This is a genomic window from Ruegeria sp. AI3 (genome assembly GCF_056541245.1).
Genome location: NZ_JBQFYA010000003.1, coordinates 338,077 through 420,943 on the forward strand (window position 1 = coordinate 338,077; position 82,867 = coordinate 420,943).

General features: G+C 59.0%; 82 protein-coding genes and 1 tRNA gene (1 of these 83 cut by a window edge). 50 read left to right on the plus strand and 33 right to left on the minus strand.

Annotation, left to right across the window (positions count from 1 at the left end; translation table 11 throughout):
- Positions 1 to 102, plus strand: partial view of a glycosyltransferase family protein gene (locus ACRZ95_RS07660; protein WP_170677149.1) — the end only. The gene continues 249 nt to the left of window position 1, outside the view; only the last 102 of its 351 coding nucleotides appear in the window; its start codon lies beyond the left edge, outside the window; it ends in the stop codon at positions 100 to 102.
- Positions 103 to 147: 45 nt separating this feature from the next.
- Positions 148 to 630, plus strand: coding sequence for a copper chaperone PCu(A)C (locus ACRZ95_RS07665; RefSeq protein WP_170677151.1), 483 nt, complete (start codon positions 148 to 150; stop codon positions 628 to 630).
- A gap of 97 nt (positions 631 to 727) precedes the next feature.
- Here ACRZ95_RS07665 and ACRZ95_RS07670 read toward each other — a convergent pair whose 3' ends face one another.
- The gene (locus ACRZ95_RS07670; RefSeq protein WP_170677153.1) at positions 728 to 1,336 is read right to left on the minus strand and encodes a DUF308 domain-containing protein; all 609 of its coding nucleotides are present in this window, start codon (positions 1,334 to 1,336) and stop codon (positions 728 to 730) included.
- Positions 1,337 to 1,398: 62 nt separating this feature from the next.
- The gene (locus tag ACRZ95_RS07675) at positions 1,399 to 2,091 is read right to left on the minus strand and encodes an NAD-dependent deacylase (RefSeq protein WP_170677306.1); all 693 of its coding nucleotides are present in this window, start codon (positions 2,089 to 2,091) and stop codon (positions 1,399 to 1,401) included.
- A 28-nt stretch (positions 2,092 to 2,119) separates the two neighbouring features.
- On the opposite strand from ACRZ95_RS07675, the gene ACRZ95_RS07680 reads away from it, so the two are divergent.
- Entirely contained in the window at positions 2,120 to 2,563 is a 444-nt protein-coding gene (locus ACRZ95_RS07680; RefSeq protein WP_170377955.1) for a low molecular weight protein-tyrosine-phosphatase, read from the plus strand.
- Here the strand turns inward: ACRZ95_RS07680 and ACRZ95_RS07685 are convergent.
- From ACRZ95_RS07685 to ACRZ95_RS07695, 3 genes are all read right to left on the minus strand, one after another.
- A complete protein-coding gene (locus ACRZ95_RS07685) occupies positions 2,560 to 3,513 on the minus strand; it encodes a LysR family transcriptional regulator (RefSeq protein WP_170554570.1) in 954 nt (317 codons plus the stop codon). The genes ACRZ95_RS07680 and ACRZ95_RS07685 overlap by 4 nt on opposite strands.
- A 66-nt stretch (positions 3,514 to 3,579) precedes the next feature.
- The gene (locus ACRZ95_RS07690) at positions 3,580 to 3,888 is read right to left on the minus strand and encodes a hypothetical protein (protein ID WP_170660004.1); all 309 of its coding nucleotides are present in this window, start codon (positions 3,886 to 3,888) and stop codon (positions 3,580 to 3,582) included.
- Between the two features lie 2 nt (positions 3,889 to 3,890).
- Positions 3,891 to 4,991: a Hint domain-containing protein gene (locus ACRZ95_RS07695; protein ID WP_170677155.1), complete on the minus strand. Its 1,101-nt coding sequence runs from the start codon at positions 4,989 to 4,991 to the stop codon at positions 3,891 to 3,893.
- Between the two features lie 162 nt (positions 4,992 to 5,153).
- Here ACRZ95_RS07695 and lepA point away from each other — a divergent pair, with 162 nt between their 5' ends.
- Positions 5,154 to 6,953, plus strand: a complete 1,800-nt coding sequence (lepA, locus tag ACRZ95_RS07700) for a translation elongation factor 4 (protein WP_170677157.1) — start codon at positions 5,154 to 5,156, stop codon at positions 6,951 to 6,953.
- Positions 6,954 to 7,176: 223 nt separating this feature from the next.
- On the opposite strand, the gene ACRZ95_RS07705 is transcribed toward lepA, so the two are convergent.
- Positions 7,177 to 7,569, minus strand: a complete 393-nt coding sequence (locus ACRZ95_RS07705) for a hypothetical protein (protein WP_170677159.1) — start codon at positions 7,567 to 7,569, stop codon at positions 7,177 to 7,179.
- Between the two features lie 533 nt (positions 7,570 to 8,102).
- On the opposite strand from ACRZ95_RS07705, the gene ACRZ95_RS07710 reads away from it, so the two are divergent.
- On the plus strand, positions 8,103 to 8,282 hold the full coding sequence (locus tag ACRZ95_RS07710) for a CTP synthetase (RefSeq protein ID WP_170377967.1): 180 nt from the start codon (positions 8,103 to 8,105) through the stop codon (positions 8,280 to 8,282).
- 113 nt (positions 8,283 to 8,395) lie between these two features.
- On the opposite strand, the gene ACRZ95_RS07715 is transcribed toward ACRZ95_RS07710, so the two are convergent.
- The gene (locus tag ACRZ95_RS07715; RefSeq protein WP_170665617.1) at positions 8,396 to 9,172 is read right to left on the minus strand and encodes a Bax inhibitor-1/YccA family protein; all 777 of its coding nucleotides are present in this window, start codon (positions 9,170 to 9,172) and stop codon (positions 8,396 to 8,398) included.
- Positions 9,173 to 9,350: 178 nt separating this feature from the next.
- Positions 9,351 to 9,566 (minus strand): YjiS-like domain-containing protein, encoded by a 216-nt coding sequence (locus ACRZ95_RS07720; RefSeq protein WP_170377972.1) that lies wholly within the window; start codon positions 9,564 to 9,566, stop codon positions 9,351 to 9,353.
- A gap of 123 nt (positions 9,567 to 9,689) precedes the next feature.
- Here ACRZ95_RS07720 and ACRZ95_RS07725 point away from each other — a divergent pair, with 123 nt between their 5' ends.
- On the plus strand, positions 9,690 to 10,571 hold the full coding sequence (locus ACRZ95_RS07725) for a LysR family transcriptional regulator (protein ID WP_170677161.1): 882 nt from the start codon (positions 9,690 to 9,692) through the stop codon (positions 10,569 to 10,571).
- Here ACRZ95_RS07725 and ACRZ95_RS07730 read toward each other — a convergent pair.
- A complete protein-coding gene (locus ACRZ95_RS07730) occupies positions 10,568 to 11,524 on the minus strand; it encodes an NADPH:quinone oxidoreductase family protein (protein ID WP_170677163.1) in 957 nt (318 codons plus the stop codon). The genes ACRZ95_RS07725 and ACRZ95_RS07730 overlap by 4 nt on opposite strands.
- Positions 11,525 to 11,850: 326 nt before the next feature.
- Between ACRZ95_RS07730 and ACRZ95_RS07735 the strand changes: the two genes are divergently transcribed.
- The 3 genes from ACRZ95_RS07735 (at position 11,851) to ACRZ95_RS07745 (ending at position 14,511) form a co-directional block, all read left to right on the plus strand.
- Positions 11,851 to 12,222 carry a helix-turn-helix domain-containing protein gene (locus ACRZ95_RS07735; RefSeq protein WP_170377978.1) on the plus strand — a complete coding sequence of 124 codons (372 nt, stop codon included), beginning with the start codon at positions 11,851 to 11,853 and terminating at the stop codon, positions 12,220 to 12,222.
- A 45-nt stretch (positions 12,223 to 12,267) separates the two neighbouring features.
- A complete protein-coding gene (gene hisN, locus ACRZ95_RS07740) occupies positions 12,268 to 13,059 on the plus strand; it encodes a histidinol-phosphatase (protein ID WP_170677165.1) in 792 nt (263 codons plus the stop codon).
- A gap of 114 nt (positions 13,060 to 13,173) precedes the next feature.
- Positions 13,174 to 14,511 carry an 8-oxoguanine deaminase gene (locus ACRZ95_RS07745; RefSeq protein WP_170677167.1) on the plus strand — a complete coding sequence of 446 codons (1,338 nt, stop codon included), beginning with the start codon at positions 13,174 to 13,176 and terminating at the stop codon, positions 14,509 to 14,511.
- A gap of 61 nt (positions 14,512 to 14,572) precedes the next feature.
- Here ACRZ95_RS07745 and guaD read toward each other — a convergent pair whose 3' ends face one another.
- Entirely contained in the window at positions 14,573 to 15,862 is a 1,290-nt protein-coding gene (gene guaD / locus ACRZ95_RS07750; protein ID WP_170677169.1) for a guanine deaminase, read from the minus strand.
- A gap of 143 nt (positions 15,863 to 16,005) precedes the next feature.
- Between guaD and mgtE the strand changes: the two genes are divergently transcribed.
- Together mgtE and ACRZ95_RS07760 are read left to right on the plus strand one after the other, a co-directional pair.
- The gene (mgtE, locus tag ACRZ95_RS07755) at positions 16,006 to 17,397 is read left to right on the plus strand and encodes a magnesium transporter (RefSeq protein WP_170677171.1); all 1,392 of its coding nucleotides are present in this window, start codon (positions 16,006 to 16,008) and stop codon (positions 17,395 to 17,397) included.
- Positions 17,394 to 17,951, plus strand: a complete 558-nt coding sequence (locus tag ACRZ95_RS07760; protein ID WP_170677173.1) for a 5-formyltetrahydrofolate cyclo-ligase — start codon at positions 17,394 to 17,396, stop codon at positions 17,949 to 17,951. Before mgtE ends, ACRZ95_RS07760 begins: the two co-directional genes overlap by 4 nt.
- A 10-nt stretch (positions 17,952 to 17,961) precedes the next feature.
- Here the strand turns inward: ACRZ95_RS07760 and ACRZ95_RS07765 are convergent, their stop codons facing one another.
- The gene (locus ACRZ95_RS07765; protein WP_170377990.1) at positions 17,962 to 18,195 is read right to left on the minus strand and encodes a putative hemolysin; all 234 of its coding nucleotides are present in this window, start codon (positions 18,193 to 18,195) and stop codon (positions 17,962 to 17,964) included.
- Between the two features lie 89 nt (positions 18,196 to 18,284).
- Between ACRZ95_RS07765 and ACRZ95_RS07770 the strand changes: the two genes are divergently transcribed.
- From ACRZ95_RS07770 to ACRZ95_RS07780, 3 genes are all read left to right on the plus strand, one after another.
- A complete protein-coding gene (locus ACRZ95_RS07770; RefSeq protein WP_170665604.1) occupies positions 18,285 to 19,097 on the plus strand; it encodes a TIGR00282 family metallophosphoesterase in 813 nt (270 codons plus the stop codon).
- 77 nt (positions 19,098 to 19,174) lie between these two features.
- Entirely contained in the window at positions 19,175 to 20,953 is a 1,779-nt protein-coding gene (locus ACRZ95_RS07775) for an SLC13 family permease (RefSeq protein WP_170677175.1), read from the plus strand.
- A 97-nt stretch (positions 20,954 to 21,050) separates the two neighbouring features.
- Positions 21,051 to 21,785 carry a YbaY family lipoprotein gene (locus tag ACRZ95_RS07780; protein WP_170677177.1) on the plus strand — a complete coding sequence of 245 codons (735 nt, stop codon included), beginning with the start codon at positions 21,051 to 21,053 and terminating at the stop codon, positions 21,783 to 21,785.
- A 4-nt stretch (positions 21,786 to 21,789) separates the two neighbouring features.
- Here ACRZ95_RS07780 and ACRZ95_RS07785 read toward each other — a convergent pair whose 3' ends face one another.
- The 4 genes from ACRZ95_RS07785 to ACRZ95_RS07800 all read right to left on the minus strand — a co-directional run bounded on the left by ACRZ95_RS07785 (position 21,790) and on the right by ACRZ95_RS07800 (position 26,917).
- Entirely contained in the window at positions 21,790 to 23,451 is a 1,662-nt protein-coding gene (locus ACRZ95_RS07785; protein WP_170677179.1) for an FAD-binding dehydrogenase, read from the minus strand.
- An 11-nt stretch (positions 23,452 to 23,462) separates the two neighbouring features.
- Positions 23,463 to 24,320 carry a bile acid:sodium symporter family protein gene (locus ACRZ95_RS07790; RefSeq protein ID WP_170677181.1) on the minus strand — a complete coding sequence of 286 codons (858 nt, stop codon included), beginning with the start codon at positions 24,318 to 24,320 and terminating at the stop codon, positions 23,463 to 23,465.
- A 73-nt stretch (positions 24,321 to 24,393) separates the two neighbouring features.
- Complete coding sequence (locus tag ACRZ95_RS07795) at positions 24,394 to 25,128, minus strand: glutamine amidotransferase (RefSeq protein WP_170677183.1); 735 nt, start codon at positions 25,126 to 25,128, stop codon at positions 24,394 to 24,396.
- A gap of 16 nt (positions 25,129 to 25,144) precedes the next feature.
- Positions 25,145 to 26,917 (minus strand): SLC13 family permease, encoded by a 1,773-nt coding sequence (locus tag ACRZ95_RS07800; protein WP_170677185.1) that lies wholly within the window; start codon positions 26,915 to 26,917, stop codon positions 25,145 to 25,147.
- A 110-nt stretch (positions 26,918 to 27,027) separates the two neighbouring features.
- Between ACRZ95_RS07800 and ACRZ95_RS07805 the strand changes: the two genes are divergently transcribed.
- Complete coding sequence (locus tag ACRZ95_RS07805; protein WP_170352472.1) at positions 27,028 to 27,768, plus strand: YebC/PmpR family DNA-binding transcriptional regulator; 741 nt, start codon at positions 27,028 to 27,030, stop codon at positions 27,766 to 27,768.
- Positions 27,769 to 27,925: 157 nt separating this feature from the next.
- Positions 27,926 to 29,206, plus strand: coding sequence for an MFS transporter (locus ACRZ95_RS07810; RefSeq protein WP_170554530.1), 1,281 nt, complete (start codon positions 27,926 to 27,928; stop codon positions 29,204 to 29,206).
- 17 nt (positions 29,207 to 29,223) lie between these two features.
- On the opposite strand, the gene ACRZ95_RS07815 is transcribed toward ACRZ95_RS07810, so the two are convergent.
- Both ACRZ95_RS07815 and ACRZ95_RS07820 read right to left on the minus strand, forming a co-directional pair.
- Entirely contained in the window at positions 29,224 to 29,913 is a 690-nt protein-coding gene (locus ACRZ95_RS07815) for a nitroreductase family protein (RefSeq protein ID WP_170677187.1), read from the minus strand.
- A 4-nt stretch (positions 29,914 to 29,917) separates the two neighbouring features.
- The gene (locus ACRZ95_RS07820; RefSeq protein WP_170677189.1) at positions 29,918 to 30,835 is read right to left on the minus strand and encodes a LysR family transcriptional regulator ArgP; all 918 of its coding nucleotides are present in this window, start codon (positions 30,833 to 30,835) and stop codon (positions 29,918 to 29,920) included.
- 86 nt (positions 30,836 to 30,921) lie between these two features.
- Here ACRZ95_RS07820 and ACRZ95_RS07825 point away from each other — a divergent pair, with 86 nt between their 5' ends.
- From ACRZ95_RS07825 to ACRZ95_RS07850, 6 genes are all read left to right on the plus strand, one after another.
- The gene (locus ACRZ95_RS07825) at positions 30,922 to 31,521 is read left to right on the plus strand and encodes a LysE/ArgO family amino acid transporter (RefSeq protein WP_170677190.1); all 600 of its coding nucleotides are present in this window, start codon (positions 30,922 to 30,924) and stop codon (positions 31,519 to 31,521) included.
- Positions 31,522 to 31,561: 40 nt separating this feature from the next.
- Positions 31,562 to 32,470 (plus strand): DMT family transporter, encoded by a 909-nt coding sequence (locus ACRZ95_RS07830; RefSeq protein ID WP_170677192.1) that lies wholly within the window; start codon positions 31,562 to 31,564, stop codon positions 32,468 to 32,470.
- 87 nt (positions 32,471 to 32,557) lie between these two features.
- Positions 32,558 to 33,130 carry a choline-binding transcriptional repressor BetI gene (gene betI, locus ACRZ95_RS07835; RefSeq protein ID WP_170462042.1) on the plus strand — a complete coding sequence of 191 codons (573 nt, stop codon included), beginning with the start codon at positions 32,558 to 32,560 and terminating at the stop codon, positions 33,128 to 33,130.
- Positions 33,127 to 34,635, plus strand: a complete 1,509-nt coding sequence (gene betC / locus ACRZ95_RS07840) for a choline-sulfatase (RefSeq protein WP_170677194.1) — start codon at positions 33,127 to 33,129, stop codon at positions 34,633 to 34,635. Before betI ends, betC begins: the two co-directional genes overlap by 4 nt.
- An 82-nt stretch (positions 34,636 to 34,717) precedes the next feature.
- Positions 34,718 to 36,376, plus strand: coding sequence for a choline dehydrogenase (gene betA, locus ACRZ95_RS07845; protein ID WP_480554760.1), 1,659 nt, complete (start codon positions 34,718 to 34,720; stop codon positions 36,374 to 36,376).
- A gap of 79 nt (positions 36,377 to 36,455) precedes the next feature.
- Positions 36,456 to 36,695 carry an HP1242/YdcH family protein gene (locus ACRZ95_RS07850; protein WP_170639396.1) on the plus strand — a complete coding sequence of 80 codons (240 nt, stop codon included), beginning with the start codon at positions 36,456 to 36,458 and terminating at the stop codon, positions 36,693 to 36,695.
- A 56-nt stretch (positions 36,696 to 36,751) separates the two neighbouring features.
- On the opposite strand, the gene ACRZ95_RS07855 is transcribed toward ACRZ95_RS07850, so the two are convergent.
- The gene (locus ACRZ95_RS07855) at positions 36,752 to 38,152 is read right to left on the minus strand and encodes a helix-turn-helix domain-containing protein (RefSeq protein WP_170378023.1); all 1,401 of its coding nucleotides are present in this window, start codon (positions 38,150 to 38,152) and stop codon (positions 36,752 to 36,754) included.
- A gap of 66 nt (positions 38,153 to 38,218) precedes the next feature.
- Positions 38,219 to 39,424, minus strand: coding sequence for a multidrug effflux MFS transporter (locus tag ACRZ95_RS07860; RefSeq protein WP_170677198.1), 1,206 nt, complete (start codon positions 39,422 to 39,424; stop codon positions 38,219 to 38,221).
- Between the two features lie 181 nt (positions 39,425 to 39,605).
- On the opposite strand from ACRZ95_RS07860, the gene ACRZ95_RS07865 reads away from it, so the two are divergent.
- The 3 genes from ACRZ95_RS07865 (at position 39,606) to ACRZ95_RS07875 (ending at position 42,210) form a co-directional block, all read left to right on the plus strand.
- Entirely contained in the window at positions 39,606 to 41,138 is a 1,533-nt protein-coding gene (locus tag ACRZ95_RS07865) for an acyl-CoA carboxylase subunit beta (RefSeq protein WP_170471793.1), read from the plus strand.
- A gap of 213 nt (positions 41,139 to 41,351) precedes the next feature.
- Entirely contained in the window at positions 41,352 to 41,729 is a 378-nt protein-coding gene (locus ACRZ95_RS07870) for a DUF6497 family protein (RefSeq protein WP_480554784.1), read from the plus strand.
- Positions 41,730 to 41,859: 130 nt separating this feature from the next.
- The gene (locus ACRZ95_RS07875) at positions 41,860 to 42,210 is read left to right on the plus strand and encodes a hypothetical protein (RefSeq protein WP_170471789.1); all 351 of its coding nucleotides are present in this window, start codon (positions 41,860 to 41,862) and stop codon (positions 42,208 to 42,210) included.
- A gap of 81 nt (positions 42,211 to 42,291) precedes the next feature.
- Here ACRZ95_RS07875 and ACRZ95_RS07880 read toward each other — a convergent pair whose 3' ends face one another.
- A complete protein-coding gene (locus tag ACRZ95_RS07880) occupies positions 42,292 to 43,464 on the minus strand; it encodes a DcaP family trimeric outer membrane transporter (protein ID WP_170677200.1) in 1,173 nt (390 codons plus the stop codon).
- A gap of 653 nt (positions 43,465 to 44,117) precedes the next feature.
- Here ACRZ95_RS07880 and ACRZ95_RS07885 point away from each other — a divergent pair.
- The gene (locus ACRZ95_RS07885) at positions 44,118 to 44,321 is read left to right on the plus strand and encodes a hypothetical protein (RefSeq protein WP_170677202.1); all 204 of its coding nucleotides are present in this window, start codon (positions 44,118 to 44,120) and stop codon (positions 44,319 to 44,321) included.
- Between the two features lie 116 nt (positions 44,322 to 44,437).
- Positions 44,438 to 46,483, plus strand: a complete 2,046-nt coding sequence (locus tag ACRZ95_RS07890) for an acetyl-CoA carboxylase biotin carboxylase subunit (protein WP_170677204.1) — start codon at positions 44,438 to 44,440, stop codon at positions 46,481 to 46,483.
- Between the two features lie 76 nt (positions 46,484 to 46,559).
- On the opposite strand, the gene ACRZ95_RS07895 is transcribed toward ACRZ95_RS07890, so the two are convergent.
- Positions 46,560 to 47,006 carry a DUF4174 domain-containing protein gene (locus ACRZ95_RS07895; RefSeq protein ID WP_170677206.1) on the minus strand — a complete coding sequence of 149 codons (447 nt, stop codon included), beginning with the start codon at positions 47,004 to 47,006 and terminating at the stop codon, positions 46,560 to 46,562.
- 165 nt (positions 47,007 to 47,171) lie between these two features.
- Between ACRZ95_RS07895 and scpA the strand changes: the two genes are divergently transcribed.
- From scpA to ACRZ95_RS07925, 6 genes are all read left to right on the plus strand, one after another.
- On the plus strand, positions 47,172 to 49,298 hold the full coding sequence (scpA, locus tag ACRZ95_RS07900; protein ID WP_170471781.1) for a methylmalonyl-CoA mutase: 2,127 nt from the start codon (positions 47,172 to 47,174) through the stop codon (positions 49,296 to 49,298).
- 235 nt (positions 49,299 to 49,533) lie between these two features.
- Positions 49,534 to 50,136: a VOC family protein gene (locus ACRZ95_RS07905; RefSeq protein ID WP_170677208.1), complete on the plus strand. Its 603-nt coding sequence runs from the start codon at positions 49,534 to 49,536 to the stop codon at positions 50,134 to 50,136.
- Entirely contained in the window at positions 50,133 to 50,657 is a 525-nt protein-coding gene (locus ACRZ95_RS07910) for a GNAT family N-acetyltransferase (RefSeq protein WP_170677210.1), read from the plus strand. Before ACRZ95_RS07905 ends, ACRZ95_RS07910 begins: the two co-directional genes overlap by 4 nt.
- Positions 50,658 to 50,666: 9 nt before the next feature.
- Positions 50,667 to 51,347 carry a TerB family tellurite resistance protein gene (locus ACRZ95_RS07915; protein ID WP_170677212.1) on the plus strand — a complete coding sequence of 227 codons (681 nt, stop codon included), beginning with the start codon at positions 50,667 to 50,669 and terminating at the stop codon, positions 51,345 to 51,347.
- A gap of 3 nt (positions 51,348 to 51,350) precedes the next feature.
- On the plus strand, positions 51,351 to 52,343 hold the full coding sequence (locus tag ACRZ95_RS07920; RefSeq protein WP_170677214.1) for an endonuclease/exonuclease/phosphatase family protein: 993 nt from the start codon (positions 51,351 to 51,353) through the stop codon (positions 52,341 to 52,343).
- A 37-nt stretch (positions 52,344 to 52,380) separates the two neighbouring features.
- Positions 52,381 to 52,755, plus strand: a complete 375-nt coding sequence (locus ACRZ95_RS07925; RefSeq protein WP_170378053.1) for a hypothetical protein — start codon at positions 52,381 to 52,383, stop codon at positions 52,753 to 52,755.
- Between the two features lie 7 nt (positions 52,756 to 52,762).
- On the opposite strand, the gene ACRZ95_RS07930 is transcribed toward ACRZ95_RS07925, so the two are convergent.
- From ACRZ95_RS07930 to ACRZ95_RS07950, 5 genes are all read right to left on the minus strand, one after another.
- A complete protein-coding gene (locus tag ACRZ95_RS07930) occupies positions 52,763 to 54,307 on the minus strand; it encodes a Ppx/GppA family phosphatase (protein WP_170677216.1) in 1,545 nt (514 codons plus the stop codon).
- Positions 54,308 to 54,356: 49 nt separating this feature from the next.
- Positions 54,357 to 55,046: a GTPase domain-containing protein gene (locus ACRZ95_RS07935; RefSeq protein WP_170462002.1), complete on the minus strand. Its 690-nt coding sequence runs from the start codon at positions 55,044 to 55,046 to the stop codon at positions 54,357 to 54,359.
- On the minus strand, positions 55,047 to 56,120 hold the full coding sequence (locus ACRZ95_RS07940; RefSeq protein WP_170378059.1) for an AI-2E family transporter: 1,074 nt from the start codon (positions 56,118 to 56,120) through the stop codon (positions 55,047 to 55,049).
- A gap of 89 nt (positions 56,121 to 56,209) precedes the next feature.
- A complete protein-coding gene (locus ACRZ95_RS07945) occupies positions 56,210 to 57,184 on the minus strand; it encodes an isopenicillin N synthase family oxygenase (RefSeq protein ID WP_170677218.1) in 975 nt (324 codons plus the stop codon).
- A complete protein-coding gene (locus tag ACRZ95_RS07950; protein ID WP_170677220.1) occupies positions 57,184 to 58,548 on the minus strand; it encodes an FAD-dependent oxidoreductase in 1,365 nt (454 codons plus the stop codon). The genes ACRZ95_RS07945 and ACRZ95_RS07950 overlap by 1 nt, the downstream gene beginning before the upstream one ends.
- Positions 58,549 to 58,716: 168 nt before the next feature.
- Here ACRZ95_RS07950 and proS point away from each other — a divergent pair, with 168 nt between their 5' ends.
- Positions 58,717 to 60,057: a proline--tRNA ligase gene (gene proS, locus ACRZ95_RS07955; protein WP_170677222.1), complete on the plus strand. Its 1,341-nt coding sequence runs from the start codon at positions 58,717 to 58,719 to the stop codon at positions 60,055 to 60,057.
- Positions 60,041 to 60,922: a glycosyltransferase family 2 protein gene (locus ACRZ95_RS07960; RefSeq protein WP_170677224.1), complete on the plus strand. Its 882-nt coding sequence runs from the start codon at positions 60,041 to 60,043 to the stop codon at positions 60,920 to 60,922. The genes proS and ACRZ95_RS07960 overlap by 17 nt, the downstream gene beginning before the upstream one ends.
- On the opposite strand, the gene ACRZ95_RS07965 is transcribed toward ACRZ95_RS07960, so the two are convergent.
- Positions 60,919 to 61,275: a hypothetical protein gene (locus ACRZ95_RS07965; RefSeq protein ID WP_170677226.1), complete on the minus strand. Its 357-nt coding sequence runs from the start codon at positions 61,273 to 61,275 to the stop codon at positions 60,919 to 60,921. The two genes, ACRZ95_RS07960 and ACRZ95_RS07965, sit on opposite strands and share 4 nt — an antisense overlap.
- Before the next feature lie 241 nt (positions 61,276 to 61,516).
- On the opposite strand from ACRZ95_RS07965, the gene ACRZ95_RS07970 reads away from it, so the two are divergent.
- The 3 genes from ACRZ95_RS07970 (at position 61,517) to ACRZ95_RS07980 (ending at position 64,647) form a co-directional block, all read left to right on the plus strand.
- Positions 61,517 to 62,593, plus strand: coding sequence for a DUF6492 family protein (locus ACRZ95_RS07970; RefSeq protein ID WP_480554764.1), 1,077 nt, complete (start codon positions 61,517 to 61,519; stop codon positions 62,591 to 62,593).
- Between the two features lie 79 nt (positions 62,594 to 62,672).
- Positions 62,673 to 63,968 (plus strand): lipoprotein-releasing ABC transporter permease subunit, encoded by a 1,296-nt coding sequence (locus ACRZ95_RS07975; RefSeq protein ID WP_170677230.1) that lies wholly within the window; start codon positions 62,673 to 62,675, stop codon positions 63,966 to 63,968.
- Positions 63,961 to 64,647, plus strand: a complete 687-nt coding sequence (locus ACRZ95_RS07980) for an ABC transporter ATP-binding protein (RefSeq protein ID WP_170677232.1) — start codon at positions 63,961 to 63,963, stop codon at positions 64,645 to 64,647. The genes ACRZ95_RS07975 and ACRZ95_RS07980 overlap by 8 nt, the downstream gene beginning before the upstream one ends.
- On the opposite strand, the gene ACRZ95_RS07985 is transcribed toward ACRZ95_RS07980, so the two are convergent.
- Positions 64,631 to 65,068, minus strand: a complete 438-nt coding sequence (locus ACRZ95_RS07985) for a DMT family transporter (protein WP_170461979.1) — start codon at positions 65,066 to 65,068, stop codon at positions 64,631 to 64,633. The genes ACRZ95_RS07980 and ACRZ95_RS07985 overlap by 17 nt on opposite strands.
- 98 nt (positions 65,069 to 65,166) lie before the next feature.
- Between ACRZ95_RS07985 and ACRZ95_RS07990 the strand changes: the two genes are divergently transcribed.
- Positions 65,167 to 65,571: a c-type cytochrome gene (locus ACRZ95_RS07990; RefSeq protein ID WP_170665542.1), complete on the plus strand. Its 405-nt coding sequence runs from the start codon at positions 65,167 to 65,169 to the stop codon at positions 65,569 to 65,571.
- 4 nt (positions 65,572 to 65,575) lie between these two features.
- Here ACRZ95_RS07990 and ACRZ95_RS07995 read toward each other — a convergent pair whose 3' ends face one another.
- Complete coding sequence (locus ACRZ95_RS07995; RefSeq protein WP_480554766.1) at positions 65,576 to 66,241, minus strand: hypothetical protein; 666 nt, start codon at positions 66,239 to 66,241, stop codon at positions 65,576 to 65,578.
- A gap of 162 nt (positions 66,242 to 66,403) precedes the next feature.
- Here ACRZ95_RS07995 and ACRZ95_RS08000 point away from each other — a divergent pair, with 162 nt between their 5' ends.
- The 5 genes from ACRZ95_RS08000 (at position 66,404) to ACRZ95_RS08020 (ending at position 70,318) form a co-directional block, all read left to right on the plus strand.
- The gene (locus tag ACRZ95_RS08000; protein WP_170677253.1) at positions 66,404 to 67,069 is read left to right on the plus strand and encodes an NnrU family protein; all 666 of its coding nucleotides are present in this window, start codon (positions 66,404 to 66,406) and stop codon (positions 67,067 to 67,069) included.
- A gap of 70 nt (positions 67,070 to 67,139) precedes the next feature.
- Positions 67,140 to 67,661 carry a DUF2478 domain-containing protein gene (locus tag ACRZ95_RS08005; protein WP_170677255.1) on the plus strand — a complete coding sequence of 174 codons (522 nt, stop codon included), beginning with the start codon at positions 67,140 to 67,142 and terminating at the stop codon, positions 67,659 to 67,661.
- A gap of 88 nt (positions 67,662 to 67,749) precedes the next feature.
- Positions 67,750 to 68,997, plus strand: a complete 1,248-nt coding sequence (locus ACRZ95_RS08010; protein ID WP_170677257.1) for a D-arabinono-1,4-lactone oxidase — start codon at positions 67,750 to 67,752, stop codon at positions 68,995 to 68,997.
- Positions 68,994 to 70,112 (plus strand): alanine racemase, encoded by a 1,119-nt coding sequence (locus ACRZ95_RS08015; protein WP_170677259.1) that lies wholly within the window; start codon positions 68,994 to 68,996, stop codon positions 70,110 to 70,112. The genes ACRZ95_RS08010 and ACRZ95_RS08015 overlap by 4 nt, the downstream gene beginning before the upstream one ends.
- A gap of 120 nt (positions 70,113 to 70,232) precedes the next feature.
- Positions 70,233 to 70,318, plus strand: a tRNA-Leu gene (locus ACRZ95_RS08020).
- Between the two features lie 11 nt (positions 70,319 to 70,329).
- Here the strand turns inward: ACRZ95_RS08020 and ACRZ95_RS08025 are convergent.
- Together ACRZ95_RS08025 and ACRZ95_RS08030 are read right to left on the minus strand one after the other, a co-directional pair.
- Positions 70,330 to 70,845: a hypothetical protein gene (locus ACRZ95_RS08025; protein ID WP_170554459.1), complete on the minus strand. Its 516-nt coding sequence runs from the start codon at positions 70,843 to 70,845 to the stop codon at positions 70,330 to 70,332.
- A complete protein-coding gene (locus ACRZ95_RS08030; protein ID WP_170677261.1) occupies positions 70,820 to 71,572 on the minus strand; it encodes a helix-turn-helix domain-containing protein in 753 nt (250 codons plus the stop codon). Before ACRZ95_RS08030 ends, ACRZ95_RS08025 begins: the two co-directional genes overlap by 26 nt.
- 601 nt (positions 71,573 to 72,173) lie before the next feature.
- Here ACRZ95_RS08030 and ACRZ95_RS08035 point away from each other — a divergent pair.
- The 5 genes from ACRZ95_RS08035 (at position 72,174) to ACRZ95_RS08055 (ending at position 80,940) form a co-directional block, all read left to right on the plus strand.
- A complete protein-coding gene (locus ACRZ95_RS08035; protein WP_170677263.1) occupies positions 72,174 to 74,816 on the plus strand; it encodes a hypothetical protein in 2,643 nt (880 codons plus the stop codon).
- Positions 74,817 to 74,948: 132 nt separating this feature from the next.
- The gene (locus ACRZ95_RS08040) at positions 74,949 to 76,880 is read left to right on the plus strand and encodes a type I secretion protein (protein ID WP_170677265.1); all 1,932 of its coding nucleotides are present in this window, start codon (positions 74,949 to 74,951) and stop codon (positions 76,878 to 76,880) included.
- Positions 76,881 to 76,918: 38 nt separating this feature from the next.
- Positions 76,919 to 79,135 carry a type I secretion system permease/ATPase gene (locus ACRZ95_RS08045; RefSeq protein WP_170677267.1) on the plus strand — a complete coding sequence of 739 codons (2,217 nt, stop codon included), beginning with the start codon at positions 76,919 to 76,921 and terminating at the stop codon, positions 79,133 to 79,135.
- A gap of 2 nt (positions 79,136 to 79,137) precedes the next feature.
- A complete protein-coding gene (locus ACRZ95_RS08050) occupies positions 79,138 to 80,490 on the plus strand; it encodes an HlyD family type I secretion periplasmic adaptor subunit (protein ID WP_170378100.1) in 1,353 nt (450 codons plus the stop codon).
- A 72-nt stretch (positions 80,491 to 80,562) separates the two neighbouring features.
- A complete protein-coding gene (locus tag ACRZ95_RS08055) occupies positions 80,563 to 80,940 on the plus strand; it encodes a rhodanese-like domain-containing protein (protein WP_170640219.1) in 378 nt (125 codons plus the stop codon).
- 9 nt (positions 80,941 to 80,949) lie between these two features.
- Here the strand turns inward: ACRZ95_RS08055 and ACRZ95_RS08060 are convergent, their stop codons facing one another.
- Positions 80,950 to 81,708, minus strand: a complete 759-nt coding sequence (locus ACRZ95_RS08060) for an alpha/beta fold hydrolase (RefSeq protein WP_170677269.1) — start codon at positions 81,706 to 81,708, stop codon at positions 80,950 to 80,952.
- 89 nt (positions 81,709 to 81,797) lie between these two features.
- Between ACRZ95_RS08060 and ACRZ95_RS08065 the strand changes: the two genes are divergently transcribed.
- Positions 81,798 to 82,172, plus strand: coding sequence for a hypothetical protein (locus ACRZ95_RS08065; protein ID WP_170677271.1), 375 nt, complete (start codon positions 81,798 to 81,800; stop codon positions 82,170 to 82,172).
- Between the two features lie 72 nt (positions 82,173 to 82,244).
- Here ACRZ95_RS08065 and ACRZ95_RS08070 read toward each other — a convergent pair.
- Positions 82,245 to 82,867 (minus strand): PLP-dependent aminotransferase family protein (locus tag ACRZ95_RS08070; protein WP_480554769.1); only part of this gene is annotated, 623 nt, incomplete at its 5' end.

An 82,867-nucleotide genomic window follows, 5' to 3' on the forward strand; every position in this document is an offset into this window, starting at 1 on the left:
GCTCCGCTGATGGGTGGCGCTCAACCGCTCAGCCGCGATGAAAACCTGATCGCGCTGCCTTTGCCGCGTAAACCGGCGCGGGCCCCTCCGGTGACGGTCTGATTCCCTTTCGATACAAGTCAGACCCAATGAAATAGGAGAGGCGCGATGTCCCTCAAATCCACTCTGTTCGCAACACTGACCGGTTGCGTATTGGCCGTTCCAGCCCTCGCTGCCGATATCATCGTTGTAGACGACCCATATGCGAGGTCGTCTGGTAAGGCGGCCAAGGCGGGTGCGGCCTTTATGGTGATACAGAACACCAGTGATACCGATGATCGATTGATCAGCGCTACTTCGGACGTATCGGCCCGAGTAGAGCTTCATACCCATATGATCGACGATGCGGGCGTGGCCAAGATGGTGCATGTCGAGGAAGGTTTTGTGATCCCGGCGGGTGAGAGCTTTGCGCTCAAGCGCGGGGGCGCCCACGTTATGTTCATGGGTCTGAAAGACCCGTTTGAGCAAGGCGAGATGCTGCCGGTCACACTGGTTTTTGAAAATGCAGGTGAGGTCGTGGTTGAGATTCCGGTTAATCTGGAGCGCCAGGACAAGCATGGCCATGATAACCACGGGGCGCATTCGAACTAGGTGAACGCCTGTCTTCGGGCCGCATTGCGGCCGTCATCCATGCGTAAGGCCGGGCACAAAGCTCGGCCTTTTGCGTGCCTGGGCTGGTGTTGGCACTTTAGCGATTGATGGTTTTCATGCCGACCCGGTCGCTGGCGTTGTGCAGACGGGTGGCCAGCCAGAACATCACGGCTGCAATCGCAAGGGCTGAAAAGGCGATGGCCCATCCAAGCGCAATCAGCGCAACGGCAGGCCATATCATCAGCACCAGTCCGATGATCAGGGCTGCGATCCCGGACCCACGCATCGAGCCGCGTTGAGGGTCGCGCTCATTAATTTGTTGTGAGGCGGCCAGCGAGCCGATGCCGATGATCAATGCCCAGGCGCCCAATAGGAAGAAGGCCAGCTTGACGGTGCCTTCCGGCCAGATCAGCAGGACCAGGCCGATCAGAACGGCGCCGATCGCAGCCCCGCCCAACAGCCCGCGACGCCCAACCCCAAGCAGGGTCAACCCGCCGTCGATGATCAACAGTGCCCCAACCAGTCGTAGCAACAGCGCGATGCTGCCCGAGGGCCAGAAAAGCGCAGCGATACCAACCGCACCCGCCAGAACCCCACGTATCAGGAAGGTCCACCACAGGCTTGAGAGTTGCGCGCTCAGCCTGTCTCGCTCGGTCATGCTGCCATCGTCCAGAATCTCGCCGGTTTGTGGGTTTTGGTCGGTCATTTTACGGCCTCTTGAAAAACCTTGTTGAGATAGAGTGGGGTCGTCCCGCCTTGTCGTTCGCACTAGGTTTGGATCTGTAGTAATCGATCAACCCATTTTGGCACAGATTCGGACGCTTTGCCCAGAAGATGGTCGTCGAAACCTCCGCCTGTCGGCTCCAGATTGATCTCAATCGTTCGCGCCCCAACTGCTCCAGCTTCGTGCACAAAAGCTGCCGCCGGATAGACTTGGCCTGATGTGCCGATCGCAGCGAAGATCGTGGCGGAGGCGAGGTGACCGAAAATCTCCTCCATATGATAGGGCATTTCGCCAAACCAGACCACGTCAGGGCGTGCGGTGGGGGCGTTGCAGGACGGACAGGGTTCTCCCACTTCCATCTCAGGCGGTGCTGTCCAGCGGTGGCCACAGGATGCGCAGAGTGCACCGGATAGTTTCCCGTGCATGTGGATCACATCCTGCGCGCCGCCGGCCTCGTGCAGCCCGTCTACATTCTGCGTGACGATCACAACGTCCCCCGGAAAGTCCCGTTGCAGCTTGGCCAGCGCCTTATGCGCCGCGTTGGGTTCCACCTTGGCGGCCTGCACGCGGCGGGCGTTGTAGAACCCCTGAACCAAGGCGGGGTCGCGGGCGAAACCTTCGGGCGTTGCCACATCCTCGATCCGGTGTTGCGCCCATAGGCCGCCCTCATCGCGAAAGGTGCTGAGGCCACTTTCGGCGGAAATCCCGGCCCCGGTCAGAATGACGATCTTTTCCATATGCCCCTCACGCGCTACAGATTGGCCCATGACACATCGTATCCTCTTTGTTTGCCTGGGCAATATCTGTCGGTCTCCTGCGGCCGAGGGTGCCTTTCGCGCTCGTGCGCCCCATCACGCAACCGACAGCGCCGGGACGGCAGGCTGGCATATCGGCAAGCCGCCTTATGGCCCGATGCAATCCGCGGCAAAAGCGCGGGATATCAAGCTGGACGATCTGCGGGCCCGGCAATTCGTGGTTGAGGATTTCGAGCGGTTCGACCTGATTGTTGGAATGGACGCCGAGAACATCGCGAATATTGAGGCCCTGCGCCCGGTCGGCAATCAGACCCAAGTGCGTCTATTGACTGATTTTGCGCCTCATGCCGGCGCGGATCACGTACCTGACCCGTACTACACGCGGGATTTCGACGGCGCGCTGGATCTGATCGAAACCGCAGTTGAAGGGCTTGCTACGCATCTTGAGGGCTAGCTGTCCATCACCTTCAATTGCCCGCTGAGCCAGGGCAGCTTGGCAATGGCTGGATCGATCATCTGGCTTTGCATCAGCCGTCGCATCATGCCCGAAACCTCTTGCGGAACCTGATCGGACCAGTCGGTGCGGGTGAACAGCGATATCGTGCGCGAAAACGCGCCAAGCGGGCAGGGATGGGCCTGCAGGTCCTCGTGGAACCGGGCCGCGCGCATATATCCCAGCGGTGTAGTGATCGCCCAGCCCAAGCCCCGCGCCACCATCGCCATCAGGGCCAGGTGTGAGCCGATCTCGAACCGCTCTTCGAACTCTATCTGTTGTCGGGCGATATGGGCCTCGATCTGTCGGCTGATCAGCTGCTCGCGCGCATATCGCAGGAAAGGCAGTTTCTCGATGGCCTCGGTTCCATTGCTGACGCTGCTCGGCGCGACCAGAATGAAGGGGTCCTGCACCAGAGGGTACTCTACGACCCCCTCCAAAACCTCGCCGCTATGGGCTGAGACGGCCATATGCAGGCGCTGTGCTTCAAGCTCGGAAAACAGATCAAGGCTGGGCAGGGTGATCAGCTTGAATTTCGAGCGCGTCAGGCTGTCTGCCAGGAGTGTCGCAAGCCGCGGTGTCAGGTCATTGTCGAAATCGTCAATTAACCCGATCGAGAGCGTCGTGAGGTGCCCAAGATCCATCACGGTAAGCTCGCTTTGAGCCATCTGCAGCTCTGACAGAACCGCCTGCGCGCGGGTGAGAAAGCTGCGCCCAGCCTGCGTCAACCGCATCGGCCTGCGCCCGTGGTCCACCAGATCGGTGCCGATGGCCTTTTCCAGATTGCGCAATTGCTGAGAAACCGAGGGCTGGCTGAGCCCCGTGATCTCGGCCGCCTGCGCCACCGATCCTGTCCGGGCCAGCGCCTCAAACACCTCAAGGCCCCGCAGGGTCAGCCCTTTCATCACCATAAGATACACCTTTCGCTGCGCCTTTTCTGGGGCGCAGCGGGCATCAGGTCAAGGTTTCAGAAAGGCTTAGCTGCAGATCGCTTGCGCCATTTGGCCAAAGTTCTGATACCGATCCCACAGTGCGTCATCGCGTGCTGTCTGAGACATCTTCAATTGCTGCGCCTGATGGGGGTCGGTGAACCATTTCGAGACGGTCTTCTGATCACTGCGCGTCAACGCCTGATCCGCCACGCGCTGGATACAAGAACACCGCGCCCGCGTCGCAGCCTGACGATCCGACGCCAAACACGCCCGTTTGATCTGCGATGCGTCCGCAACCGGAGCCACTGTCGTCAGCGACGCCGCACAAAATGCGATTAGGAGGAACTGTTTCATGCTCATGCCTCGTTTTTGCCTGCTTGGAGGGATCTTGCGCCCCTCTCAATCTGCGCGGAAGTATGAATCAAAGTGGATTCGGGATCAATACATAGGACTTCACAAAGCAAAACCGTGGCTTCACGACGTCTTAGCGGCATTCGCGCGATCTGCATCGGCCCGGCCGTTAGGGGGGTGATATTCTGAAAAAACAAAGCTTCTGGCTCTGTGTCCCGAGGTGCTTTCGCAACAAACATGCTTTCTGACTCAATCCCGTTGGCTTTTAGGATGCTATGTCGATCAAGCAAGATGTGATGATAGCAAACGGCGCGTACATCGGAGAAGCGGGCAAGGCCAACATCAACAAGGCTGATTGCAGGAACAAAAACGTCCGGCGCCCCAAACATAAGCTCAGCCGCAGGGTGCGAGATCAGCAGGCGATGTTGCTGTGAAACGCTTATTGCAATTGGATTTTGCAATGGGCCGGGGGGGATTTCGACAGGTCTAAAACTGCCGCTCGCGATGACATCTTGTGATCCGACCCAAGTGATTGGCAGGTGCCCGTCATCTTTCGTCCAGACCACGTCGCCCACCTGAAGCTTCTCAATCGGGATATCACCCTCTGGGGTCTCTATAAGTGTTCCGCGGCAATAGCAGATGGGGCTCACATAATCTGAGGATTCAAAGCTCGGACCCTCTTGCGTGCTGACGACGGTCAGTGGGATACCTGACGGAGGAAACTCGCCCGGGCCGCCGATGAATGCTATCCCTTCAACTGTACCAAAGGCGGGGGAGGAGTTATTCACATTGAAGGCAACAGCCTGGTAGGTATTGGTTCCATCCGTCAGGGTAATGCCATATTCGGCCTCAACCCGCGTACCACTGGAAAACAGGGTCCCATCAATTGTTTGGTCGCCATCCAAGCGCTGATTGCCATCATTGTCTGCAAAGCTCGTGTCTGAACCTGCGTCCGTGATGAAGACTTCTGTAACAGCTAGAGTGTCGAACGTAATTGTTTCACCAATCAGATGGATGCCGGTGCCCTGGGTGAGGCCGTCCAGCCCTTGCGCGACCGAAACCGTTAACTGGCTTTCGCCCAAAACGAAGATAGAATAGTCGGCCACCTGATAGCTGCTTTCTGGTTCTTATTCGGATCAGTCGCTTTAGTCATTCTACCCATTGGCTAGAATCCGGTAAATGCTACTGGTCAGAAAGCTGCGAGGATGGCCTTTTTTGCAACGCTTCAGCGCTTGACGAGACCACAAACTCCGGACATATCCCAATCCATGACAGACCTCGCTCATATCCGCAATTTCTCCATCGTCGCCCATATCGACCATGGCAAATCCACCCTTGCTGACCGGCTCATCCAAGAGACCGGAACGGTCAAGGATCGCGACATGAAGGAACAGCTGCTCGACAGCATGGATATCGAGCGTGAGCGTGGCATTACCATCAAGGCCAACACGGTTCGCATCGACTATACCGCCGACGATGGCGAGAAATATGTGCTGAACTTGATCGACACGCCCGGCCACGTCGATTTCGCCTATGAGGTCAGCCGTTCGATGCGCGCGGTCGAGGGCTCTCTGCTGGTCGTGGACTCGACCCAAGGGGTCGAGGCGCAGACGCTGGCCAACGTTTACCAAGCCATCGACGCCGATCATGAGATCGTGCCGGTGCTGAACAAGATCGACCTGCCGGCCTCCGACTGTGACCGCGTGGCCGAGCAGATCGAGGATGTGATCGGCATCGACGCGACCGACGCCATTCAGGTCAGCGCCAAGACGGGGCAGGGCATCCACGAAACGCTGGAAGCCATCGTGAAACAACTGCCCGCACCGCAGGGCAATCTCGACGCGCCGCTTAAGGCGATGCTGGTGGATTCGTGGTATGACGCCTATCTCGGCGTCATCGTTTTGGTCCGTATCATGGACGGCACGCTGAAAAAGGGGATGCGGGTCAAGTTCATGTCGAACAACACCCTGCACCATGTCGACCGCGTCGGCGTCTTCCGGCCCGAGATGGAGATGGTCGACAGCCTCGGCCCCGGTGAGATCGGCTTTCTCACCGCGTCCATCAAACAGGTCCGCGACACCCGCGTGGGTGACACGATCACCAATGACCGCAACGGCACCGAAGACGCTCTGGACGGCTTCAAGCCCGCGCAGCCAGTGGTGTTCTGCGGCCTCTTCCCCGTGGACTCGTCTGAATTCGAAGACCTGCGGGATGCGATCGACAAACTGGCGCTAAACGACGCCTCGTTCTCGTTCGAAATGGAAACCTCGGCAGCGCTGGGCTTTGGCTTCCGTTGCGGCTTCCTCGGGCTGTTGCACCTTGAGGTCATCCGCGACCGCATCGAACGCGAATATGATATCGAGCTCATCACAACCGCCCCGTCGGTGATCTACCACGTCTACATGAAAGACGGCGAGATGATCGAGCTGCACAACCCCGCCGACATGCCCGACCCGTCCAAGGTCGACCATATCGAGGAGCCGCGCATCAAGGCGACCATTCTGGTGCCTGACGAATACCTGGGCGATGTGCTGAAACTCTGCCAGGACCGCCGCGGTATCCAGCTGGACCTGACCTATGCAGGCACCCGCGCGATGGTCGTCTATGACCTGCCGCTGAACGAGGTCGTCTTTGATTTCTACGACCGCTTGAAATCGGTGACCAAGGGTTATGCCTCGTTCGACTACCAGATGACCGGCTATACCGAGGACAAACTGGTCAAGATGTCGGTGCTGGTGAATGACGAGCCGGTCGATGCGCTGTCGACCATGGTTCACCGCGACCGGGCCGAGATGCGGGGCCGGGCGATGTGCGAAAAGCTCAAAGACCTGATCCCGCGCCACATGTTCAAAATCCCGATCCAGGCCGCCATCGGAGGTAAGGTCATCGCCCGAGAGACCCTCTCGGCCCTGCGCAAAGACGTGACCGCCAAATGCTACGGAGGCGACGCCACGCGGAAACGCAAACTGCTGGACAAGCAGAAGGCGGGGAAAAAGAAGATGCGTCAATTCGGGAAGGTGGATATCCCGCAGGAGGCGTTTATATCTGCGTTGAAGATGGATAGTTAAAAGCTGGCCATTCGTACTGCGGTTGGCGAAAGCGGTTGGCGCAGCCAACTGCGTACCCATACGGTTAGTTCGATTGATTAGTTGTCTGTTTTCAGACTTCGATTGACTTCGAAGTCAAATTGCGTGTCTTCGTGCTTTAACGAAAACTTGACGCTACCGCCTACTGCGACTGTAAATGCCATCAAGCCAACCAAAACGAGTCCCCAAAACTTCCAGCGTTCGGCTACGGTTCTTTCCGAAGGTTTATTCCCCGGGACCATCGACCTGAATAGCACTCGAGAAGATTCTTCTTCTGCATCCTGTAAAGAGTCTGCCTGACCGTGGAGCCGCTTGGTGCCGTAATGGTCATCTGGCGGACTGCCTCGTAAATTTCCGGGAAGGTCAATTGACCCGGGTGAGATTTCAGAAATATCGAGGAAATCAGGTTTTCTATCTCCCCCTTGGGGCGACGAGATTTTCCGTCGGCGACTTTCGAGATCTCTCTCCATTGCTCGTGTTCCTTCTGCTCTACGAGTTTTAGGTACTCATGGGTTGCCTCCCGAACCTCTTCAAAGGCTTCTTTCATCTTCCTTTGAGCGTTTGCTAGTCTTGCTGTTGCTTGAGTGAATTGGTCCATAGCTCAACGATATCCTGTAGGTCGGGTCAGTCAAGCTGCTAAATAGGGCTATTTTATCGTTATGATGTTATATAGGGATAGTATTGTAAATATGATCGTTAAAAAATAACGATAGTAGTTTATAGCGATAATTGGTAGCGATAATAATGCGTCAATGATTGAGATTTAGCGTTAATAATGAGGGGTCGGAGCGAATCTGAAATTGAGTTGAGATATCGCCCTGACCCACCCGCCCGGCGGCACCGCCGGGCCGCGCCGACCCGCCCCCATGGGGCGGCGTGTTTGCGCCACCCCTCGGGTCGGCGCTGCCCTCGTCTCTGGTGAGCAACCGTTGCGAACGCTTGAGCGCTCAGGGTCTCCGCCCGTTCGCGGCTATTTCCTCCTCCATTCAGCCGCTCCGCGCGTTTCCTCGAACGCATCCCGCCGCTCGTCGCAAGTGATCTGCAACCCCCAAACCTCTGACCCAGATCAAGGATCGAATTCGATCAAAGCGCTAGTGTTCGCGAACAGGTAAATACTTGAATGAGGTCGCAATGCTCCCCCTGATGTTGATCGTTCATATCTTCCTTGGCTCTACCCTTGCAGGCACAGCGGTTATTGCTGTTCTGGTGATGGGATACACCGCGGTCCTGCCAATCGTGCTGGCGGCAGCGGTGGGGTTTGTGGCGGCCTTTCCGGCCTCATATCTGGTGGCGCGCAAGCTGGAGGGGTGACGCTCGGACTTCGCCTGTTAACAGCCGTTGCCGTCACGCATATTCCGGAAAGAAAAAACCTGCCAAGATCGCGTCCTGGCAGGTTTGAATGGTTTCTGCAGTGGGGGAGAGGTTTACTCTCGGTTCCCCAGCAGTTGCAGCAGGAACATGAACATGTTGATGAAGTCCAGGTACAGGCTCAGCGCGCCCATGATGGCGGCTTTGCCCAGCCATTCCTGATCACCGGCATGTGCCATCTGCAGGTAGGTGTTCTTGATCTGCTGCGTGTCATAGGCGGTCAGTCCGGCGAAGATCAGAACGCCGATGACCGAGATCGCGAAGGCCATTGCCGACGAGGCCAGGAAGATGTTGACCACCATCGCGACGATCAGGCCGATAACGCCCATGATCAGGAAGGTGCCCATGCCCGACAGGTCTTTCTTGGTCGTATAGCCGTAGAGCGACAGACCCGCGAAGGCGATCGAGGTAATCAGGAAGACCTGAATGATCGACTGGCCGGTGAAGGCGATGAAAATCCAGCTGATCGACAGGCCCATCACGGCGGCGAACGAGTAGAACACCAGCTGTGCAGCCGCAGCCGACATGCGGTTGATCATGGCGCTGAAGCCGAACACAAAGGCCAACGGTGCGAACATGATCACCCATTTCAGCGGCGAGACATAGATCGAATGACCCAGCGCGGTCAGGTAGGTGGTCGCGTTCAGCTGCGCGACAGCAGCCGACGGATCGGTGGTGATCGACAGACCCGAGATCGCCCAGGCTGCGAGGAAGGTGATGAACATGCCCACGGACATCGTGCCGTAGACTTTGTTCATATGGGCGCGAAGGCCCTCATCAATCTCGGCGGCGCGTGCGCCTGCGGCCGTCCGAATCGTATCGAATTGTGCCATTTACAAAGGTCTCCCTAAACGTATCTGCGTGCGGCCCGTAAGTATTGGCCACTTTCCTGCTGAATATCGGCAACTGCAGGCTGTGTTTCAAGAGTTTCTGCAGTATTTCCGCCTAAAATACGCAACAAAAACGGCGACCTGCTGCCGCAGATCGCCTATCGCTGAAAAAACATGAGTTTTAAAGGCAGCTTTTCCAGAACTGCGGGGCATCCCAGATGGGACGGCGGGCCTCGGCGTCGGCCTGGGCACGGGTGATGCCGATGTCGTTCAGGGCGCGGGCATCCAGCCGAGCCAGTTGTTGGCGTTGACGTCGTACGGACAGGACGGACCGTATACGCGCAAACAGGGATTGTTTGTGTTGAGGGCAAGGGCGGTTCAGGGCGATCGAGTTCATGGTCTGTCCTTTCGTTTTTCAGATGGTTTAAATCGGTCTCATCAACTTCCTTGATTTATATGGCGAGTTGGTACACATTTTAAAAACGAATATTTTTGATTGGATGCATAAGGATTCGTGAACATGAGAAATCTGGACATCACCACATTGCGATCCTTTGTGGCCGTGGCCGATCAGGGTGGCGTCACACGCGCGGCGGGGTTTCTGCATCTGACGCAATCAGCCGTCTCCATGCAGTTGAAACGCCTGGAAGAGCTTTTGGATCTGGAGCTTCTGGATCGCAGCGGGCGGACCATCGCGCTGACCGCCTCGGGCGAGCAGTTGCTGGCTTATGCCCGCCGGATGATCGCTTTAAATGATGAGGTGATCTCAAAACTCACGGATCAGGCCTTTGAGGGCGAGGTGGTTCTGGGTGTCCCTCATGACATTGTCTACCCGGCGATTCCGCGTGTTCTTCAGCGGTTCAACGCCGATTTCCCGCGTGTGCGCGTGCAGTTGATCTCGTCCTATTCGTTGCAGCTTAAGGATATGTTCAAACGCGGGGAATGTGACCTGATCCTGACGACCGAGCCTTCCTCATCAGACGGGTCTGAGACCATTGCCGAGCTTCCGCTGCGCTGGATCGGGGCACCGGGTGGGTCGGCTTGGCGCAAGAATCCGGTGCCGATTGCGCTGGGGCGGCGCTGCATGTTCCGTCCGCAGGTTATCGCGGCGCTGGATGCCGCGGGTATCCCGTGGGAGCTTTCCGTCGAAACCGAGAATGACCGCACCATCGAAGCCACGGTCAGCGCTGATCTTGCGATTCACGCAATGCTAGATGGCACCGAGGCTGCACACCTTGAACAGATCGACTCGGGTGGTGTTTTGCCCGAGCTGCCCGCGCATATGATCAACCTCTACGGAGGAGAGCCGGGGCGCGATGCAATCATCGAGGCGTTGGCGCAACTGGTGCGCCAGAATTTCCGCATGCTGGGTAGCACGCCCCTTCGGGCCGTGGTGGGCTAGGGCGTAATAACGATCTTGCCGGTGGATTTGCGCTCTTTCAACAGGCGGAGGCCGTGTTCGACTTCGTTCAACGGCAGGGTGTGGCGGATATGAGGCGTGATCTTCCCTTCGGCATGCCACTGGAACAACGTCTGAAAACTGTTGCGCACGATATCGGGGCGGAACCTGAGGTAGCCGCCGATATAGAAGCCGATTACCGTCAGGTTCTTGACCAACAGGTGGTTGGCCGGGATTTGAGGGACTTCGCCACCAGCAAAGCCGATTGGCAGCAGACGACCTTCGGGGTTGGTGGCGCGGAAGGCGGCTTTGAACACGTCGCCGCCAATCGCGTCATAGACTACATCGGCGCCTCCCAATTCTTTGACGCGGGCGCGCAGGTCTTCAGAGGCGTCGATCAAGTGATCTGCCCCGGCAGCCTGTGCAACTGCCAGCTTTTCAGCGTCGCGCGCCTGGGCGATGACGGTTGCCCCCATCAGTTTGCCGATCTCCACTGCGGTTAGCCCGACGCCACCGGCTGCTCCGGTCACAAGCAGGGTTTCACCCGGCTGCAACTGGGCGCGATGGTCCAGGGCAAGGTGACTGGTCCCATAGGCGATCTGAATGGCGGCAGCCTCTTCAAAACTGGTCTCATCCGGCATGGGGATGGCCCGATCCGCGTCGAACACGCCGTACTCAGCCAACCCGTCCTGGCCCGAGTACACGGCGACACGGTCTCCAACCTTCAAACCTGAGACTTCTGGCCCCAATTCTTCGACAACGCCGGCGATTTCCATGCCTAAAGTGAACGGAGGGTTAGGCGTATCCTGATACGTGCCCTTCTGCATCAGCAAATCAGCGAAATTCAGGCCGCATGCTTTGATGGCGATTCTGACCTGTCCCTCGGCAGGTGTCGGCGTGGGTACTTCGACAATTCGCGCGTCGGCGCCTTTGGATTCAATGCGATATGCAAGCATGATGGTCCATCTCGGTTTTCAGGGAATAGGCCGCAGTAAGAGCGAAATTGTCAATGCGTTCAGCTGATTGAGCGCGCTAACGAAGGCAGTTTGGTCAGGCCGCGCCGCCAAAATCCCAGAGATACACAACCATAAACCAATGTACATAGATTCCAATTCAACCAACTTGAAAAAAAAGTCAAAAGCGGCAATATTGTACGGCAGTGCTGTATCGGGGGATCGCACATGTCTGGTTGGGGGATGCTTATGGGGACTTCTCTAACTTCTGTTTATGTGAACTGCGCGAAGTCCCGCAACAGATGTGTGTGTAGTAGAGGAGAATACCAATGACTCATCACGTCGATGTCCATGTGGGCAAGCGTGTCCGACATCGCCGCTGGCTGATTGGCATGACCCAACAGCAGTTGGCGCAGCAAGTTGGTATCAAGTTTCAGCAAATCCAGAAATACGAAACCGGGGCGAACCGAATCAGTGCCTCCCGTCTGTGGGACATTGCCGATGCGCTGGACGTACCGGTCAGCTTTTTCTTTGAAGGTCTTGAAGAAGGCCAAAAAGAGAAATCCGACAAGAGCGCGCTTCCTGCTGACCTGATGGGTGACAAGGAAGCCTTGGATCTGGTGCGCTCTTACTACGCGATTCCGGAAAACCAGCGTCGCCGTCTGTTTGAACTGGCACGTGTTCTTAGCGACGTTGCCTGATCACCACGGCTTGACACCGGCCTGTGTTCGCAGCACCTGTGCTGCATGAGCCAGACCGACCTGACCGACCTTGAAGTTGCCGAAGAAATGGCTGACGCCGCGCGCGCAGCCATTCTTCCGTATTTCAGACAGACCAATCTGGAAACCGATAACAAGCTGGCTGGCGGGTATGACCCCGTCACTGTGGCTGATCGCGCGGCGGAACAAGCCATGCGGGCGGTTCTGGCACAGCGTCGGCCAGAAGATGGCATTCTTGGTGAAGAATTCGGGCAGGTTGAGGGCACTTCGGGCCGAACCTGGGTGCTTGATCCGATCGACGGCACTCGAGGGTTCGTCAGCGGTACACCGACCTGGGGCGTGCTGATCGCTCTGTCCACTAAAGATGGTCCGATCATGGGCATTGTGGATCAGCCTTATATCGGTGAGCGTTTTGTGGGCGGATCAGACATAGCTCAACTGACTGGGCCTTTGGGCACAACTGCGTTGAAAACGCGTGGCACAAAGGTGTTGGAGCAGGCGACACTGTTCACGACCTTCCCCGAGGTTGGCACGTCAGAGGATCGTGAGGGTTTTCAAGCCGTAGCTGAGCAAGTTCAGCTGACTCGCTATGGCATGGACTGCTATGCCTATGCTCTGCTTTCTGCCGGTCAGGCAGATCTGGTGATCGAAGCCGGGTTGAACGCCTATGACATTCAGGCGCCGATTGCAGTGATTGAAGCCGCAGGCGGTATCGTCACCGATTGGCAGGGTGGCCCGGCCCACAATGGCGGAAGGGCATTGGCAGCCGCCAACGCTGAAATTCACGCCGCGGCGTTGGAAATCCTGCGTAGCTATTGAATGTCATTGCCGCAATGGTCGCGTGTTAGTAAACTGGACTGAGTCGGTTCTTGCGCCCGTTTTCCGCTGGCTGATGCACTCCTTGCTTGAAACGGGCAGAAGCAGGAGCGTGAAATGCCCGAAATACTGATCAAAAATGCCGACACCATCCTGACAATGGATGATGATCGCCATGAACTGCACGGCGCGGATATCCTGATCCGGGGCGGCCAGATCGCCGAAATCGGCCAGGGTCTGACGACAAACGGAGAGGTCCACGATGCCTCGGGCTGCGTCATCACACCCGGGCTAGTGAATACGCATCATCACCTCTACCAAACGCTGACTCGCGCGGTTCCGGGCGGGCAGGACGCTTTGCTGTTCGGCTGGCTGCAGACGCTCTACCCGATCTGGGCGCGGTTCGGACCGGACGAGATGTTCACTTCGGCGCAGATCGGGCTGGCCGAACTGGCCTTGTCGGGCTGCACTCTCAGTTCTGACCACTTGTACCTTTACCCGAACGGAGCGCGGCTTGAAGACACGATTGCCGCCGCCTCGGAATTAGGGATGCGCTTTCATCCCACGCGAGGCGCGATGAGTATCGGCGAAAGTGGCGGAGGCCTACCACCCGACAGTCTTGTCGAGCGAGAACAGGACATTCTCAACGACATGATCCGCGTGGTGGATGCCTTCCATGATCCTTCCGAGGGGTCGATGTGCCGGGTGGGTCTGGCTCCTTGTTCGCCCTTTTCCGTCAGCCGCGACCTGATGCGGGATACCGCACTGCTGGCGCGCGACAAGGGGGTGATGCTGCATACCCATCTGGCCGAGAATGATGAAGATATCGCCTATTCCGAAACCCAATTCGGCTGCCGCCCGGGCCAATATGCCGAGGAGCTGGGCTGGACCGGCGCAGATGTCTGGCATGCCCATTGCGTCAAACTGGATGGGGTCGAGATCGACCTGTTCGCAAGAACAGGAACGGGCGTGGCCCATTGCCCCTGCTCGAACTGTCGCCTCGGGTCTGGCATAGCGCCAGTAAGAACCATGAGAGATCAGGGCGTGAAGGTGGGGCTGGGCGCGGACGGGTCGGCTAGCAATGACAACGGCAACCTGATGCTCGAGGCGCGGCAAGCTATGTTGCTGCAACGCGTGGTGAATGGCGCAGACGCAATGTCTGCCCGCGAAGCGCTTGAGATCGCAACACGGGGTGGAGCCGACGTGCTAGGCCGGTCCGATTGCGGCCGACTGATGCCGGGTAAACGGGCCGATATTGCCGTCTGGGATACCCGCACAAGCCTCGAAAGCGCGGGCAGCTGGGACCCGGCGGCATTGCTTCTGGCGGGTCCAATGCAGGTCAAACATCTGTTCGTTGAAGGCCGCCAGATCGTGCGCTACGGTCAGATCACGACGATTGACCTGCCGCGCACCATCGAAACCCAAAACCGTCTGGCCCGCGCACTTGCCCAATAGCGGAATCCGCCCTTCATCTGGCTAAAAATATCCCCGCCGGAGGCATGTGCCGAAGGCGCATTCAACGGGCGACCTGCGCCCCTCCGATCCAGACATCAGCAATAGCGCGGTCGTCGCCTATCATGATGGTGGGGAACACGGCCTCCCACAGTTCATCGGCATGGGCCTCGCGCTGGGCGATGGCTGGGGTCGAGGCTAGGTCGATCACCACCAGATCGGCCTCCATCCCCGGGGCGACATTCCCAATGCAGTCATCCATTCGCAGCGTTCGAGCCGACCCGACTGTACCCAGCCAAAGCAATTGCGCCGGGTGCAAAGGGCGACCGCGCAGCTGGCCGATCTCATAAGCAGCGGCCATGGTGCGCAGCATCGAAAAGCTGGACCCGCCACCGGTATCAGTGGCCAGGCCAACGCGGTGGCCGTCCCTGATCAGCCCGTTCATGTCGAACAGGCCCGATCCAATGAAAGTGTTCGAGGTCGGGCAATGCACCAAACCAGCGTCCACCTCGCGTAGCCGATCCCGCTCACGATCCTCCAGATGAATGACGTGACCATAGAGGCCGTTCTGTCCCAGCAGGCCGAACTTCTCATAGGTGTCCAGATAGTCGCGCGCGTCCGGGAACAGGGACCGGACCCATTCGATCTCATCGGTTTGCTCGCTCAGATGGGTTTGCATCAGGCAATGCGGATGCTCTGCCCAAAGCGCGCCCAAAGCCTCAAGCTGTTCGGGCGTAGAGGTGGGCGAGAACCGTGGCGTGATCGCATAAGACAGACGATCCACGCCGTGCCATTTCTCCAACAGGGCTTGAGACTGATCATAGGCCAATTGCGCCGTATCCCGCAGCCCTTCCGGCGCGTTGCGGTCCATGCAGGTCTTGCCTGCGACAACCCGCTGACCGCGCTGTTGGGCGACCGAGAAAAAGGCATCGACGCTTTCGGGATGGATCGTGCAGAAACTGCACATGGTCGTCGTTCCATGTGCGGTGGTTAGGTCGAGGTACCGGTTGGCGATCTCGGTGGCGTAGTCGATATCGCCGAACTTCATCTCTTCGGGGAAGGTATAGGTGTTCAGCCAGTCGATCAGCCGCTTGCCCCAGCTCGCGATCATGGCGGTCTGAGGGAAATGCACATGCGGGTCGACGAACCCGGCCATGATCAGGTGAGAGCCGTAGTCCGTAACCTCGGCATCCGGATGCGCGGCACGCAAGCGATCCAGCGCACCAACGGCCTGAACGCGCCCATCCTCGATCACGACCGCTTCGTCGAGTTTGGAGCAATCCGTTGGCTCTCCCTCAAAAGGGGAGCCGTCAAAACTCAGAACGCGCCCTTTTAAAAGCGTCTTTTGCGCCATTCGCCTTGTTCCTTAGCTGTTTGAGCCCGTTCATCAGCATATGCGTGCGAAAGATGAGGGTAAATCGGCGCATTGTCATTGTTTTCCGGTAGCTGCTTCTTCTAATTAGGGGCCAATGGCATGACTAAGAACGGGAGCAGCACATGACCACAAGCATTGATGATCCCGTAACAGACTCTGCCGACGAAGACGTATACGCGCTGGACCGCCGTACCGTTGCGGCGATCCTGTTTGCCGTGGACGTGGATGATCGCGACAAGCTGGTCGCGTTGTTGGAGCCGTTGCACGCCGCCGACATCGCCGACCTTCTTGAGCAGATCAATCCCTATGACCGCGCCCGCCTGATCCGTCTCTATGACAAAGAATTCGACGGCGACATCCTGTCGGAACTGGATGAGGCTGTCCGGGAAGAGGTTATCAGCGTTCTGAATCCCGACGTTCTGGCCGAAGCCGTGCGGGACATGGAAAGCGACGATGTCGTTGACCTGCTGGAGGATCTGGAAGAGCCGCAACAGGAGACGATCTTGGACGCGCTCGAGGATTCCGAGCGGGTCGCGGCAGAACAGGCGCTCTCGTATCCTGAAAACTCGGCCGGTCGATTGATGCAGCGCGAAGTTGTCATGGCGCCCGAGCATTGGACGGTGGGGCAGGCCATTGATTTCATGCGCGCCAATGATGACCTGCCGGAACAATTCTATCATGTTGTGCTGGTTGATCCGCGCCTGAAGCCTGTCGCGCAGATCACCTTGGGCAAGCTGATGGCCGCGCGGCGCGAGGTGCCGCTGAAAGACCTGGCGGAAGAGGAATTCCACATCATCCCCGTCGATCAGGACGAAGAGGATGTGGCCTATGCTTTCAACCAGTACCACCTGATCTCGGCCCCCGTGGTCGACGCGGATGGCCGCCTAGTTGGTGTCATCACCATCGATGACGCCATGGTGGTGCTTGATGAAGAACATGAGGAAGACATTCTGCGCCTGGCGGGGGTTAGCGACGAAAGCTCGATCTCGGACAGTGTCGCAGCGACCAGCCGTCGGCGTTTGCCGTGGCTTGCCGTGAATCTGTGTACGGCGATCTGCGCCTCTCTGGTGATTTCACAATTCGAGGCTGCGATTGATCAGCTGGTGGCGCTGGCGATCCTGATGCCGATTGTCGCCTCGATGGGGGGCAATGCGGGGACACAATCGCTGACGGTTGCAGTGCGGGCATTGGCCACGCGCGACCTGACCGCCTCGAACGTCATGCGCGTGATCCGACGAGAGCTGTTGGTCGGCATGCTGAACGGCCTGTGTTTTGCAATCGTTCTGGGCACGGTTGGGATGCTTTGGTTCGATTCGCCGCTGCTTGGGGTCGTGATCGGGTCTGCTTTGGTCGTGAACATGATCATCGCGGGCTTTGCAGGTACGGTAGTACCGGTCTTGCTGGACCGAATGGGCATTGACCCAGCGCTGGCATCGGGGACGTTTGTGACAACCACAACGGATGTCATGGGCTTCTTCATCTTCTTGGGACTTGCCAGCGTGGTGCTTCTGTGACCGATCTGACTGAAATCAAGGCGATGGCACGCAAAGCTGCGTTTGCCCGTCGCAAAGCGGCGTTTGATGCCTCTTTGCCGGGCGCTGCGGGCCGTTTGTCCGAGATACTGGCAGGCCACCGAGGCGTGCCCATGTCGGGCTACATGCCAATCCGGACAGAGATCGACCCGCTGCCTGCAATGGCTGAGGCCACAGCCTACGGTCCCGTTGGTGTGCCGGTGATTCAGGCCGCGGGGCAGCCGCTGAAATTCTCGCGTTGGACGCCTGAGGGCGCTTTGAAGGATGGGCCTTTCGGGGCAAAAGTACCCGAGGTCGACGATTACTTCGACCCCGAAATCCTGATTGTTCCTCTGGTGGCTTTTGACGCCAAGGGTGGCCGTCTGGGCTATGGCGGCGGGTTCTACGACCGCACGTTGGAAGGGCTGCGCGCCAAACGCCCAACCCTGGCGATCGGCTTTGCCTTCGATGCGCAAGAGGCCGAAGGACTGCCGTTGGAGCCCACCGATCAGTCGCTGGATATGGTAATCACGGAAAGCCGGATTCTGACGTTCTAAGGCTGCCTCGTTAGATCGAGTGGTTTTCGCGGAAGTATTCCCAAGCGTCTACCTCGCGGCCGCTGGCCAATATGCAAACGCCGGTTTGCCCGTCGGCACCGTCGCGGATTTCATATTTGCCACCGCTTTCCACGCAGAACGTGGCCGCAGGGTTGGCAATCTGGGTGTTGGAATCGCTCGTTCCCGCCTGGTCACAAGCGGCTAGCGCAGTGAGGCCAAGGGCAGACAATAGGATACGCGACATCAAGTTTCTCCGATCTAAAGGGCTTTGACGGTTTATTACGGCAGCATAACCACTTGTGCTTCGCGTTGACCAGACTTACGACCAATGGGATGAGGATACTTTTTCTGGGTGACGTCATGGGCCGCGCGGGACGCACGGCCATCCAACAGCATCTGCCGCGTCTGCGCGACGAATGGCGTTTGGATTTTGTTGTGGTCAATGGCGAAAACGCCTCGAACGGGATGGGGCTGTCCGGGGATCATGCCAAACTGCTGCTTGATGCGGGCGCGGATTGCGTGACGCTGGGCGATCATGCCTTCGACCAGAAAGACATGCTGCAACACATCGAGAAAGAGTCGCGAATCTTGCGCCCGGTGAACTTTGCCAAAGGCGCGCCGGGGCGGGGTCATCGCCTGTTCAACGCACCTGGAGGGCGTAAGGTTCTGGTGGTTCAGGTTCTGGGCCAGGTTTTCATGAAGCGGCCCTTTGATGATCCGTTCTCGGCGGTCGAGCCGATCCTGAAGTCCCACCCGCGCGGCGGGCAGGCCAACGCCATCATCGTGGATATGCATTGCGAGGCGACATCCGAGAAAATGGCGATGGGCCACTATTGTGACAAGCGTGCGAGCCTTGTTGTGGGCACGCATACGCACGTTCCTACGGCGGATTCGCAGATTCTGCCCGGCGGCACCGCTTATCTGACGGATGCGGGGATGTGCGGTGACTATGACTCAGTCATCGGTATGGACAAGGTCGAGCCGATGCGCCGTTTCATCACTGGTATGCCCAAGGCGCGCTTTTCTCCGGCCAATGGTGAGGCAACCCTCAGCGGAGTGTTCGTCGAGACCAATGATCAGGATGGCAGCGCAAAATCAGTGCGCATGGTCCGCGTGGGCGGTCGGCTGGAGCAGGCCGGGCCGTAAATGCTTGCCCTGATCATCGCAATGCGGGAAACTGGGTGTAAGGCGCTTGGGCCTAGGGTTCGGACTGAAAACCACGAATGCAATTCCTCTCACTGACAGACACGGGTAGCGCGATACTGGCGCTTTTGGTGGTCGCAGGTATGTTCGTGATGTTCCTGCGCGAGGTCTACCCGACCGAGGTCGTGGCCATTGGTGGCGTCGCCTTGATGCTGGTGACGGGTATTCTGCCGTATCAAAGCGCGCTGGCTGTGCTGTCGAACCCCGCGCCTTGGACGATTGCCGCGATGTTCATCATCATGGGGGCCTTGGTGCGGACCGGAGCGCTGGATGCATTCACCTCAACGGCCCAGAAGCAGGCGCAAGTAAACCCGCGCATAGCGATAGCCTTGCTCATGGCGTTCGTGGTAGTGGCGTCCGCGGTGGTATCGAACACGCCGGTGGTCGTCGTAATGATCCCGGTTTTTGTTCAGATCGCCCGCACGCTGAACGTGCCTGCGTCGAAGCTGCTGATCCCGCTCAGCTATGCTGCTATTCTGGGCGGTACGCTGACCCTGATCGGGACCTCGACCAACCTGCTGGTGGACGGTGTGGCCCGGGCGCAGGGTTTGCAAGCGTTCACAATTTTCGAAGTCACGCCGCTGGGTATCGTGCTGGTGATCTATGGCATGGTCTATTTGCGCTTCATCGCGCCGCGCCTTTTGCCGGAGCGGGACAGCATGGCCTCAATGCTGAGCGACCGGTCCAAGATGAAATTCTTCACCGAGGCCGTCATTCCCCCAGAAAGTAACTTGATCGGGCGCGAGGTCACCGGCGTACAGCTGTTCAAGCGCCCGGGTGTGCGCCTGATCGACGTGCTGCGCGGCGACGACTCGTTGCGGCGCAACCTCAAAGGGGTGACGCTGAATGTCGGCGACCGGGTGGTTCTGCGCACGGAAATGACCGAGCTTTTGAGCCTGCAGAGCAACAAGGAGCTCAAACGGGTTGATCAACTTTCGGCTGTTGAGACCAAAACGGTCGAGGTTCTGATCACTCCGGGCTGTCGTATGGTGGGGCGGGCGCTGGGTACGATGCGTCTGCGGCGGCGTTACGGTGTGTATGTGCTGGCCGTGCATCGGCGGAACCAGAATATCGGTTTGCAGTTGGACGAACTTGTCGTGCGGGTGGGGGATACTCTGCTGCTCGAAGGGTCTCCGGCTGACATTCAGAAGCTGGCCGCCGATATGGACATGGTCGATGTCACCCAACCCTCGGCGCGGGCCTTCCGCCGAAGCCATGCGCCGATTGCGATTGGATCACTGGTCGGAATCGTCGTTCTTGCGGCGCTGGGCGTTGCGCCGATCCTGCTGCTGTCCATCCTATCCGTCGCTGCAGTCCTTCTGACGCGCTGCATCGACGCGGATGAGGCGTTTTCGTTTGTCGAGGGTCGCCTGCTGGCGCTGATCTTTGCCATGCTGGCCATCGGGGCCGCCTTGGACGCGTCGGGCGCCGTGTCCCTGATTGTCGAAGCGATTGCACCGTCGCTGAGTGTTTTGCCACCGTTCCTGATCATCTGGGCGGTGTATCTGCTGACCTCGGTTCTGACCGAGCTGGTCTCAAACAACGCGGTCGCCGTGGTTGTAACGCCGATTGCGATCGGTCTGGCGCAAGCCGTTGGGATGGACCCGCGTCCCCTTGTGGTTGCCGTCATGGTCGCGGCTTCGGCCTCTTTCGCGACGCCGATCGGGTATCAGACAAACATGATGGTCTATGGTCCCGGCGGCTATCGGTTCACGGATTTCATGAAGGTCGGCATTCCGCTGAACCTGACCGTTGGGCTGCTGGCATCACTTCTCATTCCGCTGTTCTGGCCGCTGTAGGATCGGCGCTGACCCGCCGTCATTTTGCGGTGCCTCTTGCAAATCTTGGCCGATACACAAAGCTTTATGAATATGTTTGCGACAAGAGGATTGGATCATGCCTGCAAAAGGAACCGCAATTGCCGCGATCGCCTGCGCGATGATGGCGAGCACCGGCTTTGCCGGAACAGTCGAAGGCTCGGCCAGCTATCGCGAAAGGATCGCCGTTCCGCCCGATGCGACCCTGTTTGTTGAACTTCAGGATGTCTCGCTGGCCGATGCGCCAGCCGTGACGCTGGCGGCGCAGCGCTACGCTCTGTCAGCCGTTCCGGCCTCGTTTCAGCTGAGCTATGACGACTCTCTGATCAAGGACGGGCACCGCTATTCTGTGAGGGCGACGATTACTCAGGGGCAAAAGCTACTGTTCACCACGGACACGGCCTATCCGGTAATTTCAGATGAGGCGGGCAATTCCGTCGATCTGATGCTCGTGCAAGTTCAGGCACAGGGGGCGACAATGCTGGAGAATTCGGACTGGATCGCCGCATCGCTAAACGGTGAGCCCATCGAAACGGAGAGACGGCCGGAGCTGATCTTTGGCCAAGGCGGCGCGTTCTCGGGCACTGGCGGATGCAATCGGTTCACCGGTCAGGCCGAGATATCAGGCAACCGGATCGAGTTTCCCGACAATATGGCGGCCACCCTCATGGCTTGCCCGCCACCTTTGGACGAGATCGAACGCGCCTTCCTTAAAACAATGCAGAGCGTCACCACCTTCGCCATACAGGGCAACGCGTTGGCCCTTTTGGATGAGGCGGGCGAACCCGTCATCAAACTGGTTCGCAAGCAGTGACGCGTCAGGCCACAGCGCGGGATCGCCCTGCGTTGCGGCCTGAGAAGATGCAGCCGCCAAGGAAGGTGCCTTCAAGCGCGTTGTAGCCATGATAGCCTCCACCGCCGAAACCGGCGACCTCGCCGGCAGCAAACAGGCCGGGCACCACTTGCCCGTCCTCTCCGATCATCTGACTGTCCAGATTGGTCTGCAGCCCGCCAAGCGTCTTGCGGGTCAACACGTGCAGCTTGACCGCAATCAACGGGCCGTTTGAGGGATCGAGGAACTTGTGCGGTTTGGCCGTCCGGATCAGCTTGTCACCGCGGTAGTTGCGTGCCGCCAGAATCGCCATCATCTGAGCGTCTTTCGAGAACGGATTGTCGACTTGGGAATCCCGCGCCTCAATCTGCGCCCTCAGATGGGCCTCATCAATCAGACCTCCGCCCAACTGGTTCATCCCACTGACCAACTCGGTCAGAGTGTTCGCGACGACGAAATCCTCGCCCTTTTCCTTGAATGCCTCAACAGGGGCTGTGGCTTTGCTGCCCGACAGAATGCGCTGGCGGATCACCTCCTTCCAACTGCCCGAGGTGAAATCGGGGTTCTGTTCTGACCCCGACAGAGCGAATTCCTTTTTGATGATCTTCTGGGTCAGAACGAACCAGCTATACTCGTGTCCTGTTTTCAGAATTTCGCGTAGCGTCCCCAGCGTGTCGAACCCCGGCAGGCAGGGCGGTTGCAGCCGATGACCCTTGGCATCGAACCACATCGAGCTTGGACCGGGCAAAATGCGAATACCGTGCGAGGGCCAGATCGGATCCCAGTTTCGCACGCCTTCGGTGTAGTGCCACATGCGGTCTCCATTGATCACATGTCCGCCCGCCTTTTCGCTGATCGGGATCATACGTCCGTCCACGTGAAACGGGACGCCTGCAACCATGTCTTGCGGAGGCTCGCCCAGACGGTCGCGGGGCCAGTTCTTTCGAACCATCTCAAAATTCCCGCCGATCCCGCCCGAGGTGACGATGACCGAAGGAGCGTAATATTCGAACTCGCCCAGCTCTTCGCGGTTGGTTTTGGCGCCGCGCTGGGCTGTATCCTCGGCCAGAACTTCGCCCGAGACACCTTTGGCACAGCTGTTCTGCATGATGATGTGGCTGACCTGATGGCGAAACTTCAGCTGGATCAGCCCGGCGCTGACATGTTCTTTCACGCGGCGGATGAAATGCTCCAACACGCCGGGGCCGGTGCCCCAAGTGATGTGAAACCGCGGCACCGAGTTGCCATGCCCGTCCGCGTAGGAGCCTCCACGCTCGGCCCAACCAACCACCGGAAACCAGCGCAGACCCATATCGTGCAGCCAAGGGCGCATTTCCCCTGCGGCGAATTCAACATAGGCTTCGGCCCATTTCCGGGGCCACAGATCGTCGTCGCGATCAAATTGCGCGCTGCCCATCCAATCCCGCAGGGCCAGGTCGTGGCTGTCTTTGATGCCCATCCTGCGCTGCTCGGGCGTGTCGACCATGAACAGGCCGCCGAGGCTCCAGAACGCTTGTCCGCCCAGGAAGCTCTCGGGTTCCTGATCCACAACGATCACCGTCTTGCCCCGGTCGCCCAGCTCAGCCGCAGCCGCCAGCCCGGCCAATCCGCCTCCGACAACGATGGCATCTGCCGTGTTATTGGCCATGTCAGATCCTTTCAGCGTTTGCGAAACCAAAGGAGGAAGGGGAACACAACGACATACATAGTGACGCCATAAACCGCCGAGGGCAAAGCCAGAGTGCTGAACCCGGTCTCGGTTCCCGTGATCAATGCCGCCAAGGTCAACCCGAGGGTCGAGTTCTGGATGCCGGTGTCAATCGAGATGCTTTTACACTCGGCCCAGGACAGGTTCGCCGCGCGTGAGACGCCCAAACCGATCAGAAGCAGGGCGATATTCAAAGACACCAACCCGGTGCCCATGATGCCAAGGTTCTCAATAAAGAGCTGCCAGTTTCCGGCCACGGCGGCGATGACGATCAGCAGGAACAGAGCGCCAGCCAGTTTGGACAACCCGCCCTCGATACGGTTTGCAAACCCCGTTGCAAACCTGCGGACCGTGATGCCGATGGCGACGGGCAGGGTCGTGATCAGGAACATGGCAACCGCCAGCCCAGTGATCGACACTTCGGGCGCGTCCTCGCCCATGAAATGCGCGATGGTCCAGGCGGCTAGGATCGGCACAGTCAGGATCGACAGTATACTGATCACCGCGGTAAGGCTGACCGAAAGCGCCACATCGCCCTTGGCAAATTTCGTCAGGATGTTGCTGGTTACACCACCCGGACAAAAACTGAGCAGCATGAAACCGACGGCAATCTCTGGCGGCAGGCCAAGGAGTTTTACGGTTGCAAACGCCGCGATTGGCAGCAGCACGACCTGACACAGCGCTCCGATTGCAAACGGGTATTTACGGGTGAGGACACGTCGGAAATCGGCGATCTCAAGCCCGATGCCCAAAGACAGCATGATGATGGCCAGCGAAACAGGCAGGCCGACATTGATTAGAAAATCCAAGAACAACTCCTCCCAAAGTCGTTTGAATGCAGACTAAGCGAGGGGGAAACCGTCAGGCAACCGCGTCGTTAGGTCATCTATAACGTTCTACAAACCGGCGCAGGATTTCGCCCGGCTGTGTGACGTCGGCGGCGTTGCAGATATCGATCAGGCGCTGGGCGTCCTCAGGAGGGAAATAGCCGTGGTGCTTATAGATGTTGATGCGCTGCTCAAAGTCTTTGGCGTCAGCTTCCGGATGGAACTGAGTCGCATAGACGTTCTGCCCCCAGCGGATCATCTGAAACGGGCAGGGGTCTGAGGCGACGAGATGCACGCATCCATCCGGCAGGGTCTGGACGGCCTCTTTGTGGCCCACAAACGCGTCGAACATGGGCGCAAGGCCCGCAGTCAAGGGATCAGCGGTACCGTCCGCAGTCAGATGGCATGCCGAGGGGCCGACCGGTTCGCCGAAACGGGTTTTGCTGACGTCGCCACCCAAATGCGCGGCCAGAACGCCTAACCCATAGCAGCAGCCCATAAAGGGGTGATCCTGTGCCGTGATTTGAGGCATCAGCCCCATGACCGCGTTTTCGATCTTTGTGTCCAACTCGGATTTCGTTGCTGGATCGTCGCTGACGCAACCCGGACCTCCGCCGACGATGACACCCGCGTAGTCGGTGACATTCAAGCCTTTGGGCAGGTCTTCGCAATCCAGCCGGATGCGGTGGGTTTGCTCGAGCGTCAGGCCGGTTTTGTCGAGGATCGAGGCATATTCGGCATCCGATGCATCAGCTTCGGGGCGCAATTGTAGGATCAGAAAGCGTTTCATAGTGGGGCTTTACCTGTCAAAGCGGCCAGAAGACAAGGATCGCGGGGATCGAAACAGCGATGATCAGGATCTCAAGCGGCAGACCCATGCGCCAATAGTCACCGAACCGATAGCCTCCAGGCCCCAGAACCAGCGTGTTGTTCTTGTGCCCGATCGGCGTGAGGAACGCGGCCGAGGCGGCAACGGCCACCGTCATCAGGAACGGATCGGGAGAGACCTCGAGCGTGCGGGCCATCTGGATGCCCACGGGGGCGGCGACAATGGCCGTGGCCGTGTTGTTCAGTACGTCCGACAGCGTCATCGTCACAACCATCAGAACGGTGAGGATGGCCCAGGCGGGCAGGCCATTTGTCAGCTGGATCAGGGCATTGGCGATCAATTCGGTGCCGCCTGAGGTCTCCAGCGCGCTGCCCAAAGGGATCATCGAGCCGAGCAGCACCACAACAGGCCATTCGATGTGATTATAGATGTCACTGATCGGCATGATTTTGGTCAGAACGTAGGCCACGACAACAAAACCCAGCGCGATGGGCAGGTAGATCAACCCGATGCTGGCCGCCAGAACCGCAGCGGCGAAGAGGCCGATGGCGAGCCACGCCTTTTCGTTCGCCGTCACGTTCAGCCCCCGCTGCGCCAGTGGCAGACAGCCCAGCCATTCTGTCACGTCGGCACCCCTGTCGCGGGGGCAGAGCAGAAGCAAGATGTCGCCGGCCTCGACCTCGGTCTTGCGGACCTGTTCAGTGATGCGGCGACCCTGGCGCGAGATGCCCATCAGAACCGTACTTTGCCGCCACGCCAGACCCAACCCTTGCGCGGTTCGACCGGTGATGCGCGCGCTTTCCGTGGCGACAACTTCGATCACCTCAAGCCCGTCGCCTTCTGCGGTCAGCATCTCTTGCCGACGGGTGTCCGAGAAATCCAGCTTAAGCGCCGCGCGGAACTCATCCAGCGCTTCGGGTCGCGCCTCCAGCACCAGCGCGTCGCCTTCTTTCAGCGTGGCGTGGGCGGACCGACCATAGCGCCGTTTGCCGTCTCGGATCAGGCCGATGATCGCTACGTCGGACTTTTCGGCATCCTCGTACAGCTCGCTAACACGCTTGCCGATATGAGGCGACTCGGGGGGTAGGGTGAGTTCGGCGATGTATTCGGCCAGCGCTTCGGTTGCTTCTTCCTGCGCGCCTCGGTTCGGGATCAGCCGCCAGCCGATGAGGGATACAAAAGCCAATCCGGCGATGGCCGCAATCCCGCCAACGGGCGCGAAGTCGAACATCTTGAACGGCTCGCCCAAGGTCTCGGCCCGGATCGAGGCGATGATGATGTTTGGCGGTGTCCCGATCAGGGTCGCCATGCCACCCAGGATCGTCGCAAAGCTGAGCGGCATGAGCGTCAGTCCCACCGCGCGCCCCGCTTTGCGCGCGGTTTGTATGTCTACCGGCATCAGAAGGGCCAGCGCGGCCACGTTGTTCATGAAGGCTGACAGAACTGCGCCGATCCCACCCATCAGTGCGATATGGGCGCCAAGCCCGCGCGAGGCATCCACGAGGGTGCGCGTGATCAGGAACACGGCCCCGGATCGGACAAGCCCGGCCGAGACCACCAGCACCAAGGCGACGATGATCGTTGCGGGATGTCCGAAACCAGCAAAGGCGTTGTCGACTGGCACAACACCCAGAGTCACCCCGATCATCAGGGCGGTGAAGGCCACAAGGTCATACCGGAAACGGCCCCAAAGGAGCATTCCAAAGACTGTAATGAAAAGCGCAAACAGAATGATTTGATCGGTCGTCATGCGGCCACCTTACCCTCAGATGGGCGTCCCGCAAGCCGCTCTCTTGATCCTTTGCCCTGCAAACGTCTATATGAGCGCCGAATACGCTAACATGATGACGAGGACGCACCATGGCAGGCCACTCCAAATGGGCCAATATCCAGCACCGCAAGGGACGTCAGGACGCCGCGCGGTCCAAACTGTTTTCCAAACTGTCGAAAGAGATCACCGTGGCCGCCAAGATGGGCGACCCCGATCCCGACAAGAACCCGCGCCTGCGTCTTGCGGTGAAAGAGGCCAAGTCAAACTCGGTCCCCAAGGACGTCATCGACCGCGCGATCAAGAAATCGGTTGCAGGCGAAGGCGACGAATACGAAGAAATCCGGTACGAGGGCTACGGCCCCAACGGTGTTGCCGTGATCGTTGAGACCATGACGGATAACCGCAACCGGACAGCCTCGACCGTGCGTTCGACCTTTTCCAAGAATGGTGGAAATCTGGGTGAAACCGGCTCGGTCGGGTTCATGTTCGACCGCAAGGGTGAGGTGGTCTATCAGGCGGATGCAGGTGACGCGGATACTATCTTTGAAGCCGCGATCGAGGCAGGGGCCGAGGATGTCGAAAGTTCGGAAGATGGTCACATCATCTGGTGCGCCGATACCGACCTGAACGACGTATCGAATGCGCTGGAAGAGGCGTTAGGCGAATCCGAATCCACCAAGCTGGTCTGGAAACCCACCACGACCACTGAGCTGGGTCTGGAAGACATGCAGAAGCTGATGAAGCTGGTCGATGCGCTGGAAGATGACGATGACGTTCAGCGCGTGACAACCAACTTTGAAGCGACCGATGAGGTCATGGCGCAGCTCTGATTGCACTCGACAACTGGTATCGAAAAGCCCGGCCCGTTTGGTCGGGCTTTTGTTTTTTTAGCTTCCGAAGTGTTGCTTGGCTGATCAGGCTCAAGCGATTACTCTTTGAAATGTGGACGAGAAAACAAAAAGGCTGGCTTTGATGCCAGAGTGATACATGGCGCGTGACCCGTCAGATCTGGCAAAACGCAATGTCCCGGTCCTGGCCGGGCAGAGCATTCTGTCTCAGGTCGCGTGGACCTTAGGCAGCCCGTCGGTGGTTTTGCCGTTTCTGGCGGTCTCATTCGAGTTGCCGATGTTCATCGCCGGGGCGTTGGTCTCGGTTCGCATGGTCGGCAGCATGATCGCGGATTTCTTTCTGGCCCGTTCGATTGCCGCGCGGCCCGAGAAGAAACGCGGGATTGCGATGACCGAAATCGCAATTGGAACCTGCCTTTTGGTCGCCATGGGGGTAGCCGCCACAGGCATCGTGCCGCTGATCGCCATTGCCTTCATCGCAGTCTTTTTCCTGATCGGGCTTATCGATGAGGTGCAGAACCTCATGCTAACCGATCTACTGGGCGATCATGTGCATTCGAAATCCCGAATGATGATGCAGTATTTGCAACTGGGGGCCGGTGGGCTGGGCGCCATAGGGTTGGCGCTTTTGTTGCATGAGTTGACCAAGGACAATCCGCCGTTTTCGCGCCACTCGGTCGTCATCGCGGTGTCCGCCACGTTCTTTCTACTATCTGCCCTGTCGATCCTTGCGATGTTTGAGATCCGCAAGACCAACAGTTCAGAATCCAATGAAGCCAAACACTTGGGCCTGTCTTTGAAAGCCAATATCAAGTCCATCTTCAGCATGTTCGAACATGCTTGGTTTCGCCGCTACCTGGTCATGCGCATGCCGCTTGTCGTAGTGTCCTTGTCCGTGCCGTTTTTCGCCCTGATTGCGGCCGAGGCGCATCACAGCTCGGCCAAGGGGCTGACCGCGATGATTGTGTCTTCGGCGTCTGGCTATCTAGTCTCGGCCCCGCTTTGGCAGCTGTTAAACATGAAATCCCACCGTACCGTCATGGTCGCAGGGACTTTGATGGTCGCAATTACAGGGATCGTCCTTTTGGCGTTTCACTATCTGGGCATCGACCACGAAGTTCACCTGCATGCGATTGCCCTGTTCATCGCAACGGTTGCCGTCACGGGGATCAGCAGCGCGCGCAAGCTCTACTTTCTTGACGTCGCCCCGAAAGAGCAGCGGGTTCAGGCCTCTGCCGCGATCAAAAGCATCGCACGCCTGACCGCTGTTGCCATGTCAGCCGCTTTGGCAGCGGTCGCGCATATGCATGAGGTTTCGCTGGCGGTTGCGTTCATTGTTCTGTGCAGTCTGGTCGCAACCGCTGCCTGTTACATGGTCGTCTTGCCCAAGCCAGCGACACCTGATTTGCAGGGCGGCTGAAGCCACCAGAGGCCCAATCAGAAGAACGACGAAATCTCGTCCAGAGGTTTCTTCATCTTGGCAACGGAGGGGACAGTCGCGGCCTCTGATGGGTGGCCAACAGCGATGATCATTTTGGGCTTTTCCGATGCTGGGCGCCCCAGCGCGTCATTCAGGAATTTCATCGGGTTCGGCGTGTGCGTCAGTGAAGAAAGCCCGGCGTGATGCAGGGCAGCCAACAGAAAGCCCGTTGCGATGTTGACGCTTTCGGGGACGTAGTAGTTTTTGTACCGCGTTCCATCCTCGAACTCACCCCAGCGCTGGGCGAAAACCACGATCAGCCAAGGGGCAATGGTCAGGTGTTCTTTGACAGCGTTGGTCCCGATGGGTTCTAGCGCTTTAATCCACTCATCCCCTGCGCCGCCAGCATAAAAACGACGTTCTTCTTCCTCGGCCTCTTCACGGATGCGTTGTTTCAAAGCCGGGTCAGCGATGGCCGCAAAATGCCATGGCTGGTGGTTGGCCCCGGATGGCGCGGTGCCTGCGGTCCGCAAGCAGGCCTCAATCACTTGGCGATCAACGGGGCGGTCGATGAAATCTCGGATGGTATGGCGCTGGCGCATCTTGTCGTAGAATGCCTGAGCGGCCTGCTGCATCTCGGCATCGCTCATCTCGCTTCGATGGGGCAGGGGTATCGGATCATAGCTGAGCGCATCGCGTGAGAACATGGTCTTACTCCGGATTTTTGCTCTTTATCTGGCGGTCGGCATCCGGGATCAAGGCCTTTGCAGCGCCCCGTTTTACGGCTTTGGTCAAGGGGGTCAGAGCCGAGGCCAAAACGCGACCAACCTGCCAATTGAGGGGTACGTCCAAAGGCGCATCGGGCGCGACTTCGCAAAGCCTGCCATCCTGCAAAGCGTCGCGCACCAGGGGCTCGGGGTTCATGCCCCAACCCAATCCAGCAATAGCGGCATCGACAAACCCATGGGATGAGGGGACGAAATGCGAAGGCGGTGAGAGTCGCTGCCCGGTTTGGGCCGCCATCCAGACCCTCTGAAGGCTGTCCTTGCGGTTGAATACAAGGCAGGGCGCTTTTGCCAGCGATCGTGCGGTCAATCCCGCGCTGAACCAGCGCTTGGTAAATTCCGGGCTGGTCGTCGCGAGATACCGCATCGCGCCAAGGGCATGGGAATCACATCCGGTGACAGGTTGCCCTCCGACGGTGATTGCAGCACTGACCTCGCCACGGCGCAGCCAGTCTGCCGAATGCTCCTGATCGTCGATCACGAGATCGAACAACAGGTCCGGCACCTGCGTCATCACATCGATGAACCACGCAGCCAGAACATCTGCCGGAAGGGCGATGCGCACCCGCGCCGGACCGGGGCCGCTCTCCAAGGTCAATTCGCGTGCAAGTTGGGACTCCAGCAGTCCGATATCCTCGGCATGTTTGGCAATCCGCAGCCCGGCAGGCGTGGCGGTGCAGGGAGAGCCGCGATTGATCAGGCTGGTGCCGATGCGATCCTCCAACGCTTTGATCCGCTGGGAAATTGCCGAGGGCGTAACGGACAGCTCAGAGGCCGCCGCGTCAAAGCTCCCGTGCCGCAGAATCGCGGCCAGCGCGTCCAGGTGATGTGGATCGATGAACATTAGTCAGATTTAATCTTGTTCAGTATCTTTAATTTGATAGGCCGAGGCGAAGCCGCTAGTCAAACCTTCAAACGACAGGAGGTTTCATGTCAGCGCCCCTCATCGCTGGTTTTGTCCTTAGCTTCAGCCTGATTCTGGCCATTGGTGCGCAGAATGCGTTCATCCTACGGCAGGGTCTGCGGCGCGAGCATGTGTTTATCCTGTGCCTGACTTGCGCCGTATCGGACGCGATTTTGATTTCCGCCGGGATTGCAGGATTTGGCACGCTGGCACAGGCCGCGCCGTGGTTCGAGACTGTCATGCGCTTTGGCGGCGCCGCGTTTCTTACATGGTACGGATTACGCAGCCTTCGGTCAGCCTGGCAGGGCGGGGCGGCGATGGAAATGGGCGAGAGCCAACGCACAAGCCTGCGGTCGGCGATGCTGACCGTGCTGGCCTTCACCTGGCTGAATCCGCATGTCTATCTGGATACCGTGGTGCTGATCGGCTCGATTTCGGCCCAGTATGAGGACCGGTTCAGCTTTGCCATTGGGGCCGTGACCTCAAGCTTTGTTTTCTTCTTCACGCTGGGCTACGGGGCCAGGATATTGTCGCCGTTTTTCGCGCGCCCACGCGCATGGCAGGTGCTGGACGCGCTGATTGGGATTGTGATGCTGGGAATTGCGTGGAAGTTACTTGTCATGTGAAGGGTTGTTCTACCGGTAAATTCGGTGTTCAACCGGGACCATGACAACAGCTTCCGCCCCTTCGCGCCCCGTAGTGGGAATGTTCTGGATGTTCGCTGCGGGTCTGGCCTTTGTGGTGATGACGGCGCTGGTGAAATCACTCGGCTCGACTATGGACCCGATTCAGGCTGCGTTTTTGCGCTACGTTCTTGGGTTGGTGTTTCTGTTGCCTGCTCTGCGGTCGATCCTGGCAACGCGGTTGAGCAAGCGCGATCTCTCATTATTCGGGCTAAGAGGGGTCATCCACGGGGTAGCGGTCATGCTGTGGTTCTACGCGATGACCCGCATTCCTTTGGCCGAGGTGACGGCCATGAACTACATGACCCCGGTCTATGTCACGCTGGGCGCGGCCCTATTTCTGGGTGAGAAGCTGGCCTTTCGCCGATTGGCCGCCATTCTGGTCGCCTTGATCGGCGTGTTGATCATTCTGCGCCCCGGATTTCGCGAAGTTTCCAGCGGGCATCTCGCCATGCTGGGAACAGCGCTGACGCTGGGTGGGTCCTACCTGCTGGCCAAACTGCTGGTGCGGGATATCCCGCCCTCGGTCGTGGTGGCCCATCTGTCGATCTGGGTGACGCTGGCCTTGATCCCCTTTGCAATCGCGGTCTGGTCGCCGCCTACTCTGCGGGACATTGGGGTGCTGTTTCTGGTCGCAAGCTTTGCAACAGCAGGGCACTATTTCATGACATTGGCTCTGCAGGCCGCCCCGGTTGCGGTCACACAACCCGTCACCTTCCTGCAGCTTATCTGGGCGACGTTTGTCGGAGCCTTGGTGTTCCACGAAAGCGTTGACATCTGGGTCGTGGCTGGCGGTACGCTGATCCTGACCGCCGTCAGCTTCATTTCCTGGCGCGAAGCGATGCTGAACAAACGCGATGTGACACCGTCGGCTTTTGCACCCAAAGCATGAAAACAGCCGTCCGAAAACGAGATTGATTGACGAGTCAATAAAAAGCGCCTAGCGTCTTCGGGAAATCCTGTTGCCCAGGGGGACGCGATGCCAAAAGTCGGAATGGAGCCTATACGCCGTGATGCGATCGTTCGTGCGACGATTGCCGAATTGGGCGTGCAGAAATCTCTGGACGTGACGGTCAGCCAGATTGCCAAACGCGCAGGCATGTCCAGCGCGTTGGCGCACCACTACTTTGGCGGCAAGGATCAGATCTTTTTGGCTGCTATGCGGCAAATCCTGACGGATTTCGGTAAGGAAGCCCGGACCGAGCTGGCTGCCGCAGCCCCGGACCAACGGGCGCAAGCCATCATCCGCGCCTGTTTCGCGCATTCGTGTTTCACCCCGGACGTGATTGCGGCGTGGATGACCTTCTATGTCCTTGCGCAAACCAATGACGACGCGCTGCGGCTGTGGAAGGTCTATCAGGCGCGCATCCGCTCGAACCTGATCCATGCGCTGCGCCCCCAAATTGCCGAACCGGTCAACGCGGCCGAGACCATGATTGCCCTGATCGACGGGCTTTATATCCATTCGGCGCTGAGCGCCCCGGAAGAGCCACAGCTGGCTGCCAATCACGCCTTGCGCGTCCTGAATACTCTGCTCGAGGGCGAAAAATGACAAAACCAAACATTCTGATCCTGATGGTGGATCAGCTGAACGGCACCTTGTTTCCCGACGGTCCGGCCGACTGGTTGCACGCGCCGAACCTGAAGAAACTGGCCGAACGCTCGACCCGTTTTGCCAATGCCTACACTGCCTCACCGCTTTGCGCGCCGGGGCGGGCGAGCTTCATGTCGGGTCAGTTGCCCTCACGCACAGGGGTTTACGATAACGCGGCCGAGTTCCGAAGCGACATCCCGACCTATGCACACCATCTGCGCCGCGCGGGTTACTACACTTGCCTGTCGGGTAAGATGCATTTTGTCGGGCCAGACCAGTTGCACGGGTTCGAAGACCGCCTGACCACCGATATCTACCCCGCTGATTTCGGTTGGACTCCGGATTACCGCAAACCAGGTGAGCGGATCGACTGGTGGTATCACAACATGGGGTCCGTCACCGGCGCGGGCGTGGCCGAAATCTCGAACCAGATGGAGTATGACGACGAGGTCGCTTACCACGCCAAGGCCAAGCTCTATGATCTGGCGCGCGGTAAGGACGACCGTCCGTGGGCTATGACCGTCAGCTTCACGCACCCTCATGACCCCTATGTTGCGCGCCGCAAGTATTGGGATCTTTATGAGGATTGCGAGCATCTGCTGCCTGAGATTTCTGATCTCGGCTATGACAATCAGGACCCGCATTCCAAGCGGATTTTCGACGCGAATGACTGGCGCAGCTTCGACATCACAGAAGAAGATATCCGCAAGTCGCGCCGCGCGTATTTTGCCAATATCACATACCTGGATGACAAGATCGGCGAGATCCTCGAAGTGCTGGAGACGACGCGCCAAGAGGCGATCATCCTGTTTGTCTCGGACCATGGCGACATGCTGGGCGAACGCGGGTTGTGGTTCAAGATGACGTTCTTCGAGGGCTCGTCGCGAGTGCCACTGATGATCTCGGCACCGGATTTACCTGCCGGACTGATTGAAACGCCTGTGTCCACCATCGACGTGACCCCGACTCTGGGCGCGCTAGCCGGTGTTGATATGGCCGAGATTGCCCCATGGACAGATGGCGAAGACCTCGTGCCTTTGGCCAAAGGGCAGGAGCGGACAGCCCCTGTGGCGATGGAATACGCGGCCGAGGCCTCCTATGCGCCACTGGTCTCGTTGCGCTACGGCAAGTGGAAATACACTCGTTGCGCTCTGGACCCCGATCAGCTGTTTGATCTTGAGGCCGACCCGCATGAACAGAACAACCTCGCCGATGATCCCGTGCATGCCGGAACCTTGCAAATCCTGCGCGCCAAGTCCGAGGCGCGCTGGGACCTGGACCGGTTTGATGCGGATGTCCGCGCCAGCCAGGCGCGCCGCTGGGTTGTCTACGAGGCGTTGCGGCAGGGTGGGTACTACCCGTGGGACTACCAGCCGCTGCAAAAGGCATCCGAGCGCTACATGCGCAACCACATGGACCTGAATATCGTCGAGGAAAGCCAGCGGTTCCCGCGCGGCGAGTGACCTCTTCTTCTTTTTGAAAATACGCCCGCCGGAGGCAGAGCAGGTTTCGAAACCTCTCACGGCGGATCTATGGAGACGTGAAATGGAAGCAGATTTTGTCATTGTGGGTGCTGGCTCTGCCGGCTGTGCGATGGCCTATCGCCTGAGTGAGGCCGGGGCCTCGGTTCTGGTGATCGAACATGGGGGCACGGATGCCGGGCCATTTATTCAGATGCCCGCGGCGCTGAGTTACCCGATGAACATGTCGCTTTATGACTGGGGATTCAGCTCGGAACCCGAACCCAACATGAACAACCGCCGGATGGCCTGTCCGCGTGGCAAGGTGATCGGTGGGTCTTCCTCGATCAATGGGATGGTTTATGTGCGCGGCCACGCGCGGGATTTTGACACTTGGGCGGATATGGGGGCGGATGGCTGGTCCTATGCGGATGTGCTGCCTTACTACAAACGCATGGAAAACTGGCATGATGGCGGCCATGGCGGTGACCCGGAATGGCGGGGCAAGGATGGTCCACTGCATGTGTCACGCGGTCCGCGCAAAAACCCGTTGTTCCAAGCCTTCGTCGATGCTGGACAGCAAGCGGGCTATGAAGTCACGGGCGACTATAACGGCGAGAAGCAGGAGGGTTTTGGCCCGATGGAGCAGACCGTCTGGAAAGGACGGCGCTGGTCAGCTGCAAATGCTTATCTGCGACCTGCTCTGAAACGTCCCAACTGCGACCTTGTCAAAGGTTTGGCGTCGCGCGTTGTGATGGAAGAGGGTCGCGCAGTTGGTGTAGAACTGGTGCGTGGCGGCAAGAAAGAGGTCATTCGTGCCCGGCGTGACGTTATTCTGGCCGCTTCGTCGATCAATTCGCCCAAACTGCTGATGCTCTCGGGGATCGGTTCGGCATCACATCTGGCAGAGCACGGCATTGACGTGATCGCCGACCGCCCCGGCGTGGGCGCAAACCTGCAGGACCATCTGGAGTTGTATATCCAGCAGGCCTCGTTGCAGCCGATCACGCTGTACAAGCACTGGAACCTGTTCAGCAAAGGTCTGATTGGCGCGCAGTGGCTGTTCACCAAAACCGGTCTTGGGGCCTCGAACCAGTTCGAGAGCGCGGCGTTCATCCGGTCGAACCCGGGTGTGGAATACCCCGACATCCAGTACCACTTCCTGCCAATTGCAGTGCGCTATGACGGTCAGGCCGCGGCCGAGGGGCACGGGTTCCAGGCGCATGTGGGGCCGATGCGGTCTCCGTCGCGTGGGGCTGTGACTTTGCGGTCGAACAAGGCTGAAGACGCGCCGGTGATCCGGTTCAACTACATGAGCCACGAAAAAGACTGGGAAGACTTCCGCAAATGCATCCGCCTCACCCGTGAGATCTTTGGTCAGGACGCCTTCAAACCTTATGCGGGCAAAGAGATCCAGCCCGGCGCTTCGGTGCAGACGAATGAGGAGCTGAATGCCTTCATCGCAGAGCATGCCGAGAGCGCCTATCACCCCTGTGGCACCTGCCGGATGGGGCGCGCGGATGACAAGAACGCCGTGGTCGACCCCGAAGGTCGTGTCATCGGTGTGGATGGTTTGCGCGTGGCGGACAGCTCGATCTTCCCGCAGATCACCAATGGTAACCTCAACGCGCCGTCGATCATGGTGGGTGAGAAGATGTCGGATCACATACTGGGCAAGGACGCGCTGCCGAAGGCCAATGACCGCCCGTGGATTCACCCGCAATGGGAGGTGGCGCAGCGCTGATTTGATCCGCGTCAAAGTGGGGTGGGGTGACATCCGATAAACCTGAATCGCAACGACATTTATTCAGGAGCGAACAGGAATGTCCCACACCCCGCATGAACTGGCCGAAGAGTTTCCGGACAAAGTTGAGGTGATGAGCCAGCTCAAGCAGACGGACGCTCATTTTGCGCGGCTGGCTGACGAGTATCACGAGATTAACCGCCGCGTTCACCGCGCCGAAACCAATATCGAGCCGGTGGAAGAACTGGCCGAGGGCGAGATGCGTAAGAAACGCGCCGCGCTTAAGGATGAAATCTGGGCGATCGTGTCCAAGGTTTAACGCCAACAGCGGGGGCTCTGCCCCCGCACCCCCGGGATATTTTGGCCAGATGACGATCAAGTGACCTCATAGGGCAGTGTGCCTCGGGTATGAGTGTCGATGGCCAAGCGCCGTTCCAGTGGCGGAACCGAGCGTTGGTGGCAATTTGCGCGCTCACAGATGCGGCAGGAAATGCCGATCGGTTCGTAGGCGCTGGCGTTGTTGATATCCAGATTATCTGCATAGACCAATGCTTCGGCGTGGCGGGTTTCGCAGCCCAATGCAATGGCATAGCGACGCACCGGCGCACCGAATGAGCCGCCGGGTTTTGAAACATCCCTCGCCAGCGAAATGTAGCGGACACCATCGGGCGTTTCCGCCAGTTGCCGCAGGAAATGCCCCGGAGTTTCAAAGGCGCGGTGGACGTTCCACAACGGGCAGGCACCGCCAAAGCGGGCAAATTGCAGCCGCGTGGCCGAGTGGCGCTTGGTAATCGTTCCGGCCTGATCTACGCGGACGAAGAAGAACGGGATGCCTTTTGCGCCGGGCCGCTGCAAAGTGGACAGGCGGTGCGCGACCTGTTCGATTGAGGCGCCAAAGCGGTTGCTCAGCATTTCCAGATCATGCCGGTCCTCTTGGGCGGCGGCCAGAAATGCGCTGTAGGGCATCAGGGACGCGCCCGCGAAGTAGTTGGCAAGGCCGATTTTGGCGATGGCGCGGGCCTCTTCACTCTGGAATTTGGCGAAATCGAGCGTGGCCTCTAACAGCTTGTCCTGACTGATGAGGGCAACCTGAAGCAGCAGTTGAAAGACCTGCGTTTGCGGTGCAGCGCGCGAGGACAGGCGCAGGGTTCTGCTTTCCTTGTCGTAGCTGCGCAACGGGTTGATGTCTGAGAAGATCACTTGAATGCCGCGTTCTTCCAGGCTTTGCAGCGCGGCCTGACGGATGCCGCCCGGGCCGTCGGCGCGTTTGGCAAACAGTTCGGCGGCGCGGTCAACCGCGTCGATGTAGTTGTCGCAATAGTGGAAGAAGTCGCGAACTTCCTCCCATGGGCTGGCTTGGGTGCGGGAGTCTTCGCGGCCTAGCGCTTCGTCTAGTGAGGCGAGGCGTTCGTGGGTTTGGCGATAGCTTCGGTGCAACTCGATAAAAGCACGGGCAAGAGCTGGGGCGTTTGAGGCGGTTAGGCGCAGATCAGCTAGTGGGGGGATATCGTCGGCAAAGACCGGATCGGCCAGCGCCTCACGCATATCCGAGACCAGCCGCTCGCTATCGCCCGTACTTAGCTCGGTCACGTCCATGCCGAACTCCTGCGCCAACGCCAGAACAACGGTGGTCGAGATCGGCCGGTTGTTGTTTTCCATCTGGTTCAGGTAGGGCAGGGAAACACCCAGTTTTGTGGCAAATTCCTTCTGGGTCAGCGTCAAGCGCGTGCGCATTTCGCGCAGTTTGGCGCCGGCATAGAGTTTTTGGGTGGCCATGGAAGTGCCTTTGCAACTTTTCTATTCCGGCACGTTAACTTTGCAAACCCTCTTGGGCAAGGCGTCTTAGAGGCCCAATTGCCGTTCGCGCCAAATGACCGAGCAGATCGCTGCGATGGCAAGGATCGCCGTGACCAGCATGAGCCAGAGCAGGGGCATTGCGCCTGTTTCGACGGTCAGTAGCGCCCCTGCCAGTGCGCTCAGGCCTGCTCCTCCGCCCAGCATGATTGCGCCGCTGAGGCCCGAGGCGGTGGCGGCCAGATGTGGTCGAACGGACAGGGCACCGGATGTTGCGTTTGGGATCGTCATCCCATTGCCCAATCCGACGAACGTCATGAAGCCGAAAAAACTGAGCGCTGTTCCGAAGCCTGTCAGGAACAAAGCGGCAGACAGGGCGACGCCGGCGGCGTTCAGCCAGGTTCCCCAAAGTACCATGCGGTTGATGCCGAACCTGACCGAATACCGCCCGCTGAAGAAGTTCCCCAAAAAATAGCCCAACGCGGGTGCGCCGAAATAGATACCGACTTCGGCCGCGCTCATGCCAAAGACTTCGGTTCCGATGAAGGGTGCGCCGCCCAGATAGGCAAAGAACGCGCCGGACGAGCACGCAGAGGAGAGGGAGTAGCCCCAGAACCGGGGAGACATGAGCAGTTCAGGGTATTCGCGAAATTGCTGCAGCAGGGTTTTACCGCTTTTGGCTGAGGTTTCCCCGAAATCGACATAGGTCAAGGCAAGGGTCAGGGCGCCCAAAGCGAAGGGCAGCCAGAAATTGGCTTTCCAGCCAAAGCTCTCTTCCAGTAACCCGCCTATGGCCGGGCCAATCATCGGGACTACGGCCATTCCCATGGTGACGTATCCGATCATCGAGGCCGCCTGATCCTGATCATACATGTCGCGAACCGCGGCCCGGCTGAGGACCATCCCGACCACCACGACCGCTTGACACATGCGGAAAAGTAGGAACACCTCGGCTGTCGGTGCATAGATGCAGCCAAGTGTCGCCAGCAGAAAGAGTGCGAGTCCCCAAAGCAAAACCGGGCGTCGTCCCGCCTTGTCTGCAATTGGCCCGATGATGATCTGCAGGACCGCGTTTACCAGCAGATAAAGGGCGATCGACAGTTGCATGACCTTGTAATGCGTGTCGAAATGTAGGGCCATGTTCGGCAGGCTTGGCAGGAATAGATTCATGCTCAGCGCCGACAGTCCCGAGAGAAGAACCAAAGTGCCGATTGTGGGTGGTGTGCGATAAGCCGACGACGTTCTGAACTGCATGGTTCGCTTGTATAGCTGTTGAGTAGGCAAAGGCCAGACGCTTGATGCTGTTGGTAGAAATTCGCAAATTTACAGTTTGAGCAAACGAGATTTTCAAAACTTTGCAAATTTGCCGAAAATACCTTTGGCTGAAGGGTAGCTCACTGTAGGGTCCGGTCAGATTTCACAGGGGACTATCGCCATGAAAGACATCCTTTCCGAGCTTGAAGAACGCCGCAACGCGGCCCGTCTGGGTGGTGGGCAAAAACGGATCGACGCGCAGCATGGGCGGGGCAAGCTGACCGCGCGCGAGCGGATCGAGCTGCTGCTGGACGAAGGCAGTTTTGAAGAATTCGACATGTTCGTCAGCCACCGTTGCACCGAATTCGGGATGGAAAAACAAAAGCCTGCCGGGGATGGTGTGGTCACCGGCTGGGGCACGATAAATGGCCGTATGGTCTATGTGTTCAGCCAGGATTTCACCGTGTTTGGTGGTTCGCTGTCGGAAACGCACGCCCAGAAGATCTGCAAGATCATGGATATGGCCGTGCAGAACGGCGCGCCGATCATCGGGATCAACGACTCGGGTGGTGCGCGAATCCAGGAAGGCGTCGCCTCGCTCGCGGGTTATGCCGAAGTGTTCCAACGCAACATCACCGCGTCCGGCGTGGTACCTCAGATCAGCGTGATCATGGGCCCCTGTGCGGGTGGCGCGGTATACAGCCCGGCGATGACGGACTTTATCTTCATGGTGAAGGACTCATCCTACATGTTCGTCACCGGCCCGGACGTGGTGAAGACCGTCACGAATGAGGTCGTTACAGCTGAGGAACTGGGTGGGGCTTCAACGCATACCAAAAAGTCCTCGGTCGCGGATGGCGCTTTTGAAAACGATGTCGAAGCTTTGGCCGAGGTGCGCCGACTGGTCGACTTCCTGCCGCTTAACAACCAGGAAAAACCTCCGGTTCGGCCTTTCTTTGACGATCCCAACCGTGTCGAAACCTCATTGGATACATTGGTACCGGACAATCCAAACACACCGTACGACATGAAGGAGCTGATCACGAAGATTGCGGATGAAGGCGATTTCTACGAGATTCAGGAAGACTTCGCCAAGAACATCGTCACTGGCTTCATCCGTCTGGAAGGACAGACTGTGGGTGTTGTGGCGAACCAGCCCATGGTTCTGGCTGGGTGTCTGGATATCGACAGCTCACGCAAGGCGGCGCGTTTTGTGCGCTTCTGCGACTGTTTCGAGATCCCGATTCTGACGCTGGTGGACGTGCCCGGCTTCTTGCCTGGGACGCAGCAAGAATATAGCGGCGTGATCAAGCATGGTGCCAAGCTGCTTTATGCGTACGGTGAGGCGACCGTACCGAAAGTGACCGTGATTACCCGTAAGGCCTATGGTGGCGCTTATGTTGTGATGGCCTCGAAGCATCTCCGTGGCGATTTCAACTATGCGTGGCCCACGGCTGAGATCGCGGTGATGGGTGCGAAAGGCGCGACCGAGATCATCCACCGCGCTGACCTCGGCGACGCTGAGAAGACCGCGCAGCATGTCTCCGACTATGAAGACCGTTTCGCCAACCCGTTTGTGGCGGCTGAACGCGGCTTTGTGGATGAGGTGATCATGCCGCAATCAACGCGCCGTCGTGTCTCACGGGCTTTTGCCAGCCTGCGCGGCAAGCAGTTGAAAAACCCGTGGAAAAAGCACGACAACATCCCTCTCTGAGTGTGCGGGGTGGGGCGACCCACCCAAATCCGCCGAAAATTGCGGTACTCCGCCGCGGTTTGCCCGAATTCAAGGCAGAATTGACAACGAGCGAAAAATCGTCGAATGATCCGATCCATCAGACATAGAACCGCGCGGGCACATAGCACTGCGCGCGCGATCCCGGAAGGAGGAGCCTGCCATTGGCGGGTCCGGGGTCGCGCCTTGGGTCTGATGTTTAGTATCCTGTCTCTGCCAAGCATTTCAGTGGCCGAAACCTCTCTGCCCGTGCCTTCAGGCCAACCCGTGCATCTGAGCGACGTTCTGTTGGACAACAACCCGGGAGAGCTGTGGGTGCGGTTCCGGTTCATCGCCCCAAAGATCGGCGCGACGGTGGGGCGGATCGGGTACGACGTGGCCTCAAACGATATGGAGCATCTGTGCCAGACGCTGGCGGTTGCCTATGTCGCCCAGCATGATTTGGACCCGGCCCTGGTGGTAATTTCACTGTCCGACCGCCCGATCCAATTCGGCGATGCCGCCCCCGATGCAACTCAGTTTTTCGAAGCCTACCGGCTGGAGCAGTCCCGGTGTATCTGGGAGGGGCTCTGACCATGATTTGTCGTCATGAAAGCAGAGCATCTCAGACAACGGATGCGGCTTTGGAGGTGCGCGCTATGACTTTTTCCCCTTTCGGGTGCGAATTCTTATTCCCGATGACAGCGGTCAACGAGGTGCTAGGATGTTGAAGCATCGGGGTTTTCCGGGCCGTCTGCCGGGGACGGATTTTCAATTCACTATCCGCCGTGCCAACCCTAAGGGCGTGACGCCGATCACCCGGCGTGAGCGGTTCCGCGACCGCAAACCTGCGGACCGTCGCGCAGATGCCGCCTTTATGGAGGCGCTTTGGCAGAACTTCGGGGATCAGCCCTTTGAACGCGGCAATCTGGATGCAGGGCGGCTGAGCTGGCTGTTTGAGCGTGAGGTCGTGCCAGCCGAAGATCCCTTCGACCCGGCTAGCTATGATGCGTTGTTGGTCATTGATCTGGACGCGGCACGTGCGTCTTTTCCCGAAGTTTTCGGGGTGGGCTGAGCGGTGATCCACCCTGTGCCTCATATCCTTGCCCGCATGGGTAAAACCCTGCCCGAAGACGGGCAGGGCGGGTATATGGCGTCAGAAGTTCAGCTGCGCGGCGACCTGAACCCGGCTGCCGTCGAAGGTGTCACCGGTTGTTGCGTCGTTGCGCTCACCATAGATGTACTCGGCGCTCAGCGTCAGGCTGTCGGTCGCCTGATAGAAGGCGTTGACGTGGATTGTCTCCAACTCGGTGAAGTTGAGGGATCCGCTGCCGTCCGAGAAGCTGTTGGTCGCCAGATCGTAGTCTTCCCGACCATAGGCGATGCCGACATTCCATTTCGCACCCAGATCCTGACGGAGCTCAATCGTGTAGCCGTCAACGTCATTGGCCTGGCCGTTGACGATGGCGTTGCCAAGGCCGATCAGGTAGGGGCCGATCGCTTGACCAGTCACGTAGTTGACCTGGAACAGACCGCCCTCCCATGGGCGAACCGATCCCGAAAGGGTCACGCCCCACTGGTCCACTTCGGTGGCACCATCGCTGGTTTCGGCTTTACCGTAGAGGCCCGAGATACGCGCGACGTAAGTACCGTCATTGTATTCAGCCGCCGCGGTCAAAACCGGGTCGTTCGAGTTCGAGCCGCTGACGTTTTCCTCGAGCGAAACGCTGAAATCAGTGTTCGTGCCGAAGCTGTTGGTATAGCGGATTTGCGGCTGACGGGCGAAGGCGATGCCAACCGGGCCGTTGAATTCAACCGACGTAGGGTAGGTGTCCAGCGGCTGGAAGTTTGTCCAGTACTGACCGATCAGCCAATTGTCACCAATGGTGATGTTGGCATGACGCAGACGCAGTTCGGCCGTGCCGTTGGAGGCAAACAGGTCCAGCTCCAACTGACCGCCGATGTCACCCAGGGCACTGGGCGTGCTGGTGCGCAGGCCGATGCGCGACTGGCGTACGGTGCTGCCGAAGGTTCCGCTGGTTGCGGTCGAAGGCTCGCCGATGACGTTCACGAACGCGGTGTCGCCCTGGTCGAAGTCGAAATCATAAAAGAAGTCGGCTTTGATGTAGCCGTAAAGGTCCAGGCTGGTGTTCCCAAGGCGGAAATCGCCATTCGCCGGACCGGCGCTGGAAGCCTCGAGCGCTTCGACCCGAGCCCGCAGAGCATCAAGCTCGGCCTGTGTTTGAGCGTCCTGAGCAAAGGCAAGCGTGCTGGTCACACTAAACGCAGTGGCAGCAAGCAGGATTGCCTTTTTTCTCTTTGTAAACATGTGGGTGTTTCCTTGTTTGCGAGTGTGCGTAGCCAAAGTTCCACGCGCCCAGCGATCAGGGAAATCACGAAAGAGGGACTGAAAACGCGTTTTTGCTCAAGTATTTGTGCTGAAAACAAGCTCGTGATTCACAGTAGGGTGAACAGATCGGTTAACCCACGGCATGTGCGCCAAAATAATCTGCGAACAGGTGTGAATGCCCGTGATGCTGCAGGCGCAGAAATCAAGGTAACGGCAGAGAAATGTAACGAAACTGTGACGGTTTGGGCGGGGTCGACGCAGCAAAATCGCACAACTCTTGTCGGCATGAATTTGCGCGGAGTTTCGCCTGTTGGGCAGATTCTGGCCGGAATCTTAGGTGGAAACAATAACTTGTTTGCAGACAAGATTGTGCAGTGCATTTTGATCCAGCCGTGCGACACTACTTTGCCTGCGTCGCACATGCACCTACTATTCCGTACCCCTTCCTTGCGCGGGCAGGCTTGTGTTCCCCACATCGTCCTGTCCGCGTTTTTCTTTGCACAAAAAACTGGCCTGAATGGGCATAAACCTGCGCAAAACGCTGATTTTACCTCGTTGTTATTGAATAACGGTGTTGAGTTCCTGCATCTGCCTTTAAGAGCAACACAAAAAAAAAACACGAGGCAGACATCATGCGTATTTCAAAAATGTTCCTTGCACTGGCAACCTGTGCGGGCCTCTCGGCGTGCGGCGATACTCTCGGCGAACAGGCCATCCTGGGCGGCGGCGCGGGCGCTGTCGGGGCAGCCGTTCTCAGTGCCGATCCGTTGGTCGGTGCGGCCGTCGGGGCCGCAGGCAACGTGCTGTACTGTAAGACGCAGAACACCTGTAACTAACGCGAAATTTCGGGGCGCAAGCCGCCCCGTCCGTCGTCACGCATTGCACCGACGTGGGGATGCCCTCCCTGCGGCGGCTTTTTGCGTTTCCAGAACACCAAGCCAAAGGACGTTCCATGTTCAATAAGATCCTGATCGCCAACCGGGGCGAGATCGCCTGCCGGGTTATCAAGACCGCCCGCAAAATGGGTATCGGCACCGTTGCCATCTATTCGGACGCGGACAAGAACGCTCTGCACGTGTCGATGGCGGATGAGGCTGTCCATATCGGCCCACCGCCTGCCAACCAGTCGTATATCGTGATCGACAAGGTCATGGATGCCATCCGCCAGAGTGGCGCGCAGGCTGTCCACCCCGGCTATGGCTTCCTGTCGGAGAACGCCAAATTCGCCGAGGCGCTGGACGCCGAAGGCGTGGCCTTTGTCGGCCCCCCGGTCGGTGCGATTGAAAGTATGGGGGACAAGATCACTTCGAAAAAGATCGCGCAGGAGGCCGGTGTTTCCACCGTCCCCGGCTATATGGGCCTGATCGAAGACGCCGATGAGGCGGTCAAGATCTCGAACGACATCGGCTACCCCGTCATGATCAAAGCCAGCGCCGGCGGAGGTGGTAAAGGCATGCGGATCGCGTGGAATGACGAAGAGGCCCGCGAGGGGTTCCAGTCCTCCAAGAACGAGGCCGCGAACTCGTTCGGTGACGACCGGATTTTCATCGAGAAATTCGTGACTCAGCCGCGCCACATCGAAATTCAGGTTCTCTGCGATAGCCATGGCAACGGCATCTATCTGGGCGAACGCGAATGCTCGATCCAGCGCCGAAACCAAAAAGTGGTGGAAGAGGCCCCGTCGCCCTTCCTGGATCCCGAGACCCGCAAAGCCATGGGCGAACAGGCTGTCGCGCTGGCCAAGGCCGTGGGCTATTCCAGCGCGGGTACGGTGGAGTTCATCGTCGATGGGGAGAAGAACTTCTATTTCCTTGAGATGAACACCCGTCTTCAGGTGGAACACCCGGTGACGGAACTGATCACCGGTGTCGATCTGGTGGAGCAGATGATCCGCGTGGCGAATGGCGAAAAGCTGACCATCACGCAGGATGACGTAACGCTGACAGGCTGGGCGATTGAAAACCGTCTGTACGCGGAAGATCCCTATCGCAACTTCTTGCCCTCGATCGGCCGTCTGACCCGCTATCGCCCGCCGCAGGAAACCGCTGCAGGTCCGATGCTGGTCAATGGCAAATGGCAAGGCGACGCGCCCGAGGGCGAGGCTGCCGTGCGCAACGATACCGGCGTCTATGAGGGCGGCGAGATCAGCATGTATTACGACCCGATGATCGCCAAGCTTTGCACATGGGCCCCAACCCGCGAAGCCGCGATTGAGGCGATGCGCGTGGCGCTGGACAGTTTTGAGGTTGAAGGGATAGGCCACAACCTGCCGTTCCTGTCGGCGGTGATGGATCACCCGAAATTTGTCAGCGGTGACATGACCACCGCCTTTATCGCCGAAGAATACCCAGACGGGTTCGAAGGCGTGACGCTGCCCGAAGACGACCTGCGTCGGATTGCGGCCTCATGCGCGGCGATGCACAGGGTTGCTGAGATCCGCCGGACCCGTGTCTCGGGCCGGATGGACAACCACGAACGCAAGGTCGGCAAGCGCTGGGTCGTTTCGCTGGAAGGTCAAGAACTGGCCGTTCAGGTCAATGCAGACAAGGAAGGCGCGACCGTCAAGTTCGAGGACGGCTCGACCGTTCGCGTCGCATCTGACTGGACACCGGGCGACCAGCTGGCAGTGCTGGATGTGGATGGAAGCCCTCTGGTTCTGAAAGTTGGCAAGGTTTCGGGCGGGTTTCGCATTCGCAACCGGGGTGCGGATTTGAAGGTCCATGTGCGCCGTCCGCGTCAGGCCGAGCTGGCCAAGCTGATGCCAGAGAAACTGCCGCCGGATACGTCGAAAATGCTGCTCTGCCCGATGCCGGGTCTGGTCGTGAAGATCGACGTGGAAGTCGGTCAGGAGGTCCAGGAAGGTCAGGCGCTGTGCACCATCGAGGCGATGAAGATGGAAAACATCCTGCGCGCCGAGAAGAAGGGCACCGTTGCCAAGATCAACGCAGGCCCGGGCGACAGCCTTGCCGTAGACGAAGTGATCATCGAGTTCGAATGATCATGACCGCGCTTTTGGCATATCCTCAGGTCTCACCGGCGTTCTGCGCCGGTGGCTTGAGGCGTGGCAAAAGCGGTCAGCCGCCCTCGCGCCGTTCGCGGATTTCGCGTTCGCGCAGGGGGGTTTTGTCGATCGAGCGGCCGATCTCGCGCACGCTCCACGGGGACGGTTTGCGCAGTTTGACCACGCCGTCCTTGTCGACAAAGACCATCTGGAACCCGCGCGGGCGCAGCTTGGACCGGATCGAGGATCGTGCGGACGGATCGGTATCCGTTAGCACCACGACATCCCGATCCCGCATCGCGTCCTCGCCTTCCAGCAACATGTCGATCTGCTGCTGGAACCGGGGATCAGCGGGCGTGTCGGCGAAGACGACAATGGGCCGGTGGGTCCACATGAAATCGCTCAACTCACTGTCGCCGACAGGGCGAACATATTCATCATCAGCAGGTGTTGTTCCGTCGGCGGCCAAGGCAGCCAGCGGGATAAGTGCCGAGAAAACAAGGGCAAGCGTTTTGTTCATGGGGCCTCCTGTCCCGTTGAATATAGCCTCTGTGCCCGCGAATGCGACCGGCGAATTGCATAACACGCTCAATTTGTCGCGCGTGGGCCATGCCCGTCATCTGCTGAACCACGATACGCACGGATTGCAGGCTGCTGCAGGCCGAACTGACGAGAGGACACCTCGATGACCGATAAGAATGACTGGCGCGCGCTGGCCGAGAAAGAATTGCGCGGACGGCCGCTGGACGATCTGACCAAGGAAACGCTGGAAGGCATCAGCGTCAAACCGCTTTACACACAGGACGACACCGCCGATTTGCCGCATATGGGCACTCTGCCGGGGTTTGGCCCGTTCACGCGCGGTGTGAAGGCGACGATGTATGCCGGGCGCCCGTGGACCATTCGCCAATATGCGGGGTTCTCGACCGCCGAGGAATCAAACGCCTTCTACCGGCGCAATCTGGCTGCAGGTCAGCAGGGTGTCTCGGTCGCCTTCGATCTGGCAACGCACCGCGGCTATGACAGCGATCATCCGCGCGTTGTCGGCGATGTCGGTAAGGCCGGTGTTGCGATTGACAGCGTTGAGGATATGAAAATCCTGTTCGACGGTATCCCGCTCGACAAAGTCTCGGTTTCGATGACTATGAACGGCGCGGTCATCCCGGTTCTGGCCAGCTTCATCGTGGCGGGCGAAGAACAGGGGCACGACAAATCGGTCCTGTCTGGCACCATTCAGAATGACATTCTGAAAGAGTTCATGGTGCGCAACACCTACATCTACCCGCCTGAGCCGTCGATGAAGATCATCTCGGACATTATCGAGTACACGTCGAACGAGATGCCCAAGTTCAACTCGATCTCGATCTCGGGCTATCACATGCAAGAGGCCGGCGCGAACCTTGTGCAGGAGCTGGCCTATACCATCGCGGACGGGCGCGAATATGTGCGGGCTGCGCTGGATGCGGGCATGGATGTCGATAAATTCGCAGGTCGTTTGTCGTTCTTCTTTGCCATTGGCATGAATTTCTTCATGGAGATCGCGAAACTGCGCGCCGCGCGGACTCTGTGGCATCGCGTGATGACAGAGTTCGGGGCGAAGTCCGAACGCTCCAAGATGCTGCGGACACACTGCCAAACTTCGGGCGTGTCGCTGCAGGAGCAGGACCCTTATAACAACGTGATTCGCACCGCGTATGAGGCGATGAGCGCGGTTCTGGGCGGCACCCAGTCGCTGCACACCAACGCTCTGGACGAGGCGATTGCCCTGCCCACCGATTTCTCGGCCCGTATCGCGCGGAATACACAGTTGGTCTTGCAGGAAGAGACCGGTGTGACCGATGTGGTCGATCCGCTGGCTGGTTCCTATTACGTGGAAAGCCTGACCAATGATCTGATCGAGAAAGCCTGGGCCCTGATGGAAGAGGTCGAGGAAATGGGTGGCATGACCAAAGCCGTGGCCTCGGGCATGCCCAAGCTGCGGATCGAGGAAAGCGCCGCGCGGCGTCAGGCGATGATCGACCGTGGCGACGAGGTGATCGTTGGGGTCAACAAATACCGTAAGGAACAGGAAGACCCGATCGACATTCTGGACGTCGACAACGTGGCCGTGCGCGAATCTCAGGTGGCGCGGCTGGAAGAGATCCGCGCCACCCGCGACGAGGCCGCCTGTCAGGCCGCGTTGGACGCGCTGACCAAGGCCGCTCAGGAAGGCGGAAACCTGCTGGCTGCTGCGGTCGAGGCCGCCCGCGCCCGCGCATCGGTAGGAGAGATCAGTATGGCAATGGAGAAAGAGTTCGGCCGCCACCGCGCCGAGGTGAAGACCCTGGCGGGCGTTTATGGCGCGGCCTACGAGGGCGACGAGGGCTTTGCCGCCATCCAGAAATCCATCGAAGATTTTGCCGAGGTCGAGGGGCGTCGCCCCCGCCTGTTGGTGGTCAAGATGGGGCAGGACGGTCACGACCGGGGTGCCAAGGTGATTGCAACCGCCTTTGCTGATATCGGGTTTGACGTGGACGTTGGCCCTCTGTTCCAGACCCCGGCCGAGGCCGCGCAGGATGCCGTGGACAATGACGTGCATGTGGTGGGCATCTCGTCTCAGGCGGCAGGCCACAAGACGCTGGCACCGCAGCTTGTTGAGGAACTCAAGAAAGCCGGGGCTGAGGACATCATCGTGATTTGCGGTGGGGTGATCCCTCAGCAGGATTATCAGTTCCTGTATGACAATGGGGTCAAGGCGATCTTTGGGCCGGGGACAAATATTCCCGATGCCGCACAGGACATCTTGCGCCTGATCCGCGACGCGCGGGACTGAGGCGGGGCAGGGGGCTGTCTGCCCCCTCTTTGCCTGACGGCAAATTCACCCCCGAAGGTATTTTCAAACAGAAGAAGGGCGCGGGTTTGGCTTGCGCCCTTTTGGTGTGCTTAGAGCGTTTTGCGTTTTACTTAGGGTAAAAGCATCGAAATGCGCGTTCGACCGCAGGGAGAGGCAGCGTATTTTGATACAAATCAAACGCAAAGCGATCTAGGGTGTCATCGTGGAGGGCGCGATGGAGTTGGATCATATTGCGGTGGCGGGTGCCACGTTGGAAAAGGCCACGGCGCATGTGGAAGATGCGCTGGGTGTCAGTCTTCAGGCAGGTGGCAAGCATGAGGCATTTGGCACGCATAATCGGTTGCTTGGCCTGAAGGACGGGCTGTATCTGGAGGCGATTGCCATCGACCCGGATGCGTCTCATCCCGACAGGACGCGGTGGTTCGATCTGGACCGGTTCGAGGGTGCGCCACGACTGACCAACTGGATTTGCCGCGTACCCGATATTGAGGCTTCTCTATCCGTGTTTCCCGATGGTGTCGGGACGCCGATTGACTTGGCCCGAGGGGCTTTGCGGTGGCGTATGGCGGTTCCGCCAAACGGGCGTTTGCCCTTTGACAACTTGTTTCCGGCGCTGATCCAGTGGCAGGGGGATCTTCACCCCGCGCGTATGTTGGAGGATCATGGGTGCCGCCTGAAACGTCTGATTGTCTATCACCCGGACGCGTTGCTCTTGGCGGAGCAGCTGGGTCCGCTTGATCCGGTCGTTTTTGACACGGGGCCAGCGTCAATGCAGGCCGAGATCGAAACGCCTCATGGGGTACGTATTCTGCGATGAGGGTCCGTCAGGCCCAACCAGCGGATGCAGCAGAGATCGCTTTGATCACCAACGCGATTATTCGCGATACATTGGTGACCTTCACGACCGATGAACGCAGCGTCGAGTCGATTGCAGATGATATCCGGGCGCGCGGAGCGGCGTTTCTCGTGGCTGAGGATCAAGGGCGGGTCATTGGTTTCGCAACCTATGCCCCGTTCCGATCCGGGCCGGGCTATGCCAAGTGCCGTGAGCATTCGATTCAACTGGCAGACGATGCTCGGGGCCGTGGCGTTGGGCGCACTCTTATGGGGCGGTTGCAGCAAGTGGCCGGCAGCGAAGGGGTGCATGTTCTGGTGGCCGGGATTTCTTCGGCCAATCCGGGGGCGATCGCCTTTCATTCTGCGCTTGGGTTTTCTGAGGTCGGGCGCATGCCCGAGGTTGGGCACAAATGGGGGCAGTATCTGGACCTTGTGCTGATGCAGAAAATTCTTTCGCCCGAAGGGTCTATCGCACCTGACAGTCCTGCAATGGGACGCTAGTGTACGGCCATGTCGATCTGGACCCGCATATCCGACGCGCTGAGCGCTCTTGCCCAAGGTGAGAGCCTGACGGCTGTTTTCGAAAAGCTGCGCTCGCCACCCGAACGCTCGGTCGCGTTTACAATTGCGGTGATTGCGCTGGGGGCCAAGATGGCCAAGGCCGATGGACAGGTGACACGGGATGAGGTGACGGCCTTCCGCGACGTGTTCCAGATTGCGCGCGAAGATGAAGAGGGCGCGGCCCGTGTCTTCAACATGGCTCGCACCGATGTGGCGGGCTATCAGGACTATGCCCGCAAGATCGCTCGGATGTTCTCGGAAGACAGCACCACCCTGTGCGATCTTATGGAGGGGCTGTTCCATATCGCCATGGCCGACGGGTTCTATCACCCGAACGAGAACGAGTTTCTGGAAGAGGTCAGCCGAATTTTCGGACAGACGGATGCTCAGTTTCTGGCCCTGCGCGCGCGGTTTGTGCCGGATGCGCCGAACGACCCTTATGTGGTTCTCGGCGTCTCGCGCGACATGTCGATCGCTGAGATCAGGAAGGTCTGGCGCAAGCTGGTGCGCGAAACCCATCCCGACGCGATGATGTCGCGCGGAGTCCCGGAGGAGGCGATCCGCCTGGCCGAGAAGAAGATGATCGACATCAACCGTGCCTGGGACGAGATCAACGGCGCGACGGTTTAGGCGATGCGTCTGGCGACCTACAATATCGAATGGTTTGCCAACCTGTTTGATCGCAATGACAGACTGATCGTCGATGACAGCTGGTCCGGTCGTCATGACGTGACCAAAGCCCAGCAGGTCGAGGCGATCGCCAAGGTTCTCACCGCGATTGACGCGGATGCGGTTCTTGTCGTCGAAGCGCCGAATACGGGCAAGCGGCAGAACACGGTACGCGCCTTGCAAGCGTTTGCCGAGGTTTTTGAACTCCGCACCTCGCAGGCGATCATGGGATTCCCCAATGATACGCATCAGGAACTGGCGCTTCTCTACGACCCGGAGATTCTGTCGGTGCGCCATGATCCAAGGGCGGCAGATGACGCCCCGCGCTTTGACGCGGAGTTTCGCATAGATCTGGACGTGGATGCGACGCAGGACGTGGTACGGTTCTCCAAGCCGCCAATGGAGCTGTCGGTCCAGACCAAAGCGGGGTTTGAGTTTCGCCTGATCGGCGCGCATCTGAAATCCAAGGCTCCGCATGGGGCGGAGTCACGGGATGAGGCGATCCGTATCTCGATCGCCAACCGCCGCAAGCAGTTGGCACAGGCGATCTGGTTGTCCCGTCGGGTCGCGCATCACTTGGCTGAGGATGATCCAGTGATCCTGTTGGGCGACTTAAATGACGGCCCCGGTCTGGATGAGTTCGAACATCTGTTCGGGCGCTCCTCGGTCGAGATTCTGTTGCAGGCGGGTCTCTATGATCCCCATGCGGCTACGGCGTATGGGCCGCGTCCCGGATCTGTGCCTGCTACCGCACGATTTGCGCGGCCCGAGAACGGCACGTTCCTTGAGGCGTTGCTGGACTACATCATGATCAGCGAGGATTTGCAGTCTCGGCGACCCGTCTGGCGCATCTGGCATCCGTTTCGAGATGCTGCCTGCTGGGCCAAACCTGACCTACGAGAGGCCCTTTTGACCGCGTCGGATCACTTTCCGGTCACGTTGGATTTTGAGCTGTGACCTTTCAACTGGGCGCGGAAAGGCTTACATTCAGCATATGAAACATATTCTGATGATCGGCGCGATGACAGCCGCTTTTGCGCTGCCTGCAACGGCCGAGGAAGAAGATGCCCCAACGCTGATGGAGCAGGGGGCCGAGTTGTTTTTCGAGGGCCTGCGCCGCGAGATGGAGCCGGCTTTGGATGAGTTGCTTGGCCTTGCAGATCAATTTGGCCCCGCGATGCGTTCTTTCATGCAGGAGATGGGACCCGCGCTGGCAGAGCTCGCCGCCGAGGTAAAGGATTGGAGCGTCTACGAGATGCCCGAAATCCTGCCCAATGGCGACATCATAATCCGCAAGAAACAGACCGAAGATGCGCCTGAAACACCCGAAGCTTTGCCAGAGGCCCCGGACGGAGCCACGGACATCTAGGGGCAGCTCAGCCCTTGATGACCACACGCACTTCGGATTTCAGGGCATTTGCCAGTGAATTCAGACGGGACTCGGCGACTTCGTTGAACAGGGGCTGCACGGATTTGGGCAGCACCAGATCAAGCTCACGCTTTTTGGGATAAAAGCGTAGCTTGCCCACATGTGCGTCGCTGTCCATGCACAACATGGCCCCGAACCGCATAGCCTTGCCCAGAATCTCGGCCTGTTTTTGGCCCTTTTCATCCAGCAACTCGTAGAGTGGCGCAAATCGGTTGCCTTCGCGCTTGTTGCGATAGCGATGTTGCAGCGCAAGGCCAATGAAAACGCGTTCTGAGTGTTTCAGCCCCCCGAGATTAGCGCGGGTGACATAGTCGAAACAGACCTCGGCCCGGTAATCAGGATGCGCGCGCCAGCTGACATCGTGCAAAAGGCAGGCGGCCTTGATCAGACGGACTTGCGTCGCAGGCGCAGATTTGAACAGAGGCATCACAAAATCGAACAGCGTGCGGCCCATACCCGGCAGGCGTGCGTCTTTCGCTTCGGAAAACCGGCTGGCCTCGATCAAGGGATCGCGGTCGCGCTGTTCCTGCGACATCTGCTCATACAGCAGGCCTTCGCGGATACCATAGCTTGAGATCGCGATATCCTTGGGTTTGAAGGTGCGGATCAGCCGCGCAAGCACGTCCATCGCATAAGGGATCAGCGCCATTCGAGAACTTGAAACCCCGGCCTGGCTGCGCAATTTGTCATGATCGTTCGCGTCGATGAATTTGATCGTTTCGCGCACTTGCTTGGTGGTCATGCGGTATTCGTGCAGGACGTTCAGAGGATAGCCCCGCCGCAGCATGTCCAGTCGCGCAAATGCACGCCAGCTGCCGCCCACCAGAAACAGCCGGTCGCGCTGTTGGCCCATCTGGCTGTGCAACTCTTCCATAGTGGATTTGATATGGGCCTTGCGCGCACGGCGCCCGCCCTTGATATCGCGCAGCTTCAGCGGACCAAGGGCCGAGGTCACGCGACGGCCAACATCGCCGCCTCCGATCTCGGCCAATTCCATAGACGAGCCGCCTATGTCGCAGATCAGGCCATACGCTCCGGGCCAGCCCAGCATAACGCCTTGGGCTGATAGGCGCGCCTCTTCCTGACCGTCGATCACAGCCACATGCAGCCCGGTTTTTGCTTTGACGTCCTGACAGAAATCGGGCCCGTCTTTCGCCTCACGCACAGCGGCGGTAGCCACGACGTGCAGCCCCGGCAGGCCGAGGTCCTCTGCGATCCGCTGAAAGCGCCGCAGGGCGGCCATCGCCCTCTCACGCCCTCGGGGATTCAGGTGGCCGGTCTCGGATAGCCCCGCGCCCAGCTCGCACATAACCTTTTCGTTGTAGAAATAGGCAGGTGACCGCGCCGCGCCATCAAAGACCACCATTCGGACCGAGTTCGATCCGACATCGACCACGCCCACACGTGACAGCGCCCTTGTGCCGGGGTCGTCGAACAGAGGTCTTCCGAAAGGCCCCCAATCAGGAATGTCGGTTTCGACGGTCTGGTCCATGTCTTACCCAGAAATTTCGCTGTCAGAATGCGCAATTGGCGCGCGTGGGTCAATCATTCGGTTCGCCTTCATCCGGGTCCATTTTCAAGACCCGGATCGCCAGGGCGCGCGTGATATCCCGTTTCTCGGACAATGCAAAATCGTCCAGCTGCGCGACCACATCGGCGGCGGTCTCAAAGCGTCGATCCATGTGCTTGACTAGATAGGCAATCACCTCGGGGCCGGGGTTCAGCTGCCGGTCGACAAACAGTTTCGCAAGCACTGCGCATAGTAACGCGTCATCCGGTGGATCAAGCGCAACGTGATGCGCGCCTTCGACCCGGCTTTGCAGATCCGCCAGCGGCAATTGCCAAAATTTCGGCGCCAGACGCCCGGTCATCAGCAGGGCGTGACCCTCAGCCAGAACGAGGTTGTGCAGGTGAAACAGCACTTTCTGCTGCTCGATATCACCTGCGATCATCGGAACGTCTTCAACCGCAATCGGGCTGCGCGCTAGATCGGGCACGTCCTCATACCGCAGCGCCTCGGCTTTGATGATGCGCCCGCCGGTTTCAGCCGCCCAGACATGGGCCAGGTGGGTCTTACCTGCTCCTGCCGGGCCACTCAGCACCAGTTTGTTGCCGGGCCATGAGGTGGCCGAAATCATCGCAACCGCAAGCGCGTTCGCCGGGGAGACAAAGAAGTCCTCACGCCCAAGCGCGGTTTTGGCGGGCAAATCGAAGCTCAATTGTCGGGCCATTTACGCGTTGTCCTGATCCTGGCTTTCGAGGCCGGTATAAAGGCGGCTATCCAGATAAACCGACGTGCCGAACCGAGCCAGCACACCCAAAGCTGCGGCAACCGGAACGGCGACCAGCATCCCGACAAAGCCGAAAAGTGCACCAAAGACCGACAAGGCCAACAACAGCCAGACCGGATGCAAACCAACCGAGTCGCCGACCAGTTTGGGCGTCAGGAAGTTGCCCTCGGTCACTTGTCCCAGTGCAAAGATACCTGCGACCAGCCCGATATGCGCCCAATCCCCCCAGAACTGGAACAACGCCAGGCCGATAGCCAACGTGCCGCCAATCAACGCGCCCAGATAGGGAATGAAGGTCACCAGCCCGGCAATGAATCCGACGATCAGGCCGAATTGCAGCCCGACCAGCATCAAGGCAACCGCATAGTAGGTGCCAAGGATCAGACAGACCGTGCCCATGCCACGCACGAATGAGGCCAGCACGTTGTCGATCTCACCGGCAAGACGTTTGATCGTGGGGGCGTGGTCGCGGGGCAGCAGCTCTCCGATCCGGGCGACCATGCGGTCCCAATCCAGCAGCAGGTAGACCGAGACGACAGGCACGATGACAAGCAGCACCACCACGTTGATTGCCGAGCCAAGCGAGGCCACAACGGATTCCAGCACATCCCCAGTCTTGGATTTTAGCGTTTCACCCAGCCCGACAAGGAACTGGTGCGAGCTGGATTCGCGGTCTAGAATCGACGGGAATTGCTTCTCGATGAAGGCGCGCAGCTCCTGGAACAGGCTGGGCACTATGTCGACCAGGTCGATCAACTGTGTGACCAGAGCTGGCACAACCATCAGAATCGCAAGCACAAATCCAAGGACGCCGACCACGGTGATGATCCCGGTGGCAGCCATCCGCGACAGCCCCAGCTTTTCCAGCCGATCGGCGACGGGGTCGAGGAAATAAGCAATTGCGCCGCCGATCACGAAGGGCAAAAGCACATCGCCCAAAGCCCACAGGATCACGACAAAGACAACCGTGGCGATGCCCCAGTATCTCAGCTGATCCTTAACCGGCAAAGCCATGGCGCATCCCTTTGTTGCACAGCGTTGCCATGTTCTTGGCCCATGACGCGCGGCGATGCAAGCGGTTCATGGGCCTCGGTTTCTGCGGGTCAGTCGGTCAGCGTGCCCAGTTCCGGAGTATCCCCCGTCGCGGTCTCGTCCGGCCAGTTGGTGCGCCAGATTTCGGCGGACCAATGGCCGCAATGAACGGCGGGGCGGTCAAAGCCGGGCAGGGCGGGTAGCAGAGGCTCAACAACCACATCGTGCCGTGGAACGGCGAAATAGGGGAATGAGTACCGCTCGCGCCCTGATCGGTTGACTACGCGGTGCGGCGTGGATTTCAATCGACCGCCCGACCACAGTTCCAGCATGTCGCCGATATTGACGACGAAGCCACCGGGCGGGCAGTCGGGTGTGATCCAGTCACCGGTGCGGGTTTGCACCTCCAGCCCTCCGACGGGATCTGGTGCGATGATGGTCAGCGCGTCGGTGTCCTTGTGCGGGTGGATACCATAGCCGCCCTCATCCGGCTCCTGCGGAGGGTAGTGCAGCAGGGTCATGTTGGTCATCGGGTTTCGGAACGCGTCGCGCAATTGGCGTTCCGGCAAACCCAGTCCGGTTTCGAGCGCTGCGAGCAGAAGGTCTGCCACGTCATCCAGCATCGACCAGTAGGTCAGGATGACATCGCGAGACCCTGGCACTTCGACCGGCCAGATGTTTGGGCCATAAAGCCCGCAATCTTGACGGATCGCAGCCTCGACGTCGACTTCGTGATGCAGCTTGTAGCCTTCGTATTTGTCGGCTTTGCCTGAGCCGTCATTGGGCGTGAAGAACCCCATCGGGATGAACCCGCGATAGTTCTCGCGGGTGATGGCTTGTTGCCATTTAGAGGCCTCCTCAACCGCAAAGATCGCGCGAGACATGTCGCGCACTTCATCAACAATTGCCTGGGAAATGCCAGTGCCCGTGATCGATAAAAATCCTATCTCAGTGCAGGCTTCCATGATCTGCTGCACGGTTTGGTCCCGGTCGGGATGCGTGGCGTCGCGCAGAGGGTTGAGGTCGATTGTCGGAATGTAGTCCATCAGTGAATCCTTACGCCTTGCCGGTCCAATTCTGCGTGAACAGGGGCAAGGTTCATGCTGTGCAGCTCCTGGTTGCTTTTCAGTGACAAGGCTGCCGCGATGCCGGCCCCTTGCCCCATGACCGCGCAGCACGCCATGTTACGCGTGGCCGCATGGGCCACCTTGTCGGCCCCGTGCGAGCGTCCGGCAACCAAAAGCCCTTTGACACCTTTGGGCAGCATCGAGCGATAGGGTACCTGCATATAGCGGCCAGTGGTCGGCAGGATCAGGATGCCGTAGCCGTCGATAAACTCGGGATAGATACCAATCGTATCCTCAAACCGGCCCTGCTGGCGCGCGTCCTCTTCGGTCATGTTGTAGACCGCGTCGATCTTGCGCGTGTCGCGGATACCGATGGTCATCCCGAAATTCCGCAGGCGCGCGTTTTCACAGCCGGGCATGAAACGACGCAGCGCCTCGATGGCGAGCATGGACTGACGCCGGCCTTCGATCTCACCCTTTGTGAGGCTGTCGGGGTCGGTGCCGTCGATTTCAGCCAGATGGATGAGGTTCATATAGGTCAGCTCACCCGTGTCGTGCATCGCACCCCAGGTCCCTGCGATCGTGTTCAGATGAGGCGGGATCAACCCCTCATCAATTGCCTGCTGGAACGGCTTGTGAACGAAGGGAGAGAACATGTCGTCCTCTTTGCCTGAGGTTTCGATGTTCCATTCGCCTCCGCCACCCCAGTCTTTATAGGTCTGCGGGTCAGCCTTGACGCCTTCCATAAAGGCGCGTTTGTCGACGCCGGCGAGATGGAACATGACCGAGGCGGCCATCATATCCTCGCGCGCGGTCTTGTAGGTGGGGGCGCCAGCGCGGTGGGCGACATCGGCGTCTCCGGTCGCGTCGATCACGACCTTGGCCAAAATCGCTTCGCGCCCAGCTTTGGATTCGGTGATGATGCCGGTGATCCGGTCACCCTCCATGATGGGGGCGACGAACTGACGGTGCAGCATGGGGTGCACGCCCGCCTCTTCGACCAGCTTGTCGGCCACCAGTTTGAAGCCTTCGCTGTCCAGCTCATAGCTGAGCGATTGGCTTTCCGGCACTGCGGCGCCCATGTCTTTCGCTCGGGTCTCGAACTCCATGCCGATGCCGCCAGCCTCGACCGTTTGTTCGTGGCGGTACCAGGCGAATCCTTCCACGCCCACGGCGGTGATATTGCCGCCCATACAGCCGAAACGATCGACCAGCGACACTTCGGCCCCGGCGCGCGCGGCGGCCAAGGCGGCGGCTAGCCCTGCCGGGCCGGAGCCGACGACCAGAACATCTGTCTGGTGAACAACAGGGATTTGACGGGCGGGTTCCGAGATTGTCTGCATCGGGGCCTCATGATTTTACATTTCCGTCACACTTCAGGTTCCTGATTGGCGGGTCAATAAAAAATGCGACGGACCTGAGGTCGCAAAATCACCAATGGCCGATTGCCCCCGGCGGGGGTTTGGCATAATCACCTTGAAAAGCTCAAATCCACCTTTGAAGGTCACCCAATGCGCCTTAGCCGTTACTTTCTGCCCGTTCTCAAGGAAAACCCCTCCGAGGCCCAGATCGTCAGCCACCGGCTGATGTTGCGCGCCGGGATGATCAAGCAGGCTGCTGCCGGGATCTATTCCTGGCTGCCGCTGGGCTTCAAAGTCCTGCGCAAGCTGGAAAACATCGTGCATGAGGAACAGGCGCGCGCGGGCCATATCGCGATCCAGATGCCGATCCTGCAATCGGCGGATCTGTGGCGCGAATCCGGTCGCTATGATGACTACGGGCAAGAGATGTTGCGGATGCAGGACCGTCACGGTCGCGACATGCTGTATACGCCGACGGCCGAGGAACTGGTGACCGACATCTTCCGCGGCCATGTCAGCAGCTACAAGGACCTGCCGCTGACCCTCTACCAAATCCAGTGGAAATTCCGCGATGAAATCCGCCCGCGTTTCGGCGTGATGCGAGGGCGCGAATTCTACATGAAGGACGGTTATAATTTCGACCTGACCAAAGAAGACGCGCTTCACGCCTATAACCGCCATCTGGTGAGTTACCTGCGCACCTACGAACGCATGGGCCTGCAGGCTATTCCGATGCGCGCCGATTCCGGCCCCATCGGCGGCGATGACACCCACGAGTTCCTGGTTCTGGCCGACACTGGTGAATCCGAGGTCTTCTATGACAGCGCCGTCACTGATCTGACCTTTGGCGACCGTCAGATCGACTATGATGACCGCGCGCAATGTCAGGCGATTTTGGAAGAGTTCACCTCGAAATACGCGCGCACGGACGAAACCCATGATGAGGCGCTTTTCAACCAGATCCCAGAAGAGCGCCGCCGCGTGGCGCGCGGGATCGAAGTGGGGCAGATCTTTTACTTCGGCACCAAGTACTCGGAAGCCATGGGCGCGACCGTTCAAGGTCCCGATGGCAAGCCGGTTCCGGTTCACATGGGCAGCCACGGCATTGGTGTCAGCCGCCTGATCGGCGCGATCATCGAGGCCAGCCACGATGACAAAGGCATCATCTGGCCCGAGGGTGTGACTCCGTTCCATTGCGGCATCGTCAACCTGAAGCAAGGTGATGAAGAGGCGGACGCGGCCTGTGACAAGCTCTATGGCGCCCTGACCGCTCTGGGTCTTGAGCCCCTCTACGATGACCGCAACGAGCGGGCAGGGGGCAAGTTCGCCACCATGGACCTGATCGGCTTGCCATGGCGCATCACCGTCGGACCGCGCGGCCTGAAAAACGGTGTGGTCGAACTGACCTGCCGCCGCACAGGCGAAAGCGAAGAGCTGAGCCCCGAAGCCGCCGTCACCAAAATCGCCGGGATTTATGAGCAGATCGCCTAATCCGCTGATCTCGGTCATCACCGCGACCTACAACCTGCTGTCTCAAGGGCGGCAGGACAGTTTCAAAGGCGTTGTTGATTGCATGCAGCGCCAGAATTGCGCGCGGGCCGAGCATATAATTCAAGACGGTGCCTCAACCGACGGCACCGTCGCTCTGTTGCACGAGTTGACCGAAGGGATGCCGCGCACGAGTGTGATCAGTGAACCGGATGGCGGTTTGTATGACGCGATGAACAAGGGCGCGCAGGCAGCAAAGGGTGAATACCTTTTGTTCCTGAACTCAGACGACTCGCTGGCCTCGGATGATATTCTCAACCAAGCCGCAGATCGGCTGGAGGCGACCAAGCCTGATTTCCTATATGGCTCAACGCTGCGCCGTTATGAGGATGGCGGTGAGACGATGGAAAAGCGCATGTCGCTGAAAGCTATCCTGCAGCGCATGCCGTTCTGCCATAACTCGGTCTTCATTCGTCGTGATGTGTTTCAGGCTCTGGGCGGGCACGATAGCCAGTTCAGTATTGCTGCCGACTATGACCTGATGCTGCGCCTGATTGGTTCGGGCTATCAGGGTGAGCGTATGGATGAGCCGATCTCACTATTCTGGGATCGTGGCGCGACCAGTGATCAGGACGCGACTGGCAAGGATTACGCTCGGGTCTGGATGAATTACTACGCGGGATTCAAATCCGCGAAAGCCCTCAGTCTGGATGATTTCGCCGGGTTCTATCGACGTGGCCACATGCCGGCTCGTCTGATCTGGGAGCTCTTACGGCGACCCGACACACCCGAGCCGATCAAGATCGCCGCGCGCCACAGTCTGGCAAAAACCCTGCGCCGGTCCGTTCAATTCTGGCGCAGTTTTTAGGCCCGTACGACCGGCCGCGCAGTCAGAATGTCGCCGTCTGCGTCGTTCCCGCGGGCCACAACGATCGGACGCCCCATGCGGCGCACCAGCTCGCGAAGCTCAAAGCCCAGAAACCGGATCCCGCAGATGCGTGCGCCGGTGTCGCGGTCGGTTACGCAAAGACGCCCTTCGCGAAAGGCAAGGCGATAGCCTTTGTCCCTCAGGACCTCGGCCAAATTGTTCCAGCTAACTGCGCTCGCAAAGATCGGACGGATCGCCGCACGAAGCAGTGCTGCAGTCTCACAATCCAAATCTGATGAAGGTTTGTGGGCCAAAATCGGGCCCGTCCCAAGTTTTGTATTTTGAATATTCATGAGCGACCCCCGCTCTTTCAAATGTGTTCCCCCAAAGTCAGGGTGACAAAGTTTCTGATATTAAGCAAAAAGCGAAATAAAATTGCTCAATTGTTGTGGCATTTTGAGTTCAGTGCCTCACGCAATGCCGATATTGACTTCATAGCTGAAACAATAGCGGCCTGTCTGTGAAGGTCGTCACAACCTCTGGTGTAACCAATTGGCGGGCAAGACTACTTTTACCCTGCCAAAGGACCGTTAAGTGATTCGTTTCGATCTGGAGGCAGTGCAATTTGACCTCGGCAGATTTGCTGATAGACGAGGGCACGCCCCAGAGAAAGGCCGCAGGTTCGTGCTGAGTTTCGCCACTATCGTCTATTCCAAGGATTTTCCGCTGCTCAGGCTTCAGGCGATGTCTATGGCCCGGTTTGTTGCGCCGGATCAGGTGGCCTCGATCCATGTCATTCTGAACGATGTAGATGAGGCCGGGTTGGCAGCGAAGATCGAACCGATGCTGCAGTACTACGGCCCGCTGCGCCCTAAGGTGCGGATTCTGAAGGGCGAAGAGGTGTTGCTGGGTGAGAGGCACACTGCCCGGCGGCCGCTGAAAGATCGTATCCTTATCGAAAACCGCTATCGCCTTCCCCTGATCCGCAAAGGCGGATGGAGGGGCAACAATGGCTACCGCATGCAACAGGTACTGAAACTGGGCGCGGCGCGGGTGGCAGAGGCCGAGAACATCGTCATTCTCGATACCAAGAACCTGTTCCTGCGGTCGTTCGAAGAAGGCGAGTTCTTCTCACCCCAAGGACCAGCACGTATTCAGTTCATGCCAGTTCAAAGCGACTATCACCGCAATTGGTTGCTCCAGAGCCTTGAAGCTTTGGGTGTTGAACAAACGCTGACGGACGACCTGCGTACCACGACGTTTTCAACGCCCTTTCCGGTACGCCGGACGCTGATCCTTTCGCTGCTTGATGAGATCAATACACGCTACGGCTCGGTTCAGGCGCTGTTCGCGTCTAAACGGCGGCCATCGGAGTTCATGTTGATGAACGCGTTCTGTCTGAAGTCACGTGATGGCTATGCGCCGTGGTTCGAACCCGCTGACCCTGCGCATATTGGGATGTGGCCGACTTATTCCACGGATGAACTGGCCAAGCTGGTCGCGCGGCTGCAGGACGACAGATCGCTGACCCTCGGGTTGCACAACAGGGCGGTTGCAAACTTGCCAGAGGATTTGCGCGGGCAAGTCTATGCGGCCCTTGAAACGCGTGGCATATGCGATCGCCAGGTGACCGAAGAGGTTCTGCAGCAAACTTCCGCGCTTTCGAGCTGACCCATAAGGACAAGCGGCTTGACCCTCGGGCGAAATGCCGAGAGGGTCGCGCCAAACCAGAAAATGACCCGGAGCAGGCATGGCCAAAACACCCCCGCCTTTCGCCCCTTTTGAATGGAAGATCGCCTGGCGCTACCTTCGCGCGCGTCGGGCCGAGGGCGGCGTCAGCGTGATGACCTGGATCTCGCTGATCGGGATCACGCTGGCTGTTTTTGCGCTGATCGCGACCCTAGCGGTACGTTCGGGGTTCCGGGCGGAATTCGTCGGCACCATTCTGGGGGCAAACGCACATGTGACGGTCTATTCCTCCGGTGAGATCGACGCGCAGGGGCGGGTTGACCGGACCATTGCAGATTTTGAGGAACGTACTGCGCGTTTGGCGCAGGTGCCCGGCGTTGAACGGGTCGCCCCCTTGGTCAAAGGGCAGGTGCTGATCACCAATCGCGACCGCAGCAGTGGGGTTCAGGTCTTCGGGATGCGACCGGACGATCTGCGCGATTTGCCGGGTATTGCGGAAAGCGAGGAAGCGGTTGGCGATCTGGCTCAGTTCCAGACGGGCGAAGACGTCATCGCCATCGGTTCAGGCGTGGCGCGCAGCATTGGCGCCACCGTTGGCGACACCGTCAAACTGACTTCGCCGAACGGGGTCAAAACGGCCTTTGGAACCTCACCACGAGTAAACGCCTATCGCGTTGTTTACGTGTTCTCGGCCGGGCGCTACGATATCGACCGCACGCGGGTCTATATGCCGTTCTCGCAGGCGCAGAGTTTCTTCAATCGTGAGGGCGTCGCTGACGAGATCGAGGTCATGGTTGAACGCCCCGAAGACCTCAATCCGATCCTGATCCCCATCCTTGAAGCCGCAGGCGAGCGCAGCCAGATCTGGACGTGGCAGGATGCCTCGGGCGGGTTCTTGAGGGCACTGGAGGTCGAGGACAACGTGATGTTCATCATCCTGTCGATCCTTGTCCTCATTGCGGCAATGAACATCGTCTCAGGCCTGATTATGTTGGTTAAAAACAAAGGCCGAGACATCGGTATCCTGCGCACCATTGGTCTCAGCGAGGGCTCGGTCCTGCGGGTGTTTTTCATCTGCGGCGCCTTCACGGGCATCATCGGCACGGTCATGGGGGTGATCCTAGGTTGCCTCTTCGCGCTCTACATCGACCCTATCTTTTCGTTTGTGAATTACGCCATGGGCGGCGGTGTTTGGGATCCGTCGATCCGAGGGATCTACGCCTTGCCCGCCGAGCTTCACCTCAGCGATGTTCTGAAGGCGATTGGTTTGTCTCTGGGCCTGTCTTTCCTTGTCACCTATTTCCCCGCCCGCCGCGCCGCGCGGCTGAACCCGGTTGAGGCGCTGCGCTATGAATGATGTGAGCTTGCGGCTGAACGGCCTGACGAAAACCTACCTGAAGGGCACTCCGGGTGAGGTGCAGGTTTTGCGCGGGATTGATCTGGAGTTGCAGGCGGGCGAGGCCGTCGCGCTTGTTGCGCCCTCGGGTGCGGGCAAGTCGACCCTGTTGCATATCGCCGGGCTGCTGGACACGCCGGACAGTGGCAACGTTGAGATTGCGGGTCAGGATCTTGCAGGAAAAGGCGACCGTACACGCACCTCCGTGCGACGTCAGGATGTCGGGTTCGTCTACCAGTTCCACCACCTGCTGCCCGAGTTTACAGCGCTCGAGAACATCACCCTGCCACAACTCGCCAACGGTGTGTCTGAGCGGGATGCGCAGGACAGGGCGATGTCCCTGTTGGACCGTGTCGGTGTCGCCCAACGCGCCGATCACCGTCCGGCGGCGTTGTCTGGAGGGGAACAGCAGCGGGTCGCGTTCTGTCGCGCTCTGGCCAACGCTCCGCGCGTTCTGCTGGCGGATGAACCGACAGGCAACCTTGACCCGGATACATCGGATCAAGTGTTCGAGGCCCTGATGACCCTGGTTCGCGACCAAGGCCTGTCGGCGCTGATCGCCACGCACAATCTGGACCTGGCCGCGCGGATGGACCGCATCGTCAGGCTGGAAGGTGGGGTGCTCAAGCCAGTTGAGTGATCGCCACTCCGATTGCCATCACCGCAATTCCTCCTGCGCGCATCAGGGTAAGTGGCGTGACCTGCGCGCCGAACAGGCCGAAATGGTCAATGGCGGCTGTGCTGATCAATTGCCCCAGAAGGACAAAGAACACGGCATTGCCGACGCCGAAATGCGGCGCGACATGGGTGATCGACAGGACGTAGAAGGCGATCAGAACGCCCGCGAGCAACAGGTGTTTCGGGGCCTGCGCCACTTTTGACAGCGCCTCAAAACCGGGAAAGACCACCATCACCAGCGCGGAAGACCCGAAGGCGATGGCAAACAGGATCACAGCCGCTGTGGTCGGCGAGCCGATAAGCTTGCCGAGCGCCGCGTTCAAAGCTGCAAGGATTGGGACTCCGATCCCGGCGGCCAACATGATGGCTGCGTATTGTGTCATGGCCCGAACCCTCTTTACCCGTATTCGTTGATCTGGATCATTGCGCCAAGCCGCGCAGCGGGCAAGCCTGTTGACAGCAATTGTGGTAGGAGGATGCGATGATCACAAAGCTTTGTTTTGCAACGGCGTCAGCTCTGTTTGCCATGTCTGTCCCCCTCTGGGCGCAGGATGCAGAGAAAGGCGCCGAGCTTTACCAGCACTATTGCGCCACCTGCCATGGGATTGATGCAACCGGCCATGGGCCGATGGCCGGAGTGCTTGTCATTCAGCCGACCAACCTGAAGACACTGGCAAATGCAGACGGTGTTTTCCCTACGGCCCGCGTGGTGGGGCGGATTGACGGGCGTGATCCGTTGGTGAGCCATGGCAGTCCGATGCCAGTTTATGGCCCGTATTTCGAAGGGCAGGACACGGCGATCAAAACGCCCGATGGGCAGCCGATCCTCACCAGCCAGCCCATTGTGGATCTGGTGGAGTATCTGAAAACCCTGCAGGACGGCTAAGCGTTCAGCTGCAAATGCCTTCTACCTTTGCCTCGCTCCACGGGATCGCGATGTCACGCTCGCGGCCGATCTGCGGCAGCGGGGACAGTTCGAAATGTACCCCTAACATGTCGTGCAATCGTTTGGTGCGCTGCGCCTGAGGGTCTAGCGCGCGGCAGCAGACATATTCCTCTACAATCGCGCCCTGCTGTTCGAACCCGTAGGACAGGAAATCGGGCGAGGTTTCCAGATCGAACAAATACGGATCTTTGCGCCCGCCATGTTCCGCTGCGGCGCGCAGGGGGTGATAGCCTGTGGTCTCGCGGTTCTGCCATTGCCAGATATGGGTCAGTTCATGGGCCAGCAGCATGGCGGCGATCAGGTTCATCTCTTCAGGGTAGTCGGACATGTAATCGTCAAGATACCAATCGCGCGCGAAATAGACTTTGTTGAACAGGGCAACGGCGGCCGGTTTTCCGGTGACCACACCAGCCTCGACAGGGGGCAGGATACGTTCCCGACAGGCCTCGCGCGGGCGCGCTTCGCGGAAATAGGTGACTGGCACGACTGGGGCCCCTTTTACCAGCCGGACGCTATCCAGATCCAAGGTCGTGCCTTGCACCGCGCTTGCAAAGCCACGCTCCTGCTCGGTCAGGGGACGCCCGCAGGAGGACAGAAGCAAAAGGAGCATAAACAGAATGCGCAAGGCCATGAGGTCAACCCTAGTGCGTCACTTGCGTTGCGCAAGGCGATTTCACGTAGACGTGGCCGGGCCGCAGCCGGTACTTGATCTGGCACAAGACCAAATCGGCACGATACCTTTACACGGGTCGAAAGATCTATCGGAGAGTCCATGTCCAGTTGGGTGCCATTCATATCAGCTTTGACGGCGTTTTTCCTAAGCCACGCCATTCCCGCGCGGGCACCGGTGCGGGCCAGATTGGTAAAGGTTCTGGGGCAAAAGGGGTATCTGCTGGCGTATTCGGCATTGTCCGTCATTGTCCTTTCATGGCCACTCGTGGCCGCAGCAAACGCGCCCTATGTCGAGGTCATCCCTCCGTGGCCTGCGCTGCGTTGGGTGCCGTTGGTCGTGATGCCGGTGGTGTGCTGGCTCGCGATGGCCGGACTGACCATCCGTAACCCGTTTTCGTTTGGTGGGCTGGGAAAGGCGGGTTTTGATCCGGACCGCCCCGGTATTTTGCGCACCACCCGCCATCCGCTTTTGGCGGCGCTGATGCTGTGGGCCGGGGCGCATCTTCTGGCGAATGGCAGTTTGTCTCATGTGATCCTGTTTGGCCTTTTCGCCGTTTTTGCCGCGCTGGGCATGACGTTGATCGACCGCCGGACGGCCCGGTCATTAGGCAAGGACTGGCCTCGCCTGTCGCGCAATACCGCACGGTTTTCGCTACGCGCGCCCTTACCTTGGCCGCCCATGCGCGTTTGGCTTGCTTCGCTTGCCGTCTTTACCGTTCTGATCGCCTTGCACGGTGCTGTGATCGGCGTCTCACCACTTCCCTGACGCAAGGAGTGGTCGACCCGCATATCTCGTGCTATCTGATATGCCGAAGTCTGACTTGTGAGGTCCAAAAATGCATCTGGCCTATGTTACCACCACTGATCGCGGCGCGACTGACCGCTTGTTAAGCGCCGTGGCCGCACACCTGCTGGCGCGTGGTGCCAAACTGGCGGGGGTCGTGCAGACCAACACGGAATGCACCGATAGCAGCAAATGCGATATGGATGTGCAGGTTCTGCCCGATGGCGAGACCATCCGTATCTCGCAATCCCTGGGCGAGCATGCGCGCGGCTGCCGTCTGGACCCTGCAGCGCTCGAGCAGGCTGTAGGACAGGTCATGGCAACGCTTGCCAATGACCCGCAGCTGATGATCATCAACAAGTTCGGCAAGCACGAGGCCGACGGGCGCGGTTTCCGCCCCGTCATCGCCGAGGCTCTGGCACAGGACATCCCCGTTTTGCTGGGCGTCAACGGGTTGAATGATGAGAAGTTTCAGGCCTTCACGGGCGGGGCGGCAGAACAGCTGACGCCGGATATTGAAGCGATTGTCAGCTGGTTCGAAAAGGTCTCAGCACAGCGGGCGGATGCCGCATAAGGGCAGCCTCACGTAGCGTAATGCGCTGATATCCTGACTTGTTTGGTTGTGCCTTGGCTGCAATCCTCTCTCTGGGAGGACAATAAGCATGTGGTCAAACTGGGCCGGGAACGAAACCGCCACCGCTCCGATTGCGCGCCCTGTGGGATTGGAACAGCTGCAGGCGACGGTGGCGGAGCCTGCAAACGTGCGGGTCGTTGGGGCAGGGCATTCCTTTACCCCAATCGTAGGCGGCGCCGAGCGGATATTGGATTTGTCGGAGTTGCATTTGCCTACGGTTGGACCGGTCGAAGATGGGCAGGTTTGGGTCAACGCAAATGCGCGTTTGCGAGATCTTTCTCCTGCTTTGGCCGAGCAGGGTGTGGCGTTCCGCAATCTGGGCGACATCAACACGCAGTCTCTGGCCGGGGCCGCGTCCACGGCTACTCATGGCACTGGTCGCACTTTGCCCTGCCTTGCGGCCGAGATTACTGATGCCAAGTTCATCGGTGCGAGCGGTGACATATTGACCACTTCGCAAATCCCGCTGGAGATGGCGCAGGTGACGCTGGGCTTGCTGGGTATTCTGACCGAGGCGCGGATCAATGTCGTGCCGAAATACAGTCTGCGCCGTCAAGTCACGCTGACCGATCTGCCGGATGTCTTGGCCAACATGCATCAGAACTGGGCCGAGAACCGGAATTTCGAGTTCTTTTACATCCCCTTCACCGGCAAAGCGGTCGAGCTGCGCCACGCCCTCACCGATGCCCCCGAAAGCAAAGCACCGCGCGATCTGGATATGCTGGCGGTCAAGGTGCTGAAGCTCGCCCGAAACGCGGGACGCTTCAGTCCCGGCCTGCGCAATCTTTTGCTAAACCTGCTCACGCTGGCCCAGTCGGATGAAGACTACGTGGGCGAAAGCTGGCGGGTGCTGTGCAGCGACAGGCATATACGGTTCAAGGAGATGGAGTATCATCTACCCGCCGATATCGCTGGTGATGTGTTGGCCGAGGTCTTTCGTCGTCTGGAGCGTGACCACAAGGACATCTATTTTCCGATCGAAGTGCGCCAGACAGCAGGTGACACAGCCTGCCTGTCACCGTTTCAGGGCGGCCCGCGGATCTCGATCGCACTGCACACGGATGCGGGTGAAGATCACAGCCGCTATTTCAACGCGCTAGAGCCATTGTTTCTTGAGGCTGGAGGGCGCCCGCATTGGGGCAAGATGCACAGTCTTTCCTACAAAGACTTGTCCGGCCTCTACCCGGATTTCGATCGCTTCTGCGCCCTGCGTGAGGAATTGGACCCACAGGGCAAATTCATGACGCCCGCCTTGGCCCGGTTGTTCCGGCCATGAACGATCCCTACCTCACCCGGTTGTCCGAGACTTTGCGCAAGTACGAGGTCGACCAGCCGGTCGTCGCAGTAGACCTGGATCGTGTTGAGGCAAATTGCCGGGCAGCACAGGCCGCAGCTGACCCAGGTCTGGACCGGCGCTTGGTCGCAAAATCTCTGCCTTGTCTGCCGTTGCTGGATCATATCCGCAGGCTGATTCCCAGCTCAGGCCTGATGAGCTTTTCCGAACCGATGCTGTCGGCTCTGCTGCAGGCAGAACAAGAGACAGATCATCTGATCGGAAAACCGCTACCCGTCACCTCTGCCGCGCGTGTGTTGCAGTCTTGTCCGGGCGCCGCAGACCGAGTGCAATGGCTGATCGACACCCCTGAACGCTTGCGCGAGTATCTAACCTTGGCGGAGACAAGCAAAACGGCGCTGCGTTTGTCGCTTGAGGTGGATATTGGTCTGCACCGTGGCGGGTTGAAGGTGGATCAGGTTGCCGCACTCGCACGGGTGATCTCGGCGCATCCAAACGCGCGTTTAAGCGGGCTTATGGGGTATGAGGCGCATCTGGCGAAGCTGCCTGGTTTCCTCAAGTCCCGCGCGAGCAATTCGAGCGCTAAGGCGTTTGCTCAAGCCGTGGCTTCGCTGCCTGAAGGTGCGGACTATTGCCTGAACACTGGCGGTAGCCTTACATTCCAGAGCTACCGCGCACCAGGGCCAGCCACCGAGGTTGCGTTTGGTTCGATCCTCGTGAAGCCATCCGATTTCGACCACGCGACCACTACTGGCTTTCAACCAGCTGCGTTTCTGGCCACCCCTGTCCTCAAGACCATGCCGTCAAACCCTCTGCCCGGATTGGAATTCCTACCCCAGCGCAAAACCCATATCGCGATCTTCGGAGGGCATTTCCCCGGCCAACCCGTACACCCCGGCGGGTTCACCTATTCCTCGGTCTTCGGGCGGTCGAGCAATCAGGAGGTTTGGACTGGCCGCTCTAGCCATGCCGTCAAACCCGGTGACATCGCCTTGATCCGCCCGAGCCAAAGCGAGGCTGTTCTGAACCTGTTCGGAACGGTTTTAGCGTTGCGAGAGGGGCAGGTGATCGCGGAATGGCCATGCTTGCCGAATTGACTCCGATAACACTGCGATACTTGTGCGATTTTTCAGCCGTTTTTCACCGCGAAGCGCATTGAATTCGTAAAGCTATGGGCGTAGTTCTCAACGCGTGCCGACCACGGGTCGACACAGGTTGCCCGCGTGGTGGAATGGTAGACACAAGAGACTTAAAATCTCTGGGCCGGAAGGCCGTGCCGGTTCGAGTCCGGCCGCGGGTACCACACACAACTCCCTAGACAGGATAGTCGAGCCTTGTGATCAACTGCCAGATATCGCGGTTCAGGGTGGACAGATCTTCGACAACCTGTTCGATCTCGCGCAGGGCCTCACCATCCAGAGTATCCGTGCGACCCATTTTGATGTCTGTTTTCCGGTCCGCAATGCGCATCAGAATGGTCTTAGGGTTGCCGCTTTCGGGATCAAAGGAATAGATGCAGTGATTGAACCGGTTGCGGATGCCGGACAGTTTTCCAAGCCGTTTGGTGTGCTCCAGGATCGGGTCCCGAATACCCTCGGGGCGGCCATCCATTTTCGCGAGCCGCTCAACCAGATCAATCCGGGCACGGGTCGTGTTCAGGGTCAGAAAGATAATAACGGCAGAGTCTTTGCTGGTTCCAGCCAGACCGGCAATCAGGTGGATTAACAGGCTTTCGGTGTTGGTCCACATATAGTTTAACCGCCCCACCAACAGAATAAGCCGGTCAAACCGTTCTTCCACGAGATCAGCCAACACGTGGGCTTTGCGCATCAAACGGCGCAACCTCGAAATAGAAATGAGCAGCCGCAGTGCGGTTGCTGACCCCGATCTTGCCGACCACGTTATGCATATGCAACTTGACGGTATGTTCCGTAATCCCCAGCCCGGCGGCGATGACCTTGTTGCTCTGACCTTGAGACACCAACCTGAGGACCTCTTTTTCCCGTTTTGTCAGCCTGTCGAAGAGTTCAACCTGCTGTGAGTCGGCGGGCTTGGGCGTTACAGATGATGCTGGGGCCTTGCAGGGGTTCGCCTTAGGGCCCGCGACACAATCCGCGAGGAAGCTGGGCAGGTGCAGCTGCTCATGCATCAGAAGCCTCAGGATCGACCGCCACACATCAGGGGCGACGTTCATAGGCAGAAAGCCGATCTCGCCGTACCGACTGCGATCCCAGCGTTCAAACAGATGCCGGGCTGCGGCATCCTTGCGATAAGAAAACGCGAGGCATCCAAACGGAACCTGTGCCGCGTATTTACTTGGCCGTTCCAGCAGATCCTCCAGCATGACCTGATCTACGACCAGAACGCGGCTAGCATTTGCTTTGGCAGATGTTAGGTCGTCCAGTGAATCGAAACGCGATGCGCGAACGTCAAATTCGTTCTGGACGCTTCTGAGGGTCTGATTGGAGAGAAAAAGCTCTCGACCAATGAAGTGAATTGAAAGGTCTTCGGTCTTGATATTCTGGTAGGCGTAGTCACGCTCAGACGAGTCAATCATTACTGTCCCCCCACTAAAAAACCGAACTGCAATTCGCAGTTTTTCACACAAGTAATTCGGGCAGTTCGAAAGCCGAAATAGTCTTAAAAATATAGACTTATTGTAGTTGAAATGTAGGGGGTCAGCAACCGGATATTCGGATTTGATACTTGGTCCTAGAACCATTGATTAGGGTTGTGTTCCGGTGATTTCGGGTAAGTAGAGGGAATTCAACGGCTTCTTTCGTCTAAGACCAATCGGTAGGGTTTTAGGTCGGATTTTTTAGCGAAAACTCCGACCACTCCCGCAATATGCCAGAATTTCAACAGACTAGCCGTTCTAGAGCTTTTCGATAGCTTGGCAGCTTTGTCAAAGGCTGCGACGCTTCCTCTACTTCAGATTGCGAAGGTTTTTCCTTTAACGCCCGCTTTTCGTGCATTTTCGCGAATCTCTTTTCAGCGGGGACGTCGGCTTAGCCGGGAAAGGAGGTGCAGAAAGCTCGGAACCAACAGACCGCAGGGTTATGCGTTCAGGCATACCGTGCGGATTTTTGTTTCAACCGCACGAGTAACCACCTTTGAGATGAATGGTGGTCAGGTGCGCCAATAGAGTGGAAAGCAATATGTCTGACCGTAGAATTCTATCCCCAGTCACAACCGTCGAAGAAATTGATGTTGAAGACATGGACCCGGTCGTTGAAGACCCGGGTGTTGAAGATCCTGAATTGGAGATGGCTGAAAACGCCCAACAGCAGCAACAGCAACAACAACAGTCTGTCGACAACACAAACGGCGGTGACGACAGCAACACCAATGGTGGCAACGACAGTAACACCAATGGTGGAAACGACAGCAACACGAACGGTGGCAATGACAGCAACACCAATGGTGGCAATGACAGCAATACCGTTCGCGACAATGGCAACAGCACCAATGACAACGTGAACCGGGTCGATATCGACTTTGGTGAAGGCGAGTGGATTCCGCGCGACGATGACAAGGTCGATGTGGACATTGCCGATGATGCCTCGACCGGTGACGTGATCACGGCCGGAGACGACGTGAACTATGATCCCGGTGACGATCTGAACCTGGATATTTCGTTGAACGGCGAAGGCAATGACATGGCCTCGTTCAACAACCAGTATGCCAGCCTGACGGACAATGACACGCTGAACGGTGCGACCGTGTCCAACTCCGGTACCTTCGAACAGAATGGTGATGCGACCGGAGGTAACGCAACTGCGGAAGAGGGCATTGATTCCTCGTCTGATGGTGGAGCGTCCGGTAGCGGCGGCACCAGCCATGGCGGCGAAGCCTGGGGTGACACCTATGGCAGCACTTCGATGGCTCTTGGTGGCCACTCCGGAGATGCCAACGGCGCGGCAACTGGTGGTGCAGGCGCAAGCTCGGGCGAGGCGCATAACGGCAGCATCGGTCTAGGCCTGTCTGGGGCACAGTCGGATGGTGACGGTACGGGCGCCGCTGGCGGCAACGCCAACAGCACCTCGAACGCGACGAACTCTGGAACATCCAGTGCCAGCGGCTCCGGCAATGGCGGAGAAGGTGGCGCGGCCGGATCTCTTGGTCTTGGCTTAGGTCTTGGCCTGTCTGGTTCAAACGCTGACGGCAACGCCAACGGCGGCGACAATACGTCTGGCTCGCTAGGAACCGGCTTGGGTCTTGCAGGAACAGATGCATCCGCACAAGGCTCGAATGCTGGCAGCGGCAATGCGCAATCCAGCGGCAGTGCCGATAACACAAGCTCCGGCAGCAATCAGGCCAACGGCGCGACCGCAGGCAGCAACAATGCTGCGGGCATCGCGGGTTCTGGCGCATTGGGTGCCAATGACGCAGATGGCGGCAACGGTCCGGGCGGTAGCGGTACTGGCGGTGCAGGAACCGGCGGCAATGGTCCGGGTGGTTCAGGCACAGGTGGCAATGGTCCAGGCGGAACCGGCACAGGTGGCAACGGTCCGGGTGGAACCGGCACAGGTGGCAACGGACCGGGCGGAACTGGCACGGGTGGCAACGGACCGGGTGGTTCGGGCTCCGGTGGCAATGGTCCGGGCGGTGCAGGCCCAGGTGGCGCAGGCCCCGGTGGCACGTCAGGTACAGCCGAAGGTGCCCTGTCTGCACTGAACCAACAGAATCTTGGTCTTGGCCTGAATCTGGCCGATCCTGATCCGACAACTGGCGGTGGCGGCACAGCCGGAGATGCTACCGGAACCGGCGGCGCCGGATCTGGCGGAGCAGGCTCGGGCGGCAACGGTCCCGGTGGTACCGGAGCGGGCGGCAATGGACCCGGCGGAGCCGGTTCTGGCGGCAATGGCCCTGGTGGCGCGGGTGCTGGCGGGAATGGTCCCGGTGGTGCCGGTGCTGGCGGTAACGGTCCTGGCGGTGCAGGCACCGGTGGCATGGGCATGGGCGGCAACGGCCCAGGCGGTGCAGGAGCCGGCGGCGCAGGCGGTGGCCGCGTTGACACAAGTTCGGACGCGCAAGGCGTTGGCGACCAGTCTGCGACAGGTCCTGACATCTCGCAAAGCCCGGGCGACGTGACAGGTGCGACCAACAACCTGCAAACCCCCGATGGTTCGGGCGGAGCCGGTGGCAGCAATGCTACCGATGGCACGGCCGAAGCAACCGGAACTGGTGAATCGACTGCCGAAGGTACTGGCGGTGCAGGTGGCATGACCTCGCCGACATCGAGCTCGGCCGGTAGTGGCGCCGGATCTGCGGATGCGACCAACACAGCTGGCGATGGTGGTGACAACGAGGTGTTTGCAGAAGCTGACACCGATGGAACCGCTGACAGTCTGGCCGAAGCGATTGCCGGGTATGGCGGCGCGGGGTCTGCTGACAATGATGCGACCTCGACTGGAACCGGCAGCGCGACGGGATCGGCAATGTCCGGTGACGGCGGCTATGGTGGCGCGGCCACAGCGGCTGGCGGCACTAGCGGCGCGGTCATGGGAAGCTCGACCGGCGGCATGACAAACGGTGCAACCAATACCGGTGGCGAGGCCTCGGGCGCCAATTCTGGTGCAGGTGGTGCAGGCGGAAACGCCGGTACCTGGGGCTCCGACAACGGTGGCGATGGCATCGTGAACGGCGAATCCTACGCATCGGCTGCAGCTGTTGTGGATACGGCGGCGTTCAACCAGTCGATCGTCATGGGCGCAAACGTCCTTGGTAACTCGGTCGATACGACCATGGTGGGCGGCTCGATGACGTCGTCCTACGCCAGCGACGATACCGAGGTCTAAGACCCGTTTCGGGCTCTGCCATTTTCAGAGCCCGAGCTTTTTTCAAAACCGCCGGGGGCGCGCCACGTGGCCCCGGCTTAGCAAACCCAAAGCGGAAATTTTCAGCCGTAGCGGGTGACAAGGAACGTTAATATGTCCCTCGACAGTATTACTGAAACGATTGCACATTTTGTTGGAACTTTTGAGCTGACAATCGAACAAGGACGATTGAGAGACCAGTATGAAGAGTTCACCGCGCTACGGCGGAAAGTCGAACTTGAAGACCTGTCAGACCCCACAAGAATTGAGGTCAAGGCCACGTTGAAGGCCGATCCGGGCGACTATGCCCCGATCCCTTTCAAATTCAACACACCTCCGGTCGAGCTGCCGCCACCACCCCCGGCAAACGGCCCGAACTATGAGACAAACATTTTCCTCGACCCACCGGAGGGTCCTTCTGAGGCGGTACGCGAGGCGGCATTGGGGCCGGCAGATGCGCCGCCTTTGATGCTGTTCCAGTTTCAGAACGAACTGATAGGGTCAGCAGTCACCTACACGTTCCAGACACTGTTCCTGCGCGACAATGACGTCGTCGGAGAAGGGGAGTTCCGCGATGTCGGCGCCCTGATCAGTGCAGGGCAGGACATGCTCGAGGCCGCCCTGACATTCCATGCGATGGCGGCGCCGTCCTTTGCGTTGGCCGATTATGCGTCGCTTGAACTGCTCTCTGAGATTGCCGAGCAGATTGTGAACCCGATGAACTCCGAGATCGAAGGTGTCACGGTTCATCAATTCCACGGCGAAGACGCCGTTGGTGTGATCATAAACGGCGAAAAGGTTGAAGAGGCTCTGGAATGGGACGACCTGCTTCCGGCCTATCACCACCCAGATGAGGAAACCGAAACGCCGGATATGCTGCCCGTAGAATGGGACCGCTCGGATGACGAAGAATTTGCCGACGGCCATATGGTCATCGCGGGCGGCAACCTTGCGGTCAACGAAGTGGCGGCAACGATTGCCTGGATTGATGCGCCCTACATAGCCGTAGGCGGCAAGGCGATGGATTTGACTGTGATCAGCCAGGTCGCTGTGATTTCCGATTGGGACCAGATCGAAGAAGGCGGTAGCAGCGGAACCAAGGTGGTGCAGTCAGCCTCGGTCGGCGTTGAAGCGAAAGCTGCCTTTTGGCTGAACCAGGCCGAGGGGGCCGAAGGGCAACCCGCCTTTGCCTCGGTCGATTGGATCAGCGGCGATCTGGTCGTTGCGAATTTCATCAAGCAAGAGATCGACGCCACGGATATCGACCACATACAGGCCGAAATCTCGGCAAGCACGACGCTTTATGCGATGGGCGACAACCAGATGGTCAACGTCACCGAGATTGTCCAGCTGGGCAGCTACTATGATGTGATCATGATCGGCGGCAATATGATATCCGTCGATATGCTGTTCCAGACCAACGTGTTAGTGGATGACGATATCGTAACGGGCGGCTCGATCTCGGCGCAGGGTGATGAAAACCTTGTCATGAACGAGGCCTCGGTGTCGAAAACGGGTGAGGACAGCCACCAGGAGCTGCACCAGGATATGGCTAATGCCATGGCGCTGGGTGAAGCAGACATGGACGCGCTTGAGGACGCATTGCTCAACGATCCCATGTTCGCAGGGATGGAGCAGATCCGTGCCCTGAAAATCGAGGGCGATCTGCTGCAAGTCAACATCATGGAACAGATCACCATGCTGCTGGATCAGGACGATGTGCATGTGTCCGGGCCCAAGGCTGCCGAGACGGAAATCACCGCGGGCAGCAATGCTCTGCTGAATGCGGCGAATGTTGCCAAGGCCGGGATCGACTCGGTGGTGATGGCGGCTGAGGAGACCTATTCAGATCTGCTCCTGCATCAGGCCAGCTTGTATGATGTGCCGGATCAGGAGGGCGTCTCTGAGCTGACAAATGATGCCATCGCCGTGTTGATGGAAGAGGCCAATAGCGAGCTGGCCAAGATCCACGAAACCGTCGCCAAACAAACAGCCCCGACCGAGATGGCGGGCGCTGACGACGGCCTGCAGACCATGCTGGCGTGATTTCCCGTAATTTTAGCGAGTGACCGAAAGGTTAGTTTATGTCGATTGTGTTTTCGTCGCGCCGCACCATCTGTTCCAGCCCTTTGGATCGAAATGGCGGCGTTGCCGTGTCCGAGGCGCCGCGTACCGAAAAGGGATCGAATACGCCGCAAGAACCCAAAGATTCAACCCTGCTTCTGCTGCATGATGCGCTGCGCGTCGATACGCCAGACGCGTCGCGGGGCGAGGAGCAAATGGCAGCTAAGTCTTGTACTGCAGAACCAAAGAACACTCACCGCGCCGATTCTCCCCTTCGGCGCGAACAGCCGCAACCTTCGCAAGATACGACCTCTGAAGGTGGCGGCGCTGGGGTGGCCGAAGCCGAGGCCTCTGATCCTTTTGACACCAACATACCCAAAGCGCGTAAGACCCCCTCTGCGCGCACAGATGGTGGGGATCGCATAGGCACTACGATTGAGGCCAAGGCAAACGAGCCGTTGCCGCCGACCAAATCTGGTGGTGGTGACGGCAATGGGCCACCCCACACCTTTCACAAGCGAACCCCGCCCGAGGATTTCCGGCGCACGTTGCGGGTTTCGATGCGCGCGATCTACCGTAATCTGGTGTTCGTTCTGGTGCTGACTTGTGCCACCAATATTTTGATCCTTGCTATTCCGATCTACCTTTTTCAGATCAGCGACCGGGTCCTGACCAGCCGGTCCCTAGATACGCTGATCATGCTGACCACGATCGTTGCCGGTGCGGTGATCTTTCAAGCGGCATTTGATGCGGTCCGTAGGTTCATGCTGATGCGCACGGCGGTAGAAGTGGCCGCACGGTTGGGTGCCCCGGTGCTGAGCGCTGCGGCCCATGCCTCATTGCATGGGAACGGGCGCGAGTATCAGACGCTGGGTGATCTGCAGCAGGTGCGAGGTTTCTTGGTCTCGGGCACGTTGATCTCATTTCTTGATGTGCCCTTTGCACCACTCTTCATCTTGATGATCTTTTTGGTGCATCCGCAGCTTGGCATGATCGTTGTCGTAACGGCCCTGTTGCTGATGACGATTGCCCTGATCAACCAGAAAACGACCGCGAAACCGTTTGCCGAGGCTAATAAGGCCCAGTCCATGGCGAACCAGCATCTGGATTCGATGTCGCGCAATAGTCAGATCATCAACGCGCTTGCGATGATCCCTGAGGCCGTCCGGATCTGGGGCCGCGACACCGCGCAATCGCTGACCTGGCAGGTGCGTGCGCAGGATCGCAACGTGATCTTCGCCGCCATTTCGCGGGCCGTGCGTCTGCTGACTCAGATCGCCATCTTGGGGTGGGGGGCGTTTCTGGCGCTGCAAGGTGAGATCACCGGCGGCATGGTCATCGCAGCCTCGATCATCGCCGGGCGCGCGTTTGCTCCTATTGAAGGCTCGATTGAAGGGTGGAACGGCTTCCTGCTAACCCGTGGGGCCTATGGGCGGATCAACGCGCTCCTGTCCAATTCCGCGCTTCAGTTCGAAAAACTGCGCCTGCCGCGTCCCGAAGGGCGGTTGGATGTCGAACGCCTGCTTTACGTTCCCGGAGGGACTAAACGCGTCGTGCTGAACGGGATCACCTTCGCGCTCAATCCCGGTGAGACGCTGGCGATCATCGGCAATTCCGGCGCGGGCAAGACGACGCTAGGCAAGACGCTTGTGGGCTCGATCCTGCCGACTTCGGGCAGTGTGCGGCTGGACCTGATGGACATCCGCAACTGGGACCCGCGCCAGTTTGGTGAAAGCATCGGCTACCTGCCGCAGGACGTGCAGCTGTTCCCCGGTACCATCAAGGACAATATCGGTCGGATGCGAGAGGACGCGACGGACGAACAGATCCACGACGCTGCCGTTCTGGCCGATGTCCACAACATGATCGCAACCCTGCCGCAAGGATATGAAACCGTGGTCGCCGCTGACGGATCGCCCCTGTCGGGCGGGCAGAAACAGCGCATTGCTCTGGCGCGCGCCTTCTTTGGCAATCCGCGTCTGGTGGTGTTGGATGAGCCGAACTCGAACCTCGATGTGGCGGGGGATCAGGCGCTGGCACGGGCGATTGCGCAGGCCAAGGACAGCAAGATCACTGTCGTTGTGATTACGCAAAAGCCGACACTTCTCAATGTGGTGGACAAGATCATGCTGCTGACCGATGGGCGTGTCGCCTTGTTCGGCCAGCGTGAACAGGTACTGCAGCAACTGAATGCGCCACGAAAACAACCTGGCATTGAAGGCCAGCAGGGGGGCTGATCATGAACGATATCGTACCCGTCAATACGTCTCCGTCCGAGCCGACCGTCTGGTATTCCGAAGTGCCGCGCTCAATCAATCGTCTGATCGTGGTGGGGTTCGTGATGCTTGTCGTATGCTTCGGTGGCTTCGGCGTCTGGGCCTTCAGCGCGCCGTTGGCGGCCGCCGTCATCGCGCAAGGCAGCTTTGTTGCCACCGGTCGGAACAAGATCGTCCAGCACCTTGAGGGTGGGATTATCGAGGATATCAAAGTCTCGGAAGGTGAGGCCGTGCAGGCCGGTCAGGTACTTATGACGCTGGATCAGACCTCAGCTGAGGCCAATGAGAGAGAGCTGTTCATTCGCAAGATCCGCCTGCAAGCAATGACCGAGCGGTTGCTGGCAGAATATGGCGAGCGCGAAAAGCTCAACTTCTCCCCCGACCTGATTGAGGCATCAAATGATGTTGAGGTGATGACGATCCTCGATGGCCAACGGCTCAGCTTTGATGTCTCGCGCAAAACGCTGCTGAACGATGTCGCGCTTCTGGCGCGCAACATGGAGGCTTTAAGGATCCGCGCCAGCGGGTTTGAGGCTCAGTTGAAAAGCATGCAGAGACGCTCGGAGATCTTGCAAGAAGAGTTCGAGACAAAGGAAGCCTTGTTCGAAAAAGGGTTGGTGCGCAAAGGCGATCTTAACACGATCCGCCGAGTTCAGGCCGAGGCCGATGGTCAGCAGGCCCGCCTGCAGGCCGAAGCCGCCGAGATTAACCAGATGCTGTTGAAATACGAGGAACAGATCTCCCGCACCCGTTCAGCCTATCGCGAGGCAGCGCTAGATGAGCTGGGAGTTATCGAAGCCGACCTGGAAAGTGTGCGTGAGAAATCCCGACAAGCCCGCAGCGTTCTGGCCCGCGCGGTCGTGCGCGCGCCCGTCACCGGAACCGTTGTGCGCCTTCACTACCACACACCCGGCGGCGTGATCGAAACCGGCGAGCCCATCGCCGAGATCCTGCCCGCCGACGCCCCGCTGATTATCGAGGCGCAGATACCCCGCACCGAGATTGACAGCGTCGTTACCGGCCAGGACGCGACGGTGCGCCTGATCGCGCTCAATCAGCGCACAACCCCGGTTCTGAGCGGTCAGGTCTTCTATGTCTCAGCCGACGCGCTGGTCGAGGATTCTCAAGGCGTCCCGCAAGAGGTCTATCTGGCGCGCATCTCACTGACACCCGAGGAATTGAAACGCGTCCGGGGGTTCGTGCCCACTCCGGGTATGCCGGCCGAGATCATGATCCAGACCGAAGAACGCACTTTTGCCGCCTATATCGCCAAACCTGTCTCAGACAGCATGTCTCGGGCATTTCGCGAGCAATAGGGCGATTTGGCTACACCAACCCGTCGTCGCATGCTAACCCTTGCATGTGTAGGCAACTAGGGGCCGGTGCAAATGCCACTAACAGTCAAGGATATGATGGAAGCGGCTAATGCCGTAGTCCCGCGTATCGGTGTGGATCAGGCCAACGCGCTGATCGGGGACGGCGCGTTGCTGCTTGATGTCCGTGACGTGGTCGAGCTTCAGCAGTCGGGTCGTGCAACCGGCGCGCATCACATCCCGCGCGGCATGCTTGAGTTCCGCGCCGATGACACGCTGAAATCCCATGATCCCGAGCTGCAAAAGGACCGGGCCACTATCCTCTATTGCGCCGCCGGAGGGCGTGCGGCGCTGGCAGGGAAGCTCCTCAAGGATATGGGCTATGACGAGGTCTACAACCTTGGCGGCCTGGCAGATTGGGTCAATGGCGGCGGCGAGACTGTGTCCGCCTAAAGGCGCAGGTTATGCGTTCAGGAAAGCCCTGACGGCGGCCTCAAATTCACGGGGCTTTTCGGCGTGCAGCCAATGCCCGGCCCCCGGGATTTTGGCAAAACGCGCGGCGGGAAACAGGGTTTTGATCTTGTCGCGGTGTTCGGGCAGAACATAGTCGGAATTGGCCCCGGCCAGAAACAGCGCTGGGCCATCCCAATGGGCGTCTATTTCGGGGAACCCCATAATCTTGGGCATCTCCGATGCCAGAGCATCAAGGTTCAGAAGCCAGCGTTTCCCCTCGATATCCAGTGATTGGGTAAAGAAGCTTTGCAATGCCGGATCAACCCCTTGCTCTGCCAGCTGTTCCGCCGCGTCGGACCGGCGCGCAACCCGCGAGAAATCGACCGCGCGCATCGCCTCAATGAACTGGATCTGGCTATGGCCGTAGGTCACTGGCGCGATATCGGCGACCACCATTTTTCGAACCAGATCCCCGTGTTGCAAAGCCAACATCATGGCCGCCTTGCCACCCATCGAATGCCCCACCACATCGGCTGATCCGCCAAGGCTCTCGATCACTTCCGCCAGATCGGACGCCAGATCAGGATAGTCGTGCTCATCACTCCACAGGCTCTGCGAGTGGTTGCGCATGTCGACGGCAATCACCTGCCGCTCGTCGGAAAGCCGCCGCGCGATAACGCCCCAGTTGCGGGCCGAGCCATAAAGCCCGTGCGCAATCAACAGGGGTGGGTTGTCCGTCGGGTCGCCATGGATGATCGTATTCAGCATAGTCTTGTGATACGCGCGACTGCACCGAACAACCAGCCCCATTGTCGCCCCTTCGCAGGGCGGTTAAGTTGTCCCGTCAGGAGGCGCCGATGACCCAGGAAACAGACATCCAGACCCAGATTGCGCAGACCATTCAGTTGCTGCGCAAGAAACTGGGGGTCAAGGACAAGACGCTGATCGCCTCGGTACGCCGCGCCAAGCGACGTTTGCCGCGCAATGTTTACAAGCAGGCCATGGTGTTGGCGCAAGCCGAACCGATGGCAGAACATCCGAAACTGCGTCTGGTTCTGGACGGGCCGAAGCTTGAGAAAGCCTCGGATGAAGTGCAGAACCATCTGAATGCCATCAATTTGGCGGACCGTCGATTGGGTTGGTTTCTGAGCTTTCTTGGCTCGGTCGCGTTGGGCCTGATCGCTTTGGCGGCATTGGCGATGATTGTGCTGCGCTGGCGCGGGTACATCTGACCAAAACGATATTGCAAATAAAAACGGCGCCATTTTTCTGGCGCCGTTTTCTTTTTCGGTTTCCGGTAAGAATTACAGGTTCGGATAGATAGGGAAACGGGCGCAGAGATCGGCGACTTCGGCTTTGACCTTGGCCTCGACCTCGGCGTTGCCGTCTTCGCCATTGGCGGCGAGGCCGTCGACCACTTCGATGATCCAATCCGCGATCTGGCGGAATTCGACCTCGCCAAAGCTGCGCGTGGTGCCGGCGGGCGAGCCCAGACGGATGCCCGAGGTGATGGTCGGCTTCTCAGGGTCAAACGGCACGCCGTTCTTGTTGCAGGTGATATGCGCGCGGCCCAAGGCCTTCTCGGTCGCGTTGCCCTTCACGCCTTTGGGGCGCAGGTCGACCAGCACCACATGGGTGTCGGTGCCATGGGTCACCGTGTCCAGACCGCCCTTGATCAGCTGATCCGACAGCGCCTGCGCGTTGGTGATGACTTGGCTGATATAGGTCTTGAACTCCGGGCGCAGAGCCTCGCCGAAGGCAACCGCCTTGCCTGCGATGACATGCATCAGTGGGCCACCCTGAATGCCGGGGAAGATCGCCGAATTCACTTTCTTTGCGATATCTTCATCATTGGTCAGGATCATACCACCACGAGGTCCACGCAGGGTCTTGTGGGTTGTCGTGGTCGCTACATGGGCGTGCGGGA

Excerpts from the sequence above, each read along its gene's own strand:
- ACRZ95_RS07665 (WP_170677151.1), top strand. The coding sequence starts at position 148 with ATGTCCCTCAAATCCACTCTGTTCGCAACACTGACCGGTTGCGTATTG.
- ACRZ95_RS07670 (WP_170677153.1), bottom strand. The coding sequence starts at position 1,336 with ATGACCGACCAAAACCCACAAACCGGCGAGATTCTGGACGATGGCAGC.
- ACRZ95_RS07675 (WP_170677306.1), bottom strand. The coding sequence starts at position 2,091 with ATGGAAAAGATCGTCATTCTGACCGGGGCCGGGATTTCCGCCGAAAGT.
- ACRZ95_RS07680 (WP_170377955.1), top strand. The coding sequence starts at position 2,120 with ATGACACATCGTATCCTCTTTGTTTGCCTGGGCAATATCTGTCGGTCT.
- ACRZ95_RS07685 (WP_170554570.1), bottom strand. The coding sequence starts at position 3,513 with ATGGTGATGAAAGGGCTGACCCTGCGGGGCCTTGAGGTGTTTGAGGCG.
- ACRZ95_RS07690 (WP_170660004.1), bottom strand. The coding sequence starts at position 3,888 with ATGAAACAGTTCCTCCTAATCGCATTTTGTGCGGCGTCGCTGACGACA.
- lepA (WP_170677157.1), top strand. The coding sequence starts at position 5,154 with ATGACAGACCTCGCTCATATCCGCAATTTCTCCATCGTCGCCCATATC.
- ACRZ95_RS07705 (WP_170677159.1), bottom strand. The coding sequence starts at position 7,569 with ATGGACCAATTCACTCAAGCAACAGCAAGACTAGCAAACGCTCAAAGG.
- ACRZ95_RS07710 (WP_170377967.1), top strand. The coding sequence starts at position 8,103 with ATGCTCCCCCTGATGTTGATCGTTCATATCTTCCTTGGCTCTACCCTT.
- ACRZ95_RS07715 (WP_170665617.1), bottom strand. The coding sequence starts at position 9,172 with ATGGCACAATTCGATACGATTCGGACGGCCGCAGGCGCACGCGCCGCC.
- ACRZ95_RS07720 (WP_170377972.1), bottom strand. The coding sequence starts at position 9,566 with ATGAACTCGATCGCCCTGAACCGCCCTTGCCCTCAACACAAACAATCC.
- ACRZ95_RS07725 (WP_170677161.1), top strand. The coding sequence starts at position 9,690 with ATGAGAAATCTGGACATCACCACATTGCGATCCTTTGTGGCCGTGGCC.
- ACRZ95_RS07730 (WP_170677163.1), bottom strand. The coding sequence starts at position 11,524 with ATGCTTGCATATCGCATTGAATCCAAAGGCGCCGACGCGCGAATTGTC.
- ACRZ95_RS07735 (WP_170377978.1), top strand. The coding sequence starts at position 11,851 with ATGACTCATCACGTCGATGTCCATGTGGGCAAGCGTGTCCGACATCGC.
- hisN (WP_170677165.1), top strand. The coding sequence starts at position 12,268 with ATGAGCCAGACCGACCTGACCGACCTTGAAGTTGCCGAAGAAATGGCT.
- ACRZ95_RS07745 (WP_170677167.1), top strand. The coding sequence starts at position 13,174 with ATGCCCGAAATACTGATCAAAAATGCCGACACCATCCTGACAATGGAT.
- guaD (WP_170677169.1), bottom strand. The coding sequence starts at position 15,862 with ATGGCGCAAAAGACGCTTTTAAAAGGGCGCGTTCTGAGTTTTGACGGC.
- mgtE (WP_170677171.1), top strand. The coding sequence starts at position 16,006 with ATGACCACAAGCATTGATGATCCCGTAACAGACTCTGCCGACGAAGAC.
- ACRZ95_RS07765 (WP_170377990.1), bottom strand. The coding sequence starts at position 18,195 with ATGTCGCGTATCCTATTGTCTGCCCTTGGCCTCACTGCGCTAGCCGCT.
- ACRZ95_RS07770 (WP_170665604.1), top strand. The coding sequence starts at position 18,285 with ATGAGGATACTTTTTCTGGGTGACGTCATGGGCCGCGCGGGACGCACG.
- ACRZ95_RS07775 (WP_170677175.1), top strand. The coding sequence starts at position 19,175 with ATGCAATTCCTCTCACTGACAGACACGGGTAGCGCGATACTGGCGCTT.
- ACRZ95_RS07780 (WP_170677177.1), top strand. The coding sequence starts at position 21,051 with ATGCCTGCAAAAGGAACCGCAATTGCCGCGATCGCCTGCGCGATGATG.
- ACRZ95_RS07785 (WP_170677179.1), bottom strand. The coding sequence starts at position 23,451 with ATGGCCAATAACACGGCAGATGCCATCGTTGTCGGAGGCGGATTGGCC.
- ACRZ95_RS07795 (WP_170677183.1), bottom strand. The coding sequence starts at position 25,128 with ATGAAACGCTTTCTGATCCTACAATTGCGCCCCGAAGCTGATGCATCG.
- ACRZ95_RS07800 (WP_170677185.1), bottom strand. The coding sequence starts at position 26,917 with ATGACGACCGATCAAATCATTCTGTTTGCGCTTTTCATTACAGTCTTT.
- ACRZ95_RS07805 (WP_170352472.1), top strand. The coding sequence starts at position 27,028 with ATGGCAGGCCACTCCAAATGGGCCAATATCCAGCACCGCAAGGGACGT.
- ACRZ95_RS07810 (WP_170554530.1), top strand. The coding sequence starts at position 27,926 with ATGGCGCGTGACCCGTCAGATCTGGCAAAACGCAATGTCCCGGTCCTG.
- ACRZ95_RS07815 (WP_170677187.1), bottom strand. The coding sequence starts at position 29,913 with ATGTTCTCACGCGATGCGCTCAGCTATGATCCGATACCCCTGCCCCAT.
- ACRZ95_RS07820 (WP_170677189.1), bottom strand. The coding sequence starts at position 30,835 with ATGTTCATCGATCCACATCACCTGGACGCGCTGGCCGCGATTCTGCGG.
- ACRZ95_RS07825 (WP_170677190.1), top strand. The coding sequence starts at position 30,922 with ATGTCAGCGCCCCTCATCGCTGGTTTTGTCCTTAGCTTCAGCCTGATT.
- ACRZ95_RS07830 (WP_170677192.1), top strand. The coding sequence starts at position 31,562 with ATGACAACAGCTTCCGCCCCTTCGCGCCCCGTAGTGGGAATGTTCTGG.
- betI (WP_170462042.1), top strand. The coding sequence starts at position 32,558 with ATGCCAAAAGTCGGAATGGAGCCTATACGCCGTGATGCGATCGTTCGT.
- betC (WP_170677194.1), top strand. The coding sequence starts at position 33,127 with ATGACAAAACCAAACATTCTGATCCTGATGGTGGATCAGCTGAACGGC.
- betA (WP_480554760.1), top strand. The coding sequence starts at position 34,718 with ATGGAAGCAGATTTTGTCATTGTGGGTGCTGGCTCTGCCGGCTGTGCG.
- ACRZ95_RS07850 (WP_170639396.1), top strand. The coding sequence starts at position 36,456 with ATGTCCCACACCCCGCATGAACTGGCCGAAGAGTTTCCGGACAAAGTT.
- ACRZ95_RS07855 (WP_170378023.1), bottom strand. The coding sequence starts at position 38,152 with ATGGCCACCCAAAAACTCTATGCCGGCGCCAAACTGCGCGAAATGCGC.
- ACRZ95_RS07860 (WP_170677198.1), bottom strand. The coding sequence starts at position 39,424 with ATGCAGTTCAGAACGTCGTCGGCTTATCGCACACCACCCACAATCGGC.
- ACRZ95_RS07865 (WP_170471793.1), top strand. The coding sequence starts at position 39,606 with ATGAAAGACATCCTTTCCGAGCTTGAAGAACGCCGCAACGCGGCCCGT.
- ACRZ95_RS07870 (WP_480554784.1), top strand. The coding sequence starts at position 41,352 with ATGTTTAGTATCCTGTCTCTGCCAAGCATTTCAGTGGCCGAAACCTCT.
- ACRZ95_RS07875 (WP_170471789.1), top strand. The coding sequence starts at position 41,860 with ATGTTGAAGCATCGGGGTTTTCCGGGCCGTCTGCCGGGGACGGATTTT.
- ACRZ95_RS07880 (WP_170677200.1), bottom strand. The coding sequence starts at position 43,464 with ATGTTTACAAAGAGAAAAAAGGCAATCCTGCTTGCTGCCACTGCGTTT.
- ACRZ95_RS07885 (WP_170677202.1), top strand. The coding sequence starts at position 44,118 with ATGCGTATTTCAAAAATGTTCCTTGCACTGGCAACCTGTGCGGGCCTC.
- ACRZ95_RS07890 (WP_170677204.1), top strand. The coding sequence starts at position 44,438 with ATGTTCAATAAGATCCTGATCGCCAACCGGGGCGAGATCGCCTGCCGG.
- ACRZ95_RS07895 (WP_170677206.1), bottom strand. The coding sequence starts at position 47,006 with ATGAACAAAACGCTTGCCCTTGTTTTCTCGGCACTTATCCCGCTGGCT.
- scpA (WP_170471781.1), top strand. The coding sequence starts at position 47,172 with ATGACCGATAAGAATGACTGGCGCGCGCTGGCCGAGAAAGAATTGCGC.
- ACRZ95_RS07905 (WP_170677208.1), top strand. The coding sequence starts at position 49,534 with ATGGAGTTGGATCATATTGCGGTGGCGGGTGCCACGTTGGAAAAGGCC.
- ACRZ95_RS07910 (WP_170677210.1), top strand. The coding sequence starts at position 50,133 with ATGAGGGTCCGTCAGGCCCAACCAGCGGATGCAGCAGAGATCGCTTTG.
- ACRZ95_RS07915 (WP_170677212.1), top strand. The coding sequence starts at position 50,667 with ATGTCGATCTGGACCCGCATATCCGACGCGCTGAGCGCTCTTGCCCAA.
- ACRZ95_RS07920 (WP_170677214.1), top strand. The coding sequence starts at position 51,351 with ATGCGTCTGGCGACCTACAATATCGAATGGTTTGCCAACCTGTTTGAT.
- ACRZ95_RS07925 (WP_170378053.1), top strand. The coding sequence starts at position 52,381 with ATGAAACATATTCTGATGATCGGCGCGATGACAGCCGCTTTTGCGCTG.
- ACRZ95_RS07930 (WP_170677216.1), bottom strand. The coding sequence starts at position 54,307 with ATGGACCAGACCGTCGAAACCGACATTCCTGATTGGGGGCCTTTCGGA.
- ACRZ95_RS07935 (WP_170462002.1), bottom strand. The coding sequence starts at position 55,046 with ATGGCCCGACAATTGAGCTTCGATTTGCCCGCCAAAACCGCGCTTGGG.
- ACRZ95_RS07940 (WP_170378059.1), bottom strand. The coding sequence starts at position 56,120 with ATGGCTTTGCCGGTTAAGGATCAGCTGAGATACTGGGGCATCGCCACG.
- ACRZ95_RS07945 (WP_170677218.1), bottom strand. The coding sequence starts at position 57,184 with ATGGACTACATTCCGACAATCGACCTCAACCCTCTGCGCGACGCCACG.
- ACRZ95_RS07950 (WP_170677220.1), bottom strand. The coding sequence starts at position 58,548 with ATGCAGACAATCTCGGAACCCGCCCGTCAAATCCCTGTTGTTCACCAG.
- proS (WP_170677222.1), top strand. The coding sequence starts at position 58,717 with ATGCGCCTTAGCCGTTACTTTCTGCCCGTTCTCAAGGAAAACCCCTCC.
- ACRZ95_RS07960 (WP_170677224.1), top strand. The coding sequence starts at position 60,041 with ATGAGCAGATCGCCTAATCCGCTGATCTCGGTCATCACCGCGACCTAC.
- ACRZ95_RS07965 (WP_170677226.1), bottom strand. The coding sequence starts at position 61,275 with ATGAATATTCAAAATACAAAACTTGGGACGGGCCCGATTTTGGCCCAC.
- ACRZ95_RS07975 (WP_170677230.1), top strand. The coding sequence starts at position 62,673 with ATGGCCAAAACACCCCCGCCTTTCGCCCCTTTTGAATGGAAGATCGCC.
- ACRZ95_RS07980 (WP_170677232.1), top strand. The coding sequence starts at position 63,961 with ATGAATGATGTGAGCTTGCGGCTGAACGGCCTGACGAAAACCTACCTG.
- ACRZ95_RS07985 (WP_170461979.1), bottom strand. The coding sequence starts at position 65,068 with ATGACACAATACGCAGCCATCATGTTGGCCGCCGGGATCGGAGTCCCA.
- ACRZ95_RS07990 (WP_170665542.1), top strand. The coding sequence starts at position 65,167 with ATGATCACAAAGCTTTGTTTTGCAACGGCGTCAGCTCTGTTTGCCATG.
- ACRZ95_RS07995 (WP_480554766.1), bottom strand. The coding sequence starts at position 66,241 with ATGCTCCTTTTGCTTCTGTCCTCCTGCGGGCGTCCCCTGACCGAGCAG.
- ACRZ95_RS08000 (WP_170677253.1), top strand. The coding sequence starts at position 66,404 with ATGTCCAGTTGGGTGCCATTCATATCAGCTTTGACGGCGTTTTTCCTA.
- ACRZ95_RS08005 (WP_170677255.1), top strand. The coding sequence starts at position 67,140 with ATGCATCTGGCCTATGTTACCACCACTGATCGCGGCGCGACTGACCGC.
- ACRZ95_RS08010 (WP_170677257.1), top strand. The coding sequence starts at position 67,750 with ATGTGGTCAAACTGGGCCGGGAACGAAACCGCCACCGCTCCGATTGCG.
- ACRZ95_RS08015 (WP_170677259.1), top strand. The coding sequence starts at position 68,994 with ATGAACGATCCCTACCTCACCCGGTTGTCCGAGACTTTGCGCAAGTAC.
- ACRZ95_RS08025 (WP_170554459.1), bottom strand. The coding sequence starts at position 70,845 with ATGCGCAAAGCCCACGTGTTGGCTGATCTCGTGGAAGAACGGTTTGAC.
- ACRZ95_RS08030 (WP_170677261.1), bottom strand. The coding sequence starts at position 71,572 with ATGATTGACTCGTCTGAGCGTGACTACGCCTACCAGAATATCAAGACC.
- ACRZ95_RS08035 (WP_170677263.1), top strand. The coding sequence starts at position 72,174 with ATGTCTGACCGTAGAATTCTATCCCCAGTCACAACCGTCGAAGAAATT.
- ACRZ95_RS08040 (WP_170677265.1), top strand. The coding sequence starts at position 74,949 with ATGTCCCTCGACAGTATTACTGAAACGATTGCACATTTTGTTGGAACT.
- ACRZ95_RS08045 (WP_170677267.1), top strand. The coding sequence starts at position 76,919 with ATGTCGATTGTGTTTTCGTCGCGCCGCACCATCTGTTCCAGCCCTTTG.
- ACRZ95_RS08050 (WP_170378100.1), top strand. The coding sequence starts at position 79,138 with ATGAACGATATCGTACCCGTCAATACGTCTCCGTCCGAGCCGACCGTC.
- ACRZ95_RS08055 (WP_170640219.1), top strand. The coding sequence starts at position 80,563 with ATGCCACTAACAGTCAAGGATATGATGGAAGCGGCTAATGCCGTAGTC.
- ACRZ95_RS08060 (WP_170677269.1), bottom strand. The coding sequence starts at position 81,708 with ATGCTGAATACGATCATCCATGGCGACCCGACGGACAACCCACCCCTG.
- ACRZ95_RS08065 (WP_170677271.1), top strand. The coding sequence starts at position 81,798 with ATGACCCAGGAAACAGACATCCAGACCCAGATTGCGCAGACCATTCAG.